The following is a 113,531-nucleotide window of genomic DNA, read 5'->3' on the forward strand; positions in this document are numbered from 1 at the left end:
TTATCCACAGCTTGGGGACAACTCCGACGACACGACACACCCCCGGAACTACAGTGGAGTTTGCTCTGCGACGCCACCGTAGCTAGCGTTGCTCCGGCACTTATCCACAGGGGCTGAAGCCGAGAAGGAGACCATGTCAGCGCAGGAGTCTCCCGACGTCCCCGTGTGGTCGGACGCACTACGCATCCTCTCGAAGGACGACCGCGTCTCGCCGCAGATGCACGGGTTCCTGGCCCTCGCGGTTCCGCAGGGGATCATGGCCGGCACCCTGTACCTCGACGTCCCGAACGACCTGACCGCCGCCCAGCTCAACAAGCGGCTAAGGTCGGTCATCCTCGAGGCTCTCGCCCAGGCATCCACCGGCGACGAGGTCAGCGCATTCCGCGTCGTCGTGAACCCCGAACTCATCGACGCCCACCTGTCTGCGCCCCTCGCCGTGCAGACGTCTCCGATCGAGACGGCGCCGGCGCCCGTAGAGGAACGTGTCGACATCGCCCCGAGCGGACGCGCCGACACGCGACTGAATCCCAAATACACCTTCGACCGCTTCGTCATCGGACAGTCGAACCGCTTCGCCCACGCCGCGGCGGTCGCCGTCGCAGAAGCACCGGCGAAGGCGTACAACCCGCTCTTCATCTACGGCGACTCCGGGCTCGGTAAGACGCACCTGTTACATGCGATCGGCGACTACGCGTTGACCATGTATCCGGGCATCAAGGTGCGTTACGTCTCCAGCGAAGAGTTCACGAACGACTTCATCAACTCGATCGCCAACAACCGCGGGTCGGCGTTCCAGGCCCGTTACCGCGATGTCGACATCCTGCTGATCGACGACATCCAGTTCCTGCAGGGTCGCGCCGAGACCCAGGAAGCCTTCTTCCACACCTTCAACACGCTGCACGATCACGACAAACAGGTCGTGATCACGAGCGATGTGCCCCCGAAGCACCTCACCGGCTTCGAAGATCGGATGCGGAGTCGCTTCGAGTGGGGCCTGATCACCGATGTGCAGGCGCCCGACCTCGAGACGCGCATCGCGATCCTTCGCAAGAAGGCCCAGAACGAGCGTCTCCAGATCCCCGACGAGGTGCTGGAGTACATCGCAACGGTCGTCTCGAGCAACATCCGCGAACTCGAGGGTGCGCTCATCCGCGTCTCCGCATTCGCGAGCTTGAACCGCTCGACCCTCGACATGTCCCTCGCGCAGCAGGTGCTCCGCGACATCATCGACCAGGACGACGCCAACGTCATCTCGCCGACCGACATCATCACCGCGACCGCCCAGTACTTCAAGCTCTCCGTCGACGACCTCTACGGGTCGAGCCGGTCGCAGGCGATTGCAACGGCACGCCAGATCGCGATGTATCTGTGCCGCGAGCGCACGAACCTGTCGCTGCCGAAGATCGGCCAACTGTTCGGCAACCGTGATCACACGACCGTCATGTACGCGTACAAGAAGATCAGCGACCTCATGAAAGAGCGTCGCTCGATCTACAACCAGGTCTCCGAGATCACCACCCAGCTGGGCCGCGTCGGTCGCTGAGCCCCTCGCCGTGCCTCGCGCGGATGCGGTCGACCTCGAACCGGGGGCCGTTCGGCGCGCCGTGACGGCCCGACTTGACAGCGCCCCGGGTCGTGCCGACAATCCGCTTTACACAGTGTGGAAAACCTGTGGATAACTGTGAGCCACGCCGCCCGGAATGTGAACTGCAGGTGGTCGACCTGTGGACAACGTTCGTGAGGGGGGTATCCGGTGAATGACACTTCGACAGCGGTTTCCTCAGGGATTCCACAACTCACACGCGTGTAGTTCCCGCTCGCCGACAGTCATCCACCGAGTTATCCACAGTTCCCACAGCTGTTAACAAGATGAATATCCCTTTCTCATTGAAAACCCTTCGATCACCTTTACAGCGGATCGATCGCCGGTCTTCGCGCCCCTCAACGGCGGCACTAGCATGGGAAGGCCCAGCCCGTCACCGAGGGAGCGTCCGTGAAGTTCCACGTCAATCGCGATGTATTCAGCGAAGCTGTGTCCTTCGTGGTCAAGCTCCTGCCCCAGCGGAACCCGCAGCCGATCCTGGCCGGTGTTCTGATCGAGGCATCGGCCGAGGGGCTTTCGCTCTCGGCCTTCGACTACGAGGCATCCGCCCGAACGACGATCGATGCCACGGTCGACGAACCCGGCACGATCCTGGTGCACGGCCGATTGCTCTCCGACATCGCGAGCCGCCTTCCGAACGCGCCGATTCAGATAACGGTCGACGATGACGGGATTCTGCTGACCTGCGGTTCCGCGCGATTCACTCTTGCGTCCATGCCGGTGCAGGAATATCCCGCGATTCCCGAGGTCAGCGGCGAGTCCGGCCTGGTTCCGGCCGATGACTTCGCCACCGCGATCGCTCAGGTCGCCTTCGCAGCGTCCCGAGATGACGTCACCCCGGTGCTCACGGGTGTTCAGCTCGAGGTCAGTGGCAACCAGCTCAGCCTCGTCGCCACCGACCGCTACCGCGTGGCGCTCCGCCAGATTCCGTGGGACGGCCCGGCCGTCGCCGAGGGCGAGACCACGACGGCCCTCGTGCCGGCGCGCACCCTGCAGGAGGTCGGAAAGACCTTCTCGCACGGCGAGAACATCTCGATCGCCTTCTCGGGGTCCGGAGATCGCGAGATCATCGCGTTCACCTCCGGCAACAAGACCGTCACCTCGCTGCTGATTAAGGGCAATTTCCCGCCCGTGCGCCGCTTGTTCCCCGAGCAGACCGACCACCACGCCGTGGTCAACACCGCCGAACTCGCCGAAGCCGTGCGTCGTGTGGCTCTCGTGCTCGACCGTTCCGCGCCATTGCGTTTCACGTTCGGCGCCGAGGGCGTGGCCATGGAGGCATCCGGCACCGAGCAGGCCCGCGCCTCTGAGTCGGTCGACTCGACGCTGACCGGCGAAGACGTCACGTTGGGCCTCAACCCGCAGTACCTGCTCGAGGCTCTGGCAGCCGTGCGCAGCGAGTTCACCCGCGTGACTTTCACGTCGAGCGACAACGCCAACAAGTTGAGCCCGATCCTCGTCACCCCCCAGACCTCGGTCGACAAGGGCGGCGAGGGCTCGTTCAAGTACCTGCTCCAGCCGAACCTGTTGCTCCGCTGATCGATCGGGCCAGGCCGGAGTCGGCGGCCCCGGGTAGTCTGACCCGGTGATCGTGGAGCAGCTGAGTCTTGTCGACTTCCGCAACTACGCACACGCTGAACTCGCTCTGGCGCCGGGTGCCAACCTGCTGGTCGGCCGCAACGGTCAAGGAAAGACGAACCTCGTCGAGGCCATCACCTACCTCGCGACTCTCGGGTCGCACCGGGTCTCGGCCGACGCCCCGCTCGTGCGTTCGGGGGCGGATGCGGCGATCGTTCGCACGCGACTCGCACACGGAGAGCGTCGTGTGATCCTCGAGATCCAGATCAACAAGCAGGGGTCGAACAAGGCGCGCGTCGGCGGCGCTCCGGTGCGCAGTTCCGAACTCCCCCGTTACGCGCAGGTCGTGCTCTTCGCTCCGGAAGACCTGCAGATCGTTCGTGGTGATCCCTCGGCCCGCCGCCGTTTCGCGGATCAGCTGCTCGTGCAGCGCGCCCCGCGCATGTCGGGGGTGCTCGGCGACTACGACCGGGTGCTCCGGCAACGCACCGCCCTGCTCAAATCGGCTCGCGCCCGCGGGCTCCGCGCCGAGGCGCTGCCGACCCTCGACGTGTGGGACGACAAGCTCATCGCGCTCGGTACCGAGATCATCGAGGCGCGGGCGCGCCTCGCTCGGGAACTGCATCCGCCGCTGGTCGAGGCGTACGCCGCCATCGCCGGCGCCGACCACTCCCCCGAGATCGAGTGGGCGACGTCCATCGCCGGTGCCGATCCCGAAGAAGACACGGCCGCGACGACCATTGTCGCGTCCGGTGACACGGCGGAGGCCTTCCGTGCCGCGCTGACGGCGAAGCGGTCGGCCGAGATCGAGCGCGGCGTCACGCTCGTCGGACCCCACCGCGACGATCTCGTGCTCCGCATCCGCTCGCTTCCGGTGAAGGGATACGCGTCGCACGGCGAATCGTGGTCGGTCGCGTTGGGCTTGCGCCTCGCCTCCGCGCAGCTTCTTCGCGCCGAGAGCTCGCTGGGCGACCCGATCGTGATCCTCGATGACGTGTTCGCCGAGCTCGACGCCGATCGGCGGATGCGCCTTGCGACGCTGGTCGGCGACTTCCAACAGGTGATCGTGACGGCGGCGGTCGAAGCAGACGTGCCGGCCGGTCTCCGCGGCCGCACCGTACGGATCGACGCCGGACAGATTCGGGAGGTCGACGATGACGGACGATGACATCCCCGAGACGATGGCGACCTACCTGCGGCTGCGTGGACTCGAACCGACGAGCCGGAAGGGTGCGCGGCGCAAGCGTCGCCTGCCGGGAGACGACAACGCACCCTTCACCCCCGGTCGCGATCCGCACGGACTCGGCGATGTGCTCGCGAAGTGGACCAAGCAGGCCGGCTGGGATCCGCTGCTCGCGCGAGAAGATCTCGTGCTGCAGTGGCGCGACGTCGCAGGAGATGAGACCGCTCAGCACACCCGGCCGGTGGGTCTGGATGCCGGTGTTCTCACGGTGCAGTGCGACTCCACGGCCTGGGCGCAGCAGCTTCGACTCATGCGCACGCACATCGTCACGCAGATCGCGCTGCGGTTCCCCGAAGCGGGGGTCGAGAACGTGCGCTTTGTCGGACCGGACGTCCCGTCCTGGAAATGGGGTCCCAGAGCCGTTCCAGGCCGGGGCCCTCGGGATACCTACGGATAACCCACGTACGGACGTACCTCTTCGCGTTTCGTGACGCTACACGGGCGTACACGCCCCGCGATCCGAGCCGACTTGATAGAATCAAGAGGCCCCCTCTACTGAACCGGAGCGCTCGACACATATGACGTCCCCTACACCCCCCAGCGTTTCCGACAGCGAAGCGAAAAAGCGCGAACAAAGCGGTGATGAGTACGGCGCCGACAACATTCAGGTGCTGGAGGGGCTCGAGGCGGTTCGCAAGCGCCCGGGCATGTACATCGGCTCGACCGGGCCGCGCGGACTCCATCACCTGGTCTACGAGATCGTCGACAACTCGGTCGATGAGGCCCTCGCCGGGTACTGCGACCGCATCGAGGTAACGATCCTCGCCGACGGTGCAGTGCGTGTCGTCGACAACGGCCGCGGCATCCCCGTCGACATCCACAAGGCCGAGGGAAAGTCGACCGTCGAGGTCGTGCTCACGGTTCTGCACGCCGGCGGCAAGTTCGGCGGCGGCGGATACGCGGTCTCGGGCGGACTGCACGGCGTCGGTTCCTCCGTTGTGAACGCGCTGTCCACGCGCCTCGATGTCGAGGTGCGTCGTCAGGGATCCGTCTGGCGTCAGTCGTACGCCGGGGGCGGCGTGCCGCAGGCACCGCTCGCGCAAGAAGAAGACAGCGTCGACACCGGCACGACGATCACGTTCTGGCCCGACCCGGAGATCTTCGAGTCGGTCGAGTTCGACTACGACACCCTCCGCACCCGCTTCCAGCAGATGGCGTTCCTGAACAAGGGCCTCGCGATCTCGCTGCGCGACGAGCGCACCGAGCACTCGGTCGATGACGAGGTCGACGGCCAGCTCGTGGCCACGCAGCCGCACGACGAGTTCCTCTACGAGCGGGGCCTCGTGGACTACGTCGAGTACCTGAACCGTGTGCGCAAGTCCGAGCCGGTCAACGACCAGATCATCGACTTCGAGACCGAAGACACCGAGCGCAAGATCGCGCTGGAGCTCGCGATGCAGTGGACGACGTCGTACACGGAGAACGTCTTCACCTACGCGAACACGATCAACACGCACGAGGGCGGTACGCACGAAGAGGGCTTCCGTGCCGCGCTGACCACGCTCGTGAACAAGTACGCGCGCGCGCAGAACATGCTCAAGGAGAAGGATGACAACCTCTCCGGCGACGATGTGCGCGAGGGGCTGACCGCGGTCATCTCGGTGAAGCTGTCGGAGCCGCAGTTCGAGGGCCAGACGAAGACCAAGCTCGGTAACACCGAGGCGAAGGCCTTCGTCCAGAAGGTCGTCGGCGATCAGCTCGGTGACTGGTTCGATCGCAACCCGCAGCAGGCGAAGAACATCGTCCGCAAGGCGATGGATGCGAACACCGCACGTCTCGCGGCCCGTAAAGCCCGCGAGACCGCGCGACGCAAGAGCGTCTTCGAGTCGGCATCCATGCCCGACAAGCTGAAGGACTGCACGAGCAAGGACGCGTCGATCAGTGAGATCTTCCTCGTCGAGGGTGACTCGGCCGGTGGCTCGGCGGTGCAGGGTCGCGACCCGCACACGCAGGCGATCCTGGCCCTTCGCGGCAAGATCCTGAACGTCGAGCGCGCACGCCTCGACCGTGCCCTCGGCAACAACGAGGTGCAGGCCATGATCCAGGCCTTCGGAACCGGCATCGGCGAGGACTTCTCGATCGAGAAGGCGCGCTATCACAAGATCGTCCTGATGGCGGATGCCGACGTCGACGGCCAGCACATCACGACGCTTCTGCTGACTCTCCTGTTCCGCTACATGCGCGGTCTCATCGAGGCCGGTTACGTCTACCTCGCGCAGCCGCCGCTGTACCGACTCAAGTGGTCGAACTCGCCCCACGAGTACGTCTACAGCGATGCCGAGCGCGACGCGCTGCTCGCCGCCGGTGTCGCGGGGAACAAGCGCATCCCGAAAGACAACGGCATCCAGCGTTACAAGGGTCTCGGTGAGATGAACGCGAAGGAGCTGTGGGAGACGACGATGAACCCCGCCACCCGCACGCTTCTGCAGGTCACGATCGACGATGCGGCCGCCGCGGACGAGATCTTCTCGACCCTGATGGGCGAGGACGTCGAGTCCCGTCGCACCTTCATCCAGCGCAACGCCAAGGACGTCCGCTTCCTCGACATCTGATACTTCGTCTCGGCGCTGTGCGCCTCGTTCAGCATCCGGTCCCTGAACGAGCGAAGCGAGACGAAGGGCCCACGGGAGAATAGACAGGTACATGACTGACGAAGAGCGCCCCAACGAGGCACCCGAGCACGACCACGGCAGGATCGACCAGGTCGACCTACAGTCGGAGATGCAGCGCAGCTACCTCGACTACGCGATGAGCGTCATCGTCGGACGCGCGCTGCCGCGCGTCGAAGACGGACTGAAGCCCGTTCACCGTCGCGTGATCTACGGCATGTACGACGGCGGATTCCGCCCCGACAAGTCGTTCTCGAAGTGCGCGCGCGTCGTCGGCGAGGTGATGGGTCAGTACCACCCGCACGGTGACTCGCCGATCTACGACGCCCTCGTGCGTCTCGTGCAGCCGTGGTCGCTGCGCTACCCGCTGGCCCTCGGTCAAGGAAACTTCGGTTCGCCGGGCAACCAGGGCGCCGCCGCCCCGCGGTACACCGAGACGAAGATGGCTCCGCTCGCGCTCGAGATGGTGCGCGACATCGAAGAGGACACCGTCGATTTCGTCGACAACTATGACGGTCAGACGCAGGAGCCGGTCGTTCTGCCGGCCCGATTCCCGAACCTGCTGGTCAACGGCTCGGTCGGCATCGCGGTCGGTATGGCCACCAACATCCCGCCGCACAACCTCCGCGAGGTGTCCGACGGTGTGCTGTGGGCCCTCGATCACCCCGAGGCCACGCACGAGGAGCTCCTCGAGGCCCTCATGCAGCGGATCAAGGGACCGGACTTTCCGACCTCCGCGCAGATCCTCGGTACCCGGGGAATCCAGGAGGCGTACCGCACGGGCCGCGGCTCGATCACGATGCGCGCCGTCGTCAACATCGAAGAGATCCAGGGCCGCACGTGCCTCGTGGTCACCGAGTTGCCGTACCAGGTGAACCCCGACAACGTGGCGGTGAAGATCCGCGATCTCGCCCGCGACGGCAAGATCACCGGAATCGCCGACATCCGCGACGAGTCGAGCGATCGCACGGGTCAGCGCCTGGTCGTCGTGCTCAAGCGCGACGCCGTCGCGAAGGTCGTGCTGAACAACCTGTACAAGCACACGCAGCTGCAAGACAACTTCGGCGCGAACATGCTCGCGATCGTCGACGGCGTGCCCCGCACGCTCTCGCTCGACGGGTTCGTGACGTACTGGATCGCTCACCAGATCGACGTCATCGTGCGCCGCACGGCGTACCGCCTGCGCAAAGCCGAAGAGCGCATGCACATCCTGCGCGGGTACCTCAAGGCGCTCGACGCGCTCGACGAGGTCATCGCGCTCATCCGCGCGTCGGCGACGGTCGACGACGCGCGCGGCGGACTGAAGAGACTGCTCGAGATCGATGACGTGCAGGCGGACGCGATCCTCGCGATGCAGCTGCGTCGCCTGGCGGCTCTCGAGCGCCAGAAGATCATCGACGAGGCCACCGAGCTTCAGACGCAGATCGCCGACTACCAGGACATCCTGCAGAGCCGCGAACGTCAGAATGCGATCGTCCGTGCCGAACTCACCGAGATCGTCGCGAAGTACGGCGACGAGCGGCGCACGCAGATCCTCTTCGGTTTCGACGGCGACATGTCGGTCGAAGACCTGATTCCCGAAGAGGAAATGGTCGTCACGATCACGCGCGCCGGGTACATCAAGCGCACCCGTAGCGACAACTACCGCTCGCAGCACCGCGGCGGCAAGGGCGTCAAGGGTGCGCAGCTGCGCGCGGACGACGTCGTGGAGCACTTCTTCGTCACGACCACGCACCACTGGTTGCTGTTCTTCACGACCAAGGGCCGCGTGTACCGCGCCAAGGCGTACGAGGTGCCGGAGGCCGGCCGCGACGCGAAGGGCCAGCACGTCGCGAACCTGCTCGCCCTGCAGCCGGACGAAGAGATCGCGCAGATCCTCGACATCCGCGACTACGCGGCTGCCTCCTATCTCGTGCTGGCCACTCGCGGCGGCCTCGTGAAGAAGACGCGCCTCACCGAGTACGACACGAACCGCCAGGGCGGCGTCATCGCGATCAAGCTGCGCGAGGACGACGAGCTCGTCAGTGCGCTGCTCGTCGACGAGACCGACGACATCCTGCTGGTCAGCCGTCACGGCATGTCGCTGCGCTTCACCGCCACCGATTCGTCGCTGCGCCCGATGGGCCGCTCGACCGAGGGCGTGAAGGGCATGTCGTTCCGCGACGTCGACAGCCTGCTGTCCGCATCCGTCGCAAGCCATGACGGCGACGTCTTCGTGGTGACCGAGGGCGGGTACGCGAAGCGCACAGATGTCGACCAGTACCGGGTGCAGAGCCGCGGCGGCCTGGGCATCAAGGTGGCCAAGTTGAACGACGATCGAGGGGTCCTCGCGGGCGCTCTGATCGTCGGTGACGACGACGAGGTCCTCGTGGTTCTTGCCAGCGGCAAGGTGGTACGCTCTGCCGTGGCCGAGGTGCCTGCCAAGGGTCGCGACACGATGGGTGTGGTCTTCGCTCGTCCCGACGACGATGACCGGATCATCGCGATCGCTCGGAACTCCGAGCGACGACTGGCCGCAGTCATCGACGAAGCCGCGGATGCAGCGGATGCGTCCTCCCCCGTCCCCGACGAAAGTACTGAGGCATGAGCACGGTAGCCGACAAGCTCGCCAAGAAATCGAGCAGCAAGACCAGCGCCAAGCAGGTTCGCCTTCGTCTCGTCTACGTCGACTTCTGGTCGGCCGTGAAGCTGTCGTTCCTCGCGGCGGTGTCGCTCGCGATCGTGACGGTGGTCTCGTTCTTCCTGGTCTACATGATCGTGCAGACCACGGGCCTGATCGGCAAGGCCGACGAGTTCTTCGCTTCGTTCTCCGACGGCTCGCTCTCGCTCAGCCAGTTCGTGGGCCTGCCCCAGGTGATGGCATTCGCGGCGGTCGTCGCGATCTTGAACCTGGTCGTCATCACCGTGCTCGGTGCGGTGGTGGCCGGCATCTACAACCTCGCGGTGAAGGTGACCGGCGGACTGCTCGTCGGGTTCACCTCGAACTGACCCGCGATTCGTGAAATCCCGTCGCGTCCGGTAAAGTCTTGGAGGTTGGCGGCGCGAGTCGGCAGCGATTCGGGGCTATAGCTCAGTTGGTTAGAGCGCTTCACTGATAATGAAGAGGTCCCAGGTTCAAATCCTGGTAGCCCCACCATCCAGCCCCGGGGCCTTAGCTCAGTTGGTAGAGCGCCTGCTTTGCAAGCAGGATGTCAGGAGTTCGAATCTCCTAGGCTCCACAGATGCGAGAAGGACCGGCCCGTCAGGGTCGGTCCTTCTCGCATTATTCGGGTTCTGTGATTGGAACCGTGAGCCTAGCGAACGGTCGATGGGCCCCCGCGCGTGTGGGTTGCGCGATCAGTCGGTCTCGTCGTCGTCAAAGGCTTCGAGCACGATTTCCAGGCGCGGGCGCCGCATACCGAGACCGCCGCTGCGCTGGCCGCCTTCGCGGGCGCCCGACATCGCTCCGGGCGGCATCATCATCCGGTTGCTCGCTCCGGCTCCGGACGCAGCACTGGCGGTCGTCGAGACCGCGGCCGCGGTCGCCATTCCGGTGATTCCGGACGTGTGCATACCGGTCCCCGCGACCGAACCCTGTCCGCCCAAGGCGGTGATCGAACCCCCGCCGCCGGCGTTGATGGACCCGGGCGTTCCCCCGGTGCCGGAGACGGTTCCTCCCGACATCGGGGCATCCGCGGTCAGATCCGCACCGATGCCGTCGATGCGGGTGACGCCGGACGGGCTGTAGTGCCAGGCATCCGCCGTCGAGTTCGCCCGAACCAGGTCGGCGTAGCCCGAGGCGCCGAGTCGCGTCGCGCCGGAGGCATCCGTGACCGTTCCGGCCGTGATCGACGCCGCCTGTGCGCTTCCGCCGAGGAGGGTCGACATCATCGCCCCCGTGTTGCCGAAGAGCGAACGGAGCTGGCCGACGAGCCCGGTGAGGGCCTTTACCGACTTCAGCACCTGCGTGAGTGGTCGCACGACCTTGTTCACGAGCTGGTTGACCTTGGTCACGACCCGCGCGATCGCGTACCCCATCCCCAGTCCCATGGAGGCGGCCACGACCGCCATCGCTTCGATCGCCACCGAGATCACCTGCGAGATCGCCTGCTTCACGATCCCCTGCATCCTCGTGACGAGCGTCGAGGCGCTGAGAAGACCGGTCGCCGCGGATTCCGCCCACTCGCCGGATGCGGCGAGGTGCCGCGAGGTGTCTTGCGCGAACCGGATGTACGTCGTCACCGTGTCGCCCGAAAGGCCCTCGAGATCGCGGAGTCGCGATGTGAGCACCGAGCCCGTCTCGCGCATCGTCGCGCCGGCGGACGTCCACTGCCGCGCGACCGACGCGACATTGGACTCGCTGCCGGCCAGCTGCTCGAGCCAGGTGCTGAGCGGCTTGATGTGGTTCATGACCCACCCGAGGCCGCAACTGGCGATCGTGCCGATCGGATCGCTGAGCGCCGCTCCGGCATTACCGAGCGTGTCGAGGAACGCGATCCCCCCGTCGAGCCAGTTGCCCTCGCGGACGGCGGACGACAGCGTGCGTCCGTCGTCGAGGAGCCGGCTGCCCGAGTACGGCGAGATGAAGGCGGCGCCGGTGCTCACAGGCCGAGTCCGTTCTCGAGGTCACGCAGTGTCGTCACGGTGTCGTCTTCGAACTGCTCCCACTGCGCCGCGGTGCCGCGGAGCTCCCCCGCCGTCCGCAGAAGCAGCGACTCGTCGGCGCCGAGAAGCCCGGATGCGGCCGCCGACATGGCCAGACTCGGCGGCACGAGGAACGCGCACAGGATGCCGAACGCACCGGACGCCAGGTCGCCGCCCTTCAGCACCGACAACGCGGATGTCACGTCGTTCGCCAGTGAATCCACGAACGCGGCGTGCTGGCGGAGCCGGTCGAAATCGAGGGCGATGTCTTCAGCCATGGAGGTCTCCTGATTGGTTTCTATGCGGTCGGGCCCGCAGAGCGGAGTTGGCGGGTGATCGGGTCGTCGGGTCCGAGAAGCTGCTCGACGGATTCGAGGGTCGCGCGACGGGAATCAGCTTCGGCCGCGCGGATGAGGCCCAGGATCTCGTGCGACAAGCGCTGGGCGCCTCGCCCCAGTGCGGGCTCCGAGATGCGCAGCGCCGTGACGCGCCCGGTCGAGTCGACCTCGAGCCGGATATCGCGACGCGGCGAAACGGCCTCGCCGCGTACCTGCGCGAGGGCTGCTTCGAACGCGGGCATCTTCGCGGCGCGCTCCTCACTGCGGCGGGCGTCGGCCTCGACCCGGGCGAGAACCTCATCGGGGTCCGCGTACACGTCATCAAAAGACACGTCGTCACCGTAAACCAGACCCGTGAACAGCGCGGAGAGTTATCCACAGGTCACACGGAGACGGTTATAGAGTCGCCCGCATGGATCTGCGCGTCGCGGCTTATGCGGTCATCACGGATGAGGATGACCGCATCCTGCTCGCCCACTGGATGGAGGGCCGCCACAGCGCCTGGACGCTCCCCGGCGGCGGCCTCGAAGCGGGCGAGGACCCCGAGCACGCGGCACGCCGCGAGATCCTGGAAGAGACCGGATACCGCGCGATGGTCGGACCGCTTCTCGGCATCCATTCGCGAGTGATCCCGGCGGGCCGGCGCATCGCCGAGTCCGAAGAGCCGTTGCACACGCTGCGGATCGTCTACCGGGGGCGGATCACCGGCGGCGAGCTCCGCGATGAGCTCGATGGATCGACCGACGAGGCACGGTGGTTCCCCGTGGCTGAGGTATCGGCGTTGCAGCGCGGAAAGCTCGTCGACATCGGCCTGCGGATGGCCGGGCTGCTCGACTGACCTCGCGGCGCGAGTGGTCTACGACGCGTCGGGAAGAGGCGCCGTGATGTCGGCAACCGTCGCCGACAGCGCAGCGATGAGCTCGTCTGCATCTGTGAACAGGCTGTACCCGTGGGCGCCCGCCCCCAGCGCGATGCGGCGACCCCGAATGCGCTCGTCCGCGAAAACAGGCCACGGATGCGTGCTCCCGAGCGGCACGATCGTGCCCCGCTCGTAGCCGGTCGCTGCCAGGGCGCGGTCCGCATCCGGCATGTGGAGCTTGTTCACCCCGACCACCGCGCGAAGCTTCGGCCACGAGATCGCCCGGTCACCGGGAACCAGGGCGAAAAGGTAGCTGCCGTCGCTTCTGCTGACGACCAGCGTCTTCACGATGTCGTCGGGCTCGAGGCCGAGAAGCGCCGCGGCTTCGGCGAGGCTGCCCGCTGCCGGGCGTTCGACGAGCTCGACGGAAAGACCGAGGGCGGATGCGGCCTGCCGCACCCGCCCCGTCGGATCTCCACTCACGCGTCAGGCGCGCGCAGCGGGTCGTCGGCGACCCAGAGCTCGTCGTCGGCGCGCAGCGTCTGCCAGGCGGCGTACAGCACGCCACCGGCGGCCACGACACCGAGGAGGATGGCGATGACGCCGCCCGCTCCGATGCCCTTCTTCTGCGGCTCGAGCGCCGACAGCTTGCCCGAGAGAGCCCGCGTCGCCTTCTTCGAGTACTTGGCGGCCTTCTTCTGGTACTTGGCCGTGTCGACCGAGATGCCCCGACCCGACGCGATGCGCGACCGCGTGTCGTTGGCGGCGTCCCACACCGACAGTGCGCCACCGACGAGCGCGCCGGCAGCCGGCACCACGTTCTCGGAGAGCACCTTGCGAGACACCTTCACGCCGCGGTCGACGTACGGAGCCGCGTAGCGGTCGTACCCGTCGTGCACGGCAGGCACGATCTGCTCGCGGTTGTAGTGGCCGATCTGTCGCCCGGCTTCGCGCGCGACGTCCGCGGCTTCACCGACGAGCACCTGCTGGGTTTCCCACACCTTCGTGGCGTGGTTCTGGAGCTTTCGAAGCTCCTTCTTCCGCTTGCGGCTGAGGCTCACGTGAGATCCCCCTATTCATGGGTTGTCGTCTGCTCATCCTGCCAGAGGAACCGGCCCGAGAAGGCGGGGCTTGCAGGGAACTCTGAGAGAATGTACCCATGGCCCAGCACACTGCCGTTGCAACGATCCACACCAACCACGGCGATATCGTCGTCAACCTGTTCGGCGATCACGCGCCGCGCACCGTCCAGAACTTCATCGGACTCTCCGACGGGTCCCAGTCCTGGACCGACCCGGCCACCGGCAAGCCCGGTGAAGGAGCGCTCTACTCCGACGTCGTGTTCCACCGCATCATCCCGAACTTCATGATCCAGGGCGGCGACCCGCTCGGTCAGGGCACGGGCGGACCCGGCTACAACTTCAACGACGAGATCCACCCCGAGCTCACCTTCCAGCAGCCCTACATCCTCGCAATGGCGAACGCGGGTCTGCGCCGCAACGCGATCACGGGCAAGGCCGAGGGCACCAACGGTTCGCAGTTCTTCATCACGACCGACCCGACCCCGTGGCTGCAGGGCAAGCACTCGATCTTCGGCGAGGTCGCGGATGACGCGTCCCGCGCCGTCGTCGACGCGATCGCCGCGGTGCCGACCGGTGCCGGCGACCGCCCGGTCGAGCCCGTCGTCATCTCCACGATCGACATCGCCACGGTCTGATCACCCTTCATCCGTGACGAACCCCGGGTTCGCGGCGAACCGCGACAACTTCTGCTATCGGCATCCGGACCGGCAGAGCTTCGTGCTCTGCCAGCGCTGCCTGCGAACGATCTGCCCTGAGTGTCAGACGCAGGCGGCGGTCGGGGTCATCTGCCCCGAGTGCCTCGCGGAACAGCGTCGCGATCAGACGCCCGCGCAGAAGAAGGCGCAGCGCCGGTGGAGCCGCGGCTCGGGGTCCGTCGCCCTCTCGGGAGACAAGCCCGTCGTCACTTACGCCATCATCGGCGTAACGGCGGCCATCTACGTTCTGCAGCTCCTCGTTCCGGGGTTGCAGAGTCTGCTTGCGTTCTACGCGGGCTCGCTCTATCCACAGCTGACCGGCGGACCCTTCGAGCCGTGGCGCTTACTCACGGCGGCGCTCGTGCATTCGTCGTTCTGGCATGTCGGCCTGAACATGCTCGCGCTTCTCATGATCGGCCGGAGCCTCGAGCCCGCGCTCGGCCGCGCTCGCTTCTTCGCGCTCTACGTGATCGGAGCGCTCGGCGGCTCCGTCGCGGTCGCCCTCATCGCACCGAACCAGTTCGTGGTCGGGGCGTCGGGCGCGATCTTCGCTCTGTTCGGGGCTTTTGTCGTGGTAGCCCGGCATCTCGGCGCGGAGATCGGCGGCATCCTGATCGTGCTCGGGATCAACCTCGTGATCGGGTTCATCCCCGGAATGGGGATCTCCTGGCAGGCCCACGTCGGTGGGCTGATCACGGGCGCCGTGATCGGACTGATCTTCGCTCGTACCCGGCAGCAGCGTCAACGCGGACTGCAGATCGGGCTGCTCGTCGCGTGGACCGTCGTGCTGATTCTGCTGCTGCTTGTGCCGCCGGTGCTGTACGGCTGAGTGGAGTTATCCACAGATTCATCCACACATGGGGATGAATCACACCGGTGTCATTCGGTCGGGCGGGTCAGCGCCAGCGCGTGGTCATCAGGAAGCCGACGAAGGCGATCCCGAAGCCGATGACGAGGTTCCATGCATCGATACCCGGGATCGGGAACTGCATTCCGCTCAGGTAGAACACCAGCACCCAGATGAGGCCGATGATCATCAGGCCGAGCATGATGGGTTTGAACCAGACGGGATTGGGTGCGGGCTCGCCGGACTGGGCGGGCGTGAGGTCCTCGTCGTTCTCCGGGCGTGCCATGAGGACATCTTAACCGGAGGGTCCCTATGGATCCGTGAACGCCCGGGGCTGATCGACATACGCGACGGTTAGAATCCCGGTGTGACCGACCAGCCAGCCGCGACCAGCCGCCGCGACCGCCGATCGACATCGCGCCGCCCGCGCCGCCGGGTGAGTGTGATCGGTGTCATCGGCGAGCTGCTGATCACCGCGGGTGTCGTCGCTCTGCTCTACGTCTCGTGGCAGATGTGGATCGGAGACATCATCTACGGCGCCGAGCGGGCGGATGAAGCGCAGGCGCTGTCGCAGCAGTGGCAGCAGGAGTACGAGGAGCAGGCCGCGGCATCCCCGGCGCCCACCGAGAGCTCCACGACAGAGCCCTCCTCGTCTGTGCCAACCGAGGTCGAACCGGTCGTGGCTCCGGAAGCCGCCGACGGAGAGACCTTCGGCACAATGTGGGTACCCCGATGGGGTCCGGACTACGCGATGAAGATCGCGGGAGGCACGTCCCGGGCTCGCACCCTCGATCCCATCGGCATTGGCCATTACCCGAGCACGCCCATGCCGGGAGCCGAGGGGAACGTCGCCCTCGCGGCGCACCGCACGACGTTCGGCAAACCGTTCAATCGGCTGGCGGATCTGCACGTCGGTGACGCGATCGTCATCGAGACGCAGGACGGCTGGTACACCTACCGCTTCCGGACGCTCGAATACGTCACGCCCGATCAGATCGAGGTGACCGCGCCCGTGCCGCAGCAGCCGGGGCTCGCCGCGAACGGCCGCTACCTGACCATGACGAGCTGCAGCCCCATGTATTCGCTCGCGGAGCGCATCATCGGCTACAGCGTGTTCGATTCCTTCACGCCGCGCTCGGCGGGCGCACCGGCATCTCTCACCGAGGCGGTCACCTGATGTACGCAGCGCTCTGGCGTGTTCTTCCCGGCCCGTGGTGGGTGCGGCTGTTCATCGTGCTGATTCTCGTCGCCGCGGTGCTCTACGGACTGTTCTTCTTCGTCTTCCCGTGGGCCGCCCCATTTCTCAACCCGCAAGAGGTCACCGTCGAGTGAGCGCGCCGGTGGCGCCGCATCCGATCCTCGTCGTCGACAACCACGACAGCTTCGTGCACACGTTGATCGGCTACTTCGAAGAGCTCGGTGCGACGGTGTCGGTGCGTGAAGCCGACGAGATCGATCCGGATGCGGCCGCGGCCGCCCTAAAGGGGTTCGCCGGTGTGGTGATCTCTCCCGGGCCGGGTGCCCCCGAGGACGCAGGCGCCTCGATTGCGGTGGTGCGGGCCGCAGCGGAGCGCGCGCTACCGCTTCTCGGTGTCTGCCTCGGCCACCAGGCGTTGGCCGTCGCCTACGGCGCGAGCGTGGCGCAGGCACCCGAACTCATGCACGGCATGACGTCGGCGGTGGAGCACGGCGGCACCGGGCTGTTCGCCGGCATCCCGTCGCCGTTCACGGGCGGGCGTTACCACTCGCTCTCGGTGCGCCCCGAGACGATCCCCGCCGATCTGGTCGTCACGGCGCGCACCGCCGAGGGCACGGTGATGGCGCTCGCGCATCGGACGCTGCCGCTCGTGGGCGTGCAGTTCCACCCCGAGAGCGTGCTGACCGAGCACGGATACCGCCTGTTGGGCGGCTGGCTCGAGTCGACCGGGCTGACGGATGCGGCGGCCCGTGGAGCGGAGATGTCTCCGCACCGGGGGCGCGCGGCGCTCAGCCCGAGCAGTGCGTGAGCGTGATCTCCGACTGGATCGGTACCTCGCCGGGCGCGAGCGACATGACCTTGACCGTGTTCGGGCTCGTCGCCGGGCACTCCGGGTCTTCTGCCTGAACGACGACGAGTCCGAGAGCTTCGATGTCGCGGGTGGCCGCGTCCAACGTGTAACCGGTGACGTCGTTGAGCACGACGCGTCCGCTCGCGACCCGCAGGTTGACGGTGGTGCCCACGGGAAGCTCGGTGCCCGCCGCGACTTCGCCGTCTGCCGTGAGTGCGGTCAAGACGATTCCGCCGGCGGTCTGCGGGTCGTTGACCGACGTGATGATGCCGACGGCGAGGCCGGAGCCGACCAGAGCGTCCCGTGCGGCCTGCTCGTTGAGCCCGGTGACCGGCGGCATCGCCGCCGTCTCCCTCCCCGTCGAGACGTAGACCGTGACGGTTTGACCCGGCTGCACCGAGGTGCCCGACGCCGGGTCGGTGCGCACGACATTTCCCTCAGCGATCTGCTCGTCCGGGACGGCCTGGCGAACAGCCACGAGGTCGTCGCCTTCGAGGACGTCGACCGCGCGTTCGTACGTCATGGTCGACACGTCCGGCACGATCCGGGCACTGTCGGGCACGTTGTCGTTCGGTCGGATGGTGAGCACCCAGAAGAGCACGGAGATCAGGAGTACCGCGAGCACCGCGACGCCCGACCAGATCCACGCGACCGGCGGGCCCGCCTGTGTGCGGCGCATCGTCGTGTCGGTGGAGAGCTGGCGCAGCGATCGCGCCGTCTCGGCGGCCTGGCGGGGGTTCGCCCCGTACAGCTCGCTCGTCAGCGCGCCGACCTTGCGCTTGCTCGGCGCCCGTCCGGTGAGCCCCTCTTCGACCGCGGCACGGAACGTCGGTGCGTCCTGGTACCGCTGGTACGGGTCCTTGGCGAGGGCGCGCAGCACCACGGCGTCGAGGCCGCGGGGGAGGTCGTCGACGATCTCGCTCGGCGGCGTCGGCGTCTCGCTGACGTGCTGGTACGCGACCGCGACCGGAGTCTCGCCGCGGAACGGCTGGCGCCCGGTCAGCATCTCGTACAGCACGACGCCGGTCGAGTAGAGGTCGGCGCGTGCGTCGACCGGTTCGCCCTTGGCCTGCTCGGGCGAGAAGTATGCGGCGGTGCCGAGGATCGTGGTGGTCTCGGCCACGGTGGAGGAGGAATCCGACACGGCGCGCGCGATACCGAAGTCCATGACCTTGACCTGGCCGGTCGGGGTCACCATCACGTTGCCGGGCTTGATGTCGCGGTGCACGACGCCGGCGCGGTGCGAGTACTCGAGAGCCTCGAGGATGCCATCTGTGTAGCGCACGGCATCCGCGGGAGACATGGGGCCCTCGGCGATGACGTCTTTCAGCAGCGCGCCGTGCACGAGTTCCATGACGATGAACGGAACCGGATGCACCGAGCCGTCGGGCGCGGTCTCGGTGCCCTCGCCGGCGTCGAAGACGCGGACGATCGCGGGATGCGCCATCCGCGACGCCGCCTGCGCCTCCAGACGGAAGCGAGTGCGGAACGCCGCATCCTCGGCGAGTTCGCGCTTCAGGATCTTGAGGGCCACCTCGCGGCCGAGGGTGACGTCGTACCCGCGGTACACGCTGGCCATGCCGCCGCGACCGATGAGCTCATCGACCCGGTACCGGCCCGCGAGCACAGGTGGTTCATCTGACACGGCGACTCCCTGGATGCAGCAACTATCAGCCTAACCGACCCGCCCTGGCGAAACCGTGGGCGGGTCGGTCAGGCGTGGCGTCAGGGGGCGACGGGCGCGGTGATGCCGTTGCCGGTGCCGGTGGTGGCACTCGGGCTCGGGCTCGCGGCGGCCTGCACCGTGGCCTGAGCCTGCGGCGACGCGTCCGAGTCCCGCGTCGTTCCGTTACCCGAGCCCGAGCAGGTGACCGTGTAGCTCACGATGAGGGCCTGGCTCGTGTTCGACCCGACCTCGAGCTCGATCGGGCGCTGGTTCGGTCCGGCCTGCGCGGTGGACTGCCCGGTGCTGGTGAAGATGCCGTTCACCGCCGTGAAGTTGTAGCTCACGACGGACCCGGTGCCCGAGGGGCAAGAGAACCCGTCCCAGTTGATCTGCACCGTGGAGCCCGGGCGCACCGTCTGCACGGTCGTTCCGTTCTCCTGGATGCGGGGCACGGTCGGTGCGCCGACGGCGGTCTGCTCGCCGTACACCGACAGGGTGACCGGGTCGCCCTTGGGCACGTTTCCGGACGGCTCGACGTCGTAGACGGTGCCCACCTGTTCGCTGGAGGACGCGGGCGTGCCGACATTGCACGTGACACTCGTGAGCCCGGCAGCCTCCGCGATCCCGCGCGCCTCGTCGCAGGTTCTGCCGACGAGTCCGAGCGTGCTGACATCGACGGTGGTGGCGCTCGGTGAGGGCGTTGCGCTCCGCGACGGGGTGGCTGCGGGCGTCGACTGGGACGTCGTCGGCGCCGGCTCCGCGCTCTGATTGCCGAACAGCGCCCACACGGTGCCGACGAGCACGATCACGAGAAGAGCGATCAGCGCGATGAGCGGCCACGTCCAGGGGCTGCGCTTGCGCTTTTCCGGCTCGTCGGTCGTCGTCGAGTTGATCGACGTGCCCGCGGGCAGCATCTGCGTCGCGGCGGAGGTGTTGCCGACGCCGAGCAGCTGCGTCGCGTCGTCGCCGTTCAGCCCGGAGGCGACCGCGGGAACGGCAGCCGCAGCGGCGGCCACGTCACCGCGACGAAGGGCGCTGGCCGCACGGGCGACCGCGGCCGACGACGCGGGGCGCTCTTCGGGCTTCTTGGCGATCATCGCCATCACGAGGTTCTGCACCGGCTCGGCCACCGTCGGCGGCAGGGGCGGCGGCTGCTCGTTGATCTGCGCCATGGCGATCGCGACCTGCGATTCGCCCGTGAAGGGACGCTTTCCGGCGAGCGACTCGTACGCGACGATGCCCAGCGAGTAGGTGTCGGTCGCGGGGGATGCGGAATGACCCGACGCCTGTTCGGGCGAGAGGTACTGCACCGTTCCCATGACCTGCCCGGTCGCGGTGAGCGGCACCTGGTCGGCGATGCGGGCGATGCCGAAGTCCGTGATCTTCACGCGACCATCGGGCGTGATGAGCAGGTTTCCCGGCTTGATGTCGCGGTGCACGAGACCCGCGGCGTGCGCGGCCTGCAGAGCGGATGCGGTCTGCGCCACGATGTCGAGGGTCTTGTCGGTCGACAGCGAGCCCTCGCGCTCGAGGATCGTCGAGAGGGCTTCGCCCGGAACGAGCTCCATGACGAGGAAGGCGGAGCCGTTCTCCTCGCCGTAGTCGAAGACGCTCGCGATGCCCTCGTGGTTCACGAGAGCCGCGTGCCGGGCCTCCGCGCGGAAGCGCTCGAGGAACCCGGGGTCCCCCATGTACTCGTCCTTGAGGATCTTGATGGCGACGGTCCGGCCGATGACGTGGTCGGTCGCCTCCCACACCTCGCCCATGCCGCCGATGGCGACCCGAGAATCCAATTCATACCGGCCACCGAAAGTCGCACCCTGCGTCGGTCTCATCTGCCCAGCACCGCCTCCATGACCTGTTTTGCAATGGGAGCCGCGATGGAGCCACCGCTGCCCGACTGTCCTCGCCCGCCGCCGTTCTCGACGACGACCGCGACAGCGACCTGCGGATCGTCCGCGGGCGCGAACCCGGTGAACCAGAGCGAATACGGCTGTGTGTCACCGTTCTCCGCTGTACCGGTCTTACCCGCCACTTCTACTCCATCTATTCTTGCATTCGACGCCACGCCGGAACTGACGTTGGCCACCATCATGCGGTTGAGTTCTGCTGCCAGATCGGACTCGAGCGCCCGGCCGTACTCGGAATCCTCCGGTGCGCTTTGCACCGAGAGATCCGGTCCGATCACCTGATCGACCATGCGCGGGTTCATCACGACTCCGTCGTTGGCGATCCCGGCCGAGACCATCGCCATCTGCAGCGGTGTCGCGATGACCTGGCCCTGCCCGAAGCCGGTCAGGGCGGTCTGCGGTTCGTTGAGGCCCTCGGGGTAGCTCGACGCCGTCGACGTGAGGGGCATGTCGAACGTGCTGTTGAACCCGTACTTCTCCGCCTCGGCGCGGATGGCCTCATCCCCGAGCTGCACGGCGAGTTCGGCCATCGGGATGTTGCAGCTGAGTCGCAGCGCGTCGGCGATCGTGACCGTCTCGCCGTCGCCGCAGGTGCCGCCGCCGGCATTGCTGATCGACGTGCTGGTGCCGGGAAGGGTGTACGAGGCGACGTTCGGCATGGTCGAGTCGGGCGTGAACTGGCCCGACGCGAGGGCGGCCGACACGACCACGAGCTTGAAGGTCGACCCGGGAGGGTTCAGGTTGCCGGCGATCGCGCGGTTCGACAGCGGATGCAGCGCGTTGTTGTTGAGCTCGTCGTACGACGACTGCACCGCGTTCGTGTCGTGCGCCGCGAGCAGATTCGTGTCGTAGCTCGGGCTCGTCACCATCGCGAGGATCCGGCCCGTGGACGGTTCGATCGCGACGACCGCACCCTGCAGGTCGCCAAGGGCGTCGAAGGCCGCCTTCTGCACGTTCGCATCGAGCGAGAGCACGACGTTCGATCCCTGCGGCGATTGGCCGGTGAAGGTCTGCTCGATGCGACTGAAGAACTGGGCGCTGCCGGTGCCGCTGAGGTCCTGGTTCATCGCCTGCTCGATGCCGGTCGCCGATCCGAGTGCCGCGTTGATGTAACCGGTGACCGGTGCCCACATGGCCGCATCCGTGTACACGCGCTGCCAGCTGTAGACGTCGTTCGACGGTACCGAGGAGGCGATCGCGGTGCCGCTGGCGATGATCGAGCCGCGCTGCACCTCGTAGGAGTCGTACAGCGCGCGCTTGTTGTACCCGTTCTCGGCGAGTTCGCCGGCCTGCACGACCTGGATCCAGCTCGTCGAGCCGAAGAGCACGAGGAACATCGCGAGCATCACGAAGCTCAAGCGTCGGAGTTCTTTGGTCATGTCAGCCGATCACCACCCGGGGCTGGTTGCGGACCGCATCCGAGATCCGCAGGATCAACGCGACGATGATCCAGTTCGCCACGAGCGAGGATCCACCGGCGGCGAGGAACGGGGTCGTCAGACCCGTGAGCGGGATCACCCGGGTCACGCCGCCGACCATGATGAACACCTGCAGCGCGATCGTGAACGACAGGCCGGTCGCGAGCAGCTTGCCGAAGTCGTCTTGACCGGCGACGCCGACGCGCAGGCCGCGGCTCGTGAACACCATGTACAGGCAGAGGATCGCGAAGACGCCGATCAGCCCGAGCTCTTCGCCGAGACTCGGGAAGATGTAGTCGCTCTGCGCGAGGGGCGTGAGCGAGGGGCGTCCCTGGCCGAGGCCGGTGCCGAGCAGACCGCCGTGCGCGAGCCCGAACACACCCTGCACGAGCTGGAAACTGCCGCCGTCACGGTCGATGATCGCGGGGTTGAAGGCATCCAGCCAGTTGGCGAACCGCCAGCCGACGTACGTGAGCGCCTGGGATGCGGCCACCGCGCCGGCGACCGCCAGCCCGACGCCGAGGAGCACCCATCCGGTCTTGCCGGTCGCGACGTACAGCATCGCGACGAACATCCCGAAGATGAGGGTTCCGGTACCGAGGTCGCGCTGGAGCACGATGATGCCGAGCGACACGAGCCAGACGATCAGGATCGGGCCGAGGTCGCGCGCGCGGGGCCACGTGATGCCGAGGAAGCGGGTGCCGACCGACGTGAGGCTCTCGCGGGTGCGAACGAGGTACCCGGCGAAGAAGATCGCGAGGGCGATCTTTGCGAGCTCGCCGGGCTGGAACGAGAAGAACCCGAGCGACACCCAGACATCCGCGTTCTGGTTTGTGCCGAGACCCGGAACGAACGGCAGCAGCAGCAGGGCGATGCCGATGAAGCCCGAGACGTACGTGTAGCGGAAGAGCACCCGGTAGTTGCGGAGGAACAGCACGACCGCGACGCCCGCGGCGATCGCGATGCCCGCCCAGGCCAGCTGGCGGGTGGATGCGGCATCCCACCCCACGCTGTCGATCTCGATGTCGATGCGGTAGATCATCGCGATGCCGAGCCCGGTCAGGATCGTCGCGATCGGCACGACGAACGGGTCGGCGTCGCGGGCCACGAAGCGCAGCACGATGTGCAGCGCGAGCGCGAGCGCGGCGAGCCCGCCGCAGAAGTACAGGAAGCTCGGGTCGATCGCGCCGAGCGCGCCGAGCTGCACGGCGGCGACGGCGGCGCCGTTCACGACGAACGCGAAGAGCAGCAGACCCAGTTCGCGGTTACGCTGCTTCTGCGGCATCCGGATGCGGCGAAGCGCCTTCATCACCGACGTGTCGGCGGAGACCTGAGGTTCGGCGGTCATCCGGCGTCCTCCGTCGGGGCGAGGCGCGCCACGATCTGCATGGCGTCGGAGAGGGAGCGCGCGGAGATGGTGCTCTCGACCTTCTCGCGATCGAAGTCGCTGAGGTTGGCGAGGGCGATGCCGGTGTCTTCGTAGGCGCTCGAGAGCGGGATGGGGCCGATGCTCTGCTGAACACCCTGGAAGATGACGACCGAATCGTCGTCGGCGCCGACGTAGTAACGGGTCTGCGTCCAGTTGTAGCCGATGAAGAGAGCGCCGGCGATGACGATGAGAACGAGGATGAACCCGACGAGCCATCCGGCACGGCGCCGGCGCGCGCGCCGGCGGTCCTCTTCGATGAGCTCCTCGAGGAACTCCGGTGCGGGTTCGAAGTGCGTGGGCTCGTTGGCCGCCTGGCGCCCGGGATGCAGCCAGGACGGGCGCCCGGGCCGGGCCGCGGGCACCTCGATGCCGGTCGGGTTCGAGGCGGAGCCGACGATCGCCGGGGTGCCGGAGAACACCGGATGCGCGCCGCCGATGTCGACGATGACGACCGTCACGTTGTCGGGGGCGCCGCCGTCGAGGGCCTGCTTCAGAAGCAGGTCGGCCGTGCGGGCCGGGGCCTGGCCGCTCGCGAGGGCCTTCTGGGTGTGCGCGTCGTCGACGACACCTGAGAGTCCGTCGGAGCACAGCAGCCAGCGGTCGCCCGGCCGCGTCGGCATGATGAACGTGTCGACCTCGGGGTCGGGGTCCATGTCGCCGAGCACGCGCATCAGCACCGATCGGCGCGGGTGGTAGCGGGCTTCTTCGAGGGTGATCCGACCGGAGTCGACGAGGCGCTGCACGAACGTGTGGTCGGTCGTGATCTGGGTGAGGGCGCCGTCGCGGAAGAGGTAGATGCGCGAGTCGCCGATGTGCGCGATCACCGCGTAGTCGTCGACCATGAGCAGGGCGCTGACCGTCGTGCCCATGCCGGAGAGTTCGGGGCGTACCTCGACCGTGTCGATGATGTCGGTCGCGGTCTCGGTGATCGCCTGCTGGAGGGCGTGTTCCGCATCCGTCGTCGTGTCGAAACCGTGGTCGAGTCGGGCGATGCGATTCACCGCGAGGCTCGACGCGACGTCACCGCCGGCGTGACCGCCCATGCCGTCGGCGACGACGAACAGGTTGGAGCCCGCGTACCCGGAGTCCTGGTTGTTCGAACGCACCTTGCCGGTGTGCGAGAGCGCCGCGCTCGACCCTTGGAAGACCATGTCTCGGGGTCAGCCCTGCAGCTCGAATGTCGTCGCGCCGACCTTGATGGGCGCGCCGATGATGACCGGAACGGGGTTCGCGACGCGCTCGCCGTTGTGCCAGGTGCCGTTGGTCGAGTCGAGGTCCTGGATCATCCACTGGTCGCCCCACAGCATGAGGCGCGCGTGGTGGCTCGACGTGTAGTCGTCGCGAACGACGAGCCCGGATTCGCTCGAGCGTCCGATCGTGAGCGGCTCGGTGCCGAGGGGAAGTTCCAGGCCGGTCTTCGGGCCGCTCGTGATGATGATCCGCGACACGGTCTCGGTCGTGGCCTTGCCACCCTTGGCGCGTGCGACGGGGGGCTTCGAGACGGCAGCGGTCGCGGCGGCCGGCGAGGAGACGGGCGCGGGAACGGATGCGGCGACGGCCTCCGGCATCTTGCGCACGCGCACGCCGAACAGATCGGCGCGGAGCGAATAGACGACCGCGAACACGAAGAACCAGAGCAGGACGAGGAACCCGATCTGGATCAGAAGGAGGGTCAGGGGACTCACGAGTGAGATTCTCCCCATTTTTCGGCCTCACCGAGGGAGAACGCCCGGGTCGCGTCATCGTGGCGCGACGGACGAGAGGGCCCGGAGGCCTGTGCGACGACCCGGAAGACGATGTCGGTGCGGCCGATCGTCACGGTCGCGTCGGGGGGGAGCGGGGCTTCGGAGACCTTCGAGCCGTTGAGCTTGGTGCCATTCGTGGATCCGAGGTCGCGCACCATGGCGCGCTCGCCGTCCCACAGGATCTCGACGTGCTTGCGGCTGGTTCCCGCATCCGAGATCGTGATGTCGGCGTCGCTGCCGCGACCGATGACGGTGCGCGCGGCAGTGAGCGGATGCCGTTTGCCCTCGACGTCGACGACCGCGGTCCAGCTCACCCGGCCGGCGGCGGTGGTCGATTCGACCCGCAGTTGCCCGGTGGACAGGCGCTCGTCGCGCGCCAGCGTGATCGAGAGAGCGCCGGCGAGCGAGTAGCCCTGCGCGCGGGCGTGCTTCTGCACCAGAGTGTCGAGCTCGTCGGTCAGCGTGCGGCCGATGGCGCGCATCTTCTCCGAGTCGGTCGGCGAGAGGTAGACCGTGAACGTGTTCGGCACGAGGATGCGCTCGCGGGAGACGATCGCGGCCTTCGTGTCGAGCTCGCTGCGGAGCGCCGACGCGATGTCGACGGGCTGGATGCCGCTGCGGAAGGTCTTGGCGAACGCACCATTAACGGCGCGTTCGAGACCTTTCTCGAAGCTGTCTAGTAGTCCCACACGACTCCTCAGGCAGGGCAGACGGGTCCAACCATCGTAGAGGCCCGGGGTGTGCTGCACATGGTGATGTGCTGCGAGCGGGGCGCCGACCCGGGTTTTCGCGGCCGATTCAGCCGCGATACATCCGCCGTGATACGCTCTGGAGGTTGAATTGGCGGTTCTCGGACCGTCATTCGCGCGAGTGGCGGAATGGTAGACGCGCTGGCTTCAGGTGCCAGTGCCCGCAAGGGCGTGGGGGTTCGAGTCCCCCCTCGCGCACAGGCAGGCCCTCTCGTTTTAGAGAGTCGACATGCCGAATGTGCGATACGAGCCGGTCGGAGCTGAGAAGCCCGACCGGCTTTCGCGTTCCCGGTGATACCCGCGGTGTCAGGGCACGTAGTTCCCGAAGTTCGGCTAAACCGGCCATGGTCGTCCCGGCGGCCAGCGCCTTGCCCTGATCCGACTGAGCCTCGGATTGCGCCATCCCGTACCAGACCCACGCGACGGCCAGGGTGGGATCGGACAGCACGCCCGCCACCCAGAACCCCACGCGGGGCAGTGCCGACCGCTTCGTGCGCACCGTGTCCGGTGCCGCAGCGGACACCAGGCTCAGACGGCGCCGACCGGGCGGGCCGACGTCTGCAGCGTGTAGTGCTTCGTGAGCTGCGGATAGACCCATGTTGTCTGGCAGCGCTTGTAGATGATGTAGCCGCTCGACGCGTAGCTGTTCATCCGTGCGACGCAGGTGTTGTAGTTGTCGAACTTGTACGAACGCGTCGCCGCGGCGTTCGCGGGTGTGGCGACGGAGAAGACCAGGACGAGGGCGGTGAGTGTGCTCGTGAGTGCAATACCGATGCGCTTGACCATGGGTGGGAACGTAACACCGGGCTGCCCGGGCTCGCCAGCGCCGCTGTCGGATGGGGAGAACCTGGGGATTCGGTATGCAGGGCCATCCCCGGCCGTCACCATACGAAGTGGCGGGTAAACTCGTCCGTGCCGCTCCCCACGATTCCCCCAATCGCGGAGCGTGCCGCCCCCTCCGCTCCCCCCAGCTGGAGGGGGCATCTCTTTGTGCACGTGACCACATCGCGGTGGATCTCGGTGTTCCGGTCGTAAACGCGTATCTTTCATACTCCTGAATCAGTAGAGTGAACTGTCGCGCTCAGCGCGGCATATCCGGGGGGATCCGTCGACGCCCGGGCCTGAGAGCTTTGCTCGGCCCGGGCGTCGTATGGTTAACGGCCCGAGTCGTGCATGCAACGTTTTCGTCACCTTCTGTCACCCTCTCGCAGGCGCGACAACACCCCGCTACGGTAAGCAGCACACCGGCGCACAGGGTGCCGGACAGCACAGAAGGCATTGCATGAGCACGCAGGGTACGGTCAAGTGGTTCAACTCGGAGAAGGGCTTCGGCTTCATCGCCCCGGATGAGGGCGGCGCCGACGTCTTCGCCCACTTCAGCGCGATCGAGGGCAACGGCTACCGGTCGCTGGAAGAGAACCAGCGGGTGGAGTTCGAGGTCGAGCAGGGTCCCAAGGGTTTGCAGGCAGCGAGCATTCGGGCTCTCTGATCTGCGAGAAGGGGCGGGATGCATCAGCATCCCGCCCCTTCTTCTCTGCGCAGACGCGGGTCAGTCGTCGACCAGCAGCAGCGTGCGCAGTTCGTCCACGGTGTCGACGGCGGCCTGCGCGCCCTCCGACTCGTGCGGCCAGCTGAATCCCCAGCGCACGAAGATGACGGGCACGCCCTGAGCGTTGCCGCCCTCGACATCGTGATGGCGGTCGCCGATCAACACCGGCCGTGACGTGTCGACGCCCGCGGCCTGCAGCCGCCGAAGCGCCTCGGCGACGATGTCGGCCTTCTTGGCGAGGGTCTTCTCGTCGAGCGTGGCGCCCGTGATCGTGGCGAGGTGCTCGGCGAGGCCGAAGTGCTCCATCAGCGCGACGACCTGAATCTCGGGCTTCGAGCTCGCGGTTCCCTGCGGAATACCGGCCGCCGCGATATCTGCGACGAGCTCGCCGACCCCGGGGTAGAGCTTCGCGCCGGTCGTGTAGCCGTCGGCGCGACCGAGCGTGCGGTAGAACGTGACCGCATCCATCGCACCCTCCGGCGTCATTCCGCCCTGCTCCTGGAAGGAGTCGTACAGCGGCGGACCGATCCAGTGCACGAGTTCCGGACGCGTCGGCGCGGGCTTGCCGAAGTGCTCGAGGGTGATCGACAGACGGCGCAGGATGCCGTCGGATGCGTCGACGAGCGTGCCGTCCACATCCCAGAGGATGCAGGAGAACGGGGAGCGGGCGGTCATGTCTCTACGCTAGCCGCGCTCAGAACAGGCGAGGAGCACCCGACTGGATGCCCTTCATGCCCTCGTAGTCGAGCGTCACGCAGCGGATGCCGCGGTCGGTCGCCAGAACGCGCGCCTGCGGCTTGATCTCTTGCGCGGCGAACACGCCCTTCACCGGCGCGAGATGAGGGTCTCGGCCGAGCAGCTCGAGATAGCGCGTCAGCTGCTCGACGCCGTCGATGTCACCGCGCCTCTTCACCTCGACGGCGATCGTGCCGCCGGCGGGATCGCGCAGCAGCAGATCGACCGGCCCGATCGCGGTGGGGAACTCGCGGCGAACGAGGGTCAGATCGTCGCCGATCACCTCGACCTGCTCGGCGAGCAGACGCTGCAGGTCGGCCTCGACGCCGTCCTTCTGGAGCCCGGGGTCGACACCGAGCTCATGCGAGGAATCGTGCAGAACCTCGTAGATCTTCACGACCAGGGCGTCACCCGTCTTGGCGTGCGTCACGCGCCACTGTTCGATGACGCCGACGCTCGCCGCATCCGGTTCGGGCTCCTCGAGAACCAGGCGGCACGGCGGGCTCATCCAGTTCAGCGGCGCGTGTTGGATGTCTCGGTGGAACGCCACCGTGCCGTCCGCCTTGATCATGATGAGACGGGTCGCGAGGGGGAGATGTGTGTTCAGTCGACCGGAGTAGTCGACGGAGCAGCGGGCAATGATGAGGCGCACGTACTCATTGTCTCAAGGCGCACGTTGTGTTGTCGTCGGCGGCGGTCAACCCATCACCGGCCGTCGCTGGCGCGACACGGCACCGCGTTTACGCGGGCCCGCGTGCACCCCGCAGAGCGACCAGCTCGTCGAGCAGGACTGCCAGCGCCCTGTCGTGCCGATCCGTTGCGGTGAACACGCCGTCGGCGACGTGCTCCGACACCCAGGCGATCTCGACGTTCGTGCTCAGGCACCGCATGCCGAGGTTCACCATGACAGGCTGCAGGGCGACGACCGCGCGAGTGCCGCCCGAAAGTCCGCCGTAGCTCACGACTCCTACGGGTTTCCCTGACCACTCCGCATGCAGGTAGTCGATGGCGTTCTTCAGCGGCGCCGAGAAGCTGTGGTTGTACTCGGGCATCACGAAGATCATCGCGTCGGCCGCCGCCACTTGTGCGCTCCATCGCTTTGCCGGTTCGCCGATGTAGTGCCCCAGCTTCGGATGGTGCGGCTCGTCGTGCAGCGGGAGCCGCAGTTCACGCAGGTCGACGAGATCGATGTCGAACGCCTCCGCCTCCGGATTCGGCGCGTGCGCTTGGGCCGCCGCGACCACCCAGTCGCCGACGGCGCGGCCCACCCGCGTCTCGCGGATGCTCGCGACGAGCACGAGGAGGCTCACAGCGCCACGTCTGCCCGCTCCGACTCCTTCTGATGAGTCGAGGCATCCTTGTACTCGGTGTACGTGTAGGGGTTGTCGAGCATCTTGGCCTCGGGGGCGTCGGGGTTCATGCCCTGCGTCCAGGCAGGTTCGCCGAGTTCACTCTGCAGGTAGTCGACGGTCGACTCGACGTCTCTCTTCACCGAGGCGAGGTCGTCGCCCAGTAGCCTGCCGTCGTACTTGGCGATCACGCCGTCGACCATCACCGTGTGCACGTCGCCACGGCCGGCTTGCAGCGCGATGTGCCCGTTCGGATTGAGGATCGGGTACATGGTCGGCGAGTGGTCGTTCTTGATGAGAACGATGTCGGCACGTTTGCCCACCTCGAGCGAACCGACCAGGTTCTGCATGCCGAGGCCCTCGGCCCCGCCCCGCGTCGCCCAGTCGACGACGTGCTCGGCGCGCAGATGCGAATGGGTGACGGTGTCGCCGTGCTCGTGGGCCTTGATGTGCTCCCATCCGCGATCCGCGCCGAGTGTCGACCGCATGGCCGAGAACAGGTCGCTCGAGAACCACACGCTGGTGTCGACCGACAGAGAGACCGGGATACCGTGCTGACGCAGGATCCACGACGGTGGATACCCCTGGCCGCAGCTCAGCTCGCTCTCCGTCGAGAGGGAGACCGATCCGCCGGTGGCGGCGATGCGCTGGTATGAGTCGTCGCTGAGCGTGGCGGCGTGCACGTAGACCGTCTCGGGTGCCATGAACCCGTTCTCGTGCATGAGTCGGACGCCGTCGTCGTTGGTCGCCCCCCAGACCCCGGCGTGGGTCGTGACGGGCAGCCCGAGCTCGCGGGCCGCCTCGAACGCCGCGCGCTCGGGAAACGCAGGGTCGCCGGTCACGTCGAACGCCAGCTGGAATCTCAGGTCGTCGGCGCCCGTGTTGTTCTTCGCGAGGAAGGCGAGGACGTCGGGGTCGGCGGACCACTCCCACGGGCCGGCAAAGATGTTGCCGTAGGCGAGCACGAATCGCCCGGTGGAGGCGCGGAGGGCGTCGAGGGCGGCCTCGCCATGGTCGATGGTGCGGAGTCCGTGCGACCAGTCGACGGTCGTCGTGACACCCGCATCGATCGCGTCGAGCGCCGACAGGCGGTTGCCCGCGTGCACGTCTTCGGGGCGGAAGCTCTTGCCGTGCTCGAGGTAGTACCAGACGAAGTACTGGGTGAGGGTCCAGTCGGCGCCGTACCCGCGCATGGCGGTCTGCCACATGTGCCGGTGGGTGTCGATCATGCCCGGCATCAGGATGCCGTCGGTCGCGTCGATCTCGAAGGTGCCGTCCGGCACGGCCAGCCGCTCGCCGATGGCTGCGACGCTGTTGCCGATGACGAGCACATCGGAGTTGTTCAGAACCCGTCGCCGATCGTCGACCGTCACGACCGTTCCGTTTCGGAAGACGACCGGCCTGCCGTCTGTGGGCGGCTCGGGGATCTTCGGGTTCTGCGACATGATTCGACTCCTTCGGCGATGTCTGTTCGGGACGCTGGATGGTGGTGCGGGAGGGCTCAGAGGGCGACCGTCGGGTAGTCCTTGCCGATCCAGTGGGCGAGCCTGACTGCGTACTCCCGCTGGAACGCCAGCGGACCGGACGCGGTCTCGTACTCGTCGTTGTAAAGGGCGATGAAGATCGTGAGCGTCAGGAAGAAGTGCGCGCCGAGCTCGAAGAGTCGCGTGTAGTCGTGCTCCACGAGCGCGCGGCGCTCCTCCTCGGTGAATGAGAGCCAGCTGGTCTTCTCGACTCGGTTCCCTGTGCCGAGCCACTGGCCGTACTCGGCCTCCCATCTCGTGACCAGGCCATCCGGATCGGCCTTGTATGCCGCCAGAAGCTCGGGGTCGCGGTCGACCTGGTACAGGAACTTGTTCACGTAGTACTTGCTCATCGCGGGTCACCGCCCGGGTACCAGGTCATGTACATCTCGCGGGTGTGGAAGAGGTCGAGCTCATCGACGTAGGAGGCGGGAATGGCGCCCGCGATGCCCATCATGAGAATGAGGTCCATGAAGCCGTGCGTGGCGTTGCCCGCGCCCGCCATCGACTCGTGCGTGACATTCTCGAGGATCGCGTCGATGTCGCCGGCGGCCAGCCAATCGATCGCCTTGCGGTCGAACTCGGGGTCGGGGCCGGTCTCGCCGAACTGCCTCGGTCCTCCGAGCTCGAGCGACAGGTGCCCGCTGCCGACGGCGGCGATGCGCAGGTCGCTGGGATACTCGTCGATGATGCTGCGGATGGCCCGGCCCAACTGCCAGAAACGCTTCGGGCTGGGCAGGGGCGGGGCGAAGATGTTCGTGTAGATCGGCACGACGGGCAGATCTGCGTCCGGCCGTGTCGTGATGATCGGGCAGATGATCGAGTGGTCGAGCTTCAGTTCGTGGCTGACGGAGAAGTCGAATCCCCGGTCGAGCAGGCCCTGCAGCATGTAGCCCGAGAGTTCCTCGTGGCCGTCGAGCACGTAGGGCGGGATGCCGAACTCACGTTCCTCGTTGTAGAAGATCGCGTCGTAGGTGGGCTGCTTGCCGATGAGGAAGGCGGGGTAGTTGTCGGAGAAGAACTGGTGGAAGTGGTCGGCTCCGACCATCACGAGGATGTCGGGCTTCGCGACGGTCAGCGTCTCGCGGTAGGCCTCGACCTTGCGCTTCCATTCGTCGGCCTGGGGCATCCGGCTTTCGGGCGGCGCGGTGGTGGCCTTGAGATAGAAGGGGTGGTGCGTGGTCGCTAGAACGGCGCTCAGTTCTGCCATCGTCAGGCTCCTTCGCCGGATGCGTCGGTTTCGCCCGATGCGGGGGCGGGTGGCACGTAGACCGCGTTCCGATCGACCGAATAGTAGACGTCGGGGCCGATCGGGCTGACCTGCTCCTCTCGGATGTGACCGAGCAACCCTGCCGTGCGGGCGAGCAGCGCGAAGCCGCGCAGCATCGTGACCGGCAGTCCGAGGTCTGCGAGGGCTGCGCCGGCGACTCCCGCGCCGTTCAGGGGCAGGTTCTTGCCGAGCACCTCGTGTTGCACCCGCCCGATGGCGGCGAACAGCCTCAGGTGCGGGCCCAGGGTGCCTTCCTTCGCGGCGATGCGCATGATCACGGGGGTGCGCGGATCGCCGTCCTTGTGCACCGGATGGCCGAGTCCGGGGATGCGCCGCTTTTCGGCCTTCGCGGACAGCAGTGCAGTGCGCGCCACCTGATCCCATTCGGCATCGCTGAAGGCCGCGGTGTCGCCAGTGAGGGACTGCACGATCGCGTCGAGGTAGAGGCCGGTGTCTTCGGTGACCCCCAGAAAGCGCGAGCCGCCGCCGAGCAGGCCGGCCGCGACGGCCCCCTGCAGCGAGTCCGGTGCGCTGTAATAGGTGAGCCGCGCGGCGATCGCGGTGGGCGTGAAGCCATGGTCCGCGAGCGACACGAGCACGGCTTCGAACACCCGACCCTCGGCCGCGGTCGGCGGTCTCTTGGCGACGAGCCAGAACGCAAGCTCGCCGAAAGTGACCTTGCCGAGAAGATCTGCGCTCAGATCCTGGCCCAGCAGTGAAATGCTCGACAGGTCGCTGGTTCCGATTCCGGTGGGGTAGTCGGTCATGATCTGAGCCAGTCCTTGATCTCGGTGTCGTCGGCGCCCAACGCGGGTGGGGCACTGCGGTAGGCGGGTGGAGTGAGTGAGAAGTCGATGGGATTTCTGATCATCGGCACTGCGCTCTCTCCCTCTCCCACGAGCACCACGGGATCGAGGCCGAGGCTCTCGGCGAGGGCCACGCCTCCGTCGATGGTGTTGATCGGCCCGCAGGCGACCCCCGCCCGGGTCAACGTCTCGAACCACTCGGCGACGGATGCGGTCGCCAGGGCCTCGAGGAGCAGGGGGCGCAGCGCCTCGCGGTTGCGGTTGCGCAGTTCGGTCTTCGCGAAGCGGTGGTCGTCGGCCAGTTCTGCGAGCCCCAATGCGGTGGCGAGCTTCACGAACTGGGCGTCGTTGGCGGCGACGATGACGATCTCACCGTCGGCCGCGGCGAGCGGTTCGTAGGGGAACAGACTCGGATGCGCGTTGCCCATGCGAAACGGAACCTGCCCGCCGGCGACGAAGGTTGAGCTGTGGTTGGCCATCGCCGAGAGCGCCGTCGACAGCAGATTCACCTCGACGTGCTGGCCCTCGCCCGTGTTGTTGCGGTGGTTCAGGGCGGCGAGGATGCCGATCGTGGCCTGCATCCCGGTCATGATGTCGAACACCGAGACGCCGCTGCGGTAGGCGGGTCCGTCGGATTCGCCGGTGAGGCTCATCAACCCGGATGCGGCCTGCACGATCAGGTCGTATCCCGGCAGCGACGCCCCGCCTTTCGAGCCGAATCCACTGATCGACGCGTAGATGACGGCGGGATTGAGAGCCGCGACGGAGTCGTAATCGAGCCCGAACTTGCTCAGGCCGCCGGGCCGGAAGTTCTCGATCACGATGTCGGCACGCGCGGCGAGCTCTTGCGCGAGTGCGCGGTCGGCGTGGTCGCCGAAGTCGAGCACCACATCACGCTTGTTGCGGTTGATGCCGAGGAAGTAGGTGGAGACACCGTCGCGCTCGGGTGGCACCCAGTCGCGGGTCTCGTCGCCCTTGGGACTCTCCACCTTGATGACGTTGGCGCCGAGGTCGGCCATCAGCTGCGTCGCATACGGGCCGGCGAGTACGCGGGAGAAGTCGGCGACCACGAGCCCCGCTAACGGGCCGGGTCGTGGGTTCGTGTGGGGGAATGGAGTCGTCATCGTCACCATATCTGCATTTGCGGACAAACGTCCGCCATGCGGACATGTGCTCAGTATGCGCCGCGAGGTGACGGTCGTCAATGGTGCAGGACGGACCTCCGGCTCACCGGCCGACGATCTCGCTGAACGGCCGACCCTCGAGCCTCGCCCAGTCAGCCGAGATGTGCGCAGCCGTCTCGAGAAGGGGGGCGAGGTGCCGCTCGATCAAGTCTGCTGTCGGCGTCTCTGCCGCATGCACCGTCACGTTGGCGGCTGCTCGAACCGTGCCCGATCCGTCGCGCACCGGGGCGGCGATGGAGCGCACGCCGGGCGCGAGCTCCTCGTCGGCCAGCGCCCAGCCGCGTTCGCGCACGAGGGACAGCTCACGGTCGAGGTCGGCGCGGTCTCGGGGTGCGATGACCACCCGCGACAGGCTGGGCTGGTCGAGGGCGAACTCGAGCGCATCCGGGGCCAGCCATGCCAGCAGCACCTTGCCCTGCGAGGTGACAACCGCGGGAAACCGAGTGCCGATCTCGACGCGCAGCGCAATGATCTTCGGCACCGCGACCCTGGCCGTGTAGACGATGTCACTGCCACTCAGTTGAGCCATCGACGACGACTCGCCGGTGAGGTGCACGAGGCCCTCGAGATGAGGCTTCGCCACCGTCCAGAGCCCCTGTGAGCTGACGAACGCGTAGCCCAGGTCGAGTACGCGGGGGGTGAGCTCGAATAGCGACGCGTCTTGGCGCACGTAGCCGAGCTCGATCAGGGTGGCGAGGAGCCGATGTGTCGTGGGCCGCGCGAGGTTCGTCTCGGCGGCGATCTCGGCCAGCGACATGCGGGGGCGGCCGTCGGAGAACGCTCCGATGATGTCGAAGCCGCGCGCGAGGGCTTCGACGAAGTTGGAGGATTCACTGCGGCCGGCCATGCGGTTCCTTTCGCGCGCTGTGCCGCCAGTATCGCTTACGCGGCGCGAGGCCCTTGTGGCCCGGGCGTCCCGGCCGCGCTCAGTGGCGCCCGGCCCCGACGTTCGCGCCGGGAAGGGGCTTCGCGGCACCCGAGGCGAAACCGGATGCGGCAACCAGCACGACGAGGATGAACAGCGTGTTCAGCAACCCGATGTGCTCGCTGACAAGGCCGAGGAGCGGGGGACCGGCGAGGAACGCGACGTAGCCGATCGTCGCCGCCGCGCTCACCCGGGCCGCGGCCCGGGCGGGATCGTCTCCGGCGGCCGACATACCGAGGGGGAACCCGAGCGACGCTCCGATTCCCCAGAGCGCCGCGCCCACGAAGACGAGCGGCAGGTTCGGCGCGAGGATGAAGAGGAGGAGCCCGGCGACCGCCGCGAGCGAGAGCACCCGGAGCACCAGAACCCGGCCGAATCGGTCGACCAGGGGCCCGCCGAACACGCGCACGACCGTCATGCTCACCGAGAAGACCGCGAGACCGAGCGCCCCGAGCTCCTGCTGGGCCTCGTGACCCTCCACGACGCCCAGCGCCAGCCAGTCGTTCGCGCCGCCCTCGGCGAACGACATGCCGAGCATGACCACACCGAGCGCGTAGGTGCGGGGCTCCCGCCACGCCGAAAGGGCGACGCCGATGCGTTCCCGCCAGCTCGAATGCGCAGGACTCTGCGCGGAGTCGCCGGTCTCGTTCCGCTTCGGCACGTTCGCGAAGCTGACGACAGCGACCAGGGCGAGCACGACGGCGATGACGCCCAGATGGGTGACCACGTTCCATCCGGCGCCGATGAAGACGACACCGAGCCCCGCACCCACGACCGTGCCGGCGCTGAAGAACGCGTGGAACAGGGGGAGGAGCGTGCGACTCGACTGCGCCTCGATCGCCGCGCCCTCGACGTTCATCATGACGTCAACGGATCCGTTGCCGAAGCCCCACAGCACGAGACCGGCGGTCACCAGCGGCACCGAGCCCGCCACATCCGTTCCCACACCGATCAACGCGATGCCGGTCGCGAAGACCAGGATGGCGCCGAGCATGCCGCCGCGTGCGCCGAACCTCGCCGTGATCAGCGACGAGAGCGAAAGCCCCACGATCGAGGCGATCCCGCCGATCAGGAGCATGATGCCGACCTGCACGTTGTCGATATCGAGGGTCTGCTTGATCGCGGGAACGCGCGACGCCCATGTCGCCACGCTCAGACCGCTCGCGAGGAAGATCGCGAAGATCGCCGTGCGCCATCGGACGAACTGGGAACGGGAGAGGACGAGTTCCATGTCGTCAGCGTACCGAATCGATTCGATGACCATGACCGCGTCGGTTACCATCGGAGCACCATGAACGCGCGTCGGGCAACGATCGCGGACGTCGCCCGGGTCGCCGGTGTCGCCGCCTCGACGGCGTCCGTCGTGTTCAGCGGCAAGACGCCGGTGTCGGAATCGACGCGGCAGCGCGTGCTCTCCGCCGCAGAAAACCTGGGGTACACCGGCCCCGACCCCCGGGCCGCATCGCTTCGACGCGGGCGCTCGGGCATCGTCGGCGTCGTCATGGGTGATCGCCTGCGCACCGCGTTCCGCGACCCGGTGACGACCGTCATGCTCGACGGCCTGGCCGAGGGAGTCGCCGCCCAGGGCGCGGGCCTGCTGCTGCTGCGCGAGGATGCCGAAGGCGGCGGTCCGAGCCTGCGGACGGCGCCCGCCGACGCCTTCGTGCTGGTCGGCTGCAACGGTCGCATGCGCGAGTCGCTCGACGCGATCCGCGGTCGCGGCATCCCGGTGGTCGTCATCGAGGGGGATGCGGGCGAGGGTGTGCCGCAGATCCTGCTCGACAACCGCGAGGCACAGGCCGAGATCGCCCGGCACGTGCGCGATCTCGGGCACGAGGACGTCGTGGTCGTCTCGCTCGCGGTGGCGGCCGCATCCGCACCCGGCTGGGTCGATCCGGACGCGCCGATCACCGTCGACGTCACGGCCGATCGCCTCCGGGGCGCGCGCGATGTGTTCCCGGATGCCCGGGTGTACTCCGCGAGCCGCAGCTCGATCGACGACGGCTACGCGGCCGCCGTCGCGGTACTCGCCACCCCCGGTGCGCGGCCGACGGCGATCCTCGCGCAGAGCGATCTGATCGCCGCGGGTGTCATTCGGGCGGTGCAGGATGCGGGACTCGTGGTGCCCGACGACATCAGCGTGACGGGGTTCGACGGGGTGTGGGTCGATGGGGTCGCGCCCCTCGAACTGACCACGATGGTGCAGCCGGCGGCCGACAAAGGACGGGCAGCCGGGGCCGCGATCTCGGCGATGCTCGCGGGCGAGCCGCCGGCCACCGTGCACCTGTCTTCTACGTTCCGCGCGGGTAATACCATCGGCGCCGTCAAGAATCCGACGGCGCCCGAGGGGCTCATCGCCCCGTAGAATGGCTGCAGACACCCCGATCGCCTGAGTCCTCCCGTCACTGCGGAGGCCGACGACCCCGAGGAGGCCGCAATGCTGGTGCTTCTCGCTGCGTTCGCCCTGGTGCCTCTTCTTCTTCCGCTGCTCGTTCGCCGCATCGGACCCCGCGCGTTCTACGTCGCCGCCGTCCTTCCGGCGATCGCGTTCGTCGACACGCTCTGGCGCACGCCCGATGTGCTCAGCGGCCGCATTCCGTTCGAGTCATACGACTGGATTCCTCGGCTCGGCATCGCTCTGTCGATGCGGATGGACCTGCTCGGCTGGGCGCTGACCCTCGTCGTCACCGGTGTCGGCGCGCTCGTCATGCTCTACTGCCGCTGGTACTTCCAGGGCAAGACGAACGGGCTCGCCCAGTTCTCGTCGGTGCTGCTCGCATTCGCCGGCGCGATGTACGGGCTCGTCCTCACCGACGACCTCGTCGTGCTCGTGATGTTCTGGGAGATCACGAGCATCCTGTCGTACCTGCTCATCGGCTACTACAACGCCCGCGGCGCGAGCCGGAGGGCTGCCCTCCAGGCGCTTCTGGTCACCACGCTCGGCGGACTCGTGATGCTGATCGGCGTCGTGCTGCTGGTCGTCGAGGCCGGCACCTCGAGCATGTCGGCGATCCTCGCAGCGGCCCCGACCGGCCCCGTCGTCAACGCGGCGCTCGTGCTGCTGCTCGTCGGCGCGCTCAGCAAGTCCGCGATCTTCCCGTTCCACTTCTGGCTCCCCGGCGCCATGGCCGCGCCGACCCCGGTCAGTGCGTATCTGCACGCCGCCGCGATGGTGAAGGCCGGCATCTACCTGATCGCCCGCTTCGCCCCCATCTACGCGATCGCCGAGCCGTGGCGCCCGATCGTCGTCTCGCTCGGTGTGTTCACGATGCTGCTCGGCGGCATCCAGGCGCTCCGCGAGAGCGACCTGAAGCGCATCCTGGCGTTCGGCACGGTCAGCCAGCTCGGCTTCCTGACGGTGGTGCTCGGCTTCGGCACTCGCGAGGCAGCGCTCGGCGGAATCGCGCTCCTGCTCAGCCACGCCCTCTTCAAGTCGGCGCTCTTCCTCGTCGTCGGCGTGATCGACCGGCAACTCTCGACACGTGACATCTCCGAGCTGTCGGGGGTGGGCAGACAAGCCCCGACGCTCGCCGTCGTGTCGATCATCGCGGTGTGTTCGATGGCCGGCGTCGCACCCACGATCGGTTTCGTCGCGAAGGAGTCGATCCTCGCGGCATTCCTCGACGACGGTTCGCCCTGGGCGCTCGTCGCGCTCATCGGCGTGCTGATCGGGTCGGCGCTCACGGCGGCCTACGGCATCCGGTTCGTCTGGGGTGCGTTCTGGACGAAGAAGGATGCGGATGGCGCGCCCCGGGCCCGCACCGAGTGGCCCGACCCGCCGGTCGGCTTCCTCGCCTCGCCCCTGATTCTCGCGGCGCTCACGCTCGGCGCAGGGCTCGCCGCCGGGCCGCTCGACACCGCGTTCTCGCTCTACGCCGACACGGCACCGGCCGCCGGCGAGTACACGACCCACCTGGCGCTCTGGCACGGCTGGGAGCCGGCGCTCTTCCTCTCGTTGGGAACGCTCGCGGCGGGGGCGCTGATCTTCTGGCTGGCGCTCCGCCTGAAGTTCGCGACGCACCGCCGTGTGCTGCCGTTCACGGCTCCCGACGCCTACAACGCCACGCTCCGCGGGATCGCGTGGCTGTCGGTGAAGGTCACCGGTTTCACCCAGCGCGGCTCGCTTCCCGTCTACGTCGGCACGATCTTCGTCGTCTTCGTCGCGGCGCAGGGAACCGCGCTGCTCGCCGGATCGGACTGGCGCGTCGCGCTCGAGATCTGGCAGTCGCCGACCCAGCTCTTCGTCGCCCCCGTGATGATCATCGCCGGCCTCATCGCCGTCCGTGCGCGAAAGCGCTACAGCGGAGTGGTGCTCGTGTCGGTGACCGGCCTCGGCATGGTCGTGCTCTTCGCCACGAGCGGTGCCCCCGACCTCGCGCTCACGCAGATCCTGGTCGAGACGGTCACGCTGGTCGCCTTCGCGCTCGTGCTGCGCCGCATCCCGGCCCGGATGGGTGACCACAACGCATCCGTCGCCCCCGTCGCCCGCGCGGTGCTGGCCGGCGCCGTCGGCCTCACGATGGCCTTCATCGCGCTCGTCGCGACGGGTGCGCGTCAGGCCCTGCCGATCTCGCTGCAGTTCCCCGAGCTGGCGTACGACCTCGGCCACGGCCGCAACGTCGTCAACGTCGCCCTCGTCGACCTGCGTGGCTGGGACACGATGGGCGAGCTCTCGGTGCTGATCCTCGCCGCGACGGGCGTCGCCTCGCTCGTGTTCGTGACGCACCGCGCCGACACGCTCTCGGATCTCACGAGTCCGCTCGACCGACTGCCGCGCCGTCGGCCGCTGCTCGAGACCGAAGACGGCCTGCGCCCGCAGAACTCCGGTGCCACCGGGCGCCGCGCGTGGCTCGTCGGGGGGCCTAAGGTGCGCGCCGAGGACCGATCGATCCTGCTCGAGGTCGTCGTGCGGATCCTGTTCCACACGATCATCATCGTGTCGCTGTACGTGCTGCTGGCGGGACACAACCTGCCCGGCGGCGGTTTCGCCGGGGGCCTCATCGCGGGCATGGCGCTCGTGATGCGTTACGTCGCCGGCGGACGCTACGAACTCGGCGCCGCCGCACCGACGGATGCGGGCCGCCTGCTCGGCGCCGGAATGCTGATCGCCGTGGGCACCGCCGTCGTGCCGCTGTTCTTCGGGGCCGCGCCGCTGACGAGCACGTTCTTCGAGCTCGACATCCCCGTGCTCGGCCACATCGAGTTCGTGACCTCGACGATCTTCGACATCGGTGTGTACCTCGTCGTGATCGGTCTCGTGCTCGACGTGCTCCGGAGCCTCGGTGCCGAGGTCGACCGCCAGACGCAGGAGCTGCGCGAGCGGACGGGGACGGTGCGATGAACGTCTCCCTTGTGCTCATCGTCATCATGGCGGTGCTCTTCTCCTGCGGCGTCTACGCCATGCTCGAGCGCAGCCTCACGCGCGTGCTCATCGGATTCATGCTGCTCGGCAACGCGGCCAACCTGCTGCTGCTGATCGTGATGGGGGCGCCGGGCCAGGCTCCCTTCTACAGCGAGGGCACCGACTCGAGCGAGTACTCCGACCCGCTGCCGCAGGCGCTCACGCTGACCGCGATCGTGATCACGTTCGCGGTGTCTGCCTTCCTCCTCGCGCTGATCTACCGCTCGTGGCAGCTCGGTCAGGCCGACACGGTCGAGGACGACGCCGTCGACGTGGCGCTGCGTGTGCGGACCGGCGACGACGACGAAGGAATGGACCAGGCGATCGACGACGAGGACGACGACGCGACGACCGACTTCGTGGATGCGGCGAGCACGCCCATCACCGTGCTCGGAAGCCGCGACGTGCCCGGGCTCCGCGACGACGCCCCCACGGATCGCGGCGACGCGCGCCGCACGCCACGCCCGGAGGGCGGGACCGACCTCGGCACCCTCGCCCCGCCGCCTTCCCCCACTGACGGAGACGACCGATGAGCGCCCTCGTCCCGCTGCTGGTGACGCTTCCGCTGATCGGCGCAGCCTTCACGCTCGTCTTCGGCCGCCGCCGCCGCATCCAGGTCGCCGTGTCGATCACCACGCTGACGACCGTCATGATCATCGCGGCCGTGCTGCTGGTGGTCGTCGACTCCGGTACGCCGCTCGCCGTCGCGGTCGGCGGATGGCCCATCCCCTTCGGCATCGTGCTCTACGTCGACCGGCTCGCTGCTCTTCTCGTGCTCGTCTCGAGCGTCGTGCTCCTGGCGGTGCTGCTCTTCTCCGTCGGGCAGGGCGCGGCGGATGGCGACGACGAGACCCCGGTCTCGATCTTCCACCCCTCGTACCTGATTCTGTCGGCCGGCATCTTCAACGCCTTCATCGCGGGCGACCTGTTCAACCTCTACGTCGGGTTCGAGATCCTGCTCGTGGCCTCCTACGTGTTGATCACGCTCGGCGGCACCGAATCTCGCATCCGCGCCGGTGTCGTCTACATCGTCGTCTCACTGGTGTCGTCGATCCTTTTCCTCGCGGCCATAGCCATGATCTACGGCGCGCTCGGCACGGTGAACATGGCCCAGATCGCCGAGCGGATGGTGGAGCTTCCGCAGGACGTGCAACTCGTGCTGCACCTCATGCTGCTGCTGGCATTCAGCATCAAGGCGGCCGTCTTCCCGCTGTCGTTCTGGCTGCCCGACTCGTACCCGACCGCTCCGGCACCGGTCACGGCGGTGTTCGCGGGCCTACTGACCAAGGTCGGCGTGTACGCCATGATCCGCACCGAGACGCAGCTGTTCGCCGACAGCAACGTGAACACTCTGCTGCTGATCGTCGCGCTCGCGACCATGATCGTCGGTGTGCTCGGCGCTGTTGCGCAGGCCGAGATGAAGCGCATCCTGTCGTTCACGCTCGTGAGCCACGTGGGTTACATGGTGTTCGGTCTCGCGATCGCGACGCCCGCGGCTATCGGGGCGACGATCTACTACATGGTCCACCACATCGTGGTGCAGACGACGCTGTTCCTCGCGGTCGGTCTGATCGAACGCCGCGCGGGCACCACGTCGATCCTGAAGCTGCGGGGTCTCATGAAAGCGGCGCCGGTGATCGCGGTGCTGTACTTCATTCCGGCCGTGAACCTCGGCGGGCTGCCGCCGTTCTCCGGCTTCATCGGCAAGTACGCGCTGTTCGACGCCGCCGCCGAGGTGGGCACGCCCCTCATGATCGTGCTGATCGTCGGCGGTATCGTCACCTCGCTGCTGACCCTGTACGCCCTGATGCGGTCGTGGAACCTCGGGTTCTGGCGCGAGGCAGGGCATGACGAGCCCGAGGTCGAGGCGCGCGTCGAGTACCTCGGCGACGCTCCCGCCGCCGGCATCCAGACCGAGCGCCGCGTCATCCCGCGCGTGATGACCGCCGCGACCGCTGGAATGGTCGCGGTGACGGTCGCGCTCACGATCTTCGCCGGACCGCTCTACGACTACTGCGCGCGCATCGGCGACGCCCTGCTGCAGCCCGTTCAGCTCGTGCAGGTCGATGACGGGGCCGCCATCACGGGAGCGGACTCGTGAGCCCGGCCGGCAAGAAGAGCCTGATCGCGCAGATCTGGCGGCAGCTGCCGTTCTTCATCTGGCTGATCGCCCTGTGGATGCTGCTCTGGGGCCAGTTCACCGTCGTGGCGTTCCTCACCGGGCTGATCGCCGCGATCCTCGTCACGCGGGTGTTCCGACTGCCGCCCGTGGAGCTGTCCGGCCGCGTGCACTTCGGGCACCTCTTCGTCTTCATCGCGACGTTCGTCGTCGCTTTGGTGCGCGGCTCGCTGCTCGTCGCGTGGCAGGTCGTGAATCCGCGGCGGTACCCGGGAACGGCGATCATCGCGGTTCCCCTCCGGATCGACGACGACCTGATCCTCGCCCACACCGCGGTGACCGCGTCGCTGATCCCCGGCTCGCTCATCATCGACATCGACCGCGATCAGCGCATCCTTTACCTGCACGTGATCGGCGTCGACTCCGACGACGACGTCGAGGCGCAGCGGCGGAGCGTGCAGCTCTGGGAGCGACGCATCGTCCGAGCTCTGGGTTCGCGCGCGCAGGTCGCCGCCATCCGGCAGGAGGAGAACGCGTGAGCGTCGTGCTGATCCTCATCTACGTCATCTTCGCGGTCGCCGCGATCCTCACGATGTGGCGCATCGTCCGCGGTCCGTCGATTCTCGACCGCGCCATCGCCTCCGACGTGCTGCTCACCGAGCTCATGTGCGTGCTCGGCGCGGAGATGGCCATCAACCAGCACACCCGCACTCTGCCGGTGCTGCTCATCATCGCCGCGGTCGGGGTGTTCGGGTCGATCTCGATCGCCCGTTTCGTGGCGCGACGCGACGGGACGAACCAATGAACCTCGTGGCGCGGATGGTGAGCACGCAGATCGTGACGGATGCCGCCGAGTCGACGTGGAACGCGATCTTCGACACCGTGTCGGTCGTGCTGATCCTGATCGGTGCGCTGCTCTGCCTTACCGCGGCGCTCGGCCTGCTGCGGTTCCACGACGTGCCCACGCGGCTGCACGCGGCCACGAAGCCGCAGGTGCTCGGCCTCATCCTGATCGCACTCGCGATCGCCCTGTCGGTCCGGTCGTGGGCCGCGATCGCGTTCCTCGTGCCGATCGTGCTCATCCAGCTCGCGACCGCGCCCCTCTCGGCGCACATGGTCGGACGCCAGTCGTACCGCAACGGCACGGTCGACGAAGCCGGACTGTACGTCGACGAGCTCGCGGAGTCGCGCGAGACACCCCCCGCATCCGGCGGCTGACCCGGGGGTTTTCGCTGCGGCATGGGTGCGTGCTGCTGGCCTGATGCTGTCGCGCGCTAGTTTCCTGCTCCCGCGCTTCAGATCTGTGGCGCGCGAGCAGGAAAGTGGCGCGCGGGCGGAGGGGTGGCAGCGAGACGGGGATACAAGACGGGGAAGCGACCGCGGGACGGCCCGGCCGCGAGCATCTCAGTACCAGTTCGTCGCTTGCGAGTGCGACCACGCGCCGCACGGCGTGCCGTAGGCGCGCGAGATGTAGTCGAGGCCCCACGAGATCTGCGTCGCCGCGACCGTCTGCCAGTCGCTGCCGGCGGAGGCCATCTTGGAGCCGGGGAGCGCCTGCGGGATTCCCGTCGCGCCGCTCGGGTTGTAGGCCTGGTAGTTCCAGCCGGACTCCTTCTGCCACAGCGAGTTCAGGCACTGGAACTGTCCGTCGCCCCAGCCGTAGCGGTCGGCGGCCATCTGTCGCGCGGTCGCGCGGGCGCCATCCGGGGTGTTGGCCTGCGCGAGCGCATCGGCGGCCTGCTGTGCCGCCTTGGCAGCCGCGGCGGCGGCACGCGCGGCGGCAGCGTCGTACGCGTTCCGCTCCTCGGCGACCGCGGCGGTCTCCGCGCGAAGCGCCGTGAGGGATGCGGTGGCGCCCGCGACGCTCAGCGATTGCGGATCCGCGAGGCGGTCGATGCGTCCCTGCAGATCGGTGACATCGACTTTGCCCGCGGCGGATGCCAGCGTCGTGCGCGCGATCGTGAGGAAGAACTGGGCGTCGAGGTCGACGGCGCGGGGGGCGGCCGCATCCGCATCCACCACCGGCTGCGGGGTCGCGCGGTCGGAGACGGAGAGAGCGGCGACACTCTTCGCCGCGGTCGGGACGGCGGCGGCCGCGGCCATCGGGACGGCGAGCGAAACGCCCAGCGCGACGGCGGCAGCGGTCACGGTGACGCGGATGAGGAAACGGCGAGAACGTACGGGCACGGGACTCCAGGGGTCGGGCTTCCCTGCCCGCGCCGCCGCACAAGGTGCGGGCGAGCCGGGCAGGCTGAACCCGAACGGGCACCACGAAAGCGGGTGCCTCGGGAGCCCGCGTGGGGGCTGCAGCCGGGTGTTCGGGGATGCGCGCCTCCCTCGGGACGGGAGGTGCGCGACTCGGACACGGTAGGCGGGCCACCTGGGCGAAGCGTCAGAAAACCCTGATCATCGCCCGAACGGGCGGCGTGGGCGACCGGCCGATCGGGCCGTGCTCGTCAGTCGGAGGCGACGATGTCGTCGGCGTTGTCGGCGATCCACTCGAGCAGCGGCAGCATCCGTTCCATGAGTTCGCGGCCGCGATCGGTGAGCCGGTACTCGACGTGCGGGGGCACGGACGGGAACGACTCGCGCGCCACGACCCCGTCGGCGACCAGAGTCCGCAGCGTCGAGGCGAGCATCTTCTCGCTGATGCCGTCGACCTCGCGGCGCAGCTCGCCCCACCGGCGTGTGCCCTCGGACAGCGCCGAGAGGATCAGGACGCCCCAGCGGCTCATCACGTGGTCGAGCACCGTGCGCGTGGGGCACGCGGCCGCAAAAGATCCCGGATGCTGCTGCTGGATTCCCGCATAACTGACCGCCATGTCAGTACCTTACCGAAAGGTGGGTACCCCGAGGGCGGAATGTATCGACTCGTCCGATCGCTGACCTGGACGTCACCGTCGAAAGGACACACTCATGACCATTCTCGTCACCGGAGCCAGCGGCCACCTCGGCCACCTCGTCGTCGAGCGTTTGCTCGCCCGCGGAGCCGCCGCATCCGACATCGTCGCCGGCGCCCGCACTCCCGCGAAGATCGCCGACCTCGCCGATCTCGGCGTGCGCGTCGTCGAACTCGACTACGACCGTCCCGACACCATCACCGCCGCTCTCGAGGGCGTCGACCGCGTGCTGCTCGTCTCGGGCTCCGAGGTCGGTAAGCGTGCGGCGCAGCACCAGGCCGTGATCGATGCCGCATCCGGCGTCGAGCAGTTCGTGTACACGAGCCTGTACCACGCGACCGAGAGCACGCTTCCGCTCGCCGGCGAGCACATTGAGACCGAGAAGGCGATCGCCGCGTCGGGCCTGCCGGCCGTGCTGCTGCGCAACAACTGGTACACCGAGAACTACGCCGCCGATGTGGCGCGCTCGGCCGAGAGCGGCGAGCTCGTCGCCAGCGTCGGCGACGGTCGCATCTCGAGCGCGAGCCGCGTGGACTTCGCGGACGCGGCCGCTGTCGTGCTGCTCGGCGAGGGGCACGTCGGACAGACCTACGAGCTCGCGGGTGACGTGGCGTGGACGTTCGACGAGCTCGCTGCCGCGGCTTCCGAAGTGACCGGCCGCGAGGTCGCCTACCGCCGCCTGAACACCGAGGCGCACGCGGCCCTTCTCGAGTCGTTCGGCCTCGACGCCGGCACCGTCGGCTTCGTCACCGCGCTCGACGCCGGCATCGCACAGGGCGGTCTCGAAGCCACCGAGCGCACTCTGTCGGAGCTCATCGGTCGCCCGACGACTCCCCTGGTCGAGGGCCTGCGCTCCTCGCTCTGACCCCCGGACTCGGCCCCGCGCGATGCGCTGAACCCGACAGACGACGCGCGCGGCCGGGCACAACGGCGGATGCGGATGGCGATACCCGATCGCCCCGCATCCGCCGTGGTGTTTCCGCGCCCGCGCCGCGCCGGCTCCCCCCGCGCCGCGCCGGGCGCGATGCCGCGCCGCTCCGCCCCGCGCCACGGGTCCTCGCCTCAGCCGATCAGGCTGGGCGCGAGGTCGCGGAGGGTGCGGTGGTGGGTCATCCGGGTGACGCCGATCGCGGCGAACGCCAGGGCGCCCAGCATCCACGCCATGAGCACGAAGATGTCGCCGCCGATGCGGCTGATATCGCCGCCGTACATGAGTTGGCGCATCGCGTCGACGACGAACCCCATCGGCAGCACGTGGTGGAGGTTTGTCAACGGCACGGGCAGCGTCTGCCAGGGGAAAGTGCCGCCGGCCGTCACGAGTTGCAGCACCATCAGAACCAGTCCGAGGAACTGACCGACCGACCCGAGCCAGACGTTCAGCGCGAGAATGATCGCCGCGTAGGTGAGAGAGGCGAGCACCATGATGCCGAGCGTCGCCAGCGGGTTCGCGAACGTGAAACCGAGCGTGACGGCGAGGATGCCGAACAGTGCGATCATCTGGACGCCGCCGAGGAGTCCCGGGGTCAGCCATCCGGCGAGCGTGATCCGGATGGGGGAGTGGAGTGCCGTGATCGCGCGACGCGAGATCGGCTTCACGATAAGGAACAGCGCGTAGATGCCGATCCATCCGGCCAGCGACGCGAAGAACGGGGCGAGCCCTGCGCCGTAGTCGGCGGCCGCCGCGACCTTGCTCGACTCGATCTGCACGGGGTCGGAGATCGTCGAGGCCTGGTCGGTGCGGAGCGTCTCGTCGGAGTCGGGGATCTGCGCCACCCCGTCCGTCAGGCCGTCGCGGAGGGTGCCCGCTCCGTCGTCGAGCTGGCTGAGCCCGGACGCCAGCGTGCCCGTGCCGTCGCGGAGCTGCGCGGCACCGGATGCGGCCGACTCGGCACCGCTCGCGACCTGGGCGGCGCCATCCGCCACCTGCGCGGCACCGGAGGCCACCTGCGCGGCACCCGACGCGAGCTGATCCACCCGCGCAACGGCTCCCTGCACGGTGCCGTTGGCGGACTGGATGCGGCTGGCGAGCGGGTCGAGGCGCGCGAGCACCGCGGCGATCTCGTCGGGAGTGAGTCCCTGCGCCGCCATCTCGTCGGACAACGCCGTGCGGATCTCGGGCAGCGCATCGGCCGCGGACTGCGCGGCCGCTCCCGCTCGATCCGCGTAGCCATCGAGGGTCGCCGTGCCGGCGGCCACCTGCTGCGCGCCGGAAGACACCTGCGCGGCGCCGGAAGACACCGATCCCGCGCCCGACGCGAGGGTCGCCGTCCCGTCGGCGAGCTGGGTTGCTCCCGCGCCGAGGGTGTTCGCGCCGTCGAGCGCGGTGTGCGTGCCGTCGGCGAGGGTGGCCGCGCCGTCGGCGGCGGTCACGAGATTGCCGCGGATGTCGGAGATCGCGGTCAGCAGCTGCAACGCCGCCTGATCGCCGACCAGTGTGGCGACGGAGGAGCGGATCTTCTCGATCGCCTGCGAGCCGATCGTCGAGGCGAGGTAGTTGTTCGCATCGTTCGTGGCGAGCGACAGGGTGGCCTGGCGCGGACTCGTGCCCGACGCCGACGCGAGCGCGTCGGAGAAGTCGGTGGGGATCGTGACCGTGAAGTCGACCGCACCGTGCGCGAGGGCATCGGCCGCACCGGATGCCGACATCCGCTGCCAGTCGAATGCGCCGTCCTCGACGAGCTTGTCGGCGACCTGGTCGCCGTAGTTCGTGACGGTGCCATCGGTGGCGGTCTCGCCCTCGTCGGCCACGACCAGCGCGACCGGAACCTGGTCGAGGCGACCGTATGGATCCTGGTTCGCCCACAGGTAGAGGCCGCCGTAGAGCACGGGCACACACATCAGCGCGATGAGGGCGATGACCGACATGCGGGTCGAGGTGAGCCGTCGCAGCTCGGCGACGATCATGGCGGGGATCTTCATCGCGCGTCTTCCGGGAGGTCGGGGGTGAGGGGGGATGCGGCGGGGTCCGTGGGCTCGGGCTCGCTCGCGTCTGCGGGGGTGGCGGCGGGGTCTGTGCCGGCGGAGTCCGCATCGTCGGCGTTTGTGTTCGTGACGGCGGGGTCGTCTTCGTCGGTGGGAGTGTCGTGGCTCGCGCGGTCTGCGCGTCCGTCGAGGACGGTGGCGGATGCTTCGCCCGCGATCACGAGCATCGCGAGCCCGCGCCCGGCGAACTCCTCGGCGAGCGACCACCACGAATGCGGGTCACCACCGTGACGGTCGGGGGACACCAGCACGATGCCCTCGACGCCGCGGCGGAGCACGGTGAGTTCGAGCAGCATCCGGAGCCGGTCACCCGGGGCGATATCGGCGATCGGCACCCGCGAGCGGCCGCCGAAGCCGTTCTCGTGCAGCCACGCGCTCGCCGCGAGCGGGCCGGCGGGGCGCCCGGCGAACATCAGCTCCTCGGAGATGACGGTGAAAACGGTGACGTTGGACGCCGGATCGGAGACCCCGGGGGCGTCGACGAGGGCGACGCGGCGGCGGATCGCACCCGCATCCGCGCGGCCGTCGATCGTGACGGTTCCGGTGTCGGGGTGCATGCGACCGCTGGCGATCAGCCCCAGGACCGTCGGCCGCTGTTCGGTCTCGGCCGTGACGAGTCGCGCCTCGCCGGTGCGATAGGTGAGCGAGGTCTCGGGGAGCGCCTCGCTGCGGCGCCCCTTGGAGACGCCGGTGGCCACGATCTGCATCAGACTCCCTCGGTCAGCAGCGACGGATGCGCCGACATCAGCGCGTCGGCTTCGCGCCACGACAGCCCGACGGTGCCGAGCACGGTGCGAACGGCGAGAGAGCTCGCTTCGCCGGACGACGCATCGAGGCGGGCGACGACCATGCGCGCGATCTCTTCGACCAGGCGCGCGAGGGTCGGTGCGGAGATGTCGGTGCGGAGCGTGCCCGCATCCTGCCCCTCCCGCACCAGGTGCACGAGGCGGCGGCGGAGCGGCGCGAGGGCGGCCGCGGTGTGTTCGACGTGGGCATCGTCCAGCGCGAGGGCGGCCGCGACCTGCACGTGGGATGCCTCGCTCCAGAGCCGCGCCGTGAGCTGTGCGAGGGCGAGGGGAACATCGTCGCCGACGTCGACCTGCTCGGCGATCGCGTTGAAGCGGTCGGCGCCCGTGCTGACGAGTTCGCGCACGAGCGCGTCGCGGTCGGTGAAGTGCCCGTACACGGCGCGGCGGGTGAGGCCCGCCGCGCGGGCGATCGCATCGAGCGACGCGTGCGGATCGCGCGCGAGAAGAGTCTGAGCGGCCTCGACGAGCGCGGCGCGGTTGAGCGTCGCGTCCCGGCGGGTGGCGCGTTCGGTGACGGTGGTCATCCGGCTAGTGTACGCCGAACTTGCACAGTCGTGTGCACTTTGTAGGGGTGCGGGGTGGGGTGGCGGCGGCTGCGTTCGTGCGGCGGCTGCGGGTGGGTGGCCTGGTCGCGCCGAGTGCCCCGGGCCGCGCCGCGGTCAGTCGGTGCCGGAGTCGAACGCGGCGGCTTCGCTCGCCGCATCCGTCGCGCCGGCAAGACCCTCGCGGTCGGCGTCATACGGCGCCGCGTGCTCGGTGATCTCGGCGCCTTCGCCGCGTCGCAGCTGCCCGACGAGTGCGCCGGTCGCGCCGCCGATGAGGCCGAGCTCGGCGTACTGCTCGAGGCGGGTGCGCGAGTCGGCGATGTCGAGGTTGCGCATCGTGAGCTGTCCGATGCGGTCGACGGGACCGAATGCCGCGTCGCCCACGCGCTCCATGGAGAGCTTCTCGGGGCCGTACGACATGGTCGGTGCGGTCGTGTCGAGGATCGTGTAGTCCTCGCCGCGCCGCAGACGCAGCGTCACTTCACCGGTGATCGTGGAACCGACCCACTTCTGGATCGACTCGCGCAGCATGAGCGACTGCGGCTCGAGCCAGCGGCCCTCGTACATGAGGCGGCCGAGGCGGCGGCCCTGCTCGTGGTACGTCGCGAGGGTGTCTTCGTTGAGGATCGCGTTGACGAGACGCTCGTACGCGATGAACAGCAGTGCGAGGCCCGGAGCCTCGTAGATGCCCCGGGACTTCGCCTCGATGATGCGGTTCTCGATCTGGTCGCTCATGCCGAGTCCGTGGCGTCCGCCGATGCGGTTCGCCTCGAAGACCAGCTCGACCGGGTCGGTGAACTCGACGCCGTTGAGAGCGACCGGGCGGCCCGCCTCGAACCGCACCGACACGTCTTCGGTCTCGATCTCGACGGCCGGGTCCCAGAACCGCACACCCATGATCGGCTCGACGGTCTCGAGCGACACGTCGAGGTGCTCGAGGGTCTTCGCCTCGTGCGTCGCGCCCCAGATGTTCGCGTCGGTCGAGTAGGCCTTCTCCACGCTGTCGCGGTACGGGAAACCGTGCTCGACGAGCCACTCGCTCATCTCCTTGCGGCCGCCGAGTTCGGTGACGAAGTCCGCATCCAGCCACGGCTTGTAGATGCGCAGAGCCGGGTTCGCGAGCAGGCCGTAGCGGTAGAACCGCTCGATGTCGTTGCCCTTGTAGGTGGACCCGTCGCCCCAGATGTCGACGCCGTCCTCCTTCATCGCCCGCACGAGGAGCGTGCCGGTGACCGCGCGGCCGAGCGGCGTGGTGTTGAAGTAGGTGCGTCCGCCGGAACGGATGTGGAACGCGCCGCACGCGAGGGCGACGAAGCCCTCCTCGACGAGGGCGGTCTTGCAGTCGACCAGGCGCGAGACCTCGGCGCCGTACTGCGCGGCGCGGCCGGGGATCGCCTCGATGTCGTCTTCGTCGGGCTGACCCAGGTCGCCCGTGTAGGTGCAGGGCACGGCGCCCTTGTCGCGCATCCACGCAACGGCGACGGAGGTGTCGAGGCCTCCGGAGAACGCGATGCCGACGCGCTCGCCGACGGGAAGGGACTGCAGGACCTTGGACATGCCCTCAATCCTACTGAGGGCGCGGATGCGGGCTGCGCCGTCGGTGGGGTGCGGGGGTTGTGGGTGCGGGTCGGGGGTGTGGGGTGTGGGCCGGGGGGCTAGGCGGGTGGGTGCCCGCATCCGGTGCCCAGCTGCATCCGGCGCCGAGCTGCGGTGCCGAGCGGGCTCGGGCTGCCGAGGTGAGGGCGATTGGCCGAGATGAGGGTGAATCGCGCCCGAAAGTCCTCATCTCGGGCAGAAGTCCTCATCTCGGGGGCGGAGTGTGAGGTCGCGGGCGTGCGGGGCGTGTGAGACGGGGCGCGGCGACCTGGCGCGGGCGGGTGCCTGCATCCGGCGCCCAGCTGCATCCGGTGCCGAGCTGTGGTGCCGAGAGGGATGCTGAGGCGAGGGCGGATGGTCGAGATGAGGGGGAATCGCGCCCGAAAGTCCTCATCTCGGGCAGAAGTCCTCATCTCGGGGCGGGGCGTGACTGGCGCGGGTGGATGCCTGCATCCGCTGCCGAGCTGCGGTGCCGAGCGGGCTCGGGCTGCCGAAGCGAGGGTGATTCGCGCCGGAATGCCCTCATCTCGGCCAGGTGTCCTCATCTCGGGGGCGGGGCGTGAGGGACCGGGCGCTGCGACCTGGCGCGGGCGGCTGGCTGCATGCGGTGCCGAGCTGCGGTTTCGAGGGCGGGCTGCCGAGGCGCGGGCGGATGGCCGAGATGAGGGGGAATCGCGCCCGAATGCCCTCGTCTCGGGCAGGTGTCCTCATCCCGGGGCGGGGTGTGATGGGGACCGGGCGCGGCGACCTTGCGCGGTGGGAGCCTGCATCCGGCGCCGAGCTGCGGTGCCGAGCGGGCTCGGGCTGCCGAGGCGAGGGCGGATGGTCGAGATGAGGGCGGATGGTCGAGATGAGGGTGAATCGCGCCCGACTGCCCTCGTCTCGGGCAGATGCCCTCATCTCGTGCTGCCCCATCCGGCCGATCGTGGCGAGGACGGATGCTGATCAGTCGCGGCCGTCGAACAGCAGTCGGTGCAGGAGGCCCGCGGCGAGACCGCCGACGATCGGGAACATGATGAACACCCACAGCTGCCCGAAGGGTTCGGAGCCGCCGAAAATCGCGGCCGCGATCGACCGCGCGGGGTTCACCGACGTGTTGTCGATCGGGATCGAGATCAGGTGGATGAGGGTGAGTGTCAGGCCTATCACGAGCCCCGCGAATCCGGTGCCGCGGGTGCGGTGGGTGACACCCAGGATGATGAGGACGAACACGGCGGTCAGCACGATCTCCGCGATGATCGCGGCGCCGATCCCGAATCCGCCCGGCGAGAGCTCGCCGTATCCGTTGCTGGCGAACCCGCCCTCGGTGGCCGCGCTCAACCAGGGAGCGTTGCCAGCCGCACCGATCGCGACGATCGTCGACGTCGCGAGCACGCCGCCGACCAGTTGGGAGGCGATGTAGCCGGGAGTCGTCGCCCACGAGATCCGGCCGGCCGCGGCGAGTCCGAGGGTGACGGCGGGGTTGAAGTGTCCGCCCGAGATCGGGCCCCACGCGTACGCCCCCGCGACAACGGTGAGTCCGAACGCCAGCGAGACCCCGACGAACCCGATCCCGAGGGACGTGCCGTTGGCGCTGGAGCCGAAGTCGGCGGCGAACAGGGCCGCCCCGACGCCACCGAGCACGAGGACGTACGTGCCGAGGAGCTCGGCGAGCCAGGTCGCGGTGCGCGTCGGCCCGGCCGCGGGAGGAGTGTGATCGAGCGCGGTCGCCGCGATCTTCGGTTCCGGATGCGGATCGGTGCTCATGGGACACTCCTTCGTTAGCCCAGGATGACGAAGGCTCCTGCCCACGAATCTCGTCGTGGTGAGCGAACGCCGTTGTTGGTCCGCACGCTATCGCCTGGTGTCGGTACGGTCCAGGACCGGCGCGTCGCGCGTCCGTGCGTGACAGCGCTAATCGGGGTGGTGGGGGGGCGAGAGGCGGGTGGGTGGCTGGATGGCGGTCGCGTGGCCGAGCCTCTGCTGTCAGGTGAGGGCGATCAGCCGAGATGAGGATGAATCGTCCGCGAACCCCCTCGTCTCGACGGATGATCGGTGGCTCGGTGGCTCGGTGGCTCGGTGGCTCGGTGGCTCGGAGCGGGCGGGAGTGGGGGGCGCGGCATTGGGCGCGGGGGTGACGGGCGGTCCGGCGGGAAGCTGGCTGGCGGTCGCGGCCGGGCCCCAGTGGCCAGACGAGGGCGATCAGCCGAGATGAGGATGAATCGTCCGCGAATCCCCTCGTCTCGACGGATGATCCTCGGCTCGAGCGCTCGGTGGCTCGGGCGGCTCGGGGCACGGGTCGGCGGCCCGGCGGGGACGACCGCGGATGTACCCGCGCGTGAATCCACGCCCGAGCGCGAACCCCGCCCGAGCGCGAACCCACGCCCGAGCGCGAACCCCGCCCGAGAGCGAACCCGTGCCCGAGCGCGAACCCCGCCCGAGCGCGAACCTCGCCCGAGCGCGAACCCGTGCCCGAGCGCAAACCCACTCCGCGCGCGAACCCGCGCCCCAGCGGCCGCGCCGAGCGCGAACCCGCGCCCCGAGCGCCAGCGCCGGGCTGTCAGCCGATGGTCACGCTGGTGATGGTGACGGGCGTTACCGGCGGGCCGTCGGGCTCTCCGCCCTCGGCTCCCGCGGCCGCGATCTCTTGCACGACGGCGAGGCCATCCGCATCCATCGTTCCGAAAACGGTGTACGACGACGGCAACTGGCTGTCTTCGTACACGAGGAAGAACTGGGAGCCGTTGGTGTTCGCGCCGGCGTTCGCCATCGCGACCGTGCCGGCCGGGTAGGTCTCGCTGCCGTCGAGCTCGTCGGCGAATCGGTATCCGGGTCCGCCCATTCCGGTCGCGCTCGGGTCGCCGCACTGCAGCACGTAGATGCCCTCGGTCGTGAGGCGGTGGCAGGTGGTGTCGCTGAAGTAGTCCTGGTTCGCGAGCGACACGAAGCTGCCGACGGTGCACGGGGTGCGGTCGGCGTCGAGCGTGAGGGGAATGTCGCCGGCGCTCGTCTGCAGCGTCGCCGACACCGTTCCGCTCTGCGCGGGTTCGGCCGGCGGCTCGTCGACGTCGCGGGCGGCCGTGCCGCCGGAGGTGTACTCGCAGGTGCCGGATGCGGCGGGCGCATCGGTCGCGGGAGCACTCGGCGCGCACGCGCTGAGAAGCACGAGGGCGAGCGCGGCAAAAGGAGCGGCAAGCAGACGGGAGCGCATGGAATCAGCGTAACGACCGGCACGGGGAGGGTCGACTCGCGGCCGATGCGCTGCGGCATCCGTACCCCCAGGGCGGATTCGTTCTGCCGGAGAAACCCGCCTGACAGGACGGATGCGGCGGATCCCTCCTGTGGGACAGATATCTCCTGAAGCGGGGCGCTCGGGACCACGCTCGCGGCCAGCCTTGCTGCGCGACGGTCAGAAGCGCGCGGAGAACCCGCCGTCGGTGTGGAGGAGTTGCCCGGACACCCAGCGGCCCTCGTTCGAGACCAGGAACGACACGACCGCGGCGATGTCGCGTGGGGTACCGAGTCGCCCGAGGGGGTGAGCGGGGATGAGATGTTCGCGAAGGTCCCCGTCCATCCAGCCGGTGTCGATCGGGCCGGGGTTCACGGTGTTCGCCGAGATCCCCCGCGGGCCGAGCTCGCGTGCGGCCGAGATCACGATGCGATCGAGCGCCCCCTTGGAGGCGCCGTACGGCAGGTTGCCGGTGGTGTGATCGCTGGTGAATGCCACGATGGCGCCGCCATCCGCGGGAACCCGACGAGCGAAAGCGGCGATCAGTAGGAGGCTGGCGCGTGCGTTGACGGCGACGTGCGCGTCGAAGCTTGCCGCTGTCGTGTCGAGGATGCCGCTTTCCACATCGTGCGCGTGGCTGAGGATGAGCGCGGTCACCGGTCCGTGCTCGCGGTGCACGGCGTCGATGAGGTCATCCGGGCCGGTGGGCGTCGAAAGGTCGCACGGATAGTCGGCATCCGCGAGATCGCTCGTGAGGACGTGCCAGCCGTCGGCGCGAAGACGCGGAACGACACCCGCCGCGATGCTGTTGGCCCGGCCGGCGCCGGTGATCAGGGCGAGAGGCATACCGCGACCCTACCGAGGCGACGCGGGAGCTCGGATGCGGCGGCGGTGGCGCACCGCATCCGTTGGGCAGGAGATATCCCTTCCACAGGACCGATTCGGTGGATTTCCCCTACCCGGCGGATTTCTCCTGTGCAGGCGACATTTCTTCCAGCGGGAGCCCACCGGCTCACGGGACGCGCGCAGTGCGCCCCGAACTCGCGATGACCGCGCCGATGGAGATCAGGACGAGTGCGACGCCGGCGGCCTGGGTCCAGGTGAGGGTCTCGTGGGCGAGGGTGACGCCGATGGCGAGCGCGACGAGTGGGCTGAGAAGGCCGAGGAACGCGGGGATGCGGGTGGGCAGCGCCGCGAGTCCGCGGAACCAGAGCAGGTAGGCGAGCGCGGTGCCGATCAACGTCAGATACAGGTACCCCGCGATGTTGACGGGTGTGGGGGCAACGCTCGGGAGGGGTTCGAACACCGCGGTCAGCGCCGCGAGGACGAGTCCGCCCGCCAACAGCTGCCACGCGGTGAGGGCCACGGCCGGCTGATCGACCGACCAACGTTTGGTGAGCACCACGCCCGCCGACATCGACACCGCGCCGAGGAGCGCGGCGGTGATTCCGATCGGGTCGAGTCCGGATGCGGACTGCAGCACGATCAGCGCCACGCCCGTGACTCCGCCCGCGCCCGCGGCGATCACCGCCCCGCTGAGTCGCTCGGCGAGCAGTCGCGACGCCAGCAGGGCGACGAGCAGCGGTTGGATGCCGCCGACCACAGCCGCGACACCGCCGGGAAGCCGGTCTGCCGCGACGAAGAGGAGGGCGAAGAAGGCGCCGATGTTGAGCACCCCGAGGACCGCCGAGCGCCACCACCACTGGCCGCGGGGAAGTCGGCGCGCAATCAGCAGCAGAACCAGGCCTGCCGGAAGAGCGCGAATCGTCGCCGTCAGCAGCGGGTGGCCGCCGATCAGGAAGGTAGTGGAGGTGAAGTACGTCGTTCCCCACAGCATCGGGGCGAGTGCGGTGGCCAGGATCACCGTGAGTCGATTGCTAAGCACTTAGCGAATATACCTCAGCGCTTAGCAATATGGCTCAGCGCTTAGCGATAGCGTGGAGGTATGGATCACGTCGACCGCATCCTGTCGCAGTGGAATGCCGAGAAGCCCGGTCTCGACGTGTCGCCGATGGCGGTCATCGGACGCTTAGCCCGCACGGCGGCGGTGGTGGAGAACAGGCTGGCGGCGACGTTCGATCGCCATGGGATCGACGCCGGCACCTTCGATGTGCTCGCCACGCTGCTCCGCCAGGGCCCTCCCTACGAGATCACCCCCGCCGCGCTTGCCGCCGAGAGCATGGTCACGTCGAGCGCGGTGGCCCAGAGGTTGAATCGCCTGGAGTCGCGGGGATTCATCGCGCGCGCGGCCAACCCCGATGACGGTCGCGGGAAGCTCGTCCGACTCACCGACGACGGCCGCCGCCTCGTCGATGAGGTGCTGCCCGAGCATCTCGCGGCGGAGGAAGAACTCCTCGCTGACCTTTCGCCCGACGACCGCGTGCGGCTCGCCGAGTTGCTCGCCCGGCTACTTCCCGGGGACTAGGCCTTTGTGCGCGCGGATGGGGGAGTTGCCTGCTCGGCTTCTGTCCGGGGGCCTCCGCGCACCGCATCCGCTCCGCAGGAGAAATCCCCCGGACAGGACGGATGCGGCGAGATTCTCCTTTGGGAGCGATATTTCCTGCGTTCGCGGCGTCTTCCGCCGGGGTCGAGAGCCGACGCCGGCCCGCGCGGCGCGAGGGAGGCTGTATGCGCGGCATTCCGCATCCGCGGCCCTGTCTGCTCGCAGCGCCCGGCGTCACCGTCGTCGAGACGAGGACGATCGGCCGAGCGGAGGGCATCTCGGGCGCGAAAGCCCTCATCTCGAGCGATCATCCTCATCTCAGCGATGCGGATGCGGATGCACGGGGCGGGATGCGGGATGCGGGATGCGGAAGCACGGTGGGTGCGGGAGGAGCACGCACGGAGCGGATGCGGGACGCGCACGCACGGGGCGGATGCGCAGGCGCGGGGGCGGATGCGCAGGCGCGGGTGCGGATGCCACCCCGGCACTCCCCGCGCCGCGCCGCCGGGTCAGCGCGGCAGGCGGGGTACCGCGGCGACGAGCGCGCGGGCGTAGTCCGTGTCGGGATGCGACAGGATGCGGCGGGTCGGACCCTGCTCCACCACGCGACCGCCCTGCAGCACGACCGTGTGGTCGCAGACGGCGGCGACGGCGCCGAGATCGTGCGAGACCATGACGAGGGCGAGACCCTGCTCACGGCGGAGGCGCGCGAGCAGGTCGATGACCTGCACCCGGGTGGTCACATCCAGTGCGCTGACCGGCTCGTCGGCCAGCAGCACGCGCGGCCGTGACACGATGGCGCGCGCGATCGCGATCCGCTGGCGCTGACCGCCGGAGAACTCGTGCGGATAGCGCGTGAGCACGTCGGCGTCGAGACCGACCGAGGTCACCGCCTCGACCGCGCGCTCCCGCGCGTCGTCACTCCGGGCGAGGCCGAGCGACTGCAGCGGCTCGGTCACGATGCGGTCGATGCGCTGGCGCGGATCGAGCGAGGAATACGGGTCCTGGAACACCGGCTGCACGCTCGCGCGGAACCGGCGCATCAGCCGGCGATCCCGCCGATCGAGCGGCGCCCCGTCGAAGCGCACCTCACCGGCGCGCGGCGACGACAGGCCCAGCATGAGCGCGAGAATCGTGGACTTGCCGGCACCCGATTCGCCCACGAGCCCCACGGCGTCGCCCTCGGAAACCGCAAGCGAGACGCCCTCGAGCACCGCCCGCGAGCCGTACGAGAATCCCGCCCCGCGCAGCTCCAGCACCGGCCCTGCACCCGTCCCCTCGCGAGCCTCGCTCACGACCTCACCTCTCCGCCCGGAGCGCGCCAGATTCCTGTTCGCGCGCCACCGATCGGAAGCGCGGGAGCAGAAAAGTGGCGCGCGGCACGTATCACGGGCACGCTACGGCGGAGGGATCGAGGACGGCTCACGCAGCGCCGTCCGCATCCAGCGCCGAGTCGAGGGCCCGGGCGCTCGCTACGAGCGCGGCTGTGTACGGATGCTGCGGCGTCCGCAGCACCCGATCGACCGGGCCCTCCTCGACCACCGCACCGTGGCGCAGCACGACGATGCGCTCCGTCATGCGCGAGACGACCGCGAGGTCGTGGCTGATGAACAGCAGGGCCATGCCGCGCTCGGCGACGAGCCGCTCGAGCAGCGCGAGCACGCCGTCCTGCACCGTCACGTCGAGCGCGGTCGTCGGTTCGTCGGCGATCAGCAGCCTCGGCCGGGCGGCGAGGGCGATCGCGATCGCGACGCGCTGGCGCTGCCCACCGGAGAGCTCGTGCGGGTACGCGCGGGCGATGCGAGGATCCTCGAGCGCCACCTCCGCGAACGCGGCAGCGACGGCGTCTCGGAGCGCAGACCCTCGCAGTCCGAGGTGTCGCCGCAGCGGCTCGGCGACCTGGCGGCCGACGCGCATCAGCGGATCGAGCGCGGTCAACGGCTCCTGGAAGACGATCTGCGCGACGGGTCCGCGAAGCGGCAGCAGCGACTTCTCGGCCGCGCCGACCACCTCGTGCCCGTCGAGTTCGATGGACCCGGATGCGGTCAGCCCGCGCGCGAGCAGACCCGTCAGCGCCAGCGACGTCACGGATTTGCCCGACCCGGACTCGCCGATGATGCCGACGCGCTCGCCGGCGGCCACCGCGAAGGAGACGTCGCGGACGAGCCGGGTCTCTCCCGCTCGCACCGAGAGTTCCGATACCTGCAGCAGAGTCATCGCGACCTCCGTCTCGTCGGGTCGGCGAATTCGCGCAGGCCGTCGGCGAGGAAGTTGACCCCGAGCACGAGGGCGACGATCGCGATGCCGGGCGCGATCGCGCCGACCGGCGCGACGAGCACCGTGCCCTGCGCCTCTTGCAGCATCCGTCCCCAGGAGGCGTTCGGCGGCGGGGCGCCGAGGCCGAGGTACGACAGGCTCGCCTCGGCGAGCACCGCGATACCGAACTGGAGAGCGAGGCTCACGAGCAGGGTGGGCGCGATGTTGGGCAGCACGTGGCGGACGATGATGCCCGCGGTGCCCGTGCCGCTCGTGCGCGCGGCGGTCACGAACTGCTCCTGCAGCACGCGACGGGCGAGGATGCGGGTGAGCCGGGCGACGACGGCCGACATCGCGAGTCCGATCGCGAGGATCGCCGACCACAGCGAGGCGCCCTGCACGGCGACGACGAGCATCGCCAGCAGCAGCACGGGGAACGCGATGACCACATCGAGCGCAGCCGACAGGGTGTCGTCGATCCAGGGCCGAGCGAAGGCGGCCGCGAGCCCGAGGAGCGTGCCGAGGACGGCCGCGAGCAGCACGGAACCGGCGCCGACGGCCAGAGCGATGCGCGCACCGACCATGAGCTGCGACAGCAGATCGCGGCCGAGCCGGTCGGTGCCGAGGAGGTGGGCCGGATTCGGACTCTCCAGGCGGCCGCCGCTCGTATCGGACAGCGGATACGGCAGCCAGACGAGCGAGACGAGCGCCACGAGCACGACGATGCCGGTGAGGATCAGCCCGATGACCAGCGTCGGGTGTCCGCCGCGACGGCGCCGCACACCCGCATCGCGCCGCCCAACCGCATCCGGCCGCCCACCCGCACCCAGACCCGCATCCGGCCCCACACCCGCACCCACCCCAACCCCCAGCCCGACAGCGCCCGACACCGGAGCGCCCGACTCGCCCGCGCTCATCGGTTCCCCGAGACGCTGGTGCGCAGGCGCGGGTCGACGAGGCGCTGCACGACGTCGGCGGCGAAACCGACGAGCAGCACGAACAGGGTGCTCACCACCAGCACGCCCTGGATGTTCGCGTAGTCGTGCTGCTGAATGCCCGTGAGCAGCATGCTGCCGAGGCCCGGCAGGGTGAAGACGCTCTCCACGACGACGGCTCCGAGCAGGGCGGTGGACAGCTCGATGCCGAGGATCGCGATGACCGGCACCGCGCCGTTTCGCACGCCGTGCCGGAGCAGTGCCTCCGGCAGAGCCGCACCGCCCGCGCGGGCCGTCCGCAGATAGTCGCTGCCGAGCACATCGAGTGTCGCCGAGCGCACGTAGCGGCTCAGCGACGCACTCATGACGATCGCGATCGTGATGACCGCCAGAGTGAGCGAGCGGAGGGCGTCGGCCGGGTCCTCCCAGTCGTCGCGCGGAAATCCTCCCGAGGGGAGGAGCCCGAGCTGCAGGGCGAAGATCCATACGAGGATGACGCCGACCCAGAACACCGGAACGGCGACGCCGAGCTGTGCGAAACCGCTCAACACGATGCCGTACCAGCGATCGGACTTCACGGCGGCGACGATGCCGACGGCGAGCGAGACGATGAGCGCGAGCGCGAAGGCGAGCAGGGTGAGCGGCAGGGTGACCACCAGGCGGGCCGCGATCTCGGCGCCGACGGGCCGCGAGCTGATGTACGAATCGCCCAGGTCGAAGCTCAGCAGCTGCCCCGCCCACGTCGCGAACTGCTGCAGCAGCGGCTGGTCGGAGCCGACCTGCGCGCGTGCCGCGGCGATCTGCTCGGGCGTTGCGTCGATCGACAGGAGCGCGTTCGCGGGATCCCCCGGAAGCAGCCTCAGGAGCACGAAGATGACCACCATGGCGACCACGAGCGACACCGCGAGGAACGCGAGCCGGCGGAGCAGGTAGGGGAGCATGGGATCCAGTGGGGTTACATGGCGGATGCCGGGAACGACCTGCGTTCCCGGCATCCGTCTGCTGTCAGGACTTGACGATGTCGTAAGCGAAGAACTGCGAGTTCAGTCCGTTCACCGGGTATCCGCTGACGTCGCTGGAGGCGACGACGATCTGCGGGTAAAGGTACAGCCACACGCTCGCTGCGTCCTGTGCGATCTGCTCGTTGACCTGACGCAGCAGAGTGGTCTGCTCATCCGTGGTCGTGGCCTGCTCGGCCTCGGACACCCACTGCTGCACGTCGGCGTTGTCGTAGCCCCAGTAGAAGTCCGGGTTTCCGTACCAGACCACGTCGCGGTCGTTCACGTGCTCCTGCAGGGTCGCGGTGAAGTCGCGGTCCTTGAAGACCTTCGTGTACCACTCGTCGGCGCTGATCGTGTTGATCTCGACCGTGATGCCGACCTCGGCCAGCTGCGACTGCAGGAACTCCGCGACGGCCGGATGCGGGTCGTAGCTCGGGGTGTCGAGCGTGAAGGTGAAGCCGTCCGGGTAGCCCGCCTCGGTCAGCTGCTGACGCGCCAGGTCGAGGTCGTACGGGTTCACGGAGGTGAGATCCTCGTACCAGGGGTCGGTCGGGGGACCCATCGAGCCGATCAGGGTGCCGTAGTCGCCCCAGATCGAGGTGAGGAGCTTCTCGGTGTCGATCGCCGAGTAGACGGCCTTGCGCACCAGCGCGTTGTCGAACGGGGCGATGCGGTCGTTGAACGCGAGCAGCTCCTTCGTGGTCGACGTGCCCTCGCTCACGACGTAGTCGTCGCTGCCGTCGAACTGCGCGAGCGAATCCGGGCTCTGCACGCTCGTGATGAGGTCGATCTCGCCGGTGAGGAGCGCGTTGTCCTCCGCGGTCGCGTCGGTGAAGTACGTGAACACGACCTCGGCGTTCTTGGCCTGCTCGCCCCAGTAGTCGTCCCAGCGGGTGAGCGTCAGGGTGCTGCCCTGGCGCCACTCGTCGAGCGTGTACGGTCCGGTGCCGTCCTCGGTCTGCGTGAGGTCGCCGGCCTCGGAGTTCACGATCCAGATGTAGCTGAGGTTGTAGAGGAACGAGATCGAGCGCTGTGACAGGGTGAACACGACGGTCTGGTCGTCGGGGGTCGCGATGTCGCTGATGACGCCGAAGCTCGACTTGCGCGCCGACTGGGAGTCTTCGGCCGTCACGGCCTCGACGCTCGCCTTCACGTCGGCGGAGGTGAGTGCCTTGCCGGAGTGGAAGGTGACGTCGTCGCGCAGCGTGATCGTGTAGGTGAGACCGTCTTCGCTGGTCTCCTCGCTGGCGGCGAGCAGGGGCTCGACCTCGCCGTCATCGGTCAGCTTATAGAGGCCTTCGTAGACGTTGCCGTTGAACGCCTCGGTGACACCTTGGCCGCCGCCCTGGGTGTTGCTCAGGTTCTGGGGCTCGTACAGCGAGCCGATGGCGATCGTGGCGTCGGCACCGGCATCGCCGGAATCGGACGAACCGGAACCCGCGGCGCAGCCCGACAGCACGAGGGCTGCGGCGACTGCCGCGGACGCGGCTACGAGGGATCTCTTCATGAGGGGTACTCCAGGGTGCGGTGGATGCGGCGCTCAGGCCGCGTAGATGTCGAAGCCGTCGTTGAACACGACGTTCTTCTCCCCGGCACGGATCGGCAGCGGGAACCGATTCGAGACGGGAGGCAGGGGGCAGTTGTACTGCGCCGAGAACCCGCAGGGCGGGACGAAGGCGCGGTTGAAGTCGAGGATGACGGTGCCGGGCTCGTTCGGATCGGCATCCGCGGTGCGCTGCACGAACAGGAAGCGGCCCGACCCGTAGGTCTCGGTGCCGTTCGTCTCGTCGCCGAACACGAGGAGCAGGGTGCCGCCGTCGTCGAAGGCCGACAGCGAGTACTCCCGGCCGTCGAGAGTGAAGAGGATGTCTCCGGGAACGACGAGATCCCGCGTGCCGCCGTTGTCGCGGATGTGCTCGAAGGGAACGGTGCGGTCTCCGGCGACCGGCACGAACTGCGCCTCGATGACCCACGCGGGGTCGTACTCGTACACGTCGATGCGCTCGAACGCCCGGATCGCGGGGGAGTCGGCATCCCAGACGCGTAGACCGTGCTCGGTCTCACCGCTGTCGATCCCGGTGCGGCGCACGCGCGTCACCTGCGCGGATGCGGGCAGCCCGACGCGTGCGGCATCCAGGTCGGGAAGCTCCCCGGTCCAGCGGGTCTCCACGAGAGCGAGGTTGCCCGTGGGGGCGGCCACGGCGGCGAAGCGCTCGTTCCGCCAGCGGGCGTGATCGTCGGATGCGGGCATGGCTCATCCATTCTCGGAAAGGAGGGGGACGCGGACGAATTGTCCGTCACAGGACGCAATGCCCGGTCGGGCGAGGATATTCCGGATTCGCGCGGATCGGGGGCGTCGGGACGGCTCGATAGGATGGGGTGTACCGGTCGGCCAGAGCGAGGAGCTTCCATGCCAGGCATCGTGATCGTCGGAGTCCAGTGGGGCGACGAGGGCAAAGGCAAGGCCACCGACCTTCTCGGTGAGCGCACAGACTGGGTGGTGAAGTTCAACGGCGGCAACAACGCCGGCCACACCGTCGTCATCGGCGATGAGAAGTATGCGCTGCACCTGCTGCCCAGCGGCATCCTGTCTCCCGGTGTGAACGCCGTGATCGGCAACGGCGTCGTGATCGACCTCGAGGTGCTCTTCTACGAGCTCGAGGCGCTCACCGCCCGTGGCGTCGACACGTCGCGCCTGCGCGTGAGCGCGAACGCGCACGTCATCACGCAGTACCACCGCACGCTCGACAAGGTCACCGAACGATTCCTCGGCAAGCGCCAGATCGGCACGACCGGTCGCGGCATCGGCCCGGCGTACGCCGACAAGATCAACCGCGTCGGCATCCGCATCCAAGACCTCTTCGACGAGAACATCCTGCGGCAGAAGGTCGAGGGCGCGCTCGATCAGAAGAACCACATGCTCGTGAAGGTCTTCAACCGGCGGGCGATCGCCGTCGACGAGATCGTCGAAGACCTGTTGTCGTACGCCGAGCGGCTGCGGCCGATGGTGTGCGACACCGGCCTGCTGCTGAACGACGCGCTGAACGCGGGCGATGTCGTCGTCTTCGAGGGCGGCCAGGCGACCATGCTCGACGTCGATCACGGCACGTACCCGTTCGTCACGTCGTCGTCGGCGACCGCGGGCGGGGCGGCGACCGGGTCGGGCGTCGGTCCGAACCGTCTCGATCGCATCGTCGGAATCGTGAAGGCCTACACGACCCGCGTGGGTTCGGGTCCGTTCCCGACCGAGCTGTTCGATGAGACCGGTGAGTGGCTGCGCTCGCGCGGCTTCGAGTTCGGCACGACCACCGGGCGGCCTCGCCGCGTCGGCTGGTACGACGCTCCGATCACCCGCTACGCGACCCGGGTCAACGGCATCACCGACCTCGTGCTGACCAAGCTCGACATCCTCACGGGACTCGACGAGATCCCCGTGTGCGTCGCGTACGACGTCGACGGTGTGCGGTTCGAGGAGGTTCCGGTCAACCAGACCGAGTTCCACCACGCCAAGCCGATCCTCGAGTACATGCCCGGATGGTCGCAAGACATCTCGGGTGCGCGCACCTTCGAGGACCTGCCCGTCGAAGCGCAGGAGTACGTGCTGGCTCTCGAGAAGATGAGCGGCACGCGCATCTCGGTCATCGGTGTCGGGGCCTCCCGCGACGCGGTGATCGTGCGCCACGATCTCGTCGACTGATGCGCCTCTGGGTCGGAGGCTACGGCGCCGATCAGGGCGGCACGGCCGTCGGCATCGCGGAGTTGCTCGCGGGTGACGCCGATGACGGATCCGCCGGTGGTGCGTTGGCGTTCGCGGGCATGGCCGCCGAGATCGGCGGGTCGCCGACATGGCTGACGGCGCACCCGTCGCTCGCTGTCGTCTACGCGGCACTCGAGGGAGCCGGCGCGGTGCAGGCGTTCCGCCGCACCGGAGATTCCTCGTTCGCCCGGCTCGGACCGGCCGTGCGGATCGGCGAGTCGGTCTGCCACGTCGCGGTCAGTCCCGATGCCACGTACCTCCTCGCCACCTGCTGGGGAGATGGGCGCGTCGTGCGCGTGGCGCTCGACGCCGCCGGTCGCCCCGGGGCGGCGACGATCGCCGCATCCGCCATCGACCCGTACGTGCCATCGGACCCGTTCGCCCCGCCGGTCGACCCGGGATCCACGGCGACGGATGGCGCGTTCGACCTGCCGGGCGGCGGGATCGACCTCGCGGACGCGGCACGGGCGCTCCGCGAGGCAGCGGGTCCGGAGTTCGCCCACCTCGTGCCCGACCTGTCGGCGCCGGAGGACTCGCTCGCCGCGCTCGGCCTGTCGGCGGGTGGGCTCGAGCTGCCGCGCCGCGCGTCCGGTGAGGGTGACGGGTCGGACGCGGCATCCGACACGAGATCTGTCGCGGCGCCGGAGCGGGTGTCGCGGGCGCACCAGTCCGTGTTCCTCGGGGGCGGCCTGATCGCGACGACCGACCTGGGCTTCGATCTCGTGCGGTTCTGGCGTTCGGGGGCGGAGGGTCTGCGCCCGGTCGGCGTCGTGCGCCTTCCGCTCGGCAGCGGACCTCGGCACATGGTCCGCCACCCGAGCGGGCACCTCTACGTGCTCACCGAGTTCTCCTGCGAGATCTTCGTGCTCGGGCCCGACCGCGCCGGAGCGTGGCGCGTTCTGGGAGGCACTCCGCTCTCGCCCGAGACCCGGGCGGGTGTCGATGCGGCGGCGGAGCTCGCCGCATCCACCGACGGGCAGTTCATCTACGCGGGCGTTCGCGGGCTCGACACGATCGCGTCGGTGCGGGTGCGGGGTGCCGGCGACGACCTGGTACCGGTCGCGCTGGCGGATGCGGGCGTCACGTGGCCGCGGCACCACCTCGTCGTGCGCGACACGCTGCTCGTCGCGGGCCAGCACTCGAACGATGTCGTCGCCCTGACCCTCGACATCCGGAACGGCGGGCTTTCGCGCCCGGTGCGGCGCGCCGAGGCGCCGTCGCCGACCTGCCTGCTCCCCGCCCGCTGAGCGGCTCCGCGTCGTGCGCGTCCGTTGCGGTGCTACTCGTCGGGCGTGGCCTTCGCGTCCTGCCTCGGGATCACGACCTGCTTGAGTACCAGCAGCACGGAGGCGGTCACCGGGATCGCGACGAGCGCGCCGAGGAGCCCGAGCAGCGTGCCGCCGACGAGCGCGCCGATGACCACGAGCGCGCCGGGGATGCTGATGGTGCGGTTCATGATGCGCGGGGTGAGAACGTATGCTTCGACCTGCATGTAGACGAGGTAGGCGATCGCGAAGATCAGCGCTCCGAACGGATCCGCGAAGAGCGCGATGACGGATGCGATGACCCACATGAGGACGGTGCCGACGAGCGGGATGAGCGTGATGCAGAACGTCACCACCGCCAGCAGGAGCGGGAACGGCAGCCCCAGCACGACGAACATCAGGAAGACGAACGTCGCGTTGCACAGCGCCAGGATCACCATGCCCATGAGGTATCCGCCGATCGAGTCGGTGATCTGCTCGGTCAGGTCGGCGACGCGTGGGCGTCCGTGGGCGGGAACGAGTCGGTAGAACGAGCGCTTGATCGTCGGCAGCGATGCGAGGAAGTAGAGGCTCAGGACCAGGATGATGATGCCGCCCGAGATTCCCGACACGATCGTGACGCCGACCTGGAACACGCCGCCGCCGATGGCCGCGATGTGTCCGGGATCGACCAGGAACGTCTGCACCTGGCTGAGCAGGTCGTTGAAGACGTCGCCGAACTGGTTCTCGAGCCAGTCGTAGGTGTCGCCCTGCTGGAAGGTCGTGATCAGCCCGGGCACGTCGTTCGCGAACTGCACGATCTGCCGCACGACGGTCGGGATGATGAGCATGAGCACGGCCGCGAGAACGATCGCGAAGCCGGCGTAGACGATCACGATCGACCAGGTGCGCGACAGTCCTCGCCGCTCGAGGAGCCGCACGACCGGGTCGAGGCCGAGGGCCGCGAACATCGCGAACACGATGTAGATGATGACCGTGGACAGGTTCGAGAACGCGAACCCGAGGAGCAGCGCGACGAGTCCGCCCAGGGTGATGAAGAACCCGAGGGCGAACGGATGGTGCACCGCTCGCCGGCTCACTCCGGTCTCGCCCGACTGGGGGGCGCCGCTGTCGGCGGACGCGGCTCGGGCGCGGCGTCCGCGCGCGGGCCGGGGAACCTGCAAGGGGTCGGTCATGGTCATCACTCTAGGAGCACAGCGGCCGGTAGTCTCGTGGGCGGAGGACGCCATGACCGAGCCCATCGACCCGACCACGACCCTTCGTGATCTTCGCGCGAGTATCGACAACATCGATGCGGCGCTCACCTACCTGCTGGCCGAGCGGTTCCGTTGCACCAAACAGGTCGGCCGCCTCAAGGCGGAGCATGGGATGCCGGCGTCCGATCCCTCCCGCGAAGAGAACCAGATCGCCCGTCTCAAGCGTCTCGCAGAGGACGCCGATCTCGACCCCTCCTTCGCCGAGAAGTGGTTCAACTTCGTCGTCGCCGAGGTGATCCAGCACCACCGGATCGCGGCTGCGGGCACCGAGGGCACCGACGACGCTGCCCCCGCCGAGTAGCGCGACTCCCGAACGCACAGACAGCGATGGCCCGGATGCTGCATCCGGGCCATTGCTGTGTGCACGCGGTGCTCAGGGCACCGCGCGCCGCAGGATCGGGAAGGCGCTGACCGCCAGCAGGGCGGCGAGGCCGGCGAGCAGGAGCATGAGCCCACCGACGCCGATCTGCACGAACCACTCGAACACGGGCGCCCACGCGTCCGCCCAGCCGATCAGCCAGAGCGCGGCGACAAGGAGCGCGCCGAGGCCGATAAGCGACAGCGTCAGACCGAACGCCCCGAAGCGCTTGTAGATGGTCGCCGCCCCGAAGCCGATGACGAAGAACAGCATCGCGAGCACGAAGTAGAAGAGACCCGCGAGCAGCGGACCCGAATCCCAGAGCCACGGGATCGAGAAGAAATAGCCGTTCATCCCCCACCCGTCGGTCAGGGTCTCGACGAAGCCGCCGAGAACGAAGATCACGGCGAGCAGCGCGGAGGTGAGCGCCGCCGTGAGCAGCGACCCGAGGTAGAACTCCCGGCGCGTCACGCTCATGGCCTGCGAGAACGGGAAGGTGAGGGTCAGTGCCTGCACGCCGACCGCGAGGAAGTACCAGAGCGGGGCCTGGGCGCCGCCCCCGACCTTGGCGGCCTCCACGCCCGCCGTCTGCAGGATGCCGTAGATGGCGAGCGTGATGACGAAGGAGCCCGCGAGGATGATCAGCGGGATCCAGATGTACGTCTGCCGGTTGACGAGCTGCATCCGGACGACGTTGAGCGTGCGATTCATCGACGTGCTCCTTCCTGGTGCGCGGCCGCGGCATCGGCCGCGTGCTGCGTCGTGCGGACGATGAGTTGCTGGAGCGACACCGGAGTGACGTCGAGGCCTTCGGCGGTGAGGTGCTCGCGGTCGCCCGGGGTGAGGGGCCCGAGCACGGTCACCGATGACACGCGTCCGAGGGCCTCCCGGTGGATCACCTCACGACCGGCGACGAACTCCTCCACGGTCGTCGTATCGCCGACGATGGTGGCGGCGCGGTCGCGGACCGCATCCGTCTCCTCATCCATCAGGATGCGGCCGCGGTCGACGACCAGCACGCGCTCGATGAGGTTCGCGACCTCGTCGATGAGGTGGCTGGAGAGAATGACCGTGCGCGGATGCTCCGCGTAGTCCTCGAGCAGCCGGTCGTAGAAGATCTGGCGGGCGACCGCATCGAGACCGAGGTACGGCTCGTCGAAGAACGTCACCTCTGCGCGTGCGGCGAGGCCGATGATGACGCCCACGGCCGACAGCTGACCGCGCGAGAGCTTCTTGATACGGGTCTTCATCGGCAGTTGGAAGTCCTGGATCAGTCGGTCGGCGAGCTCCTGGTTCCAGTTCGGGAAGAAGAGCCGGGAGACCTCGAAGGCGTGCTTCGGGAGCGCGTCATCCGGGTACTTCTGGCTCTCCCGGACGAAGCACATGCGTGACAGCACGCGGCTGTTCTCATACGGCTGCTCACCGAAGATGCGGACGTCGCCCGAGGTGGCGAAGTTCTGCGCGGTGAGGATCGACATGATGGTGGTCTTGCCGGCACCGTTTCGGCCGAGTAGCCCGTAGATGGTGTCTTTCTCGATCGTGAAGGTCACGTCGTCGACGGCCACGGTGTCGCCGTAGCGCTTGGTGAGGCCGGTCACCTCGATCACGGAAGTCACAGCGTGTTCCCTTCGGTGGTGGACGAGTCGGCCGCGGACGCGCGGTCGGCGATGAGGCGGGCGAGATCGTCGGATCCCAGCCCGAGTTTGCGGGCTTCGGCGAGCAGCGGCTCGACGAAGCGATCGGCGAAGACCGTGCGGCGTTCGGCGAGCAGCAGGTCGCGCGCGCCGGGCGCCACGAACATGCCGACGCCGCGCCGTTTGTACAGGACGCCCTTGTCAACGAGCATGTTCACTCCTTTGGCCGCGGTGGCGGGATTGATTCGGTAGAACGCCGCGAGTTCGTTCGTGGATGGCGCTTGCGCCTCGATCGCGAGGCTCCCGTCGATGATCGAGTCCTCGACGTTCTCGGCGATCTGCAAGAAGAGCGGCTTGCCTTCTTCGATCACTGTGGTCCCCGTTCATTGGTTCATTACTCAGGTAACTAACCATGCAACGGGAGTCCGCCGGTTGTCAATACCCCATCCGTGATCTGCGTCGGACTTCATATCGATCCCTGATCAGAGGCCAGTTTGCGCCGATTCGTACGCTTTGATATCACGGGCGCGATAGCGACTGGACGGCGGGAGTCAACGCGCACAGCCGACTTGCGGACATCTGCCAGGCGTGAAAAATTGGCTTCGGCCCGCTGCTGGGCCTACGACCAGTCCGCGATCGTCGCCCATCCGCCCGAGGATGCGAGTCGGCGAGCGTACGGTCGGCGGCCATGCCCGAGTCCGATGCTCGGCGCCAGCGCGAGCCATGCCTTCTGCGTGGCTGCCCGCGGTCGCCACCCGGGCGTAACCGATGCGGCCCTGCACCGGCTGCCGAGGTAATCCACAGTGACCATCGCGCACGCGATCGAAGCGAAGAATCTGTTCAAGGTCTTCGGGAAGAACCCGAAGCAGGTCGTCGACGGGCTGAACGCCGGTCGCAGCCGGGCCAAGCTCGCCGACCGAGGTACGGCCGCCGTCATCGACGCGAGCTTCACGGTCGATCCGGGCGAGATCTTCGTCATCATGGGGCTCTCAGGTTCCGGCAAGTCCACCATCATCCGGATGCTGAACGGCCTGCTGCCACCGACGTCCGGGGAGGTCCTGGTTCAGGGCCGGAGCGTCACCCACGCGTCTGCGGCGGAGCTGCGCCGCATCCGCCGCTCGTCCATCTCGATGGTGTTCCAGCACTTCGCGCTGCTGCCCCATCGCACGGTGCTCGACAACGCGGCCTACGCCCTCGAGATCCAGGGCGTCGGGCGCGACGAGCGCCGCGAGCGCGCGCGCGAGATCCTCGAAAAGGTCGGTCTCGGTGATCGCATCGACGCGATGCCCGACGAGCTGTCCGGCGGCATGCGCCAGCGCGTGGGCATCGCCCGCTCGCTGACCTCCGGCACCGAGATCATGCTGATGGACGAGGCGTTCTCGGCGCTCGACCCTCTCATCCGCCGCGAGATGCAGGAGCAGCTCATCGAGCTGCAGCAGGAGCTCGGGCGCACGATCGTCTTCATCACCCACGATCTCAACGAGGCGATGTTCCTCGGCGACCGCATCGCGGTCATGCGCGACGGACGCATCGTGCAGAACGGCACACCGGAGGAGATCCTCACCGACCCGGCAAACGACTACGTCGCGCAGTTCGTGCAGGACGTCGACCGTGCCCGCGTCCTGACCGCATCCTCCGTGATGGAGCCGCCGCAGGCGACCTCGCCCGTAACAGCCGGCATGCGCGGCGCGCTCCGCGTCATGCGCGACCAGCAGGTCGGCGCCGTGGCCGTGCTCGAGAACCGTCGCTACCTGGGTTCGGTCACCGACCGCGCCGTGATCCGTGCGGTCAAAGCGGGCGACACCGATCTCCGCGCCATCGTCCAGAACGTGCAGCCCGCGGTCCGCCCGGAGGATCCGCTGACGGATGTGGTGGAGCGCTCGGTCGAGAGCCCGGTGCCCGTCGCCGTCGTCGACGACCGTGACCGCCTGGTCGGCGTGATCCCGCGCGTCACGCTGCTCGCCGCGCTCGGGAACGTGCCCGCCGTGACGCGCGAGACCCCCATCATCCAGGTGCCCGCGACGGTGCCCGCGAGCGAGATCGTGCAGACCCTGCAGGTGGCCGAAGCGGGCGCATCCGCCGACCACGCGTCCGCCGCGACGAACGGAGCCCTGCGATGAGCGATCTCTTCCGTCTTCCCCTCGGCGACGTGGTCGAGGCCGCTGTCACCTGGATCATCGCGACCTTCGGGTGGCTTTTCGACGCCGCATCCGCCCTGCTCGGCACGATCTACGACTGGCTCGACGCGTCGCTCTCGTCGCCGCCGTTCTGGGCCGTGCTCATCGTGGTCGCCGCGTTCGCGTACTGGTCGAAGGGCCTGTGGCTCGCGATCGGCAGCGCCGTCGGACTCCTCGTCATCGTCTCGGTGGCGCAGTGGGAGAACGCGATGGACTCCCTCGCCCTCGTGATCCTCGCCGCGGTCGTGGCGATCGCGATCAGTGTTCCGCTCGGTATCTGGGCCGCGCGGAGCGACCGGGTTTCGGCTGTAGTGCGGCCGGTGCTGGACTTCCTGCAGACCATGCCCGCGTTCGTCTACCTCATTCCCGCCATGCTCATCTTCGGCGTCGGACCCGTTCCCGGTATGGTCGCCACGATCATCTTCGCGATGGCGCCCGGAGTGCGCCTCACCGAGCTCGGCATCCGCGGAGTCGACGGCGAGATCATCGAAGCCGGACACGCTTTCGGTGCGACGCCCGGCCGCATCCTGCGCCAGATCCAGCTGCCGCTCGCCCTGCCGAGCATCATGGCCGGCGTCAACCAGGTCATCATGCTGAGCCTGTCGATGGTCGTCATCTCCGGCATGGTCGGCGCGGGCGGACTCGGGGGCCAGGTCGTGCAGAGCCTCAGCCGCATCGACATCGGACTCGGCGTCGAAGCGGGCCTGTCGGTCGTCATCCTCGCGATGATCCTCGACCGCGTGACCGCCGGGTTCGCCGCCCCGGGACGGAAGAAGCAGCTGGCCGCGGCCGGTACGACGAAGAAGGCGACGGACGCGGCGCCCCCGGCATCCGAGCCCTCCGACCGCGCCGCGGGCACCCCTGCACTGACCCGCACGCCGGCGACGGCCAAGGCCTGAGAGGACACGACATGAATCTGCGAAGCAGTCGCACCATCGCCGCGGTCGTCGCGCTCGCCGGGAGCGGCGCGCTCCTGGTGGGTGGCGGGATCGCCGCCCTGCCCGGCGCCGACAGCAAGGGCGAGCTCACGATCGCGGTCTTCAACGGCTGGGACGAGGGGATCGCTGCGGCCGAGCTCTGGAAGCACGCGCTCGAGGAGAAGGACTACTCGGTCGAGCTCGTCTACGCCGACCCCGCCGCTGTCTTCACGGGCGTCGCCGGCGGCCAGTACGACCTCGTGCTGAACGGCTGGCTGCCGATCACGCACGCGTCGTTCATGGAGACGTACGGCGACGACCTCGTCGACCTCGGTGCGTGGAACGACGAGGCGAAACTGACCATCGCGGTCAACGAGGACGCCCCGATCACCTCGCTCGACGAACTGGCGGCCAACGCCGACCTGTTCGGTAATCGCATCGTCGGAATCGAGGCGGGCGCCGGCCACACGCGCATCACGTCGGAGGATGTGATCCCCGGCTACGGCCTCGAGGGGATGGACTTCGTCACCTCGTCGACGCCGGCCATGCTCACCGAGCTGAAGTCGGCGACGGATGCGGGGCAGAACATCGCCGTGACGCTGTGGCGCCCGCACTGGGCCTACAACGCCTTCCCGGTGAAGGACCTCGAGGACCCGCAGGGACTGCTCGGCGACGCGGAGGGGCTGCACACGCTGACCTCGACGACCTTCGCCGACGAGTTCCCCGAGGTGAACGCGTGGCTCTCGGACTTCCGGATGGACAACGACCTGCTCTACTCGCTGCAGGACGCGATGTTCAACCAGTACCAGGGCGACGACTACGGTCCGATCGTCGCCGACTGGATGGCCGAGAACCAGGAGTGGTCGGACGCGCTGACCGAGTGACGGGCGAGTGAATCCTCCGGACGTGCACGCGATGCCGTCGCCCGAGTGATGGGCGGCGGCATCCGTCGCTTCAGGGCACGATCAGGCCGACGGCGGAGTGGTGTTCGGTCGCGGCGGCGCGTCGATCTCGAGGGCAACTCGTTGCTCGAGTACGTCGACGGCACCGTCGGAGAGCGAGATGAGCCCGTCGAGCTCCTCGCGCACGCGTTTGTAGGCCAGCTGACGTTCGGCCGCCGTCGCCGCCTGGTCGACCGCGATCGTCAGCAACTGCTTCGCGACATCGAGGCGCTTGCGCTCTGGAGCCGTGAACGACGAATCCTTGAGCCGGCGGGCATCGCGCTCTGCGACATCGAACGCGACCTCGTAATCGGTGACCGCATCCTGGTACTCGCGGCGCTCGTCGGCCGTGAGGGTCGCGTCGGCCGACGCGGGACGCAGCCGGTCGGCGACCTTCTTCGCGCGGAGGAACGCGGCGGTGAGCGGTTGGCGACCGTCGCTCATCGCCGGGAAATCGATGGTCTTCGCCACGTCGAGTTCGTACTCCAGCCAGCGCGACGTGACCTCGTCGTGCGAGGCCATCGTGCGAGCGAGCCCGGCGCTCGGGGTCGCCGTCGGGACCGGTGGGAGGGCGGCCTGCGCTGCGGCCGCCACCTGGGCGGCTTTCAGCTCGCCCTTCGCCCGGATGATCTCGAGTCGGCGCTTGTGTCGGCGCCGTCCGGCCTGCTCGATGGCGCGCCCAGCGCCGCCGGCCACGCCCATGAGCGGGAAGACGAGCCACCAGTAGCTCCCGATGAACTGGAAAACATGCTCCACGGCTTCATCGTAGGTCCGGTGGTCACCGCCCCGCGGGCGGGCGAGGCGATCGCCCGGGCACCGGCCACACCGGACGGGTTCGCTCGGGTCGCGGTTCGGGCTCGGGAGAAGAAGACTCAGGACGGGCCGACGAGGGAGGGTCTTCCCGTCGAGGCGCGGCTTCGCGCGCGTCGGGCGCGGCCGAGATACGGCGTGCCGACGTGCGCATCGCCGCATCCTCCGCCGCGGTGAAGGCGACCTCGAGGGCGCGGATCGACTGCCGGTACGCGGCGAAGCGCTCGGCGCTGATGCGCGTGGATGCCGACGCCGGCCGCAGTTCATAGGTCTCGCGCTGCGCCTGCAGGAACGCCGCCGTCGCCGGATGCCGCGCATCGGTCATCTGCGGGAAGGCGATCGCCGTTTCGACATCGGTCTCGTACTCGAGCCACCGTGCGGTGATCGCATCGTGCTCCTGCATGAGTCGCTCGAGCGGCAGTGCGTCGGCGGTTCCGCTCAGCTGGGCGCGCTCGGCACGCACGCGGGTGCGGCTGGCCTTCAGCGCCAGAGCCGCGGCCTTCTGCTGCAGCTTCGCCTGCTGGAGCGCGCGGCGGGCCTCAGACACGCTCGGCACACCCGGCGCGGGAGCGGCACGCTGAGCCTGCGCGGTGAACACCTGCGCTTGGGCTGCGCGCGTCTGGGCCCGGGCCGACATCAGCGCCCGCGCGGCGGCGCCCTCTTCGTGGCGGGCGGCGTCGAGAGCCAGCCGCCGCGCACGGCGTCGGCCGGTGGTCACACCCGCGTAGCCGGCGGCGGCCAGTCCGACAGTCGTCGGGCCGGTCCACCACCAGGCGGCGAGGAACTCGAAAAGGGGCTCCACGCTGTCATGCTACGCGCGGGGTCACCCGAAGAGCAGGGCGATGACCGTCGAACCGCCACCGACGAGCACGAGAGCGACGATGACCGTCCACGCGACGATCTTCATCCGCATCCGACGCTTCTCGGTGTAGAGGTCGTATTCGCCGTCGCCCGGGTCGCCGGGTTGACCGCCGGTACTGAGAGTCATGCGGGGAACTCGCTCACTGTCGGGCCGAAGACGGAGGGCAGGGTGGCCGCCGACGTTTCGCGCAGCTCGCTCAGCGATACCGTGAACACGCCCTGCACCTCGAGGGCAGGCTCATCGCCGTCGGCCGCCGAGTCGGTCACGCCGATGCGGAGCACCGGGTAGCCGCGGCCGTCGCAGAGGCCGCGGAACTTGACGTCCTCCTCGCGCGGGACGGTCACGAGCACGCGCCCGGTGGACTCGGAGAAGAGGGCGGATGCTGCATCCACCCCATCGCGCTCCGACAGCTCCGTCAGCCACACGCGGGCGCCCACGCCGAAGCGCATGACGCCCTCGGCGAGCGACTGGCCGAGGCCGCCCTCGGAGAGGTCGTGGGCGCTGGAGATGAGTCCCTGATCGGATGCCGCGCGCAGCAGCTGGCCGAGTCGCTTCTCGGCGCCGAGGTCGACCGCCGGCGGGCGTCCGCCGAGGTGGTCGTGGATGACGTCGGCCCAGGCCGAGCCGCTCAGCTCGTTGGCGGTGACGCCGAGCAGGTAGATGTTCTCGCCCGAGTCCTGCCAGCCGCTGGGGATGCGGCGCGCGACGTCGTCGATGATGCCCAGCACGCCGACGACGGGCGTCGGGTGGATGGGGGTGTCGCCGGTCTGGTTGTAGAAGCTGACGTTGCCGCCGGTGACGGGGATGCTGAGTTCGAGGCATCCGTCCGACAGTCCTTCAACGGCCTGCGAGAACTGCCACATGACCTCGGGGTTCTCGGGGCTGCCGAAGTTCAGGCAGTCGGTCACCGCGGTCGGGGTGGAGCCGGTGACGGCGACGTTCCGGTAGGCCTCGGCGAGGGCGAGCTTCGCGCCCTGGTACGGGTCGAGCTGGCAGAACCGGCCGTTCGCATCGGTCGCGATCGCGAAGCCGAGCCCCGACGTCTCATCGACCCGGATCATGCCCGCGTCGTCGGGGAAGCTGAGGGCCGTGTTTCCGAGCACGTAGTAGTCGTACTGGTTCGTGATCCACGAGGTATCGGCGAGGTTCGGGCTGCCGAGCAGCTGCAGGAACTGCGTGCGGAGGGTGTCGCCGTCCGTTGGGCGGGGGAGCGCGGCGGCCGAGTTCTCGTTCAGCGCGTCGATCCACGACGGGTACGCGACGGGGCGCTCGTAGACCGGACCATCGACCGCGACCGTCGAGGGGTCGACGTCGACGATCTGCTCGCCGTGCCAGAAGATCTGCAGGCGACCGTCACCGGTGACCTCGCCGAGCACGCTCGTCTCGACCTCCCACTTGCCGACGACGGCGAGGAACGCGTCGAGCTTCTCGGGCGCGACGATCGCCATCATCCGCTCCTGGGACTCCGACATCAGGATCTCTTCGGGCGTCAGAGTGGGGTCGCGCAGCAGCACCTTCTCGAGGTCGACGCGCATTCCGCTGCCGCCGTTCGCGGCGAGCTCGCTGGTGGCGCACGAGATGCCGGCGGCGCCGAGGTCCTGAATCGCCTCGACGAGTTCGTCGCGGTAGAGCTCGAGGCAGCACTCGATGAGCACCTTCTCGGCGAACGGGTCGCCGACCTGCACGGCCGGACGCTTGGTGGGGCCGCCGTCGGCGAAAGTGTCGGAGGCGAGGATCGACGCGCCGCCGATGCCGTCGCCGCCCGTGCGGGCCCCGAACAGCACGACCTTGTTGCCGGGGCCCGTGGCATCCGCGAGCTTCAGGTCTTCGTGGCGGAGCACGCCGACCGCGAGGGCGTTCACCAGCGGGTTGCCCTGGTACACCGAGTCGAACACGGTCTCGCCGCCGATGTTGGGCAGGCCCAGGCAGTTGCCGTAGAAGGAAATGCCGCTCGTCACACCGTGCACGACGCGTGCCGTGTCGGGGTGGTCGATCGCCCCGAAGCGCAGCTGGTCCATGATCGCGACCGGGCGCGCGCCCATCGAGATGATGTCGCGGACGATGCCGCCGACGCCGGTCGCGGCACCCTGGAAGGGTTCGATGTAGCTCGGGTGGTTGTGCGATTCGACCTTGAAGGTCACCGCCCAGCCCTCGCCCACGTCGACGACACCCGCGTTCTGGCCCATGCCGACCATGAGGCGTTCGCGCATCTCGTCGGTGACCTTCTGGCCGAACTGGCGCAGGTAGATCTTGCTCGACTTGTAGGAGCAGTGCTCGCTCCACATCACCGAGTACATCGCGAGCTCGCCGCTCGTGGGACGGCGACCGAGGATCTCGCGGATGCTGTCGTACTCGTCGGGCTTGAGGCCCAGGGCGCCGTACGGCTGCTCGCGCTCGGGAGTCGCGGTGGCGTTCTCGACGGTATCGGCGGCGGGGCGGGTGGGCGCCTCAGGGGAAGTGGGGGTGGTCACGCGGCTGAACTCCAAGGACGAGGGATGCCGGACGTGCCCAAGTCTAGTTGGGAGCCGCTCGCGCAGCCCGGCCCCGTTCCCGCCCCGTCCGTTTCGCGCGCTGGTGCCGCTGTCGGGCGCTCCCGGCAAGTGAAGCGGGAGAGGTGTCGGGAACGCGGCGAGATGACACTGAATGTCACGTCATCCGCCAGTTCTCGCCGAATCGGTGCAACCTTGTCGTGACACTTTCGGGAGCCATGCGGTCCCTGCATCGACGTCGCTCGCATCCCCCGGTAGGGCCGGACATTGGCTGAAATTCCCGCATTCTGGACATTTCTCGCCGCGCTTCGGAGTCACAGCAACCTGTGAGCTATTCGTGCAGCAGTCATTGATGAAGCGTGATCTGCGTCTAGATCGATGCCTTACTCCCGCGGGCGTACAGTTCGAGGTTGCGCGCATATCCGATGCATTCTTCGTCAACGTGTTTTTGGACCGCGCGGAAGGTTCCGATCATGCTGCCGACCGCGGCGAGTGGCGGGGGCATGCTCGTCTGGACGGAGCAGTGGAACTCGACGGCATCCGTTCCGGCAGGGACGACCCACATTTCCCATGTGATACCGACGTGCACGGGTGGGCCGTGAAGCATGTACATCGTGCTTGCCGGGGAGACCATCACGACCTTTGACGGCGTCGCCGACTTTTCGATGTAGTGCTGGACGAAGAGGTGACCGCCGATCGACTCGACGTTGATCATGCCCCGCGTATCGCCCCGCTCCCATGTGCCGAGGGCACGGTGCGCGATGGATGCTTCTGCATAGTCGGCGTCGGTCATCTGGAACAGCCACGTGGGCACATCGATCTCGTTGATCGAGATGTCGATACGAGTGCTCTGGGTGAAGGTGCGTACGTTCATGTTCTGGGCCCGTGTCCTTTCTGGTCGAGCCAGGCGAGAACGTCGGAGGCGACTTCCTGCCAGCCGGCGTCGATGGTGAGCGAATGTCCCTTGCCTTCGTACGTGTGGTACTCGGTCACTGAAGAGTCATTCTTCGCGTAGAGCTTCGCGACCGCGCGAGTCACGACTTCCGGGACGGTGTGGTCCTCGGTGCCCGAGGTCAGTAGGAGCGGCCCACGCAATGCCGTCTCTGTGTCGACGGTGGCGTGCGAGTTGCGGGTGAAGTTCGCGGTGGCATCTTCGAAGAGCGGTCGTCCAGGGCCGGGGATGGTCCATGCAGCGTGCAGCGCATTGGATTCTTCGTCGGTGATCGCGTTGCCGAAGGCGTACTTGAACTGCTTCTCGTCGAGGGCAACCGTTTTGGTCCGGTTGCCTGGACTGCGGAGCACGGGGAACCCGGACTTGAGCTGTGCGAACGGGATGACGTGGACGCCTTTGACGGGGGCGGGGTCGATGGCGACGGCCGCGGCGACGAGGTCGTTCGCCAGCAGCTCCTGTGCGATGAGGCCGCCAAATGAGTGGCCGACCACGATCGGTCTTTCGTCGAGCTTCTCGATGAGGTCCGCGTAGTGATTACAGATCTCCCAGATGCCTTGGTTGTTCAGACCGTCCGGGTTGGCGCGGGTTGCTTCGACGGTGTCCAGGTCGCCGGGCCAGCCTGGAGCCGATGTTGTGTACCCCTTCTGGGTGAACAGCTCTTGCCAGGGCTTCCAGGCGCTGGAGTGGATCCATAGTCCGTGGATGAATACGACGTGCGTTGTCATTGCTGCTCCTTGATCGTGTGCGAGTGAGATTGAGTTGTGGATCTTGATCGACCTCGTTGGGGTGGGAGGGTTACCGCGCGACCTTGACCACCCACTTGATGGCCAATCCGAGGGTGCTGATCGCGCAGATGCTCACCGCGAGTACCGCGACCGTGTTCGCCCGGAATCTGATGCCGTCAGTGCCACCGATGTAGGCGCCGAGCGGGATGGCCACGCCGCCACCGCCACCGCCGTCCCCGAACTGCGGGGAGTCTTGGATTCCTCCGAACCCGTAGGTGACAAAGGCGACCGGAACGAAGTCGATTCCGTTCAAGGTTTGTTTGTCTCCGTACGCGAGCGAGATCCCGCGTTGGTTGACCCCATCCGCCAGGTTGCCGGTGAGGTCACTCTTCGTCGTGTCCGTCATTTCAGGCCCTTCCGTTGGACGATTCGTGGTTGGCGCGGAGGGTGGCCAGCTGCCCGTCGAGGGTGCGCCATCCACCCGCTTCGTAAGCCACGATCAGGGTGACCGGAGACGCCAAGGTGATCAGGAGGCACCCCCAGAGTGGCCAGCCGGCAAAGGCGAGCAGGATCGCGAGGACCGGGAACACAAGCGCCGTCACCTGCAGGGATGTGGGGCGCGGGACGGCAGAAACAAGCCACCCGTGGAGGAGGCAGCGAGTGACCATGAACACGAACACCGGCCCGGCGACGGCGACGACCGCTACGAGCTCCGAGACGGGATGGCCCTCGTCGTAGACGTATCCGACGACATGCAGTCCAGCCCCCGTCGCGGCGATAGCGATGAACAAGATGACGTGCCCGTACGCCCAGGGGAGCACCTTGGTACGTCGCGCACTCAGAGCTGGCCCGTGCGGAACGAGGAAGTAGACCCACCACAGCGCGAGAGATGTTGCGATGCCTGCGGCGACGGCGGCCCCAGCATCAAAGCTCCACCCCTCCAATGCTGATATCTGCGTCGCGGACGAGAGGGTGCCGAAGATGGTCTCCCCGAGAGCGACGATGGTGAGAAGTGAGTACCGTTCCGCCAAGTGATGAGAGTTCCACGGGGTGACGCCACCCTCCGCGCGTCCCCTCCTCTCGGCAACGAGCGGAGCCAACGACTCCACCCCGATAAGAAGCGCCATCACCACCAGGGCCGGGCCGGCTGTGAGATGTACGACCGCGAGGATCACCCAGCCGACCTGTGTAGGGATCACGAACGCGGCGTAGGTGAGGGCGAGCTGCCGGTACCGCGGGTCGTGCCGAGCAGCTCGCAGCCACTGTGTGGCGACGGCGACACGGATGACGATGTAGCCGGCAACCATGACGCTGTTGTCGACGACCCCTCCGCTCTCGATTGACTCGAACAAGGGGGGAAGTCCGATTGCCAGGACAAGAACTCCGGCCATCTGCACCATCGTCAGCAGCCGGAACAGCCAGTCGTCGTTGTCGAACGCCGACGCGAACCAGGTGAAGTTCGTCCACGCCCACACGATCGTGGTCATCGCGAGGATGAAGGCGACGGTGGCGGTTCCGATGTGTCCACTCACGATGTCATCAGCGAGCTGGCTGGATGCCACCCCGAAAGCCGCAACGAAGGTGAGGTCGTAGAACAGTTCGAGTGGTGATGCCGTGCGGCCACTTCCCGCCGCATCCCGGCCTTGCATGGACCTCAGGCCATGTCTGTACTGCCCACCCTCAATGCTCACGCGAGGCCCTCGGTCGCGAAAAGCGAGCCAGCGGAACACGGCGGCGCTGTTCTCGCCCGCAGCGACGAAACTCCGCAGAACACCAGCTCGCGTTCATCTCGTCCCCTCTGGCCTTTGGGAGCGAAGCTATGACGCCCCACTGGATTTGCAGTGGAGCCGGAATGGAGCTTTGGTCCACACTGATGAGAGGCAACATTCCGACCGACCGGGCGAAGCGGTCGGGCCGCGCCGGACATACCCTCGGGCGCTCCGTCGTCGAACATGCGGGAGTTGAAACTTTTGAGCACCCGCGATGATCGTGCGCACGACGACGGCCTGACGGCTGATCCACTCCGGCTGCAGATTCTCGGGCCATTGCAGCTCTGGCGGGGTGGCGCCGAGCTTGACGCGGGCCCGCCTCAGCAGGCGCATCTGCTCTCTGTCCTTCTTGCCCAGACCGGCCGCCCGACGAGCGCCGAGACCCTCATCGAGATCATCTGGGGAGGCGCTTCTCCGCAGAGCGCGCTGAACTCTCTACACAAATACGTCGGCGCGTTGCGTCATCTCCTCGAACCAGATATTCCGCCACGCCACAGCGGTTCCTACATCCAACGTCGAGGCAACGGGTATGTGTGGACGAGTAACGACGCGACATTGGACCTCAACAAGTTCCGGTCCCTACTCACCGGTGCCCGCCTTGCGCTTGTCGAGCAGCATTCTGGCAAAGCCCTCGACCTGTATGTCGAGGGCTTAAACCTCTGGCGCGGCCCCGTCGGTATCGGTCTGGATGGCGCGGCTGCATCTGCCAGCATGTTCGCGTCGCTGAATGCGGAGTTCACAGACACGGTCATTGCGGCCACTGCACTCGCGATCCGACTCGACGCGCCCGACCGGGTGATTCCCCACTTGCATATGGCAGCGGCGATTGCACCTCTCCACGAGCCGGTCCAAGCGAGCTACATCACAGCGCTCGGCGCCGCCGAACAACGAGCCGAGGCCCTCGCAGTGTTTCAGACGGTCCGAACCCGTCTTGTCGAGGAACTCGGGATCGATCCGGGCCACGCGCTCGTTGCTGCGCACCGGCAAGTACTCGATCCACAACCGACCAATGGCACCGCGGGGCGCTCGAGCTCGGACCGATTGCCATCAACGCCGGAGGATCGACCCGTTGCAGCGGAACCGTCTCGAGTTGCCAGCTTCAGTGGGCGTGACGCTGAGCTGGCAGCTATTCGGTCTTTCGCCACCGGCGGGATCGAAAAGCAGCAGACGCCGACCGCGTTGCTGATTACTGGACCACCTGGTGTCGGCAAGACGACCACAACCTTGGAAGCACTCCACGGCATAAGTGGCTGGGAGTCGCGACTCTTCGCGAACCTTCATGGGTTCGATCCCTCCCCACTCAGCCCGCTGCAGGTCCTTCGCGCTCTCCTCGCCCAGGTGAACAGAGGAGAAGAGCCTCCCGGTTCTCTCGATGAGTCGATTGATGCCTGGCGTGCGGCAGTAGAAACGCCCCTGCTGGTCGTTCTCGACAATGCGTCGGCCGAAGCTCAGGTACGTCCGGTCCTGGCCGTCGATGGTCCAATCACGGTGATCATCACCTCTCGACGCGCACTGCCCGGTCTTGAGGTAACAGAACGGATTGAGTTGGGTCCGCTGGCCCGGAAGGAGAGCACCGAACTTCTCGCACGGCTCATCCCGGAAGCGCGCAGACCCGATGCGGATCTCTCGCTGTTGGCTGAGCTGTGCGGAGACCTGCCCCTCGCGCTGCGTATCGCGGGCGCCCGGATGGCGTCGCGACCCGAGTGGTCGGTGAGCGACTTCATCCTCCGCCTAGCAGACGAGCGGAATCGGCTTCAGCAACTCGTCGCCGGCGATGTGGCCGTCAACACCGCATTCTCACTCTCCTACGACGCACTCCCACCCCATGGGCGGCGCCTTTTCCGGAGCCTGTCATTGCTCTACGGCCGCACATTCAGCGCGGCGATGGCCGCGTCGATCGACAATCTCGACCCCGACGTCTGCCGTGACCACCTGGACACGCTCACCGATCTCGGGCTGCTCCAAAGCGTGAGCGGGGATCGGTACAGACTGCACGACCTTCTCCGCGTGTACGCTGCCGATCGGTTCCGAGACGAGGCCTCAGCGGTCGAATCGCGCCATCAGCAGGCCCGCTTGAATCGATGGATTCTTACCAGTGCAGCACGAGCAGCGCGTTTGTTCCCCCCGGCTCACACATCTGTCCCCGTCGCCAGCTCAGCGAGTCGCGAAGAACTGCAACAAGCCAAAGACTGGTTGGTCACAGAATCGGATCACTGGTTTGGCGCGTTCAAGAACTCAGCTGAGCGCGGCGAGCACGAGCTCGTAGTAGACACAGCGATGGCGCTCACGCATATCTCGGCTGATTGGTGGCAATGGCCTCAATGGTTCGAGCTGCACTCGATCGGCGCCGCCTCCGCCCTGCACCTCAACGACATGGAGTCGCATGTCATCCAACTGCACGCCTCGTCGGCGGCGGCGGCGGACGACATCGGTCCTAGTGACAGTGAGCACGCTGCACGCCGAGCACTCGCGGCCGCCGAGGCGTGGGGTGATCCCTACTGGATCGCCTGCTGCCGATACAGTCTCGCCGACTCGTACTACTTCGTCGCTGGCGACATCGAAGCCGCGCAAAGAGAAGCCGAACAAGCCGCAGCACAATACGCGGAACTCTCCGACTTCACCGGTCAGGTGGCTTCCCAAGCGCTGATCGTGGGATCCCTCACACGCACCGACATCACCGCAGGTGTCATCGTCGCCGAAAGGACGCTTGCACTCATCGACGGACTCGGGCCCCACCCGGAGCGCCACGCGCAACCCAACACCCTCAACAACTTCTTCAACGCCACCGCTCGCATCTTCATCAAGGTGCAGCGCTTCGACGAGGCTCTGGCGGTCGCCACACGAACGATGATGTTGCCCGACAACATCCTCGACCTCGGCGGGAACCACATCCGCGGCCTCCGGCACCGGGGTTTCGCGCTCCTCGGGTTGGAACGGTACGAAGAGGCCAGGGAAGCGTTTGAGACCGCACTGACGCAGGCGGGCTCCTACATGCCGGATTGGTGGGTCGCGGAGATCCAGGAAGGCTTGGACTCCATCCCGAATCCGTGAGCGGCATCCACCCCTCATCCACAAGTCATCCACTACGCCTCAGTAGCTTTCGTGCCAAGCACACCACGAAAGGGATGAGCCATGAACCGCACCATCGGCCCCAACGGGACCTACGCCGCCGCGACCGACTACCCGGGCAGGACGATGGGCATCACGGCCTTCGTGTTGTCGTTCTTCCTCCAAGTGATTGCCCTGATCCTCGGGATCATCGCGATCGTTCAAAGTCGCAGAGCCGGGGTATCGAACAACCTGGCCATCGCTGCCGTCGTGATCAGCGCCGTCCTCATCGCTACCGGGGTGATCGTGTGGATCGCCGTCGTCGCGTCGCGACTCACGTGACATGTCTCTCCTGAACCGAGGGAGAGGCTCGTGATCGTTCTCTACCTGGCAATCGCGGGCGTCGGCGTGATCGGCACCTGGTACTTCAACCTCACCAGTTTCGCCACCGGCGAAGACTACTTCGCTGCGTGGTTCGCAACCGCTGCCTCTTCATCGGCAGCGACAGACGTACTCGTCGTCGCGGTGGCATCGTGCGTGTTCTTCGTCGTCGAGGGCCGCCGACTGGGCATGCGCAACACCTGGGCTCTCATCCCGCTCACGTTCCTGATCGCTCTCGCGTTCACGTTCCCGCTCTTCCTCGCTTGGCGCCACCACACAATGAGACAGACCAAAGTCGCGGCGGCGACGCCGTGAGCGTCGTGATGAAGATCGGCCAGCTCGTGAGCGGCTCCTGGAAGGTCAGCACAGGACTAACAGTCCTCACCATCCTCAACGCCGTCGTGCTGCTCATCGCCATCCCGATGAGCGTCTGGGACCAAGCACTGGTGGCCGGCGTGCCCGCCTGGACCAAGCCCATCAAGTTCTCGCTCGCATTCCTCGCGTTCGGGCCGACCATGCTCTGGATCTACGCCCGCGTGAAAGTCGGTCGAATCGGCAGGATCGCTTTGGAGCTCGTCGGCTGGTCCATGGTTCTCGAGATCGTGCTTATCACGATGCAAGCCGCCCGCGGTGTCATGTCGCACTTCAACTACTCAACCCCGTTCGATGGCGCGGTCTTTCGAGCGATGGCAGCGGGCACCGGCATCTTCGCCATCGCGGCGTTGATCGTCGGCGTTGTCCTGGCACGGCGCCGACTCGAAGGACTCATCGGGCTGGCCATCACCCTCTCGGTGCCGATCATGACCCTAGGTGCGATCCAAGGCGCGTCGATGACGCAGCCCAAACCGGGCCAGGCAGAAGCCGGTCGGCTCTTCGTCGGAGGCCACACAATCGGCGGCCCACAGGTGCAAGGGCCGGGACTGCCGTTCCTCGGATGGTCCACAGTGCACGGCGACTTACGGGTGGCGCACTTCGTCGGGCTGCACGTCCTGCAAATCCTCCCTCTGGCCGCACTGCTCCTCACCGTGCTCGTCGCGCGAGGCATCATCAAAACCCCCGAACGCCGGCTGCGTGGTGCAGTGTGGGCCGGCGGAGCCGCCTACGTCGGTCTGATCCTGACCCTTTACTTCCAGGCCCTGCGAGGACAATCAGTGATCGCTCCCGACGTGATCACCGTGCTGATGGCCTGCCTCCTTGTTTGGGTGCCCGCAGCGGTCGCATTCGGCCTCGTGCTCATACCCAGCCGTCGACGGCTACGGAGACCCCCGAGCGCGCGCGAACCGATCGGCGAGAGCAGCCCGTAATCCCACACGAGCTCGTTTCGGACAAGTATCGCCGGAATCGGGGCATCGCATTTGAGACATTTGCACCCGCTGAAGCGGTCAGGAGAGACAACTGTCAGCGGAATTTGCATTGGCCCTATCTGCCGGGGCATTCGAAACGGGGCGGTCCCGCTCGGCCTCACTGAGACCCTCAGAACGGGTCGAGGCGGCTTGACCGTTCGTCCATCTCGGGGCCGCGCGGCAGCGACTCACCGTCGTAGATGACGTGAGCAAGTCGCGCAGTGCCCTCGTCGAAGACGAACACCACGCCGCGGGGCACCTCGATCTGGTACTTCTTGTCCTCCAGGTAGGCGGTCGCCTTGTCGACGAGGTCTTCTAGGTGCGTGCGAGGTGGACGGGTGACCCAGATCAGCGCCCACGCGTCGGCCCGCGTGTTGCCTGCGTCGGAGAAGTAGCTGCGGCCGTTGCCGTCCCTGCGCCGGTTCGACAGCAGCATCCTCGGCACCCGAGCCCACCCCTTCTGAGTGTCTGTGTCTCCAGCCAGGAGGGTGGCCCCGATGCTTAGCCAGCCGTAGTCCCGCCGCGCGGTCAGTTCGCCGACCAGCTTGTCCATCGGGCGGGCGGTGCGATGCGGTTTCGGAGCGCGGGGAACGGTGGCGTCGATCTGCGCCTGGTGCCATGCGTCCAACGGGGCGGTGCGGATCCCGACGAACACCGTCTGCTGCTCCGCACGGCGGCGCAAGTCGTCCTCGTTGATTGCCGACGCGTACGGGAGCTCAGCCGCCATCGCGATCGGGTCGGGGGCGACATACAGCCCCGCGTCGAGGTAGTACAGGAGCAGGTCGAGCTCGTCGATGGCGTGATAGTAGGTAGGCATCTCCGGATCGCGACGTCTGCGCAGGTAGAGGAGGAAGTCTGCGGGTTTGTCGATGAGCTCGGCGATCAGCTGCAGGTCGTGGATGGACACCACCCAGGGCACCCGGTCCTGGTCCAAGAGGTCGGCCTCCACCAGGGCGGTGGTGGCGGTGGCGACCTGAGTGAGGTCTTCCAGGGTAAGCGCGACGGTGTGCACTTCCCGTACATGCGACAGGTCGAGCCAGGTGCCGTCCTTGAGTCGCAGGCCGCCGTCTTCTGCGAGGCGTTGCTGCATTCGGCTGGCCTGGTCGGCGGCTTTGGTGATGAGGTCGGTGAGGTTGCGTCTTAGGCCGCGGGTGTCGCCGGCTCGGGCGGCCGGGGTGATGGCTACGGCTTTCGCTTCGACGATGACGGCAACATCGTCCAGCACGAACAGCATGTCTCCCTCGACTCGCTTCGTGTATTTCGCGGGCGGCAGGTTCGCCTCGGCGTCGGTGCCGGGGACGAAGTAGTCGAACGCGAAGTGCGTGACGGTGCCGGGCAGGAGCCGCTCGAAGGCCGCTCTCCCGATTTCCTCCAACACGGTGCCCCGGCGCGCCTGATACGTCTCCCACACGGTTGTGCCCCGCATGGTCTGCTCCAGGTTCTCCCTGATCGCGGGCCGGATCAGGCCGTCGTGGATGAGGATGAACCGGTCATCCGTGGTGCGCAGGATGGGGTTAGTGCGGAGCGGGTTGTCGCCGGTCACGAACCGGTCGACGAGCTGCCGTGGTGTGCTGTCGTCCCGGATGACGCTGAAGTGCTTTAAGACCGCGCCGGTCACATCGACCCCGCATCCGGCGAGCTTGTCGACCTCGGCTGCGGTGAAGGCGACGAGGTCAGCGGTGGGCTGCCAGAACCGGTTGAAAGCAACCCGCTCCTCCGACGTCAACCCCAGTAGTCCCACGTCGGCCAGGAGCGGGGGGCGGGAGTGCGCTGTCTCCCCGAGCGCGACCCAGCGGTCGTTGGTCGCGTTCGACTGTGCCTGACTGAGCGCGGTGAGCACTCGAGCGGCGTCCTCCGCATCGAATCCGACGGTCCCGCGGAGCAGGCCGGTGACTTCCTGGCTGTCGAAGAGGAGGTCGTGGGTGCGTTTGACCATGTCCGGGTAGGAGGTGTTGCGGATCCACACTTCCCGTCGATGCACGGATGCTGCGATCCTCGCGAGCGGGTCATCCTGGGATTGGAGGGCTTGCAGCGCCTGAGCCATGCGGATAACCGACCCTGCCGCTTCCGCCCAATCGTGCGCTTCGCGGTAGAGGCCGTTCATCACCTCTGTCCGGGAGGAACCGGGGTCCTGCGCAGTTGACGCGGTGAGCGCGAGCAGTGTGAGCAGCTCCGTCTTGGTCGGGCCGCCGTCGGTGTCGGGTTTCACTATCCCCTCGAACACCCACGGCAGGCACGCGACGCGGGCGAGTTCGACGACACGTTCGGGTCGGTGGGAGGACAGTGTGCTGGTGAGTTCAGCAAGCTCGTTGTTGATGCGCATGCTCAGCATGCCGATGGGGTCGGCGGAGTCGTTTACCTCCGTGACCAGCCGGTCCAGCTGCTTTTCCAAGGTGTCCCGTCCGCTGACCGCAGTCGGCGGCTTCGGGTGCGCTCGACGCTTCCTCATTCGACTCATGACGTCACTGAACCATGTCCCCACCGACACCGTCACGGCGCCGTAGGGATCGCGAACGGGTCAGAGCACTGCTCGCTGCCCTGAATCTCGTACTCGTCGATGTACTCGCCCTCTGGGATCGGCCGGTAGCCGGTCACGCACACCTGCCACGTCTGGTCGGCGGTGAGGGTGAGGGGCTCGCCATTGGTCTCAAAACGGTGGACCGAGTCGGATGCGGGATTCAGTTCCCGTGAGGTCAACAACTGCTCCCCGTCCCGGTATCCCGCGTCCACGGTGAACGACTGCGGGTAGAGGGCGACGATGTTCACCACGTAGTGATCCAGTGTCGAGTCCTCCACAGGGTCCCATTCCGCCACCACGGCGTCACCCGCACCAGACCACACGATGGAGACCGGACTGCCCGGGGAGAGCTCGCGCGGCGACGGTGCTTGCGTCCCAGGGACCGTGCATGTTCCGGTCAGTCCGCAGAACGGACGCCAGTCACCGATGCCCGTCCAACCGATGACAACGGCGACCAGCGCCCCGACTAGTGCCGCTGGCAGCCCCCAGCGCTTTGCCCAGCTGCTCCGGCGCGCTGACGAGCTCACCCTCACATTCTGGCCCTCCGCCGCAGGGGTCTGTGCTCATTCACCCCACGCATAGCGTGCTGTTGATGCTCGCGGCCCGTTGGCGTTCCGCGGGGCAATCCCCTCCGCCGTGCATGCGTCATGCCTGGTGGCTACTCGCCGAGTTGCGTCGGCGTCATCCGCGTTCGGCCTCTACCTCTGCGTAGTCCAGCCACAGGACTTCCCAGCGCTCTGCTTGAGACTCGCACCACACATGACTGCGTGTGCGCTCCCAGAAGTACAGCGCGCCGGGTGAAGTAGTGACGGACGCCTTTCGAGGTGCGCACCGGCACAGGATCAATCGCAGCCCAGTCCCGTTCGCCGAGCTCTCTGCTGGTAACGGCATGCTGCGCTCGAGGCCGGCGCCGTTCTCATTTGCGCGGCACCCAGCGCGCCTCGGTGCCCGCAGAGCGGCGCCTGGTCGTGATCTGTTTCGCGATGTCGACCGGTCGCACCTGGATGCCTCCCTACGGGCTCGCGACGCTGCGTGCCTGGTGCTGATGCTCCCGCTGGAGAAGCACAGCGGGCGCAGCCGCATCGGCGTTTCGCTGCATCCAATGCAATGACAAACGGAATTAGTGCAACGTAAGGGTCCGCAAGTGCAACGAGAACGCGTCCCCGACAAGAGGGGTGTTGCGGGGCGGGCGGGGGAGCGCTAACGTACAACCAAATGGTTGTAGAACTCGAGCTCAGCGACGACGCGGTGGACCGGATCTTCCGGGCACTCGCCGACCGCACGCGCCGCGACATCGTGCGGCGCACCATCGAGGCCGAGCAATCCGTCTCGGCCCTCGCCGCCGCCTACGACGTGTCGTTCGCCGCCGTGCAGAAGCACGTCGCGGTGCTCGAGGCGGCGGAGCTGGTGATCAAGCGCGCCGAAGGAAGGGAGCGCCTCGTGCGTGCCAATCCCGCCACCCTCGCCCGCGCCCGCCGGCTGCTCGCCGAGTACGAGCAGATGTGGCGCGCGCGGATCGACCGACTCGACGACCTCCTCGCCGAAGAACCCTGATCCGGATGCGGTAGCCGCCGCATCCGCCCCGCTTTCCCATCCCGCAAGGAGCACGACATGCCCGTCACCGCCGTCACCACCGACGCCGACGCCCTGACCATGACGCTCGTGGGCGAGTTTCCATCGCCCGTGGAGCGACTGTGGCGCGCGTTCACCGACCCGCGCCAGCTCGAACGATTCTGGGGGCCTCCGGGCTACCCCTCCACGTTCGAGCGGTTCGACTTCGAGCCCGGCGGGTTCGCCCACTACGCGATGACGAGTCCGCAGGGGGAGACGTTCCGCGGCCGATGGGAGTTCGTGGCGATCCACCCCGAGACCGGCTTCGAGGTGCTCGACGCCTTCGCTGACGAGTCCTGGCAGCCGGCCGAGGGCATGCCGGTGTCGCGGATGCGGTTCGAGTTCGAGGCGACCGCATCCGGATCCCGATTCACGAGCACCACGCACTTCAGCTCGCTCGAGGGACTTCAGCAGACGCTCGCGATGGGCGCCGTCGAGGGCTCGACGCTCGCCCTCAACCAGCTCGACATCGTGCTGCAGGATCTGCGTGCGTACGCCGAGGGCAAGGGCACGCGCACCGAGATTCTCACCGATCAGCACGTGCGCATCACGCGGCTGATCAACGGCCCACGCGAGCTCGTGTGGCGCGCCTACACCGAGCCGGAGCTCATGAAGCAGTGGCTGCTCGGCCCCGACGGCTGGCGGATGACCGTGTGCGAGATCGATCCGACGGTCGGCGGACGCTACCGCTACGCCTGGGCGCCCGAGGAGGGAACCGAGGGTGAGCCGTTCGGTTTCGACGGCGAGACGCTTCTCGTCGAGCCGGCGCGGCGCACGGTCACGACCGAGCACATGACCGGCACCGACTTCGCCTCGACGACGAACGACCTGACGTTGTACGAAGAAGACGGCGCCACTCTCGTCACGACCCTGATCGAGTACCCCGACAAAGAGGTGCGCGACATGGTGCTGGCCACCGGTATGACCGACGGGATGGAGACGAGCTACGCCCGCCTCGAGCGGGTGCTCGCTCCGCTGGTCTGAGGCGCCCGCGCGGGCGCTGCGTGCTCCCGGGCTCTGCGGGCTCCCGGTCGCTCTTCACCCGACCGCGAGACGGGATCTTCGCGCCGAGACGTAGGGGTAACCCCACTGTTTCGGCGCGAAGAACCCGTTTCGTCGCGTTGTGGCGCGCGGCAGCGGGCGGGGGCGGCGCGCGGCAGGGGGCGGCGCGCGGCCAGGCAGGGGCGCGGGCGCGGGATGCGGATGCGGCTGAGTGCCGGCAGAGAGCCGGGCGGCCGGTGGGTGGTAGAGTTGGCTCGCGCCTTCGTGCGCTGCGTCGTCGATACGCTTCCGGCTCTCCAGTAGCCGTGGAATTTCTCGAGCGGCGAACCGGCGCGGGACCCCCCGCCGTCGCCCCACCTCAGCGGTCATCGGACCGCGTCATCCGAAAGCACCTATGCCTTCCTTCCTTGAACTCGGCGTGCCCGCACGTCTCGCCCGCATCCTCGCCGACTCCGGCAAGACCGAGCCGTTCCCCATCCAAGAGGGGACCCTCCCCGACTCTCTCGCCGGCCGTGACGTCCTCGGCCGCGGCCGCACAGGCAGTGGCAAGACCCTCGCGTTCTCGCTGCCGCTGGTCACCCGCCTCGAAGGCGGACGCCGCACCCACGGGCACCCCCGTGGCCTCGTGCTCGCCCCGACCCGCGAGCTCGCGACGCAGATCGCCGCGACCCTCGCCCCGCTGGCCGAAGCCGCAGGGCTCACCGTCACAACCATCTTCGGCGGCGTGAGCCAGAAGCCGCAGGAGCAGGCGCTGCGCAACGGCGTCGACATCATCGTCGCGTGCCCCGGCCGGCTCGATGACCTCATGAAGCAGAAGATCGTGCACCTCGACCGCGTCGAGATCACCGTGCTCGACGAAGCCGACCACATGGCCGACCTCGGCTTCCTGCCGGTCGTCACCCGCATCCTCGGTGCGACTCCGCGCGGTGGACAGCGGATGCTGTTCAGCGCCACGCTCGACCGCGGTGTGGACGGACTCGTCCGCAAGTTCCTGCAGGACGAGGTGCGCCACGAGGTCGATGAGTCGAGCGTTCCCGCCGCCGCGATGACCCACCGCGTGTTCCAGGTGTCGGATGACGGCAAGAACGATCTCGTGCAGGCGCTCGCGTCCGGCACCGGCCGCCGCATCATGTTCACCCGCACCAAGCACCAGGCGAAGAAACTCGCCAAGAAGCTGATCGCCGACGGCATCCCCGCCGTCGACCTGCACGGCAACCTGTCGCAGAACGCCCGCGAGCGCAACCTCGCCGCGTTCGGTGCCCCGCTGTCGCAGGGCGGCGTGCGCGTGCTCGTCGCGACCGACGTCGCCGCGCGCGGTGTGCACGTGGATGATGTCGAGCTCGTCGTGCACGTCGACCCGCCGGCAGAGCACAAGGCGTACCTGCACCGCTCGGGCCGTACCGCCCGCGCCGGCGCTGAGGGCACCGTCGTGACCGTCGTGCTGCTCTCGCAGAAGCGCGACCTGGCCGACCTGCTCAAGAAGGCCGCGATCTCGGCTCCGTTCGAGCCCGTCACCGCGGGTCACCCCGCCGTGCAGGAACTCGTCGGCGAGGTTGCCCCGCACGTCAAGCCCTCGCCCGTCGCGGCGCAGCAGAACACGGGCGGATCGGGTCGCTCCGGCGGCGCTGGCCGCTCGGGTGGCGCTGGTCGCCCCGCGGGTGGCGGTCGCTCCGGCGGCGCCGGTCGCGCGGGTGCGGGTGCCGGTGCGGGTCGCTCCGCTGCGGGCGCCGGTCGCTCCGGTGCCGGCGCAGGTGCCGGTCGCGTCACCGCCGGTGCGAGCGCAGGCCGCTCCAGCGGTGCGGGTCGCTCCGGCGCTCGCCCGGCGGCAACCGGCTCGGCCGTCCGCTACTCCTCGTCGACGGGTTCTCCCGCGTTCGAGGCGCCCCGCGAGGCTCCGCGCAACCGTCGCAGCAGCCGCGGCCGCGGTCCTGCCGCGCAGTAACGCTCTCGCAGTCGCACACTGCATCCGAATGCCCGTCGAGTCCTGAACTCGGCGGGCATTCCGCGTTCACGGATGCGGATGCGCCGCGGATGCGGAACGGCTGCGGATTGGGATGCGGGGCGGGCCGCTCGCTCAGGCGCGCTCGAGCGCGTCGCGGAGTGCCTCGTTCGCGGTGCGCCACTCCTCGGGGTCGTCCTCTTCCCACAGTTCGGTGAGTTCGCTGCCCGCCGAGGTCGCCGCGGCGAGTCCGCTGATGGCCAGCGCGACGAGCATGTCGTCGGGGCGACCGGCCCGCTCCACGAAACTGTGCACCGAATCGGTGTACGCGTCGTTCTGGGTCGGCTTCCCGATCCCGTGCGCGACGGTCTCGGCGGCGGCGATCGCGCAGCTCGCGGCATCCGCGTCCAGATCGGGCACGCCAGCCGCGGCCGTCAGCGCCGCGCGCACCGCGCCCCAGTCGGTCAGCGAATCGAGCTCACTCGCCCAATCGGCCGCCGCGTCGTTCCCGAACGGTTCCCCACTCCATGCGCCCACGTGCCCGATGCTACGCCGTGCGCGCCGCGCGGAAGAGCTTCCGCATGAGGTCCGCGACGTAGGCGCGATTGTCATCGGTGATCGCCGGCAGCGTCGGTGCGAGATGCCCGTCCGCGATCCGGAACGTCTTCGTCTCGGCATCCCACGCGAACGAATCCGCCTCACCGAGCGGCGTCCGCTCCACCGGCTCCATGAGGTCCCGCGAGTACACGGCGGCATCCGTGATCGCGATGCCGTACACGCCGGCGAAGGTTGCGCTCGAGAGCGACACCAGCAGGGTCTCGTCGGCGGGCACCTTCCATTTGGCGGTCAGCTTTGCGAGTCCCTTCGCATCCTTCGGTCGCGACGGGAGGAGGAAGTCGCCGCTCAACCGGCTCGCTCGCACGAGCTCGTCGACGGTGGGTTGTGACGCGGGGCTCGCGTCCGGCTGTTCGCTCGCACCCGTCCGCACCGCGGTGATCACGGCCGACAGGTAGCCGACGGCATCCGTCGCGCTCGTCGGCTCGAGCAGCCGAGCGACCTGAGCGAGATCGATGCCGACACCCGCGATCTCGAGCCGTCCGTCGGCGACCCGGATCGTGGCGGGGTCGACCGTCGCCGTCGGGATCTGTGCCGATTCGCGCCCGACATCGTCGACGTAGACGGTGCGGTCGGTGATCAGGATGCCGTTCACGCGGCGACGCGCGAGCAGATCGATCGAGTGGAACCCCCAGTAGGTGAGCGGCAGCTCGCCGTCGCTCACCGCTTCGCGGAGCTGCAGCTGCTGCACGGCCCGCCAGAACACGAGCTCCGCGTCGTCGTACACCGGGTGGTCCTTCTGCCCGGCCCGGAACACGAAGCTTTTGATGGATGCGGGCACCGGGATATCGGCGACGGCGGCGGCGAGGCGGCCGAACGTCGCTCTGCGCTCTTCGGGAAGGCCTCGGAGGTACTCGGACAGATCGCTCGCAGCGGCCACGGACATTCCCCTCGTCAGACAGTGTCAGCGCTCATTCTGCCCGAGCGGTGTGCCGCATCCGCCGCTGTCCACAGCTCCCGGTGGTGCTTCTGTCCACAGCTCGCGGTGGCGCTTCTATCCATGTCCCACTTTTTGTCGCTATGAGGGGTCGATAGCGGCAAAAAGTGGGACATGCTCCGCGAAAAGTGGGACATGGGCGGCGCAGATCGCGCTCCGGCACCAGCCCCACGCTTCAGGCGCGGATGAGGCCGTCCTCGAGGGCGACCCAGGCGAGCATCGCGCACTTGACGCGCGCGGTGTACTTGCCCACTCCGGAGAGGGCCGCCGCATCCGCGTAGACCTCCTCGTCGAGCTCGATCGTGCCGCGCGAGCGCAGCGCGTCGCGGAAGCCGGCGATCAACTCGCGGGCTTCGGCGTGCGTCATCCCGCCGCGCTCTTCGGCCGCATCCGCGACGAGCACCGACAGCATGGATGCGGATGCCTGCGAGATCGAGCAGCCCGCACCCTCCCAGGTGACGTCGCGGATGGTGTCTCCGTCGTCCGAGAGACGCACCCGGAGGGTCACCTCGTCGCCGCAGATCGGGTTGCGCTGATGCGAGGTCGCGGTACGACCCTCTTCGGCGGCAAGGTCCTTGCCGTGCGGGTGCTTCGAGTGGTCGAGGATGAGCTCCTGGTACAGCCCGTCGAGCCCGCTCATGCGCCGACTCCGAAGTAGGCGCGCACGCCCGACACGCCCTCGAGCAGTGCGTCGACGTCGTCTTCGGTCGTGAAGACGGATGCGGAAGCCCGCACCGATGCCGTGATGCCGAACCGTGCGTGCAGCGGCTTCGCGCAGTGGTGGCCGACGCGGACGGCGATGCCGCGGGCGTCGAGGAACTGCCCGACGTCGTGCGCGTGCACTCCGTCGACGTCGAATGATGCGAGACCCACGCGGGATACGCCCTCGGCGTCGCCGAGCAGGCGCACGCCGGGGATGCCCCGCAGGCCCGCCATCATCCGGCGCTCGATGGTGTGCTCGTGCGACTGGACCGCATCCATCCCGAGGTTCTGCAGGTAGCGCACCGCTTCGGCGAGGGCGATCGTCTGCGACACGGGCTGCGTGCCGGCCTCGAACTTCTGCGGCGGCGGCAGGAACTCGGCGTCGTCGAGGGTCACGGTCGTGACCATCGATCCGCCCGTGAGGAACGTCGGGAGCGCCTCGAGTACCTCGGTGCGCCCGTAGAGGGCGCCCACGCCGTACGGCCCGAGCATCTTGTGGCCCGAGAACGCCGCGAGATCCACGCCGAGCGCGGGCAGGTCGAGCGCGAGATGCGGGGCGGACTGGCACGCGTCGAGAACCGTCAGCGCACCGACCGCGCGGGCGAGCGCCACGAGTTCGACGACCGGGTTCACGATGCCGAGCACGTTCGACACGTGCGTGAACGCGACGACGCGGGTGCGCGCACCGATGACGGATGCGGCGGCGTCGAGGTCGAGCGTGCCGTCGTCGTGCACCGGGATGTGCCGCAGCACGGTGCCGGTGCGGGCGGCGAGCTCCTGCCAGGGGATCAGGTTCGCGTGATGTTCGCTCTCGGTGACGACGATCTCGTCACCCGGATGCAGCGCGAGCGGTGCGCTCGCCGGTGCTCCGCGACCCGCGGTCGCGTTGCCGATCGAGTACGCGACGAGGTTCAGGGCGGCCGTCGCCCCGGACGTCCAGACGAGGTTCTCCGGCGCGGCGCCGACGAAACCGGCGACGGTCGCGCGCGCGTCCTCGTACAGGTCGGTCGCCTCGGCCGCCAGGGTGTGGGCACCGCGGTGCACGGCCGAGTTGGCGCGGGTGAGGAAGGCGACCTCGGCGTCGATGACGGACCGGGGTTTCTGGCTGGTGGCTCCCGAGTCGAGGTACACGAGACGCTCGCCGCCGATCAGCTGGTCGAGGATCGGGAAGTCGGCGCGCAGGGACGCAGCATCCAGGCGCGGAATCTCGGTGGTACTCACCTCACCAGGCTAGTTCGGTGGGAGAGCGGTCGGGCCCGTTGGGCGAGCCCGACCGGCCGGATCACGCGGGCGTCGAGCCACCCGAGCCACCCGGCGCGGGCGCGACCGGACCGTCGGCCACCGCATCGACGGCGGCCGCGGGGGAACGGATGATCGTGAGCGTTCCGGTGGAGTCGGGGCGGAACTCGCCCGCGCGCTCCTGTCCGAGCAGCGGCCGGGAGCGGCGTCCGTAGACGACCTCCGACGAATCGAGCAGCCACGGGACGAGCGTGATCGTCACGCCGTGCACCAGCATCAGCTGGTTCGCGATGCGGCGGGCGCGGCGGTTGTGCAGGAACGACTCCCACCAGTGGCCGACGATGTACTGCGGCAGGTACACGGTCACGACCGTCGACCCGTGCTTGGCGCGGTACTCCTGGATGAACGCGGTGATCGGCGCCGCGTAGCTGCGGTACGGCGACTCCAGGATGATGAGCGGCACCGGCATCCGGTGCGTCTGCCAGTCCTTCTGCACCTCGGTCGCGGACTCCTTCGTGACCGCGACGTGCAGGCCGATGGTCTTCTCGTGGCGCGCGGCGACCGCGTAGTCCAGCGCTTTGGCGACCGGCTTCTGCAGGCGACCGACGAGAACGATCGCGAGGTCGCCACTGGCGCCGAAGTGCGTGTTCTCATCGAAGTGGATCTCGTGCTCGACGTCGCGGTAGTAGCGGCTCACGCCGATCATCAGCACCGACAGCACCGGAATCGCGAGGAACACGAGCCACGCGCCGTGCGTGAACTTGGTGATGGTCACGATGATCAGCACGGCCGCGGTCATGCCGGCGCCGATCGAGTTGATGATGAGGCCCGAAATGATCTCGCGCCGGTGGAAGTGGGCGGATTCCTGCGCGAGGGCTTCCGGGGTCAGGGTCTTCAGGTTTCGAAGCGCTCGCCGCCAGTGCCGCACCATCCCGATCTGACCGAGCGAGAACGACACGAAGACGCCGATGATGTAGAGCTGGATCAGGGTCGTGAGGTTCGCCCCCGACGTGATCAGAACCAGGATCGCGCCGAGTCCCAGGATGATCATGCCGTTGGAGAACACCAGGCGGTCGCCGCGCGTGTTCAGCGACTTCGGCGCGTATCCGTCGCGGGCGAGGACCGCGCCGAGCAGCGGGAACCCGTTGAACGCGGTGTTCGCCGCGAGCAGGAGCACGCAGGCCGTGGCGGCCTGGATGATGAAGAACGGAATCGACCCGACCCCGAACGTCGCCCCCGCGACCTGGGCCATGAGGCTCGGTTGGGGCTGGTTCGCGCAGTCGAAGCCGATCAGATGGCAGGGGTTCTCGGCGTAGTGCACGCCCGAGACGAGCGCGAGCAGGGTCAGTCCGGAGAACAGCAGGATGGCGACGGCGCCCATCGCGACGAGGGTGTTCTGGGCGTTCTTCACCTTCGGGCGACGGAACGCGGGCACCCCGTTCGAGACCGCTTCGACGCCGGTGAGGGCGGAGCAGCCGCTGGAGAAGGCGCGGAGGATGAGCAGGATCACGGCGGCCTGGGTCAGGCTCTCGGCCTGTACGTCGTACTGCGCGCTTGAGGCGACCGGGGTGTCGCCGAGTATCCAGCGCACGATGCCGACCACGATCATGATCGCGACCGAGCCGATGAAGATATACGTCGGGAGCGCGAAGGCGCGCGACGCCTCGCGGACGCCGCGGAGGTTCACCAGGATGATCAGGATGACGAAGCCGACGGCGAGCTCGACGCGCCACGGGTTCAGGCCGGGCACGGCCGAGATGATGTTGTCGACGCCGGACGAGACCGACACCGCGACCGTCAGGATGTAGTCGACCAGCAGCGCCGACGCGACGACGACACCGGGGATCTCGCCGAGGTTCGTGCGCGCGACCTCGTAGTCGCCACCGCCCGAGGGATACGCCTTGATGAGCTGCCGGTACGACAGCACGACCACGATCAGCAGCACCACGACCGCCACCGCGATCCACGGGCTGAACGCGAGGAACGACATCCCGCCGATCAGCAGGATCATGAGGAGCTCCTGCGGCGCGTACGCCACCGACGACAGCGCATCGGACGCGAAAATCGGCAACGCCATGCGCTTTTTCAGCAAATGGTCGTCCGCATCGCCCGATGCCAGAGGGTCCCCGATCAGCAGGCGTTTCGCTATCGGGGTTTCCGGCGCGGGCTCCGCGCTCTCGTTAGTCACGAGCGGGGACACTACGCCTGTGGGAGGGGGCACGCAACGTGACGGGCCGGGAGTTCGCCAGCCCGACACCGGATGTGCGCGCTGACCTACCATCGAGCGCATGCTCCTGCACGATCGCCGGCTCGCCCTCGTCTTCCGTCTCGCGGCCATTCTCGTGGTCTGCTGGGGCATCGGTTCCGTCAGCGGATTGTTTGCGGGACGCCCGAGCGGCGTGCAGTTCTTGTACTACACGGTGCTGAGCAACCTGCTGGTTCTGGTGTGGTTCGTGCTGCTGGTCGTTCGCACCATCCGGGACCTCCGCGCGAGCGGCGCACGCGGATGGTCGACGCCATCACCGCGGTTCGCGGCGGCCGTGATGTTCGCGATCACCGTCACGATGCTGGTCTACCTGATCGTGCTCGTGCCCGAGGCGTTCACCCAGAACACGGGGTACCAGCCGTTCACGCCGACCGACAATGTCGTGCACATCTTCACGCCCGCCTTCACAATCGTGGACTGGCTGCTGTTCACCCCGAAGGGCCGTGTCCGCCCCACTGACCCGCTGCGCTGGACGCTCCTTCCGCTCGGGTACGTGGCCCTCGCGTTCGGGTACGGCGCGCTGGGCGGAGTGTTCGGCGGCGGCACGCGTTACCCGTACCCGTTCATGGATCTCGATCGGAACGGGCCGGGCGGTGTCGCGCTGTGGCTCGTCGGGTTGTACGTCGCGCTGCAGCTCGTCGCGTACGTGTTCTTCGCGATCGACCGGATGCTGGGCGCCCTCGCGCAGCGCCGCTCAGCGACGCGGTGATCCGGGGCGGTCGAGGAGCCCGGAGAGCAGGGCGTGCAGGAGCGGGAGGGCCGACACGCTCATCAGGACCGTGCCGAAGACGGCATCTTCGACGCGGAGCAGCGCTCCGGCGATGAGGAGCCCGGCGAACAGCACGGCGGAGAGGATGCGGCGGGCCAGGCGCTCGAGTGAGGCCACTCGCCGGTCGAGCCGCGGGGTGTCGATCTTCACGCCGCCCACCTCGGCGCGGTCGAGGAACCCGTCGATCCGTTGCGGCAGCCGCCATGCGGTGCCGACGACGGCGACGGCCTCCTGCGCGAAGCCGCGGACGAGGTGGCGGCCCTCGTCGCGGACCAGCTGGCCGGCATACGGCTCGACCGAGTCCCACAGGTTGAAGGAGGGCTCGAGCGAACTGCAGACGCCCGAGACGAGCGACATGGCCCGCACGATGAGGAGGAAGTTCTCCGGCAGCTGGAACGGCAGCGATCGCACGACATCACCGAACTCGACGGCGAAGTCGCGGAACTCCCGCGGGTCGACGTCACGGAGCTCGGCGAACCCCATCCCGCCGAAGCGTGCGAACAGTTGCGTCATGGCCCGTTCGAGTTCGGCGGTGTCGGCCGAGGGGAGCAGCACGCCGACCTCTTGGATCGCCTCGACGAGCCGCTTGCCATCGCGGGCGGCGACGGCGATCAGTGCCTGACGGAGCCCGGTGCGGATGCTGCTCGAGACCTCGCCCATCATGCCGAAGTCGATGAAGGTGAGTCGCCAGTCCGTGGCGCCGTCCGCATCCGTGCCGACCGGGGTGACGAAGATGTTCCCCGGATGCGGGTCGGCGTGGAAGTAGCCGTGGGCGAACAGCTGGTCGAACATGACCGCGGCGAACCGGGTGGCGACATCGTGCGGTTCGATGCCGGCGGCGCGGAGTGCGTCCACATCCGTGATCTTGATGGCGGTGACATCGGCGAGGGTCAGCACGCGACGCGAGGTGCGTTCCCAGACGATCTCGGGTGTCGAGACGCGCGCGTCGCCGGCGAAGTTCGCGGCGAAGCGCTCGGCGTTGGCGGCTTCGTGGAGGTAGTCGATCTCCTCGAGACTCGTGAGCGCGAACTCTTCGACGAGCTGCGGCATGTCGACGCGGTCGGAGATGAGGCGCACGCGGCTCAGCCACCCGCCGACCTTCCGGAGGGCGGCGAGGTCGACGTCGACGATCTCGTCGATGCCCGGGCGCTGCACCTTCATGACGACGGCGTCGAAGCCGATGTCGTCGGCCGCGGGAGAGGCCAGCCGCGCGCGGTGCGCCTGGCCGAGAGACGCCGCGGCGACGGGGACCGGGTCGATCTCGGCGAAGACGCGGTCGAGGGGGGCGCCGAGCTCGGCTTCCGCGAGCGCGCGGATCTCGGCGAACGGGACGGCCGGCACCTCGTCTTGCAGACCCTCGAGCTCGCGGGTGATCGCGGGCGGGAGCACGTCGAGGCGCGACGACATGAACTGTCCGACTTTGATCATCAAACCGCCGAGCTCGACGGCGAGCGCGTGGAACCTGCGCGCGGTGCGCTGCAGGCGCACTTCGCGGTTGCGCGCGCCGATCCTCCCCAGCCCGATGCGGGGGAGGAACAGCTCGAACCACCAGGTCTGCACGAGGTGGCGCGCGGCGAAGCGCAGGATGCGGCGATAGCGCGCGCGAGAGTCGCCGGCGTAGGGCATTGGATCTCCTCCACGCCGGCGACCGCCTGGCGTCACTCGGGTCAGTCCTGGGCGAGGATGGCGTACAGCTTGCGGCGCGCGTCATCCAGCACATCGACGGCCTGCTGCACCTGCTCGGCATTGCCCGAGCGGCCCACCTGCGCGGCGGCCTGGGCGAGCTCGACGCCCGCCTTCGGAAGCGCCGTCAGGCGACCGCTGCTGTCACGGCTGCTCGAGGTCTCCCACGGGGCGGGGCTCTCGGTCGCGGCTTCGGCTTCGAGGCGGCCCGCCTCGGTGAGCGAGTAGGTCTTGCGACCGTTCGACTCGTCGGCCGTGATCAGGGCCTCGTCGGCGAGGAGCTGCAGGGTCGGGTAGACGGAGCCGGCGCTGGGCTTCCAGGTGCCGCCGCTGCGCTCGCCGATCTCGCGGATGATCTGGTAGCCGTGCATCGGCTGCTCGGCGAGCAGCGAGAGGACGGCGGCGCGAACGTCACCGCGCTGCATACGCGGCGCGGCGGTGCGCTGCTCGAACGCGGAGCGCAACTGATCCATGGCCTGCATGATGCCCTCTACCGGTCGCCCCCCGCCGAAGGCGTGGGAACCGCTGCCGAACAGATTGTCGAAAGAACCGTTCATGATGACCTCCAGGGGAATGATTGGACGATACTTCACGATATATCGCTCAGTGTCGTTCCGGGCGGGATAGGCGGGATCTCACAGCCGGCTCACGGGAGGCGAACCCGCGGTCCTGGACGCTGGGTCAGCGCGGGACGAACAGAGCCACACCCGCCGCGAGAAGAGCAAGGACGCCAAGCGCTGCGCCGTAGTAGCCGAGCACCCGTCCGCGGTTGACCCGCCAGCTCTTCTCCTGTATGCGGGGTGCGACGGGGGGCGCCGCCGACCGTGACGGTGACGGCGACGGCGACGCCGAGGGTGCAGCGGGCGCCGTTAACGGTGCTGCCGCTGCCGCTGCCGGTGCCGGTGTGGCAGCGGGTGCCGTGGGTGACGGTGCGAAATCGACTCCGAGTGCCGACACGACAGCCCCGAGAACCGCGAACGCGCGTTGCCAGACAGCGGGGTCTGGCGTCGACAGCTCGACGGGCGCGTAGAGCAAGAGCCAGCCCTCGGCGACTTCGACATCGATCGGCAGGTGCGGGTCGTCGAGGAGGGAGGCGAGCTCGGGCGCGACGACGGCGCGGAGCCAGTCGGCCGCGGCGGGTGCGACGTGGGCGGTTACGGCCGCATCCGCCCCCGTGAGGCGAAGCGTGGTGACGCCGTCCGGAAGGGCCGGGAGCGGAGACCGCGTCCGCGCGCGTTCGGACTCGAGAAGGAACGGTGGCAGCGGTGTGCGGAGGGGAACGGCCACGTAGCCCCAGGTGATGCTCATCAGGTTGAGGTTCACGGCCACCGAGTACGCGCTGTTGCCGATCTCGATGAGGGGAGATCCCGGAATGCGGACGATGTTCCCCGCGCGCTGGAGTTTGCGGGATCGACCTCGCGCGTCGCGGAAGACGATGCCGGGCAGTGATTGGGGCCCGGATCCGACGTAGTACTCCCACCCGTTCGTCACCGCGAAGGCCTGGATGGCCTGCGCGTCGGGCTTCAGATTCGGGTCACGAAAGGGCGGGTCGAGAAGGGGGCGATAATCCGCGGAGGGCAGCACACCGTCATTCTCTCGCGCTCGGCGTCGCTGTCCAGTGGCGTCGCTGGCAATGTCGTCGCGGACGACGGTGGCGACCGCGGGCTCAGCGACGAGCCTCCGGATTCGTTCACGGCGATGTTCGCCGAAAAGATCACGGATCGCCCTGTCAATGGCAGTGTTCCGTTTCCCCCCGGTATGCGACCATATCCCGGGGCGTCCGCTGTGCACGATCGTGGCGGTTCCCGCACCGATACGGGGGAGGAAATCGCATGGCGGAGCAGTCCGAGGAAGTCCAGGAAGCGCTTCGGCGTATTCAGGGCCAGGTCGATCAATCGATCAGGCACGCCGAACGGATGCAGGAGCTGGCGGCCCAGATCCGGACGATCTCGACCGAGGTGACGTCACCGGGAGGTGAGCTCACGGTGCACGTGGACGTGAGTGGCCGGCTCACGAACGTGGTGTTCACGCAGGACGCGTTGGCACTTCGTCCTGCCCAACTGACCGCCCTGCTGCTGGATGCGCTGGAAGAGGGCTACCGGCGCACGAGCGCGGAGAGTGTGGCGCTCGCCGCGGACACGCTGGGCGAACAGTCGCCGACCGTCACGAAGCTTCGTGACAACGTCGACGAGTACGCGCCGCAGATCGAGCGCCCCGAGGACGGACTGCTGCGATGAGCCACGAGATCGCGATCGACTGCGGGGGACTCCGCTCGCACGCGCAGCATGTCGAGGCGGCCGCGCGCGGTCTCGACGACCCGATCGGGGCGATCGGGTTCATGACGATCGGCAGCGACGCCTATGGCCTGATGTGCGGGTTCGCGGCCCTCCCGACGGTGGCGATGGGTGCTGGTGCGGGTGCGTCGCTCGTGGCCACGCGCGAGCTTCTCCTCCGGACAGCCGGGATCGTGCGAGCGATCGCCGAGGACTTCGAGCGCCGCGAGCAGGAGAACTGCGCAGAGATCCGCGAACTCGAGTCGCGTCTGGACGGGACGGTGTACGTATGACTCCGGTCGGATACGGCGGGGTGCTCAACTCGACGATCGCCTCGCAGTCCAATTCGCTCATCGTCGCGCCCGAGATGCCGGGCTGGATGGACGGCGTCGGGCCGTTCGAAGACGGGATGACCCTCGGCACATCGCTGCAGAGCGGTGACTGGGTCGCAGCATCCCTCGCCATGGGATCGATCGCGCTGAGCGTCGTCGATGCGGTCCTGAACCCGATCGCGACGTTGGTGTCACTCGGGGTCGGATGGATGCTGGAGCACATCTGGCCGCTCACCGACTGGCTCAACTCGCTGACCGGCGACCACCGCATGGTGAGCAGCTACGCAGCCACGTGGCAGAACGTGTCGACGAGCGTCTCCGCCTCCGCGGACGCTCTCAACGCCACGCTCGCCGACCTCGCCGACATGCGGGGCTTCGCCGTCGACGCCGAGCAGCGGATGCTGGAGACGATGGCCAACAGCCTGGGAATCGCTGCGCAACTCGCCTCCGGTGTCGGCGTCGCCGTCGAGCTGCTCTCGACGATCGTCAAGGCCGTGCACGATCTCGTACGCGATGCGATCAGCGATCTCGTCGGCTACGTCGTGGTGAGTCTCGCCGAGGTGGCGGCGACCCTCGGTGCGGCGACACCGTTCGTCGCCGCACAGCTGGCCGTCAAGGCGACCAAGTGGTCGACGCTGCTGATGGACTTCGTGATGGATCTCGTGAAGTCGGCGGGAACGTATGTGGACCTCGCGAAGTCCCTCAAAGAGGTGTACGACGGCGTGACCGGCACCCTGAACGAGAAGGTCGCGTAGCGGTCAGTCGAGCCACTCGCGGGCGGCGACGACGAGGGTCTCGACGCCGCGCTCGATCGTCGGATGCAGCACCGGCGCGAAGTACGGCGAGTGGTTCGTCGGTACGTCGCGGTCGATCGTTCCGTCTGCGGCGGCCCGGGCGTAGAGCTCGGGATCCACACCGCCCCAGAACCAGAAGACGAGCGGCGCCCCGGTGTCGCGCGCGAACCAGGAGACGTCCTCGCTGCCGGTGAACATGCCCGGGTCGATCACGGCGCTCTCGCCGAACGCGCGCCGGAATGCCGCCTCGAGCCGGGCCGTGGCCTCGGCGTCGTTGATGGTCGGCGGCAGGGTGTGGTCGGTGACGATCGTGGGTTCCTGCTCGGCACCGGATGCGGACGCCTCCGCCCGTACGACGCGCTCGACCTGCGCCAGCACCCGAAGGCGGGCGGCATCGTCGGGGTAACGCAGGCTGAGCTGCAGTGTCGCCTCGGCCGGGATGATGTTGTGCTTGAGCCCCGCGTGGATCGACCCGACGGTCACGACGGCCATGTTCCGCGGGTCGGTCTCGCGCGAGACCACCGTCTGCAGGCGCATGACGGTCGCCGCGGCCATCACGATCGGATCGATCGTCGAGTGCGGGCGCGACCCGTGACCGCCGCGACCGTGCAGGGTCACGGAGAGGCCGTCGGATGCCGACATCTGCGTGCCGGGCCGCACCCCGATCAGCCCCGCCGGGAGCGGAGTCAGGTGCTGGCCGAGCACGACGGTGGGGGCCGGGTAGCGGTCGAGAACGCCGTCGTCGATCATCGCGCGGGCTCCGGCGCCGAACTCCTCGGCGGGCTGGAAGAGCGCGATCACGGTGCCCGACCATTCGCCCGTCGTCGCGGCGAGTCGCTCGAGCGCGCCGAGGAGCGCCGTCACGTGCATGTCGTGCCCGCACGCGTGCATGACCGGTACATCGAGTCCGGCCGGGTCGAGGCCGTGCGCCGTGCTCGCGTAGGCGAGCCCGGTGCGTTCCTCGACGGGGAGTCCGTCCATATCGGCGCGCAGCCACACGACCGGGCCGTCGCCGTTGCGGAGGGTCGCGACGACACCGGTGCGCCCGATGCCCTCGTCGAACGGGATGCCGAGCTCGGTCAGCGTGCGCGTGACGACACCGGCGGTGCGGGTCTCCTGGAACGAGAGCTCGGGGTGCCGGTGCAGGTCGATGTACAGCGCTTCGAGGTCGATTGCCATGCGCCCGAGCCTACGGGCGCGACCCGGGAGGCCGCATCCGTCGGCGCATGCCAGGTTGGCCGCCTTGGCCGGCTCGTGCCCGGTCGCGCGTCGGCCGGCGCGTGCCGGGTCGAACCCGGAGCTCAGCTGGCGACGAGCCAGACGGCCGTGTCGGCCGGCAGTTCTCGCCCGGTGAACCCTTCGCTGGCGATCAGGATGCGGCCATCCGGCAGCGCGACGGCGGAATCTCCGAGGTTCGCGATCACCGTCACGTCGTCGACGCGGAACGCGAGGACCGTCGCGGGGAACCCGTCGAGCCACGTGAAGGTCGCCGAACCGAGCCCGTGCGCCCGACGCTCCGCGAGCAGCTGCCGGTAGAGCGACAGCGTCGACTCCGGATCGCGGCTCTCCACGTCGCGCGCGTGCTCCGCCCAGGAGGCGGGCTGGGGCAGCCACGAGGCGCCGGTCGCGTTGAACCCGAAGGCGGGGGCGGATGCCTCCCATGGGATCGGCACGCGGCATCCGTCACGCCCGTACTTCTCGTGCTTCGTGCGGAACCAGGTCGGGTCCTGACGCGCGGAGTCGGGGATGTCGACGGCCTCCGGGAGACCCAGCTCCTCGCCCTGGTAGACGTACGCCGAGCCCGGCAGCGCCAGCATGACCGTCGAGGCGGCGCGCGCGCGGCGAAGCCCGAGCTCGGGAATCGGCTGCGCCGCCGACAGCGGCCCGATGCCTTCGCCCTGCGGGCTCTCCCCCGACAGCGCGAGACGCGACGCGTGCCGGATCACGTCGTGGTTCGACAGCACCCAGGTCGACGGCGCGCCGACCGCGGGGAACGCGCGGAGCGATTCGGTGATGATCGTGCGGAGGGGCGCCGCATCCCACTCGGTCGTGAGATACGGGAAGTTGAACGCCTGGTGCAGCTCATCGGGGCGCACCCAGAGCGCCGTCTTGTCGGGCGTCGGCAGCCACGCCTCGGCGCACAGCGCACGGTCGCCGTCGTACTCGGCCGCGACCTCGTGCCAGTCGCGCCAGACATCGTGCACCCCGGGCTGGCCCCAGTACGGCACGTCGTCATCGTCGCCGCCCATCGAGTCGCCGTCGGCGGGCGGGGTGTAGTCGGGCAGGCCGTCCTTCTTGATCAGGCCGTGCGCGACGTCGATGCGGAAACCGTCGACTCCGCGGTCGAGCCAGAACCGCAGCACACTGCGGAACTGTTCGCGGACCTCGGGGTTCGTCCAGTCGAAGTCGGGCTGCGACGAGTCGAAGATGTGCAGGTACCACTGGCCCGGAGTGCCATCCGGTTCGGTCACGCGATCCCACATCGGTCCACCGAAGACCGACTCCCAGTTGTTGGGCGGCAGGTCGCCGTTCTCTCCGCGGCCGTCGCGGAAGATGTAGCGCGCGCGCTCGGGGCTGCCGGGAGGGGAGGCGAGGGCCTGCTGGAACCAGGTGTGCTGGTCGGAGGAGTGATTCGGAACGAGGTCGACGATGACCCGGATGCCGAGTCCGTGCGCGCGCGCCAGCATCGCGTCGAAGTCCGCGAGGGTGCCGAAGATCGGATCGACGTCGCAGTAGTCGGCGACGTCGTACCCGGCGTCCTTCTGCGGCGACACCATGAACGGGCTCAACCAGATGGCGTCGACCCCGAGGTCGGCGAGCGAGTCGAGGCGGGCCGTGATGCCCGGCAGGTCGCCGATGCCATCGCCGTCGGAGTCCGCGAACGACCGCGGGTAGATCTGATAGATCACCGCGGTGCGCCACCACTCGTCACCGGGGGCGGGGGCGAACGTTCCGGGCGCCGCCGCAGCGGTCGCGGCATCCTGCGTCGAAGTCATGGGGTCCAGGGTACCGGGTGAATCGTATCGATTCGATGCGAGTGCTTCCGGGGGCGTCGTGCGGCGGTACGGGCAGCACGTGCGCGAGCTCGAGAACGTGCGGTGCGGCAGCGGTCGCGGGCGGGTCCGGGTGTCTTCTCCCGGGCCGGAGGGCGGGGAGGCCGGCGGATGCGCCGACTAAGGTAGCGGGGTGCCGCATCCCGATCCCGCCGCTCTGACGCGCGCCGAAAGCCTCATCACGGTCATCCCCGACTACCCGAAGCCGGGCATCCTCTTCCGCGACATCGCTCCGCTCCTCGCGGACGGGCCGGCGTTGCGGGCCGTGACCGACGCCCTGATCGCCCCCTTCGAGGGCGAGTTCGACGTCGTCGCGGGAGTCGAGGCCCGCGGATTCCTGCTGGCCGGGGCCGTCGCGATCGCCGCCGGTGTGGGGCTCGTGCCGATCCGAAAGGCGGGCAAGCTGCCGCGGCCCGCCGCATCCGCCGACTACGCCCTCGAGTACGGCACCGCGACGATCGAGATGCACGACGACATCCCGCGGGGAACGCGCGTGCTGCTGCTCGACGACGTGCTCGCCACCGGCGGCACGCTGGTCGCCGCACGCGACCTCGTCGCCCGGGTCGGCGGCGTCGTCACCGGCACCGCCGTGCTCATGGAGCTCGAGGGTCTCGGCGGTCGCGAGCAGCTCGCCGATCTGCGGCTGCACACGATCTTCCGCGGCTGACCCGCGCGGGCGGGTGCCGGTTCGGGTCGGTGTTGGTGCGTGCCGGCTTTGGTGCGCGCGGGCGGGGGGTTCGTGCGCGCAGTGGCTCGCGCGCTACTTTCCTGCGTCCGCGCCACCGATCCGAGGCGCGCGGACAGGAAAGTGGCGCGCGATGATGACCGAGCGGGAGACTCGGGCCTGCGCGGATGCGCTGGGCGGTAGCTTTCGCGCGCGCCAGTTTCCTGCTGACGCGCCACCGATCTGAGGCGCGCGGACAGGAAAGTGGCGCGCGGTGGGTTGCATGGACTTCCCTACGGGATCGGGGGCTGCGGGGGCGCTCGAGGTCAAGGCCGCGCCAGGGGGGCGGATGCGGGCGTAGCGTGGCGGATGCGCACGTTCGATGCGTGCGCATGAAATTTGGAGGTTGAAATGTCCACTCTCGCCCACGCCGCCGTCCTCGACGCCGTCGATGCGCCGTTCGTCTTCCAGGACATCGAGCTGCAGGACCCCAAGCCCGACGAGCTGCTCGTGCGCATCGTCGCCACGGGCCTCTGTCACACCGATCTCGCCGTGCAGCACGGCCACATCCCGAGCGCATTTCCGCGTGTGCTCGGTCACGAGGGCGCCGGCATCGTCGAGCGCGTGGGGGAGGCGACGACCGGCTTCGCCCCCGGCGACCACGTCGCGCTGTCGTTCGCATCCTGCGGGCACTGCGAGAACTGCGTCGCAGGACGGGTCGCCTACTGCCTGGACTTCATGACCCTCAACGTGGCGGGGGTCCGGGCCGACGGGTCCGGCACGATGGCGGCCCCGGATGGCGGCGACGTCACCGGGAGTTTCTTCGGCCAGTCCTCGTTCGCCAGCTACTCGCTCGTCGCCGCCCGGAACGCCGTCAAGATCGACGCCAGCATCCCGCTCGAACTCGTCGGTCCGCTCGGATGCGGCGTGCAGACCGGTGCCGGCACGGTGTTGAACTCGCTCGGAGTCGGCGCGGGCGATGCCCTCGTCGTCAGTGGCGCCGGCGCGGTCGGGCTCTCCGCGATCATGGCGGCGAAGGCCGCGGGTGCGACGACGATCGTCGCGGTAGACGTGCTGCCGGAGCGTCTCGAGGTCGCCCGCGAGCTCGGTGCGACCCACGTCGTCGACGGTCGCGCCGACGACGTCGTCGACCAGATCAAGGCCGCCACCGGCGGAGTCGGTGCCCCGTTCGCGATCGACACGACCGCCATCCCCGCCGTCATCGGCAACCTCGTTGCATCCTCCCGGTTCGGTGCGAAGGTCGCGACCGTCGGCGTTCCGAAGCCGGATGCTGTCGTGCCCGCGGGTCTCTTCTCGGGCTCGGGCGTCACTCTCATCGGGGCGATCGAGGGCGACTCCGTGCCGCAGACGTTCATCCCGAAGCTGCTCGCGATGTATCAGGCCGGGGACTTCCCGTTCGATCGGCTCGTCACCACCTACCCGTTCGCGGAGATCGAGAAGGCCATCGCCGACACCCAGTCCGGTGCGGCGGTCAAGGCGGTGCTCGTCCTGCCCTGAGCCGCGGATGGGCGGACGGGTCTCCGACGCGGCATGCTCGCTCCGGGATACTTGACCCTCACACGGTGTGAGGGCGTGGAGTGGGGTCACCATGTTGAGTATCGGAGAGTTCGCGCGATTGGTCGGCGTCTCGGTGCGGATGCTGCGTCACTACGACCAGCTCGGCCTGCTGCGCCCCGACCGCGTCGATCCGTTCACCGGGTACCGCTCGTATGCCGCGGTTCAGCTCGACGAGGCCAACCGCCTCGTTGCGCTCAAGGACCTCGGGTTCTCGCTCGATGAGGTGGGGCGGCTGCTCGCCGACGACGATTCGTCGCCGCGAGTGGCCGCCCTCCTTCGTGCGCGGCGGGACGAGCTGATGGTGAGCATCGAGGCGGACCGGCGGCGATTGCATCTCGTCGAAGCGAGGCTCCGATCGATCGAGAAGGAGCACACCGTGTACGTATTCATCGAGACCGACCTGCCCGCATTGCCGCTCGTGCAACTGTCGGCGCGAGTGCGGGAGATGGCCGACATCGAGACGGAGATCGGACCCATGTTCGAACGGGTCGGGGCGGCGCTCGACGCCGCGGGAGTGGAGCGCCGCGGCCCCGGCGTTGCCGTGTACACCGCGGTGGACGACGAGGTGATCGCCGCCGCGGCCGAGCAGATCGGCGACCGGCCCGTGCCGGATGGGCTCGAGCGCGCCGAGGTAGCGGCTGTAGCCCGCGCGCTCACCGTGCGGTACGCGGCCGACGATCTCAGCGGGATTCAGCGCACCTGGCAAGCGCTCGTGACCGAGGTCGACGCGCGGGGACTCCGGATCGCCGGGCCGGCGCGGGAGGTCTACCTCGAAGCGCCGCCCGAGTCGCGACGTTGGGTCGTCGACCTGCAGCAGCCCGTCGCCTGAGCGGGGCGGGCCGGGCCGGGAGGGCGGTCGGGCGCGCGGCCAGAAGCGCGGCCGGGGAGGGCGGGATGGGGAGGGCGGCCCGAGAGGGCGGCCGGGTCCGGCGATGGAGTGCCGCTGACCGAGGTCGCGTCGGTCGTGCGAGATCCCGTTCGCGGCGGATCGCGCCGTCGCACGGTCGCGGTTGCGGTCGCGTGCGAGCGGGATGGTGGGCTCGCACGCGCACCGCAGCGCAAGGGACGTGCGATCCACGGGAGGAGACGAGCGCCGTGGGCCGAGCGGGAGGCAGGGTGCGGGTCGGGGACGTGATCGATTCATAGAACAAAGATACTAGACTCGGGAGAGTAAGCATGGTATCTTTGTTCTATGAACGACCCACTCGACACGGCAGCAGGCGCGCTCGCTACAGTGCGCGCACTCTGTGGTGACGGCCGTGCCGATGCGGTGGCGCCGGGTGATCTCGTGCGACTCAACGAAGCCTTCGGGATCCTGCGTCGCGCGGTGGATGCGGCGTATCTGCCGGTTGCTGCAGAGATCGCGCGGCAGTCAAGGGCAGAGCTCGGCAAGGACTCACTGGCACGGAAGAACGGGTTCCGTACCCCGGCAGCGATGATTTCGACCGTCACAGGAACCAGCACGGCCGAAGCACTGCGCGCCATCACGATCGGCGAATCGACAGCGCCGCGGGTCGCACTCACGGGGGAGCAGCGCCCGGCGAAGCACCCGCACGTCGCCGAGGCGCTCCGGGCGTCACTGATCGGCACGCTTGCCGCCGGTGCCATCGTCGGGTTGCTCGATCGGGTAGACGTGCGTGCAGATGCCGCCGACCTCGACGCCATGGAACAGCGTCTGGTTGAGGCCGCGCCGGGGCTCCCGCTCGATCAGCTGCAGAAGCTGCTGTTGCGCGCCGAGGCACACCTCGACCCCGACGGCGTGCAGCCGCGGGACGACGAACGGCGTAGCAAGCGGGCTCTATCGATCCACCAGGACCGTCACGGCATGTTCGTCTTCTCCGGGCGACTCGACCCCGAGACCGCCGCGCCGGTCACCTGCGCGATCGAGGGAATCGTGACCGGCATGATGCGACGCCGCGACGACGCCATCGCCGCAGGCGGGGTGGGTCAGGGCGAGCCGTCGACCGCGGATGACCGGCGGTCCGTCGCCCAGATGCGGGCGGATGCCCTCGCAGACATCTGCCGTCACGCGATCGGCTGCACCGACGTGCCGACGGCACCGACCACGACCGTGGTCGTGCGGATGACGCTGGACCAGCTCGAGTCCGGTGTCGGCGCCGTGACGATCGACGGATCCGCTGCACCCGTCAGCGCAGCGACCGCCCGGCGCATGGCCGCGGACGCGCAAATCATCCCATGCGTGCTCGGCGGGGACAGTGAGATTCTCGACTGGGGGCGCGCCAAGCGCCTGTTCACCCCGGCTCAGAAGCTCGCCGTCGGCGAACGCGACGGCGGATGCTCCTCCTGCGGGCTTCCGCCGCACCTGACCGTCGTCCATCACATCGCCTGGTGGAAACGCGATCACGGCACGACGGACCTCTCCAACGCGATCCTGCTGTGCACGACCTGCCACCATCGCATCCACGACGACGGGTGGGAGATCCGAATAGACGGCACCGGCATCGCCGCGAAGGTCTGGTTCATTCCACCGCCCTGGCTCGACGCCGCCCAGTCCCCACGACTCGGCGGGCGTGCACGGTTCGACCTTGCGGCCTGAACGGCGAGTGTCCGACGACCCCGAGACGTGTGCTCGGGGGCAGCGGCGTGCTGTCGCGCGGCGGGTCAGCTGTCGCGGCGGGGCGGCGCTCCCGCGGCGGGGATCCCGCGGGTCAGCTGCCGCGGTAGGTGGAGTACGCGAACGGACTCAGCAGAAGGGGCACGTGGTAATGCCGCTCATCGCTCACCGTGAAGTTCACCGTCACGAGCGGGTAGAACGACTCGACCCCCTGATCGGCGAAGAAGGCGCCGGTCGCGAAGGAGATCGCGTACACGCCCGGCTCGAGCAAGTCGGGTCCGAGGGCGAGACGGCCGTCCGCATCCGTCACGCCATCGGC

Annotated in this window: 109 protein-coding genes and 3 tRNA genes (1 of these 112 running past the window's edge); 47 read left to right on the forward strand and 65 right to left on the reverse strand. The window is 68.4% G+C overall.

All coding sequences use genetic code 11. The annotated features are described in order from the left end of the window. The first annotated feature begins 133 nt into the window (after positions 1-133). The 9 genes from dnaA (at position 134) to LQ938_RS00045 (ending at position 10,251) form a co-directional block, all read left to right on the forward strand. Entirely contained in the window at positions 134-1,543 is a 1,410-nt protein-coding gene (gene dnaA / locus LQ938_RS00005; protein ID WP_223722013.1) for a chromosomal replication initiator protein DnaA, read from the forward strand. A gap of 450 nt (positions 1,544-1,993) precedes the next feature. After that, positions 1,994-3,142 (forward strand): DNA polymerase III subunit beta, encoded by a 1,149-nt coding sequence (dnaN, locus tag LQ938_RS00010; protein WP_223722014.1) that lies wholly within the window; start codon positions 1,994-1,996, stop codon positions 3,140-3,142. A gap of 46 nt (positions 3,143-3,188) precedes the next feature. After that, positions 3,189-4,349 (forward strand): DNA replication/repair protein RecF, encoded by a 1,161-nt coding sequence (recF, locus tag LQ938_RS00015; RefSeq protein ID WP_223722015.1) that lies wholly within the window; start codon positions 3,189-3,191, stop codon positions 4,347-4,349. Next, the gene (locus tag LQ938_RS00020) at positions 4,336-4,821 is read left to right on the forward strand and encodes a DUF721 domain-containing protein (protein WP_223722016.1); all 486 of its coding nucleotides are present in this window, start codon (positions 4,336-4,338) and stop codon (positions 4,819-4,821) included. The genes recF and LQ938_RS00020 overlap by 14 nt, the downstream gene beginning before the upstream one ends. A 121-nt stretch (positions 4,822-4,942) precedes the next feature. Beyond that, complete coding sequence (gyrB, locus tag LQ938_RS00025) at positions 4,943-6,976, forward strand: DNA topoisomerase (ATP-hydrolyzing) subunit B (protein WP_223722017.1); 2,034 nt, start codon at positions 4,943-4,945, stop codon at positions 6,974-6,976. Positions 6,977-7,067: 91 nt separating this feature from the next. Continuing rightward, the gene (gene gyrA / locus LQ938_RS00030) at positions 7,068-9,620 is read left to right on the forward strand and encodes a DNA gyrase subunit A (protein ID WP_223722018.1); all 2,553 of its coding nucleotides are present in this window, start codon (positions 7,068-7,070) and stop codon (positions 9,618-9,620) included. Next, positions 9,617-10,021, forward strand: a complete 405-nt coding sequence (locus tag LQ938_RS00035) for a DUF3566 domain-containing protein (protein WP_223722019.1) — start codon at positions 9,617-9,619, stop codon at positions 10,019-10,021. Before gyrA ends, LQ938_RS00035 begins: the two co-directional genes overlap by 4 nt. A gap of 71 nt (positions 10,022-10,092) precedes the next feature. Beyond that, positions 10,093-10,169 (forward strand) — tRNA-Ile (locus LQ938_RS00040). 9 nt (positions 10,170-10,178) lie between these two features. Beyond that, positions 10,179-10,251, forward strand: a tRNA-Ala gene (locus LQ938_RS00045). A gap of 118 nt (positions 10,252-10,369) precedes the next feature. Here LQ938_RS00045 and LQ938_RS00050 read toward each other — a convergent pair. Genes LQ938_RS00050 through LQ938_RS00060 form a run of 3 tightly spaced genes read right to left on the reverse strand, consistent with a single transcriptional unit; the run spans position 10,370 to position 12,326 of the window. Further along, positions 10,370-11,617, reverse strand: a complete 1,248-nt coding sequence (locus LQ938_RS00050) for a hypothetical protein (protein ID WP_223722020.1) — start codon at positions 11,615-11,617, stop codon at positions 10,370-10,372. Further along, positions 11,614-11,934 carry a hypothetical protein gene (locus tag LQ938_RS00055; RefSeq protein WP_223722021.1) on the reverse strand — a complete coding sequence of 107 codons (321 nt, stop codon included), beginning with the start codon at positions 11,932-11,934 and terminating at the stop codon, positions 11,614-11,616. Before LQ938_RS00055 ends, LQ938_RS00050 begins: the two co-directional genes overlap by 4 nt. Before the next feature lie 20 nt (positions 11,935-11,954). Next, on the reverse strand, positions 11,955-12,326 hold the full coding sequence (locus tag LQ938_RS00060) for a hypothetical protein (RefSeq protein WP_223722022.1): 372 nt from the start codon (positions 12,324-12,326) through the stop codon (positions 11,955-11,957). 80 nt (positions 12,327-12,406) lie between these two features. Here LQ938_RS00060 and LQ938_RS00065 point away from each other — a divergent pair, with 80 nt between their 5' ends. Beyond that, on the forward strand, positions 12,407-12,832 hold the full coding sequence (locus tag LQ938_RS00065; protein WP_223722023.1) for an NUDIX hydrolase: 426 nt from the start codon (positions 12,407-12,409) through the stop codon (positions 12,830-12,832). Positions 12,833-12,850: 18 nt separating this feature from the next. Here the strand turns inward: LQ938_RS00065 and LQ938_RS00070 are convergent, their stop codons facing one another. Together LQ938_RS00070 and LQ938_RS00075 are read right to left on the reverse strand one after the other, a co-directional pair. Then, positions 12,851-13,336, reverse strand: coding sequence for an aminoacyl-tRNA deacylase (locus LQ938_RS00070; RefSeq protein ID WP_223722024.1), 486 nt, complete (start codon positions 13,334-13,336; stop codon positions 12,851-12,853). Next, positions 13,333-13,914 (reverse strand): DNA helicase, encoded by a 582-nt coding sequence (locus tag LQ938_RS00075; RefSeq protein ID WP_223722025.1) that lies wholly within the window; start codon positions 13,912-13,914, stop codon positions 13,333-13,335. The genes LQ938_RS00070 and LQ938_RS00075 overlap by 4 nt, the downstream gene beginning before the upstream one ends. Positions 13,915-14,012: 98 nt before the next feature. Between LQ938_RS00075 and LQ938_RS00080 the strand changes: the two genes are divergently transcribed. Next, a complete protein-coding gene (locus LQ938_RS00080) occupies positions 14,013-14,570 on the forward strand; it encodes a peptidylprolyl isomerase (protein WP_223722026.1) in 558 nt (185 codons plus the stop codon). Between the two features lie 13 nt (positions 14,571-14,583). Beyond that, the gene (locus tag LQ938_RS00085) at positions 14,584-15,459 is read left to right on the forward strand and encodes a rhomboid family intramembrane serine protease (protein WP_223722027.1); all 876 of its coding nucleotides are present in this window, start codon (positions 14,584-14,586) and stop codon (positions 15,457-15,459) included. A 67-nt stretch (positions 15,460-15,526) separates the two neighbouring features. On the opposite strand, the gene LQ938_RS00090 is transcribed toward LQ938_RS00085, so the two are convergent. Beyond that, on the reverse strand, positions 15,527-15,763 hold the full coding sequence (locus tag LQ938_RS00090; protein WP_223722028.1) for a cell division protein CrgA: 237 nt from the start codon (positions 15,761-15,763) through the stop codon (positions 15,527-15,529). Positions 15,764-15,844: 81 nt separating this feature from the next. Between LQ938_RS00090 and LQ938_RS00095 the strand changes: the two genes are divergently transcribed. The 3 genes from LQ938_RS00095 to LQ938_RS00105 are packed head-to-tail and all read left to right on the forward strand — an operon-like array spanning position 15,845 to position 17,483. Continuing rightward, positions 15,845-16,654 (forward strand): class E sortase, encoded by an 810-nt coding sequence (locus LQ938_RS00095; protein WP_223722029.1) that lies wholly within the window; start codon positions 15,845-15,847, stop codon positions 16,652-16,654. After that, entirely contained in the window at positions 16,654-16,809 is a 156-nt protein-coding gene (locus tag LQ938_RS00100) for a hypothetical protein (RefSeq protein WP_223722030.1), read from the forward strand. The genes LQ938_RS00095 and LQ938_RS00100 overlap by 1 nt, the downstream gene beginning before the upstream one ends. Beyond that, positions 16,806-17,483, forward strand: a complete 678-nt coding sequence (locus LQ938_RS00105) for an anthranilate synthase component II (RefSeq protein WP_223722031.1) — start codon at positions 16,806-16,808, stop codon at positions 17,481-17,483. Before LQ938_RS00100 ends, LQ938_RS00105 begins: the two co-directional genes overlap by 4 nt. Here the strand turns inward: LQ938_RS00105 and pknB are convergent. From pknB to LQ938_RS00140, 7 genes are all read right to left on the reverse strand, one after another. Beyond that, positions 17,464-19,170: a Stk1 family PASTA domain-containing Ser/Thr kinase gene (gene pknB / locus LQ938_RS00110; RefSeq protein WP_223722032.1), complete on the reverse strand. Its 1,707-nt coding sequence runs from the start codon at positions 19,168-19,170 to the stop codon at positions 17,464-17,466. The two genes, LQ938_RS00105 and pknB, sit on opposite strands and share 20 nt — an antisense overlap. Before the next feature lie 80 nt (positions 19,171-19,250). Continuing rightward, a complete protein-coding gene (locus tag LQ938_RS00115; RefSeq protein ID WP_223722033.1) occupies positions 19,251-21,026 on the reverse strand; it encodes a protein kinase domain-containing protein in 1,776 nt (591 codons plus the stop codon). After that, entirely contained in the window at positions 21,023-22,480 is a 1,458-nt protein-coding gene (locus tag LQ938_RS00120) for a peptidoglycan D,D-transpeptidase FtsI family protein (RefSeq protein ID WP_223722034.1), read from the reverse strand. The genes LQ938_RS00115 and LQ938_RS00120 overlap by 4 nt, the downstream gene beginning before the upstream one ends. Before the next feature lies 1 nt (position 22,481). Next, positions 22,482-23,867, reverse strand: coding sequence for an FtsW/RodA/SpoVE family cell cycle protein (locus LQ938_RS00125; RefSeq protein WP_223722035.1), 1,386 nt, complete (start codon positions 23,865-23,867; stop codon positions 22,482-22,484). Next, complete coding sequence (locus LQ938_RS00130; RefSeq protein ID WP_223722036.1) at positions 23,864-25,099, reverse strand: Stp1/IreP family PP2C-type Ser/Thr phosphatase; 1,236 nt, start codon at positions 25,097-25,099, stop codon at positions 23,864-23,866. The genes LQ938_RS00125 and LQ938_RS00130 overlap by 4 nt, the downstream gene beginning before the upstream one ends. Positions 25,100-25,108: 9 nt before the next feature. Further along, positions 25,109-25,633: an FHA domain-containing protein FhaB/FipA gene (locus tag LQ938_RS00135; RefSeq protein WP_223722037.1), complete on the reverse strand. Its 525-nt coding sequence runs from the start codon at positions 25,631-25,633 to the stop codon at positions 25,109-25,111. Next, on the reverse strand, positions 25,630-26,382 hold the full coding sequence (locus tag LQ938_RS00140) for an FhaA domain-containing protein (protein ID WP_223722038.1): 753 nt from the start codon (positions 26,380-26,382) through the stop codon (positions 25,630-25,632). The genes LQ938_RS00135 and LQ938_RS00140 overlap by 4 nt, the downstream gene beginning before the upstream one ends. Before the next feature lie 175 nt (positions 26,383-26,557). Here LQ938_RS00140 and LQ938_RS00145 point away from each other — a divergent pair. Next, a tRNA-Leu gene (locus LQ938_RS00145) sits at positions 26,558-26,640 on the forward strand. Between the two features lie 330 nt (positions 26,641-26,970). On the opposite strand, the gene LQ938_RS00150 is transcribed toward LQ938_RS00145, so the two are convergent. After that, complete coding sequence (locus LQ938_RS00150) at positions 26,971-27,228, reverse strand: hypothetical protein (protein WP_223722039.1); 258 nt, start codon at positions 27,226-27,228, stop codon at positions 26,971-26,973. Between the two features lie 496 nt (positions 27,229-27,724). Between LQ938_RS00150 and LQ938_RS00155 the strand changes: the two genes are divergently transcribed. Then, complete coding sequence (locus LQ938_RS00155; protein WP_223722040.1) at positions 27,725-27,931, forward strand: cold-shock protein; 207 nt, start codon at positions 27,725-27,727, stop codon at positions 27,929-27,931. 60 nt (positions 27,932-27,991) lie between these two features. On the opposite strand, the gene LQ938_RS00160 is transcribed toward LQ938_RS00155, so the two are convergent. The 10 genes from LQ938_RS00160 to LQ938_RS00205 all read right to left on the reverse strand — a co-directional run bounded on the left by LQ938_RS00160 (position 27,992) and on the right by LQ938_RS00205 (position 37,014). Continuing rightward, a complete protein-coding gene (locus LQ938_RS00160) occupies positions 27,992-28,666 on the reverse strand; it encodes an HAD hydrolase-like protein (protein WP_223722041.1) in 675 nt (224 codons plus the stop codon). A gap of 19 nt (positions 28,667-28,685) precedes the next feature. Next, positions 28,686-29,378 carry an endonuclease NucS gene (nucS, locus tag LQ938_RS00165; protein ID WP_223722042.1) on the reverse strand — a complete coding sequence of 231 codons (693 nt, stop codon included), beginning with the start codon at positions 29,376-29,378 and terminating at the stop codon, positions 28,686-28,688. An 88-nt stretch (positions 29,379-29,466) separates the two neighbouring features. Then, positions 29,467-30,036, reverse strand: a complete 570-nt coding sequence (locus LQ938_RS00170; protein ID WP_223722043.1) for an NADPH-dependent FMN reductase — start codon at positions 30,034-30,036, stop codon at positions 29,467-29,469. Then, positions 30,033-31,520, reverse strand: coding sequence for an amidohydrolase family protein (locus tag LQ938_RS00175; RefSeq protein WP_223722044.1), 1,488 nt, complete (start codon positions 31,518-31,520; stop codon positions 30,033-30,035). Before LQ938_RS00175 ends, LQ938_RS00170 begins: the two co-directional genes overlap by 4 nt. Positions 31,521-31,576: 56 nt before the next feature. Further along, a complete protein-coding gene (locus LQ938_RS00180) occupies positions 31,577-31,951 on the reverse strand; it encodes a hypothetical protein (RefSeq protein ID WP_223722045.1) in 375 nt (124 codons plus the stop codon). Next, a complete protein-coding gene (locus LQ938_RS00185; RefSeq protein ID WP_223722046.1) occupies positions 31,948-32,808 on the reverse strand; it encodes a hypothetical protein in 861 nt (286 codons plus the stop codon). Before LQ938_RS00185 ends, LQ938_RS00180 begins: the two co-directional genes overlap by 4 nt. A 2-nt stretch (positions 32,809-32,810) precedes the next feature. Beyond that, complete coding sequence (locus LQ938_RS00190) at positions 32,811-33,635, reverse strand: citryl-CoA lyase (RefSeq protein ID WP_223722047.1); 825 nt, start codon at positions 33,633-33,635, stop codon at positions 32,811-32,813. Next, the gene (locus tag LQ938_RS00195) at positions 33,632-34,798 is read right to left on the reverse strand and encodes a CaiB/BaiF CoA transferase family protein (protein ID WP_223722048.1); all 1,167 of its coding nucleotides are present in this window, start codon (positions 34,796-34,798) and stop codon (positions 33,632-33,634) included. The genes LQ938_RS00190 and LQ938_RS00195 overlap by 4 nt, the downstream gene beginning before the upstream one ends. A gap of 103 nt (positions 34,799-34,901) precedes the next feature. Further along, positions 34,902-35,705: an IclR family transcriptional regulator domain-containing protein gene (locus tag LQ938_RS00200; protein WP_223722049.1), complete on the reverse strand. Its 804-nt coding sequence runs from the start codon at positions 35,703-35,705 to the stop codon at positions 34,902-34,904. A 79-nt stretch (positions 35,706-35,784) separates the two neighbouring features. Continuing rightward, positions 35,785-37,014 carry an MFS transporter gene (locus tag LQ938_RS00205; protein ID WP_223722050.1) on the reverse strand — a complete coding sequence of 410 codons (1,230 nt, stop codon included), beginning with the start codon at positions 37,012-37,014 and terminating at the stop codon, positions 35,785-35,787. A gap of 60 nt (positions 37,015-37,074) precedes the next feature. Here LQ938_RS00205 and LQ938_RS00210 point away from each other — a divergent pair, with 60 nt between their 5' ends. The 7 genes from LQ938_RS00210 to mnhG all read left to right on the forward strand — a co-directional run bounded on the left by LQ938_RS00210 (position 37,075) and on the right by mnhG (position 44,521). Further along, a complete protein-coding gene (locus LQ938_RS00210; protein WP_223722051.1) occupies positions 37,075-38,148 on the forward strand; it encodes a LacI family DNA-binding transcriptional regulator in 1,074 nt (357 codons plus the stop codon). 72 nt (positions 38,149-38,220) lie between these two features. Next, a complete protein-coding gene (locus LQ938_RS00215) occupies positions 38,221-41,124 on the forward strand; it encodes a Na+/H+ antiporter subunit A (RefSeq protein WP_223722052.1) in 2,904 nt (967 codons plus the stop codon). Beyond that, positions 41,121-41,717 (forward strand): Na(+)/H(+) antiporter subunit C, encoded by a 597-nt coding sequence (locus LQ938_RS00220; RefSeq protein ID WP_223722053.1) that lies wholly within the window; start codon positions 41,121-41,123, stop codon positions 41,715-41,717. The genes LQ938_RS00215 and LQ938_RS00220 overlap by 4 nt, the downstream gene beginning before the upstream one ends. After that, complete coding sequence (locus tag LQ938_RS00225; RefSeq protein WP_223722054.1) at positions 41,714-43,285, forward strand: Na+/H+ antiporter subunit D; 1,572 nt, start codon at positions 41,714-41,716, stop codon at positions 43,283-43,285. Before LQ938_RS00220 ends, LQ938_RS00225 begins: the two co-directional genes overlap by 4 nt. Then, positions 43,282-43,842 (forward strand): Na+/H+ antiporter subunit E, encoded by a 561-nt coding sequence (locus LQ938_RS00230; protein WP_223722055.1) that lies wholly within the window; start codon positions 43,282-43,284, stop codon positions 43,840-43,842. Before LQ938_RS00225 ends, LQ938_RS00230 begins: the two co-directional genes overlap by 4 nt. Positions 43,843-43,895: 53 nt before the next feature. Next, on the forward strand, positions 43,896-44,108 hold the full coding sequence (locus LQ938_RS00235) for a monovalent cation/H+ antiporter complex subunit F (RefSeq protein ID WP_263317573.1): 213 nt from the start codon (positions 43,896-43,898) through the stop codon (positions 44,106-44,108). 14 nt (positions 44,109-44,122) lie between these two features. After that, positions 44,123-44,521 (forward strand): monovalent cation/H(+) antiporter subunit G, encoded by a 399-nt coding sequence (mnhG, locus tag LQ938_RS00240; protein ID WP_374197476.1) that lies wholly within the window; start codon positions 44,123-44,125, stop codon positions 44,519-44,521. Between the two features lie 186 nt (positions 44,522-44,707). Here the strand turns inward: mnhG and LQ938_RS00245 are convergent, their stop codons facing one another. After that, a complete protein-coding gene (locus tag LQ938_RS00245; protein ID WP_223722058.1) occupies positions 44,708-45,490 on the reverse strand; it encodes a phospholipase in 783 nt (260 codons plus the stop codon). 269 nt (positions 45,491-45,759) lie between these two features. Further along, a complete protein-coding gene (locus tag LQ938_RS00250; protein ID WP_223722059.1) occupies positions 45,760-46,125 on the reverse strand; it encodes a winged helix-turn-helix transcriptional regulator in 366 nt (121 codons plus the stop codon). Positions 46,126-46,219: 94 nt separating this feature from the next. Here LQ938_RS00250 and LQ938_RS00255 point away from each other — a divergent pair, with 94 nt between their 5' ends. Beyond that, complete coding sequence (locus LQ938_RS00255; protein WP_223722060.1) at positions 46,220-47,068, forward strand: SDR family oxidoreductase; 849 nt, start codon at positions 46,220-46,222, stop codon at positions 47,066-47,068. Positions 47,069-47,265: 197 nt separating this feature from the next. Here the strand turns inward: LQ938_RS00255 and LQ938_RS00260 are convergent, their stop codons facing one another. The 8 genes from LQ938_RS00260 to LQ938_RS00295 all read right to left on the reverse strand — a co-directional run bounded on the left by LQ938_RS00260 (position 47,266) and on the right by LQ938_RS00295 (position 57,228). Beyond that, a complete protein-coding gene (locus tag LQ938_RS00260) occupies positions 47,266-49,122 on the reverse strand; it encodes a YhgE/Pip family protein (RefSeq protein WP_223722061.1) in 1,857 nt (618 codons plus the stop codon). Continuing rightward, positions 49,119-49,892, reverse strand: coding sequence for a hypothetical protein (locus LQ938_RS00265; protein ID WP_223722062.1), 774 nt, complete (start codon positions 49,890-49,892; stop codon positions 49,119-49,121). The genes LQ938_RS00260 and LQ938_RS00265 overlap by 4 nt, the downstream gene beginning before the upstream one ends. Continuing rightward, the gene (locus LQ938_RS00270) at positions 49,892-50,518 is read right to left on the reverse strand and encodes a TetR/AcrR family transcriptional regulator (protein ID WP_223722063.1); all 627 of its coding nucleotides are present in this window, start codon (positions 50,516-50,518) and stop codon (positions 49,892-49,894) included. The genes LQ938_RS00265 and LQ938_RS00270 overlap by 1 nt, the downstream gene beginning before the upstream one ends. Positions 50,519-50,653: 135 nt before the next feature. Continuing rightward, positions 50,654-52,096 (reverse strand): argininosuccinate synthase, encoded by a 1,443-nt coding sequence (gene argG / locus LQ938_RS00275; RefSeq protein ID WP_223722064.1) that lies wholly within the window; start codon positions 52,094-52,096, stop codon positions 50,654-50,656. A 984-nt stretch (positions 52,097-53,080) separates the two neighbouring features. Beyond that, on the reverse strand, positions 53,081-53,881 hold the full coding sequence (gene aqpZ, locus LQ938_RS00280) for an aquaporin Z (protein WP_223722065.1): 801 nt from the start codon (positions 53,879-53,881) through the stop codon (positions 53,081-53,083). A 793-nt stretch (positions 53,882-54,674) separates the two neighbouring features. After that, the gene (locus LQ938_RS00285; RefSeq protein ID WP_269216555.1) at positions 54,675-55,325 is read right to left on the reverse strand and encodes a peptidylprolyl isomerase; all 651 of its coding nucleotides are present in this window, start codon (positions 55,323-55,325) and stop codon (positions 54,675-54,677) included. 198 nt (positions 55,326-55,523) lie between these two features. Further along, positions 55,524-56,189, reverse strand: coding sequence for an SDR family oxidoreductase (locus LQ938_RS00290; RefSeq protein ID WP_223722066.1), 666 nt, complete (start codon positions 56,187-56,189; stop codon positions 55,524-55,526). A 166-nt stretch (positions 56,190-56,355) separates the two neighbouring features. Further along, positions 56,356-57,228 (reverse strand): EamA family transporter, encoded by an 873-nt coding sequence (locus LQ938_RS00295; protein ID WP_223722067.1) that lies wholly within the window; start codon positions 57,226-57,228, stop codon positions 56,356-56,358. Between the two features lie 60 nt (positions 57,229-57,288). Here LQ938_RS00295 and LQ938_RS00300 point away from each other — a divergent pair, with 60 nt between their 5' ends. Beyond that, positions 57,289-57,768 carry a MarR family winged helix-turn-helix transcriptional regulator gene (locus tag LQ938_RS00300; RefSeq protein WP_223722068.1) on the forward strand — a complete coding sequence of 160 codons (480 nt, stop codon included), beginning with the start codon at positions 57,289-57,291 and terminating at the stop codon, positions 57,766-57,768. A gap of 527 nt (positions 57,769-58,295) precedes the next feature. On the opposite strand, the gene LQ938_RS00305 is transcribed toward LQ938_RS00300, so the two are convergent. The 6 genes from LQ938_RS00305 to LQ938_RS00330 all read right to left on the reverse strand — a co-directional run bounded on the left by LQ938_RS00305 (position 58,296) and on the right by LQ938_RS00330 (position 64,229). Next, positions 58,296-59,081 (reverse strand): ABC transporter ATP-binding protein, encoded by a 786-nt coding sequence (locus LQ938_RS00305; protein WP_223722069.1) that lies wholly within the window; start codon positions 59,079-59,081, stop codon positions 58,296-58,298. A 127-nt stretch (positions 59,082-59,208) separates the two neighbouring features. Then, on the reverse strand, positions 59,209-60,003 hold the full coding sequence (locus tag LQ938_RS00310; protein ID WP_223722070.1) for an ABC transporter ATP-binding protein: 795 nt from the start codon (positions 60,001-60,003) through the stop codon (positions 59,209-59,211). Next, positions 60,000-60,959: an ABC transporter permease gene (locus tag LQ938_RS00315; RefSeq protein ID WP_223722071.1), complete on the reverse strand. Its 960-nt coding sequence runs from the start codon at positions 60,957-60,959 to the stop codon at positions 60,000-60,002. The genes LQ938_RS00310 and LQ938_RS00315 overlap by 4 nt, the downstream gene beginning before the upstream one ends. Beyond that, the gene (locus LQ938_RS00320) at positions 60,956-61,918 is read right to left on the reverse strand and encodes an ABC transporter permease (protein ID WP_223722072.1); all 963 of its coding nucleotides are present in this window, start codon (positions 61,916-61,918) and stop codon (positions 60,956-60,958) included. Before LQ938_RS00320 ends, LQ938_RS00315 begins: the two co-directional genes overlap by 4 nt. A 64-nt stretch (positions 61,919-61,982) precedes the next feature. Beyond that, the gene (locus LQ938_RS00325; protein WP_223722073.1) at positions 61,983-63,485 is read right to left on the reverse strand and encodes an ABC transporter substrate-binding protein; all 1,503 of its coding nucleotides are present in this window, start codon (positions 63,483-63,485) and stop codon (positions 61,983-61,985) included. A gap of 33 nt (positions 63,486-63,518) precedes the next feature. Continuing rightward, entirely contained in the window at positions 63,519-64,229 is a 711-nt protein-coding gene (locus LQ938_RS00330; protein ID WP_223722074.1) for a DUF1684 domain-containing protein, read from the reverse strand. Positions 64,230-64,388: 159 nt separating this feature from the next. On the opposite strand from LQ938_RS00330, the gene LQ938_RS00335 reads away from it, so the two are divergent. Both LQ938_RS00335 and LQ938_RS00340 read left to right on the forward strand, forming a co-directional pair. After that, entirely contained in the window at positions 64,389-65,675 is a 1,287-nt protein-coding gene (locus tag LQ938_RS00335; protein ID WP_223722075.1) for an adenylosuccinate synthase, read from the forward strand. Beyond that, a complete protein-coding gene (locus tag LQ938_RS00340; RefSeq protein WP_223722076.1) occupies positions 65,675-66,982 on the forward strand; it encodes a lactonase family protein in 1,308 nt (435 codons plus the stop codon). Before LQ938_RS00335 ends, LQ938_RS00340 begins: the two co-directional genes overlap by 1 nt. Positions 66,983-67,014: 32 nt before the next feature. Here LQ938_RS00340 and LQ938_RS00345 read toward each other — a convergent pair whose 3' ends face one another. After that, positions 67,015-68,175, reverse strand: a complete 1,161-nt coding sequence (locus LQ938_RS00345) for an AI-2E family transporter (RefSeq protein WP_223722077.1) — start codon at positions 68,173-68,175, stop codon at positions 67,015-67,017. 52 nt (positions 68,176-68,227) lie between these two features. Between LQ938_RS00345 and LQ938_RS00350 the strand changes: the two genes are divergently transcribed. Continuing rightward, positions 68,228-68,557 (forward strand): chorismate mutase, encoded by a 330-nt coding sequence (locus tag LQ938_RS00350; protein ID WP_223722078.1) that lies wholly within the window; start codon positions 68,228-68,230, stop codon positions 68,555-68,557. Positions 68,558-68,629: 72 nt separating this feature from the next. Here LQ938_RS00350 and LQ938_RS00355 read toward each other — a convergent pair whose 3' ends face one another. The 3 genes from LQ938_RS00355 to LQ938_RS00365 are packed head-to-tail and all read right to left on the reverse strand — an operon-like array spanning position 68,630 to position 70,619. Continuing rightward, entirely contained in the window at positions 68,630-69,325 is a 696-nt protein-coding gene (locus tag LQ938_RS00355; protein ID WP_223722079.1) for a hypothetical protein, read from the reverse strand. Then, the gene (locus LQ938_RS00360) at positions 69,322-70,230 is read right to left on the reverse strand and encodes an ABC transporter ATP-binding protein (RefSeq protein WP_223722080.1); all 909 of its coding nucleotides are present in this window, start codon (positions 70,228-70,230) and stop codon (positions 69,322-69,324) included. The genes LQ938_RS00355 and LQ938_RS00360 overlap by 4 nt, the downstream gene beginning before the upstream one ends. Next, positions 70,227-70,619, reverse strand: a complete 393-nt coding sequence (locus LQ938_RS00365; protein ID WP_223722081.1) for a GntR family transcriptional regulator — start codon at positions 70,617-70,619, stop codon at positions 70,227-70,229. Before LQ938_RS00365 ends, LQ938_RS00360 begins: the two co-directional genes overlap by 4 nt. 432 nt (positions 70,620-71,051) lie before the next feature. Between LQ938_RS00365 and LQ938_RS00370 the strand changes: the two genes are divergently transcribed. From LQ938_RS00370 to LQ938_RS00380, 3 genes are read left to right on the forward strand one after another with little or no spacing between them, the layout of a single operon-like run. After that, a complete protein-coding gene (locus LQ938_RS00370; protein ID WP_223722082.1) occupies positions 71,052-72,368 on the forward strand; it encodes a quaternary amine ABC transporter ATP-binding protein in 1,317 nt (438 codons plus the stop codon). After that, a complete protein-coding gene (locus LQ938_RS00375; RefSeq protein WP_223722083.1) occupies positions 72,365-73,324 on the forward strand; it encodes an ABC transporter permease in 960 nt (319 codons plus the stop codon). Before LQ938_RS00370 ends, LQ938_RS00375 begins: the two co-directional genes overlap by 4 nt. An 11-nt stretch (positions 73,325-73,335) precedes the next feature. Next, a complete protein-coding gene (locus LQ938_RS00380) occupies positions 73,336-74,226 on the forward strand; it encodes a glycine betaine ABC transporter substrate-binding protein (protein WP_223722084.1) in 891 nt (296 codons plus the stop codon). A gap of 81 nt (positions 74,227-74,307) precedes the next feature. Here the strand turns inward: LQ938_RS00380 and LQ938_RS00385 are convergent, their stop codons facing one another. The 8 genes from LQ938_RS00385 to LQ938_RS00420 all read right to left on the reverse strand — a co-directional run bounded on the left by LQ938_RS00385 (position 74,308) and on the right by LQ938_RS00420 (position 81,770). Further along, positions 74,308-75,039, reverse strand: coding sequence for a hypothetical protein (locus LQ938_RS00385; RefSeq protein WP_223722085.1), 732 nt, complete (start codon positions 75,037-75,039; stop codon positions 74,308-74,310). Positions 75,040-75,061: 22 nt separating this feature from the next. Next, a complete protein-coding gene (locus LQ938_RS00390; RefSeq protein ID WP_223722086.1) occupies positions 75,062-75,895 on the reverse strand; it encodes a hypothetical protein in 834 nt (277 codons plus the stop codon). Between the two features lie 21 nt (positions 75,896-75,916). Then, complete coding sequence (locus LQ938_RS00395) at positions 75,917-76,081, reverse strand: hypothetical protein (protein ID WP_223722087.1); 165 nt, start codon at positions 76,079-76,081, stop codon at positions 75,917-75,919. Next, on the reverse strand, positions 76,078-78,426 hold the full coding sequence (purL, locus tag LQ938_RS00400; RefSeq protein WP_223722088.1) for a phosphoribosylformylglycinamidine synthase subunit PurL: 2,349 nt from the start codon (positions 78,424-78,426) through the stop codon (positions 76,078-76,080). Before purL ends, LQ938_RS00395 begins: the two co-directional genes overlap by 4 nt. Before the next feature lie 388 nt (positions 78,427-78,814). Further along, a complete protein-coding gene (locus tag LQ938_RS00405; RefSeq protein WP_223722089.1) occupies positions 78,815-79,318 on the reverse strand; it encodes a hypothetical protein in 504 nt (167 codons plus the stop codon). Beyond that, positions 79,315-80,121, reverse strand: a complete 807-nt coding sequence (locus LQ938_RS00410; RefSeq protein ID WP_223722090.1) for an alpha/beta hydrolase — start codon at positions 80,119-80,121, stop codon at positions 79,315-79,317. Before LQ938_RS00410 ends, LQ938_RS00405 begins: the two co-directional genes overlap by 4 nt. Before the next feature lie 70 nt (positions 80,122-80,191). Next, positions 80,192-80,527, reverse strand: a complete 336-nt coding sequence (locus LQ938_RS00415) for a hypothetical protein (RefSeq protein ID WP_223722091.1) — start codon at positions 80,525-80,527, stop codon at positions 80,192-80,194. Position 80,528: 1 nt separating this feature from the next. Next, on the reverse strand, positions 80,529-81,770 hold the full coding sequence (locus LQ938_RS00420) for a low temperature requirement protein A (RefSeq protein ID WP_223722092.1): 1,242 nt from the start codon (positions 81,768-81,770) through the stop codon (positions 80,529-80,531). A gap of 303 nt (positions 81,771-82,073) precedes the next feature. Here LQ938_RS00420 and LQ938_RS00425 point away from each other — a divergent pair, with 303 nt between their 5' ends. The 4 genes from LQ938_RS00425 to LQ938_RS00440 all read left to right on the forward strand — a co-directional run bounded on the left by LQ938_RS00425 (position 82,074) and on the right by LQ938_RS00440 (position 86,623). Next, positions 82,074-84,941, forward strand: a complete 2,868-nt coding sequence (locus tag LQ938_RS00425) for an AfsR/SARP family transcriptional regulator (protein ID WP_223722093.1) — start codon at positions 82,074-82,076, stop codon at positions 84,939-84,941. Positions 84,942-85,022: 81 nt separating this feature from the next. After that, entirely contained in the window at positions 85,023-85,280 is a 258-nt protein-coding gene (locus LQ938_RS00430) for a DUF4190 domain-containing protein (RefSeq protein WP_223722094.1), read from the forward strand. A gap of 30 nt (positions 85,281-85,310) precedes the next feature. After that, on the forward strand, positions 85,311-85,634 hold the full coding sequence (locus LQ938_RS00435) for a DUF2834 domain-containing protein (protein WP_223722095.1): 324 nt from the start codon (positions 85,311-85,313) through the stop codon (positions 85,632-85,634). Next, positions 85,631-86,623: a hypothetical protein gene (locus tag LQ938_RS00440; RefSeq protein ID WP_223722096.1), complete on the forward strand. Its 993-nt coding sequence runs from the start codon at positions 85,631-85,633 to the stop codon at positions 86,621-86,623. The genes LQ938_RS00435 and LQ938_RS00440 overlap by 4 nt, the downstream gene beginning before the upstream one ends. A gap of 169 nt (positions 86,624-86,792) precedes the next feature. Here LQ938_RS00440 and LQ938_RS00445 read toward each other — a convergent pair whose 3' ends face one another. After that, positions 86,793-89,156 carry a hypothetical protein gene (locus tag LQ938_RS00445; protein WP_231341345.1) on the reverse strand — a complete coding sequence of 788 codons (2,364 nt, stop codon included), beginning with the start codon at positions 89,154-89,156 and terminating at the stop codon, positions 86,793-86,795. After that, a complete protein-coding gene (locus LQ938_RS00450) occupies positions 89,153-89,503 on the reverse strand; it encodes a hypothetical protein (protein WP_223722098.1) in 351 nt (116 codons plus the stop codon). Before LQ938_RS00450 ends, LQ938_RS00445 begins: the two co-directional genes overlap by 4 nt. A gap of 892 nt (positions 89,504-90,395) precedes the next feature. Here LQ938_RS00450 and LQ938_RS00455 point away from each other — a divergent pair. The 3 genes from LQ938_RS00455 (at position 90,396) to LQ938_RS00465 (ending at position 93,735) form a co-directional block, all read left to right on the forward strand. After that, entirely contained in the window at positions 90,396-90,734 is a 339-nt protein-coding gene (locus LQ938_RS00455) for an ArsR/SmtB family transcription factor (RefSeq protein ID WP_223722099.1), read from the forward strand. 57 nt (positions 90,735-90,791) lie between these two features. Then, the gene (locus LQ938_RS00460; protein WP_223722100.1) at positions 90,792-91,775 is read left to right on the forward strand and encodes an SRPBCC family protein; all 984 of its coding nucleotides are present in this window, start codon (positions 90,792-90,794) and stop codon (positions 91,773-91,775) included. Between the two features lie 412 nt (positions 91,776-92,187). Then, on the forward strand, positions 92,188-93,735 hold the full coding sequence (locus LQ938_RS00465; protein ID WP_223722101.1) for a DEAD/DEAH box helicase: 1,548 nt from the start codon (positions 92,188-92,190) through the stop codon (positions 93,733-93,735). A gap of 132 nt (positions 93,736-93,867) precedes the next feature. Here the strand turns inward: LQ938_RS00465 and LQ938_RS00470 are convergent, their stop codons facing one another. The 5 genes from LQ938_RS00470 to LQ938_RS00490 all read right to left on the reverse strand — a co-directional run bounded on the left by LQ938_RS00470 (position 93,868) and on the right by LQ938_RS00490 (position 99,425). Next, positions 93,868-94,269, reverse strand: coding sequence for a DUF4259 domain-containing protein (locus tag LQ938_RS00470; RefSeq protein WP_223722102.1), 402 nt, complete (start codon positions 94,267-94,269; stop codon positions 93,868-93,870). Between the two features lie 10 nt (positions 94,270-94,279). Further along, a complete protein-coding gene (locus LQ938_RS00475) occupies positions 94,280-95,227 on the reverse strand; it encodes a hypothetical protein (protein WP_223722103.1) in 948 nt (315 codons plus the stop codon). Between the two features lie 232 nt (positions 95,228-95,459). Next, entirely contained in the window at positions 95,460-95,924 is a 465-nt protein-coding gene (sufU, locus tag LQ938_RS00480; protein WP_223722104.1) for a Fe-S cluster assembly sulfur transfer protein SufU, read from the reverse strand. After that, positions 95,921-97,207, reverse strand: coding sequence for an aminotransferase class V-fold PLP-dependent enzyme (locus tag LQ938_RS00485; protein WP_223722105.1), 1,287 nt, complete (start codon positions 97,205-97,207; stop codon positions 95,921-95,923). The genes sufU and LQ938_RS00485 overlap by 4 nt, the downstream gene beginning before the upstream one ends. A 61-nt stretch (positions 97,208-97,268) precedes the next feature. Beyond that, complete coding sequence (locus LQ938_RS00490) at positions 97,269-99,425, reverse strand: APC family permease (RefSeq protein WP_223722106.1); 2,157 nt, start codon at positions 99,423-99,425, stop codon at positions 97,269-97,271. Positions 99,426-99,513: 88 nt separating this feature from the next. On the opposite strand from LQ938_RS00490, the gene LQ938_RS00495 reads away from it, so the two are divergent. Next, positions 99,514-100,200, forward strand: a complete 687-nt coding sequence (locus LQ938_RS00495) for a Pr6Pr family membrane protein (RefSeq protein WP_223722107.1) — start codon at positions 99,514-99,516, stop codon at positions 100,198-100,200. Here LQ938_RS00495 and LQ938_RS00500 read toward each other — a convergent pair. From LQ938_RS00500 to LQ938_RS00510, 3 genes are all read right to left on the reverse strand, one after another. After that, on the reverse strand, positions 100,186-101,886 hold the full coding sequence (locus LQ938_RS00500) for an ABC1 kinase family protein (RefSeq protein WP_223722108.1): 1,701 nt from the start codon (positions 101,884-101,886) through the stop codon (positions 100,186-100,188). The genes LQ938_RS00495 and LQ938_RS00500 overlap by 15 nt on opposite strands. Before the next feature lie 41 nt (positions 101,887-101,927). Further along, positions 101,928-102,500, reverse strand: coding sequence for a PadR family transcriptional regulator (locus LQ938_RS00505; protein WP_374197477.1), 573 nt, complete (start codon positions 102,498-102,500; stop codon positions 101,928-101,930). 124 nt (positions 102,501-102,624) lie between these two features. After that, positions 102,625-103,527, reverse strand: a complete 903-nt coding sequence (locus LQ938_RS00510; RefSeq protein ID WP_223722109.1) for a hypothetical protein — start codon at positions 103,525-103,527, stop codon at positions 102,625-102,627. Positions 103,528-103,775: 248 nt separating this feature from the next. On the opposite strand from LQ938_RS00510, the gene LQ938_RS00515 reads away from it, so the two are divergent. The 3 genes from LQ938_RS00515 to LQ938_RS00525 are packed head-to-tail and all read left to right on the forward strand — an operon-like array spanning position 103,776 to position 105,303. Further along, a complete protein-coding gene (locus LQ938_RS00515; RefSeq protein WP_223722110.1) occupies positions 103,776-104,180 on the forward strand; it encodes a YbaB/EbfC family nucleoid-associated protein in 405 nt (134 codons plus the stop codon). Beyond that, the gene (locus tag LQ938_RS00520) at positions 104,177-104,509 is read left to right on the forward strand and encodes a hypothetical protein (RefSeq protein ID WP_223722111.1); all 333 of its coding nucleotides are present in this window, start codon (positions 104,177-104,179) and stop codon (positions 104,507-104,509) included. The genes LQ938_RS00515 and LQ938_RS00520 overlap by 4 nt, the downstream gene beginning before the upstream one ends. After that, positions 104,506-105,303: a hypothetical protein gene (locus LQ938_RS00525; RefSeq protein ID WP_223722112.1), complete on the forward strand. Its 798-nt coding sequence runs from the start codon at positions 104,506-104,508 to the stop codon at positions 105,301-105,303. Before LQ938_RS00520 ends, LQ938_RS00525 begins: the two co-directional genes overlap by 4 nt. 3 nt (positions 105,304-105,306) lie before the next feature. Here LQ938_RS00525 and LQ938_RS00530 read toward each other — a convergent pair whose 3' ends face one another. Both LQ938_RS00530 and LQ938_RS00535 read right to left on the reverse strand, forming a co-directional pair. Then, positions 105,307-106,521, reverse strand: a complete 1,215-nt coding sequence (locus tag LQ938_RS00530; RefSeq protein ID WP_223722113.1) for an amidohydrolase — start codon at positions 106,519-106,521, stop codon at positions 105,307-105,309. A gap of 122 nt (positions 106,522-106,643) precedes the next feature. Then, entirely contained in the window at positions 106,644-108,338 is a 1,695-nt protein-coding gene (locus LQ938_RS00535; protein WP_223722114.1) for a glycoside hydrolase family 13 protein, read from the reverse strand. 190 nt (positions 108,339-108,528) lie between these two features. Between LQ938_RS00535 and LQ938_RS00540 the strand changes: the two genes are divergently transcribed. The 4 genes from LQ938_RS00540 (at position 108,529) to LQ938_RS00555 (ending at position 113,194) form a co-directional block, all read left to right on the forward strand. After that, positions 108,529-109,062, forward strand: a complete 534-nt coding sequence (locus LQ938_RS00540) for an adenine phosphoribosyltransferase (RefSeq protein ID WP_223722115.1) — start codon at positions 108,529-108,531, stop codon at positions 109,060-109,062. A 408-nt stretch (positions 109,063-109,470) separates the two neighbouring features. Next, positions 109,471-110,577 carry an NAD(P)-dependent alcohol dehydrogenase gene (locus tag LQ938_RS00545; RefSeq protein ID WP_223722116.1) on the forward strand — a complete coding sequence of 369 codons (1,107 nt, stop codon included), beginning with the start codon at positions 109,471-109,473 and terminating at the stop codon, positions 110,575-110,577. 91 nt (positions 110,578-110,668) lie between these two features. Then, the gene (locus LQ938_RS00550) at positions 110,669-111,466 is read left to right on the forward strand and encodes a MerR family transcriptional regulator (protein WP_223722117.1); all 798 of its coding nucleotides are present in this window, start codon (positions 110,669-110,671) and stop codon (positions 111,464-111,466) included. 363 nt (positions 111,467-111,829) lie between these two features. Continuing rightward, positions 111,830-113,194, forward strand: coding sequence for an HNH endonuclease signature motif containing protein (locus LQ938_RS00555; protein WP_223722118.1), 1,365 nt, complete (start codon positions 111,830-111,832; stop codon positions 113,192-113,194). Between the two features lie 112 nt (positions 113,195-113,306). Here LQ938_RS00555 and uraH read toward each other — a convergent pair whose 3' ends face one another. Continuing rightward, positions 113,307-113,531, reverse strand: partial view of a hydroxyisourate hydrolase gene (uraH, locus tag LQ938_RS00560; RefSeq protein ID WP_223722119.1) — the 3' portion only. Its footprint extends 108 nt past the window's final position; the window shows 225 of its 333 coding nt (coding positions 109-333); its start codon lies beyond the right edge, outside the window; its stop codon occupies positions 113,307-113,309.

It is taken from the genome of Microbacterium sp. cx-55 (genome assembly GCF_021117345.1).
In the GTDB taxonomy this organism is placed as follows: Bacteria; Actinomycetota; Actinomycetes; order Actinomycetales; family Microbacteriaceae; genus Microbacterium.

Bases quoted from the DNA above. Each gene is read 5' to 3' on its own strand.
- dnaA (WP_223722013.1), top strand. From the start codon at position 134: ATGTCAGCGCAGGAGTCTCCCGACGTCCCCGTGTGGTCGGACGCACTA.
- LQ938_RS00020 (WP_223722016.1), top strand. From the start codon at position 4,336: ATGACGGACGATGACATCCCCGAGACGATGGCGACCTACCTGCGGCTG.
- gyrB (WP_223722017.1), top strand. From the start codon at position 4,943: ATGACGTCCCCTACACCCCCCAGCGTTTCCGACAGCGAAGCGAAAAAG.
- gyrA (WP_223722018.1), top strand. From the start codon at position 7,068: ATGACTGACGAAGAGCGCCCCAACGAGGCACCCGAGCACGACCACGGC.
- LQ938_RS00035 (WP_223722019.1), top strand. From the start codon at position 9,617: ATGAGCACGGTAGCCGACAAGCTCGCCAAGAAATCGAGCAGCAAGACC.
- LQ938_RS00055 (WP_223722021.1), bottom strand. From the start codon at position 11,934: ATGGCTGAAGACATCGCCCTCGATTTCGACCGGCTCCGCCAGCACGCC.
- LQ938_RS00065 (WP_223722023.1), top strand. From the start codon at position 12,407: ATGGATCTGCGCGTCGCGGCTTATGCGGTCATCACGGATGAGGATGAC.
- LQ938_RS00080 (WP_223722026.1), top strand. From the start codon at position 14,013: ATGGCCCAGCACACTGCCGTTGCAACGATCCACACCAACCACGGCGAT.
- LQ938_RS00090 (WP_223722028.1), bottom strand. From the start codon at position 15,763: ATGGCACGCCCGGAGAACGACGAGGACCTCACGCCCGCCCAGTCCGGC.
- LQ938_RS00100 (WP_223722030.1), top strand. From the start codon at position 16,654: ATGTACGCAGCGCTCTGGCGTGTTCTTCCCGGCCCGTGGTGGGTGCGG.
- LQ938_RS00115 (WP_223722033.1), bottom strand. From the start codon at position 21,026: ATGAGACCGACGCAGGGTGCGACTTTCGGTGGCCGGTATGAATTGGAT.
- LQ938_RS00120 (WP_223722034.1), bottom strand. From the start codon at position 22,480: ATGACCAAAGAACTCCGACGCTTGAGCTTCGTGATGCTCGCGATGTTC.
- LQ938_RS00125 (WP_223722035.1), bottom strand. From the start codon at position 23,867: ATGACCGCCGAACCTCAGGTCTCCGCCGACACGTCGGTGATGAAGGCG.
- LQ938_RS00130 (WP_223722036.1), bottom strand. From the start codon at position 25,099: ATGGTCTTCCAAGGGTCGAGCGCGGCGCTCTCGCACACCGGCAAGGTG.
- LQ938_RS00150 (WP_223722039.1), bottom strand. From the start codon at position 27,228: ATGGTCAAGCGCATCGGTATTGCACTCACGAGCACACTCACCGCCCTC.
- LQ938_RS00155 (WP_223722040.1), top strand. From the start codon at position 27,725: ATGAGCACGCAGGGTACGGTCAAGTGGTTCAACTCGGAGAAGGGCTTC.
- LQ938_RS00160 (WP_223722041.1), bottom strand. From the start codon at position 28,666: ATGACCGCCCGCTCCCCGTTCTCCTGCATCCTCTGGGATGTGGACGGC.
- LQ938_RS00175 (WP_223722044.1), bottom strand. From the start codon at position 31,520: ATGTCGCAGAACCCGAAGATCCCCGAGCCGCCCACAGACGGCAGGCCG.
- LQ938_RS00180 (WP_223722045.1), bottom strand. From the start codon at position 31,951: ATGAGCAAGTACTACGTGAACAAGTTCCTGTACCAGGTCGACCGCGAC.
- LQ938_RS00185 (WP_223722046.1), bottom strand. From the start codon at position 32,808: ATGGCAGAACTGAGCGCCGTTCTAGCGACCACGCACCACCCCTTCTAT.
- LQ938_RS00190 (WP_223722047.1), bottom strand. From the start codon at position 33,635: ATGACCGACTACCCCACCGGAATCGGAACCAGCGACCTGTCGAGCATT.
- LQ938_RS00195 (WP_223722048.1), bottom strand. From the start codon at position 34,798: ATGACGACTCCATTCCCCCACACGAACCCACGACCCGGCCCGTTAGCG.
- LQ938_RS00200 (WP_223722049.1), bottom strand. From the start codon at position 35,705: ATGGCCGGCCGCAGTGAATCCTCCAACTTCGTCGAAGCCCTCGCGCGC.
- LQ938_RS00205 (WP_223722050.1), bottom strand. From the start codon at position 37,014: ATGGAACTCGTCCTCTCCCGTTCCCAGTTCGTCCGATGGCGCACGGCG.
- LQ938_RS00210 (WP_223722051.1), top strand. From the start codon at position 37,075: ATGAACGCGCGTCGGGCAACGATCGCGGACGTCGCCCGGGTCGCCGGT.
- LQ938_RS00215 (WP_223722052.1), top strand. From the start codon at position 38,221: ATGCTGGTGCTTCTCGCTGCGTTCGCCCTGGTGCCTCTTCTTCTTCCG.
- LQ938_RS00220 (WP_223722053.1), top strand. From the start codon at position 41,121: ATGAACGTCTCCCTTGTGCTCATCGTCATCATGGCGGTGCTCTTCTCC.
- LQ938_RS00225 (WP_223722054.1), top strand. From the start codon at position 41,714: ATGAGCGCCCTCGTCCCGCTGCTGGTGACGCTTCCGCTGATCGGCGCA.
- LQ938_RS00235 (WP_263317573.1), top strand. From the start codon at position 43,896: ATGTGGCGCATCGTCCGCGGTCCGTCGATTCTCGACCGCGCCATCGCC.
- mnhG (WP_374197476.1), top strand. From the start codon at position 44,123: ATGGTGAGCACGCAGATCGTGACGGATGCCGCCGAGTCGACGTGGAAC.
- LQ938_RS00250 (WP_223722059.1), bottom strand. From the start codon at position 46,125: ATGGCGGTCAGTTATGCGGGAATCCAGCAGCAGCATCCGGGATCTTTT.
- LQ938_RS00255 (WP_223722060.1), top strand. From the start codon at position 46,220: ATGACCATTCTCGTCACCGGAGCCAGCGGCCACCTCGGCCACCTCGTC.
- LQ938_RS00260 (WP_223722061.1), bottom strand. From the start codon at position 49,122: ATGAAGATCCCCGCCATGATCGTCGCCGAGCTGCGACGGCTCACCTCG.
- LQ938_RS00265 (WP_223722062.1), bottom strand. From the start codon at position 49,892: ATGCAGATCGTGGCCACCGGCGTCTCCAAGGGGCGCCGCAGCGAGGCG.
- LQ938_RS00270 (WP_223722063.1), bottom strand. From the start codon at position 50,518: ATGACCACCGTCACCGAACGCGCCACCCGCCGGGACGCGACGCTCAAC.
- argG (WP_223722064.1), bottom strand. From the start codon at position 52,096: ATGTCCAAGGTCCTGCAGTCCCTTCCCGTCGGCGAGCGCGTCGGCATC.
- aqpZ (WP_223722065.1), bottom strand. From the start codon at position 53,881: ATGAGCACCGATCCGCATCCGGAACCGAAGATCGCGGCGACCGCGCTC.
- LQ938_RS00285 (WP_269216555.1), bottom strand. From the start codon at position 55,325: ATGCGCTCCCGTCTGCTTGCCGCTCCTTTTGCCGCGCTCGCCCTCGTG.
- LQ938_RS00290 (WP_223722066.1), bottom strand. From the start codon at position 56,189: ATGCCTCTCGCCCTGATCACCGGCGCCGGCCGGGCCAACAGCATCGCG.
- LQ938_RS00300 (WP_223722068.1), top strand. From the start codon at position 57,289: ATGGATCACGTCGACCGCATCCTGTCGCAGTGGAATGCCGAGAAGCCC.
- LQ938_RS00310 (WP_223722070.1), bottom strand. From the start codon at position 60,003: ATGACTCTGCTGCAGGTATCGGAACTCTCGGTGCGAGCGGGAGAGACC.
- LQ938_RS00315 (WP_223722071.1), bottom strand. From the start codon at position 60,959: ATGAGCGCGGGCGAGTCGGGCGCTCCGGTGTCGGGCGCTGTCGGGCTG.
- LQ938_RS00320 (WP_223722072.1), bottom strand. From the start codon at position 61,918: ATGCTCCCCTACCTGCTCCGCCGGCTCGCGTTCCTCGCGGTGTCGCTC.
- LQ938_RS00325 (WP_223722073.1), bottom strand. From the start codon at position 63,485: ATGAAGAGATCCCTCGTAGCCGCGTCCGCGGCAGTCGCCGCAGCCCTC.
- LQ938_RS00330 (WP_223722074.1), bottom strand. From the start codon at position 64,229: ATGCCCGCATCCGACGATCACGCCCGCTGGCGGAACGAGCGCTTCGCC.
- LQ938_RS00335 (WP_223722075.1), top strand. From the start codon at position 64,389: ATGCCAGGCATCGTGATCGTCGGAGTCCAGTGGGGCGACGAGGGCAAA.
- LQ938_RS00340 (WP_223722076.1), top strand. From the start codon at position 65,675: ATGCGCCTCTGGGTCGGAGGCTACGGCGCCGATCAGGGCGGCACGGCC.
- LQ938_RS00345 (WP_223722077.1), bottom strand. From the start codon at position 68,175: ATGACCGACCCCTTGCAGGTTCCCCGGCCCGCGCGCGGACGCCGCGCC.
- LQ938_RS00350 (WP_223722078.1), top strand. From the start codon at position 68,228: ATGACCGAGCCCATCGACCCGACCACGACCCTTCGTGATCTTCGCGCG.
- LQ938_RS00355 (WP_223722079.1), bottom strand. From the start codon at position 69,325: ATGAATCGCACGCTCAACGTCGTCCGGATGCAGCTCGTCAACCGGCAG.
- LQ938_RS00375 (WP_223722083.1), top strand. From the start codon at position 72,365: ATGAGCGATCTCTTCCGTCTTCCCCTCGGCGACGTGGTCGAGGCCGCT.
- LQ938_RS00380 (WP_223722084.1), top strand. From the start codon at position 73,336: ATGAATCTGCGAAGCAGTCGCACCATCGCCGCGGTCGTCGCGCTCGCC.
- LQ938_RS00395 (WP_223722087.1), bottom strand. From the start codon at position 76,081: ATGACTCTCAGTACCGGCGGTCAACCCGGCGACCCGGGCGACGGCGAA.
- LQ938_RS00405 (WP_223722089.1), bottom strand. From the start codon at position 79,318: ATGAACGTACGCACCTTCACCCAGAGCACTCGTATCGACATCTCGATC.
- LQ938_RS00410 (WP_223722090.1), bottom strand. From the start codon at position 80,121: ATGACAACGCACGTCGTATTCATCCACGGACTATGGATCCACTCCAGC.
- LQ938_RS00415 (WP_223722091.1), bottom strand. From the start codon at position 80,527: ATGACGGACACGACGAAGAGTGACCTCACCGGCAACCTGGCGGATGGG.
- LQ938_RS00420 (WP_223722092.1), bottom strand. From the start codon at position 81,770: ATGCAAGGCCGGGATGCGGCGGGAAGTGGCCGCACGGCATCACCACTC.
- LQ938_RS00425 (WP_223722093.1), top strand. From the start codon at position 82,074: ATGCGGGAGTTGAAACTTTTGAGCACCCGCGATGATCGTGCGCACGAC.
- LQ938_RS00430 (WP_223722094.1), top strand. From the start codon at position 85,023: ATGAACCGCACCATCGGCCCCAACGGGACCTACGCCGCCGCGACCGAC.
- LQ938_RS00455 (WP_223722099.1), top strand. From the start codon at position 90,396: ATGGTTGTAGAACTCGAGCTCAGCGACGACGCGGTGGACCGGATCTTC.
- LQ938_RS00460 (WP_223722100.1), top strand. From the start codon at position 90,792: ATGCCCGTCACCGCCGTCACCACCGACGCCGACGCCCTGACCATGACG.
- LQ938_RS00465 (WP_223722101.1), top strand. From the start codon at position 92,188: ATGCCTTCCTTCCTTGAACTCGGCGTGCCCGCACGTCTCGCCCGCATC.
- sufU (WP_223722104.1), bottom strand. From the start codon at position 95,924: ATGAGCGGGCTCGACGGGCTGTACCAGGAGCTCATCCTCGACCACTCG.
- LQ938_RS00495 (WP_223722107.1), top strand. From the start codon at position 99,514: ATGCTCCTGCACGATCGCCGGCTCGCCCTCGTCTTCCGTCTCGCGGCC.
- LQ938_RS00500 (WP_223722108.1), bottom strand. From the start codon at position 101,886: ATGCCCTACGCCGGCGACTCTCGCGCGCGCTATCGCCGCATCCTGCGC.
- LQ938_RS00505 (WP_374197477.1), bottom strand. From the start codon at position 102,500: ATGAACGGTTCTTTCGACAATCTGTTCGGCAGCGGTTCCCACGCCTTC.
- LQ938_RS00515 (WP_223722110.1), top strand. From the start codon at position 103,776: ATGGCGGAGCAGTCCGAGGAAGTCCAGGAAGCGCTTCGGCGTATTCAG.
- LQ938_RS00520 (WP_223722111.1), top strand. From the start codon at position 104,177: ATGAGCCACGAGATCGCGATCGACTGCGGGGGACTCCGCTCGCACGCG.
- LQ938_RS00525 (WP_223722112.1), top strand. From the start codon at position 104,506: ATGACTCCGGTCGGATACGGCGGGGTGCTCAACTCGACGATCGCCTCG.
- LQ938_RS00530 (WP_223722113.1), bottom strand. From the start codon at position 106,521: ATGGCAATCGACCTCGAAGCGCTGTACATCGACCTGCACCGGCACCCC.
- LQ938_RS00535 (WP_223722114.1), bottom strand. From the start codon at position 108,338: ATGACTTCGACGCAGGATGCCGCGACCGCTGCGGCGGCGCCCGGAACG.
- LQ938_RS00545 (WP_223722116.1), top strand. From the start codon at position 109,471: ATGTCCACTCTCGCCCACGCCGCCGTCCTCGACGCCGTCGATGCGCCG.
- LQ938_RS00550 (WP_223722117.1), top strand. From the start codon at position 110,669: ATGTTGAGTATCGGAGAGTTCGCGCGATTGGTCGGCGTCTCGGTGCGG.
- LQ938_RS00555 (WP_223722118.1), top strand. From the start codon at position 111,830: ATGAACGACCCACTCGACACGGCAGCAGGCGCGCTCGCTACAGTGCGC.